111 protein-coding genes, 1 tRNA gene and 2 pseudogenes (2 of these 114 running past the window's edge) are annotated in these 115,343 nt (G+C 47.4%); 57 read left to right on the forward strand and 57 right to left on the reverse strand.

The genetic code is table 11. From position 1 onward, the window contains the following. From K7P01_RS26460 to K7P01_RS26485, 6 genes are all read right to left on the reverse strand, one after another. Positions 1–107, reverse strand: partial view of a S8 family serine peptidase gene (locus K7P01_RS26460; RefSeq protein WP_267297609.1) — the start only. It extends 1,501 nt beyond the left edge of the window; only the first 107 of its 1,608 coding nucleotides appear in the window; it begins with the start codon at positions 105–107; its stop codon lies off the left edge, out of view. Between the two features lie 55 nt (positions 108–162). Further along, positions 163–456 carry a hypothetical protein gene (locus K7P01_RS26465; RefSeq protein ID WP_267297610.1) on the reverse strand — a complete coding sequence of 98 codons (294 nt, stop codon included), beginning with the start codon at positions 454–456 and terminating at the stop codon, positions 163–165. A 14-nt stretch (positions 457–470) separates the two neighbouring features. Further along, positions 471–1,436: an NHL repeat-containing protein gene (locus K7P01_RS26470; protein WP_267297611.1), complete on the reverse strand. Its 966-nt coding sequence runs from the start codon at positions 1,434–1,436 to the stop codon at positions 471–473. Positions 1,437–1,573: 137 nt separating this feature from the next. Further along, positions 1,574–3,091 carry an IPT/TIG domain-containing protein gene (locus tag K7P01_RS26475; RefSeq protein WP_267297612.1) on the reverse strand — a complete coding sequence of 506 codons (1,518 nt, stop codon included), beginning with the start codon at positions 3,089–3,091 and terminating at the stop codon, positions 1,574–1,576. Positions 3,092–3,264: 173 nt separating this feature from the next. Continuing rightward, on the reverse strand, positions 3,265–4,710 hold the full coding sequence (locus K7P01_RS26480; protein ID WP_267297613.1) for a T9SS C-terminal target domain-containing protein: 1,446 nt from the start codon (positions 4,708–4,710) through the stop codon (positions 3,265–3,267). Between the two features lie 271 nt (positions 4,711–4,981). After that, a complete protein-coding gene (locus K7P01_RS26485; RefSeq protein ID WP_267297614.1) occupies positions 4,982–8,176 on the reverse strand; it encodes a TonB-dependent receptor in 3,195 nt (1,064 codons plus the stop codon). Here K7P01_RS26485 and K7P01_RS26490 point away from each other — a divergent pair. Further along, entirely contained in the window at positions 8,165–8,503 is a 339-nt protein-coding gene (locus tag K7P01_RS26490; RefSeq protein ID WP_267297615.1) for a hypothetical protein, read from the forward strand. The two genes, K7P01_RS26485 and K7P01_RS26490, sit on opposite strands and share 12 nt — an antisense overlap. Before the next feature lie 20 nt (positions 8,504–8,523). Here the strand turns inward: K7P01_RS26490 and K7P01_RS26495 are convergent, their stop codons facing one another. Together K7P01_RS26495 and K7P01_RS26500 are read right to left on the reverse strand one after the other, a co-directional pair. Next, positions 8,524–9,543, reverse strand: coding sequence for a FecR family protein (locus tag K7P01_RS26495; protein WP_267297616.1), 1,020 nt, complete (start codon positions 9,541–9,543; stop codon positions 8,524–8,526). 84 nt (positions 9,544–9,627) lie between these two features. Beyond that, the gene (locus K7P01_RS26500; RefSeq protein WP_267297617.1) at positions 9,628–10,182 is read right to left on the reverse strand and encodes an RNA polymerase sigma factor; all 555 of its coding nucleotides are present in this window, start codon (positions 10,180–10,182) and stop codon (positions 9,628–9,630) included. Between the two features lie 344 nt (positions 10,183–10,526). Between K7P01_RS26500 and K7P01_RS26505 the strand changes: the two genes are divergently transcribed. Together K7P01_RS26505 and ppk1 are read left to right on the forward strand one after the other, a co-directional pair. Beyond that, positions 10,527–11,102 carry a sugar O-acetyltransferase gene (locus tag K7P01_RS26505; protein ID WP_267297618.1) on the forward strand — a complete coding sequence of 192 codons (576 nt, stop codon included), beginning with the start codon at positions 10,527–10,529 and terminating at the stop codon, positions 11,100–11,102. A 28-nt stretch (positions 11,103–11,130) separates the two neighbouring features. Then, positions 11,131–13,185 (forward strand): polyphosphate kinase 1, encoded by a 2,055-nt coding sequence (gene ppk1, locus K7P01_RS26510; RefSeq protein WP_267297619.1) that lies wholly within the window; start codon positions 11,131–11,133, stop codon positions 13,183–13,185. A gap of 12 nt (positions 13,186–13,197) precedes the next feature. Here ppk1 and K7P01_RS26515 read toward each other — a convergent pair whose 3' ends face one another. The 4 genes from K7P01_RS26515 to K7P01_RS26530 all read right to left on the reverse strand — a co-directional run bounded on the left by K7P01_RS26515 (position 13,198) and on the right by K7P01_RS26530 (position 19,276). Continuing rightward, a complete protein-coding gene (locus tag K7P01_RS26515) occupies positions 13,198–15,444 on the reverse strand; it encodes a LamG-like jellyroll fold domain-containing protein (protein ID WP_267297620.1) in 2,247 nt (748 codons plus the stop codon). Between the two features lie 578 nt (positions 15,445–16,022). Then, positions 16,023–16,652, reverse strand: coding sequence for a response regulator (locus tag K7P01_RS26520; RefSeq protein ID WP_267297621.1), 630 nt, complete (start codon positions 16,650–16,652; stop codon positions 16,023–16,025). Between the two features lie 46 nt (positions 16,653–16,698). Next, positions 16,699–18,726 (reverse strand): tetratricopeptide repeat-containing sensor histidine kinase, encoded by a 2,028-nt coding sequence (locus K7P01_RS26525; RefSeq protein WP_267297622.1) that lies wholly within the window; start codon positions 18,724–18,726, stop codon positions 16,699–16,701. Continuing rightward, positions 18,710–19,276, reverse strand: coding sequence for an NUDIX domain-containing protein (locus K7P01_RS26530; protein ID WP_267297623.1), 567 nt, complete (start codon positions 19,274–19,276; stop codon positions 18,710–18,712). Before K7P01_RS26530 ends, K7P01_RS26525 begins: the two co-directional genes overlap by 17 nt. 462 nt (positions 19,277–19,738) lie before the next feature. On the opposite strand from K7P01_RS26530, the gene K7P01_RS26535 reads away from it, so the two are divergent. Further along, positions 19,739–20,557: a hypothetical protein gene (locus K7P01_RS26535; RefSeq protein WP_267297624.1), complete on the forward strand. Its 819-nt coding sequence runs from the start codon at positions 19,739–19,741 to the stop codon at positions 20,555–20,557. A gap of 3 nt (positions 20,558–20,560) precedes the next feature. Here the strand turns inward: K7P01_RS26535 and K7P01_RS26540 are convergent, their stop codons facing one another. The 3 genes from K7P01_RS26540 to K7P01_RS26550 all read right to left on the reverse strand — a co-directional run bounded on the left by K7P01_RS26540 (position 20,561) and on the right by K7P01_RS26550 (position 24,344). Continuing rightward, entirely contained in the window at positions 20,561–22,144 is a 1,584-nt protein-coding gene (locus K7P01_RS26540) for an ArnT family glycosyltransferase (protein WP_267297625.1), read from the reverse strand. An 87-nt stretch (positions 22,145–22,231) separates the two neighbouring features. Beyond that, positions 22,232–22,573, reverse strand: a complete 342-nt coding sequence (locus K7P01_RS26545; RefSeq protein ID WP_267297626.1) for a hypothetical protein — start codon at positions 22,571–22,573, stop codon at positions 22,232–22,234. Beyond that, entirely contained in the window at positions 22,560–24,344 is a 1,785-nt protein-coding gene (locus K7P01_RS26550) for a sensor histidine kinase (protein WP_267297816.1), read from the reverse strand. Before K7P01_RS26550 ends, K7P01_RS26545 begins: the two co-directional genes overlap by 14 nt. A 657-nt stretch (positions 24,345–25,001) precedes the next feature. Between K7P01_RS26550 and K7P01_RS26555 the strand changes: the two genes are divergently transcribed. The 4 genes from K7P01_RS26555 to K7P01_RS26570 all read left to right on the forward strand — a co-directional run bounded on the left by K7P01_RS26555 (position 25,002) and on the right by K7P01_RS26570 (position 29,582). Continuing rightward, on the forward strand, positions 25,002–26,000 hold the full coding sequence (locus K7P01_RS26555) for a helix-turn-helix transcriptional regulator (protein ID WP_267297627.1): 999 nt from the start codon (positions 25,002–25,004) through the stop codon (positions 25,998–26,000). Positions 26,001–26,098: 98 nt separating this feature from the next. After that, positions 26,099–28,207, forward strand: coding sequence for a phosphate acetyltransferase (gene pta, locus K7P01_RS26560; protein WP_267297628.1), 2,109 nt, complete (start codon positions 26,099–26,101; stop codon positions 28,205–28,207). Between the two features lie 26 nt (positions 28,208–28,233). Then, a complete protein-coding gene (locus tag K7P01_RS26565; RefSeq protein ID WP_267297629.1) occupies positions 28,234–29,430 on the forward strand; it encodes an acetate/propionate family kinase in 1,197 nt (398 codons plus the stop codon). A gap of 65 nt (positions 29,431–29,495) precedes the next feature. After that, a tRNA-Ser gene (locus K7P01_RS26570) sits at positions 29,496–29,582 on the forward strand. Here K7P01_RS26570 and K7P01_RS32195 read toward each other — a convergent pair. The 7 genes and pseudogenes from K7P01_RS32195 to K7P01_RS26600 form a co-directional block, all read right to left on the reverse strand. After that, positions 29,539–31,098: a recombinase family protein gene (locus K7P01_RS32195; RefSeq protein WP_397311144.1), complete on the reverse strand. Its 1,560-nt coding sequence runs from the start codon at positions 31,096–31,098 to the stop codon at positions 29,539–29,541. The genes K7P01_RS26570 and K7P01_RS32195 overlap by 44 nt on opposite strands. A gap of 200 nt (positions 31,099–31,298) precedes the next feature. Further along, positions 31,299–31,778, reverse strand: a complete 480-nt coding sequence (locus tag K7P01_RS26575) for a holin family protein (RefSeq protein ID WP_267297630.1) — start codon at positions 31,776–31,778, stop codon at positions 31,299–31,301. 22 nt (positions 31,779–31,800) lie between these two features. Next, positions 31,801–33,189 carry a DNA cytosine methyltransferase gene (locus K7P01_RS26580; protein WP_267297631.1) on the reverse strand — a complete coding sequence of 463 codons (1,389 nt, stop codon included), beginning with the start codon at positions 33,187–33,189 and terminating at the stop codon, positions 31,801–31,803. A gap of 66 nt (positions 33,190–33,255) precedes the next feature. Continuing rightward, a pseudogene (locus K7P01_RS26585) lies at positions 33,256–33,753 on the reverse strand (DNA cytosine methyltransferase); the annotation flags it as partial. A gap of 1,035 nt (positions 33,754–34,788) precedes the next feature. Then, on the reverse strand, positions 34,789–35,061 hold the full coding sequence (locus K7P01_RS26590) for a hypothetical protein (RefSeq protein ID WP_267297633.1): 273 nt from the start codon (positions 35,059–35,061) through the stop codon (positions 34,789–34,791). 188 nt (positions 35,062–35,249) lie between these two features. Then, the gene (locus tag K7P01_RS26595) at positions 35,250–35,543 is read right to left on the reverse strand and encodes a helix-turn-helix domain-containing protein (protein WP_267297634.1); all 294 of its coding nucleotides are present in this window, start codon (positions 35,541–35,543) and stop codon (positions 35,250–35,252) included. Between the two features lie 315 nt (positions 35,544–35,858). Continuing rightward, on the reverse strand, positions 35,859–36,725 hold the full coding sequence (locus tag K7P01_RS26600) for a HEPN domain-containing protein (protein ID WP_267297635.1): 867 nt from the start codon (positions 36,723–36,725) through the stop codon (positions 35,859–35,861). A gap of 233 nt (positions 36,726–36,958) precedes the next feature. Between K7P01_RS26600 and K7P01_RS26605 the strand changes: the two genes are divergently transcribed. Together K7P01_RS26605 and K7P01_RS26610 are read left to right on the forward strand one after the other, a co-directional pair. Continuing rightward, positions 36,959–37,399, forward strand: a complete 441-nt coding sequence (locus K7P01_RS26605) for a helix-turn-helix domain-containing protein (protein WP_267297636.1) — start codon at positions 36,959–36,961, stop codon at positions 37,397–37,399. A gap of 4 nt (positions 37,400–37,403) precedes the next feature. Continuing rightward, on the forward strand, positions 37,404–37,970 hold the full coding sequence (locus K7P01_RS26610) for a hypothetical protein (RefSeq protein WP_267297637.1): 567 nt from the start codon (positions 37,404–37,406) through the stop codon (positions 37,968–37,970). Between the two features lie 107 nt (positions 37,971–38,077). Here K7P01_RS26610 and K7P01_RS26615 read toward each other — a convergent pair whose 3' ends face one another. Continuing rightward, on the reverse strand, positions 38,078–38,536 hold the full coding sequence (locus K7P01_RS26615) for an ASCH domain-containing protein (protein WP_267297638.1): 459 nt from the start codon (positions 38,534–38,536) through the stop codon (positions 38,078–38,080). Further along, entirely contained in the window at positions 38,533–40,602 is a 2,070-nt protein-coding gene (locus tag K7P01_RS26620) for a GNAT family N-acetyltransferase (RefSeq protein ID WP_267297639.1), read from the reverse strand. The genes K7P01_RS26615 and K7P01_RS26620 overlap by 4 nt, the downstream gene beginning before the upstream one ends. A gap of 191 nt (positions 40,603–40,793) precedes the next feature. Here K7P01_RS26620 and K7P01_RS26625 point away from each other — a divergent pair, with 191 nt between their 5' ends. The 13 genes from K7P01_RS26625 to K7P01_RS26685 all read left to right on the forward strand — a co-directional run bounded on the left by K7P01_RS26625 (position 40,794) and on the right by K7P01_RS26685 (position 49,721). Continuing rightward, positions 40,794–41,054 (forward strand): hypothetical protein, encoded by a 261-nt coding sequence (locus K7P01_RS26625; RefSeq protein ID WP_267297640.1) that lies wholly within the window; start codon positions 40,794–40,796, stop codon positions 41,052–41,054. Further along, positions 41,041–41,523: a hypothetical protein gene (locus K7P01_RS26630; protein WP_267297641.1), complete on the forward strand. Its 483-nt coding sequence runs from the start codon at positions 41,041–41,043 to the stop codon at positions 41,521–41,523. The genes K7P01_RS26625 and K7P01_RS26630 overlap by 14 nt, the downstream gene beginning before the upstream one ends. A 36-nt stretch (positions 41,524–41,559) precedes the next feature. Continuing rightward, positions 41,560–43,491 carry a hypothetical protein gene (locus tag K7P01_RS26635; RefSeq protein ID WP_267297642.1) on the forward strand — a complete coding sequence of 644 codons (1,932 nt, stop codon included), beginning with the start codon at positions 41,560–41,562 and terminating at the stop codon, positions 43,489–43,491. Between the two features lies 1 nt (position 43,492). Then, positions 43,493–44,152, forward strand: a complete 660-nt coding sequence (locus tag K7P01_RS26640; protein WP_267297643.1) for a hypothetical protein — start codon at positions 43,493–43,495, stop codon at positions 44,150–44,152. A gap of 25 nt (positions 44,153–44,177) precedes the next feature. Further along, complete coding sequence (locus K7P01_RS26645; protein ID WP_267297644.1) at positions 44,178–44,906, forward strand: hypothetical protein; 729 nt, start codon at positions 44,178–44,180, stop codon at positions 44,904–44,906. A 5-nt stretch (positions 44,907–44,911) separates the two neighbouring features. After that, positions 44,912–45,292, forward strand: a complete 381-nt coding sequence (locus K7P01_RS26650; protein ID WP_267297645.1) for a hypothetical protein — start codon at positions 44,912–44,914, stop codon at positions 45,290–45,292. 161 nt (positions 45,293–45,453) lie between these two features. Next, entirely contained in the window at positions 45,454–45,819 is a 366-nt protein-coding gene (locus tag K7P01_RS26655; protein ID WP_267297646.1) for a hypothetical protein, read from the forward strand. Between the two features lie 312 nt (positions 45,820–46,131). Then, positions 46,132–46,941 (forward strand): hypothetical protein, encoded by an 810-nt coding sequence (locus K7P01_RS26660; RefSeq protein ID WP_267297647.1) that lies wholly within the window; start codon positions 46,132–46,134, stop codon positions 46,939–46,941. A 2-nt stretch (positions 46,942–46,943) separates the two neighbouring features. Next, positions 46,944–47,126, forward strand: coding sequence for a hypothetical protein (locus K7P01_RS26665; protein ID WP_267297648.1), 183 nt, complete (start codon positions 46,944–46,946; stop codon positions 47,124–47,126). Further along, positions 47,123–47,536, forward strand: a complete 414-nt coding sequence (locus K7P01_RS26670; protein WP_267297649.1) for an annexin — start codon at positions 47,123–47,125, stop codon at positions 47,534–47,536. The genes K7P01_RS26665 and K7P01_RS26670 overlap by 4 nt, the downstream gene beginning before the upstream one ends. 4 nt (positions 47,537–47,540) lie before the next feature. Next, the gene (locus K7P01_RS26675) at positions 47,541–48,509 is read left to right on the forward strand and encodes a peptidoglycan-binding domain-containing protein (protein WP_267297650.1); all 969 of its coding nucleotides are present in this window, start codon (positions 47,541–47,543) and stop codon (positions 48,507–48,509) included. Positions 48,510–48,523: 14 nt separating this feature from the next. Continuing rightward, on the forward strand, positions 48,524–49,048 hold the full coding sequence (locus K7P01_RS26680) for a glycoside hydrolase family 108 protein (protein WP_267297651.1): 525 nt from the start codon (positions 48,524–48,526) through the stop codon (positions 49,046–49,048). A 1-nt stretch (position 49,049) separates the two neighbouring features. Beyond that, positions 49,050–49,721, forward strand: coding sequence for a hypothetical protein (locus K7P01_RS26685; protein WP_267297652.1), 672 nt, complete (start codon positions 49,050–49,052; stop codon positions 49,719–49,721). 36 nt (positions 49,722–49,757) lie between these two features. Here K7P01_RS26685 and K7P01_RS26690 read toward each other — a convergent pair whose 3' ends face one another. Further along, the gene (locus K7P01_RS26690) at positions 49,758–50,624 is read right to left on the reverse strand and encodes a hypothetical protein (protein ID WP_267297653.1); all 867 of its coding nucleotides are present in this window, start codon (positions 50,622–50,624) and stop codon (positions 49,758–49,760) included. Between the two features lie 104 nt (positions 50,625–50,728). Then, entirely contained in the window at positions 50,729–51,400 is a 672-nt protein-coding gene (locus K7P01_RS26695; RefSeq protein ID WP_267297654.1) for an AbiV family abortive infection protein, read from the reverse strand. A gap of 548 nt (positions 51,401–51,948) precedes the next feature. On the opposite strand from K7P01_RS26695, the gene K7P01_RS26700 reads away from it, so the two are divergent. The 9 genes from K7P01_RS26700 to K7P01_RS26740 all read left to right on the forward strand — a co-directional run bounded on the left by K7P01_RS26700 (position 51,949) and on the right by K7P01_RS26740 (position 60,059). After that, positions 51,949–53,100, forward strand: coding sequence for a radical SAM protein (locus tag K7P01_RS26700; protein ID WP_397311145.1), 1,152 nt, complete (start codon positions 51,949–51,951; stop codon positions 53,098–53,100). A gap of 1 nt (position 53,101) precedes the next feature. Then, positions 53,102–53,557: a nucleoside 2-deoxyribosyltransferase gene (locus K7P01_RS26705; RefSeq protein WP_267297656.1), complete on the forward strand. Its 456-nt coding sequence runs from the start codon at positions 53,102–53,104 to the stop codon at positions 53,555–53,557. After that, positions 53,554–54,381 (forward strand): PLP-dependent lyase/thiolase, encoded by an 828-nt coding sequence (locus K7P01_RS26710; protein WP_267297657.1) that lies wholly within the window; start codon positions 53,554–53,556, stop codon positions 54,379–54,381. The genes K7P01_RS26705 and K7P01_RS26710 overlap by 4 nt, the downstream gene beginning before the upstream one ends. Before the next feature lie 2 nt (positions 54,382–54,383). Next, positions 54,384–55,121, forward strand: a complete 738-nt coding sequence (locus K7P01_RS26715; protein ID WP_267297658.1) for a hypothetical protein — start codon at positions 54,384–54,386, stop codon at positions 55,119–55,121. After that, complete coding sequence (locus K7P01_RS26720; RefSeq protein WP_267297659.1) at positions 55,118–55,465, forward strand: hypothetical protein; 348 nt, start codon at positions 55,118–55,120, stop codon at positions 55,463–55,465. Before K7P01_RS26715 ends, K7P01_RS26720 begins: the two co-directional genes overlap by 4 nt. A gap of 168 nt (positions 55,466–55,633) precedes the next feature. Beyond that, complete coding sequence (locus tag K7P01_RS26725) at positions 55,634–56,818, forward strand: PIN-like domain-containing protein (RefSeq protein ID WP_267297660.1); 1,185 nt, start codon at positions 55,634–55,636, stop codon at positions 56,816–56,818. A 20-nt stretch (positions 56,819–56,838) separates the two neighbouring features. Next, on the forward strand, positions 56,839–57,666 hold the full coding sequence (locus K7P01_RS26730; protein ID WP_267297661.1) for a hypothetical protein: 828 nt from the start codon (positions 56,839–56,841) through the stop codon (positions 57,664–57,666). Positions 57,667–57,784: 118 nt separating this feature from the next. Further along, positions 57,785–58,735 carry an STM4504/CBY_0614 family protein gene (locus K7P01_RS26735; protein ID WP_267297662.1) on the forward strand — a complete coding sequence of 317 codons (951 nt, stop codon included), beginning with the start codon at positions 57,785–57,787 and terminating at the stop codon, positions 58,733–58,735. 28 nt (positions 58,736–58,763) lie between these two features. Continuing rightward, positions 58,764–60,059, forward strand: a complete 1,296-nt coding sequence (locus tag K7P01_RS26740; protein ID WP_267297663.1) for a hypothetical protein — start codon at positions 58,764–58,766, stop codon at positions 60,057–60,059. Between the two features lie 524 nt (positions 60,060–60,583). On the opposite strand, the gene K7P01_RS26745 is transcribed toward K7P01_RS26740, so the two are convergent. After that, positions 60,584–61,531 carry an NmrA/HSCARG family protein gene (locus K7P01_RS26745; RefSeq protein ID WP_267297664.1) on the reverse strand — a complete coding sequence of 316 codons (948 nt, stop codon included), beginning with the start codon at positions 61,529–61,531 and terminating at the stop codon, positions 60,584–60,586. A 148-nt stretch (positions 61,532–61,679) separates the two neighbouring features. Between K7P01_RS26745 and K7P01_RS26750 the strand changes: the two genes are divergently transcribed. After that, positions 61,680–62,066, forward strand: coding sequence for a winged helix-turn-helix transcriptional regulator (locus K7P01_RS26750; protein ID WP_317987636.1), 387 nt, complete (start codon positions 61,680–61,682; stop codon positions 62,064–62,066). A gap of 54 nt (positions 62,067–62,120) precedes the next feature. Here K7P01_RS26750 and K7P01_RS26755 read toward each other — a convergent pair whose 3' ends face one another. From K7P01_RS26755 to K7P01_RS26780, 6 genes are all read right to left on the reverse strand, one after another. Beyond that, the gene (locus K7P01_RS26755) at positions 62,121–62,363 is read right to left on the reverse strand and encodes a hypothetical protein (RefSeq protein WP_267297665.1); all 243 of its coding nucleotides are present in this window, start codon (positions 62,361–62,363) and stop codon (positions 62,121–62,123) included. A 429-nt stretch (positions 62,364–62,792) separates the two neighbouring features. Further along, positions 62,793–63,716: an HNH endonuclease gene (locus K7P01_RS26760; RefSeq protein ID WP_267297666.1), complete on the reverse strand. Its 924-nt coding sequence runs from the start codon at positions 63,714–63,716 to the stop codon at positions 62,793–62,795. Between the two features lie 287 nt (positions 63,717–64,003). Continuing rightward, complete coding sequence (locus K7P01_RS26765; RefSeq protein ID WP_267297667.1) at positions 64,004–64,936, reverse strand: nucleotidyl transferase AbiEii/AbiGii toxin family protein; 933 nt, start codon at positions 64,934–64,936, stop codon at positions 64,004–64,006. Next, the gene (locus K7P01_RS26770) at positions 64,933–65,535 is read right to left on the reverse strand and encodes a type IV toxin-antitoxin system AbiEi family antitoxin domain-containing protein (RefSeq protein WP_267297668.1); all 603 of its coding nucleotides are present in this window, start codon (positions 65,533–65,535) and stop codon (positions 64,933–64,935) included. Before K7P01_RS26770 ends, K7P01_RS26765 begins: the two co-directional genes overlap by 4 nt. Before the next feature lie 609 nt (positions 65,536–66,144). Further along, positions 66,145–66,468 carry a nuclear transport factor 2 family protein gene (locus K7P01_RS26775; RefSeq protein ID WP_267297669.1) on the reverse strand — a complete coding sequence of 108 codons (324 nt, stop codon included), beginning with the start codon at positions 66,466–66,468 and terminating at the stop codon, positions 66,145–66,147. Positions 66,469–66,487: 19 nt separating this feature from the next. After that, positions 66,488–67,279 (reverse strand): SDR family oxidoreductase, encoded by a 792-nt coding sequence (locus K7P01_RS26780; protein ID WP_267297670.1) that lies wholly within the window; start codon positions 67,277–67,279, stop codon positions 66,488–66,490. Positions 67,280–67,406: 127 nt separating this feature from the next. Here K7P01_RS26780 and K7P01_RS26785 point away from each other — a divergent pair, with 127 nt between their 5' ends. Then, a complete protein-coding gene (locus K7P01_RS26785) occupies positions 67,407–67,793 on the forward strand; it encodes a winged helix-turn-helix transcriptional regulator (RefSeq protein WP_267297671.1) in 387 nt (128 codons plus the stop codon). A gap of 104 nt (positions 67,794–67,897) precedes the next feature. Here the strand turns inward: K7P01_RS26785 and K7P01_RS26790 are convergent, their stop codons facing one another. Beyond that, positions 67,898–68,140: a hypothetical protein gene (locus tag K7P01_RS26790; protein ID WP_267297672.1), complete on the reverse strand. Its 243-nt coding sequence runs from the start codon at positions 68,138–68,140 to the stop codon at positions 67,898–67,900. Between the two features lie 533 nt (positions 68,141–68,673). Between K7P01_RS26790 and K7P01_RS26795 the strand changes: the two genes are divergently transcribed. Continuing rightward, positions 68,674–70,398, forward strand: coding sequence for an alpha-amylase family glycosyl hydrolase (locus K7P01_RS26795; protein WP_267297673.1), 1,725 nt, complete (start codon positions 68,674–68,676; stop codon positions 70,396–70,398). A 252-nt stretch (positions 70,399–70,650) separates the two neighbouring features. Next, positions 70,651–71,394 (forward strand): LOG family protein, encoded by a 744-nt coding sequence (locus K7P01_RS26800; RefSeq protein ID WP_267297674.1) that lies wholly within the window; start codon positions 70,651–70,653, stop codon positions 71,392–71,394. Positions 71,395–71,416: 22 nt separating this feature from the next. Here K7P01_RS26800 and K7P01_RS26805 read toward each other — a convergent pair whose 3' ends face one another. The 4 genes from K7P01_RS26805 to K7P01_RS26820 form a co-directional block, all read right to left on the reverse strand. Continuing rightward, entirely contained in the window at positions 71,417–73,090 is a 1,674-nt protein-coding gene (locus K7P01_RS26805) for an ATP-binding protein (protein ID WP_267297675.1), read from the reverse strand. Further along, the gene (locus K7P01_RS26810; RefSeq protein ID WP_267297676.1) at positions 73,087–73,317 is read right to left on the reverse strand and encodes a hypothetical protein; all 231 of its coding nucleotides are present in this window, start codon (positions 73,315–73,317) and stop codon (positions 73,087–73,089) included. Before K7P01_RS26810 ends, K7P01_RS26805 begins: the two co-directional genes overlap by 4 nt. After that, complete coding sequence (locus tag K7P01_RS26815) at positions 73,307–74,596, reverse strand: glycosyltransferase family 4 protein (RefSeq protein WP_267297677.1); 1,290 nt, start codon at positions 74,594–74,596, stop codon at positions 73,307–73,309. The genes K7P01_RS26810 and K7P01_RS26815 overlap by 11 nt, the downstream gene beginning before the upstream one ends. 591 nt (positions 74,597–75,187) lie before the next feature. After that, a complete protein-coding gene (locus K7P01_RS26820) occupies positions 75,188–75,532 on the reverse strand; it encodes an HPF/RaiA family ribosome-associated protein (RefSeq protein WP_267297678.1) in 345 nt (114 codons plus the stop codon). Between the two features lie 258 nt (positions 75,533–75,790). Here K7P01_RS26820 and K7P01_RS32200 point away from each other — a divergent pair, with 258 nt between their 5' ends. The 3 genes from K7P01_RS32200 to K7P01_RS26830 all read left to right on the forward strand — a co-directional run bounded on the left by K7P01_RS32200 (position 75,791) and on the right by K7P01_RS26830 (position 77,980). Continuing rightward, a complete protein-coding gene (locus K7P01_RS32200) occupies positions 75,791–75,961 on the forward strand; it encodes a cation-transporting P-type ATPase (RefSeq protein WP_397311146.1) in 171 nt (56 codons plus the stop codon). Positions 75,962–76,123: 162 nt separating this feature from the next. Beyond that, positions 76,124–77,059 (forward strand): CHAD domain-containing protein, encoded by a 936-nt coding sequence (locus K7P01_RS26825; RefSeq protein ID WP_267297679.1) that lies wholly within the window; start codon positions 76,124–76,126, stop codon positions 77,057–77,059. Positions 77,060–77,161: 102 nt separating this feature from the next. After that, a complete protein-coding gene (locus K7P01_RS26830; protein WP_267297680.1) occupies positions 77,162–77,980 on the forward strand; it encodes a universal stress protein in 819 nt (272 codons plus the stop codon). A gap of 119 nt (positions 77,981–78,099) precedes the next feature. On the opposite strand, the gene K7P01_RS26835 is transcribed toward K7P01_RS26830, so the two are convergent. The 14 genes and pseudogenes from K7P01_RS26835 to K7P01_RS26895 all read right to left on the reverse strand — a co-directional run bounded on the left by K7P01_RS26835 (position 78,100) and on the right by K7P01_RS26895 (position 93,318). After that, positions 78,100–79,071: an NAD(P)-dependent alcohol dehydrogenase gene (locus K7P01_RS26835; RefSeq protein ID WP_267297681.1), complete on the reverse strand. Its 972-nt coding sequence runs from the start codon at positions 79,069–79,071 to the stop codon at positions 78,100–78,102. A 13-nt stretch (positions 79,072–79,084) separates the two neighbouring features. Further along, a complete protein-coding gene (locus K7P01_RS26840) occupies positions 79,085–79,789 on the reverse strand; it encodes a DUF4386 domain-containing protein (RefSeq protein ID WP_267297682.1) in 705 nt (234 codons plus the stop codon). A gap of 38 nt (positions 79,790–79,827) precedes the next feature. Continuing rightward, complete coding sequence (locus tag K7P01_RS26845; protein ID WP_267297683.1) at positions 79,828–80,769, reverse strand: DUF4249 domain-containing protein; 942 nt, start codon at positions 80,767–80,769, stop codon at positions 79,828–79,830. Positions 80,770–80,773: 4 nt separating this feature from the next. Beyond that, positions 80,774–83,167, reverse strand: coding sequence for a TonB-dependent receptor (locus K7P01_RS26850; RefSeq protein ID WP_267297684.1), 2,394 nt, complete (start codon positions 83,165–83,167; stop codon positions 80,774–80,776). A gap of 41 nt (positions 83,168–83,208) precedes the next feature. Next, positions 83,209–83,730: a GIN domain-containing protein gene (locus K7P01_RS26855; RefSeq protein ID WP_267297685.1), complete on the reverse strand. Its 522-nt coding sequence runs from the start codon at positions 83,728–83,730 to the stop codon at positions 83,209–83,211. A gap of 69 nt (positions 83,731–83,799) precedes the next feature. After that, positions 83,800–84,195 (reverse strand): GntR family transcriptional regulator, encoded by a 396-nt coding sequence (locus K7P01_RS26860; RefSeq protein ID WP_267297686.1) that lies wholly within the window; start codon positions 84,193–84,195, stop codon positions 83,800–83,802. Position 84,196: 1 nt separating this feature from the next. Continuing rightward, positions 84,197–84,958 carry a hypothetical protein gene (locus tag K7P01_RS26865; protein WP_267297687.1) on the reverse strand — a complete coding sequence of 254 codons (762 nt, stop codon included), beginning with the start codon at positions 84,956–84,958 and terminating at the stop codon, positions 84,197–84,199. Positions 84,959–84,961: 3 nt separating this feature from the next. After that, on the reverse strand, positions 84,962–85,798 hold the full coding sequence (locus K7P01_RS26870) for an ABC transporter ATP-binding protein (protein ID WP_267297688.1): 837 nt from the start codon (positions 85,796–85,798) through the stop codon (positions 84,962–84,964). 220 nt (positions 85,799–86,018) lie between these two features. Further along, positions 86,019–86,957 (reverse strand): SIMPL domain-containing protein, encoded by a 939-nt coding sequence (locus K7P01_RS26875; protein WP_267297689.1) that lies wholly within the window; start codon positions 86,955–86,957, stop codon positions 86,019–86,021. A 113-nt stretch (positions 86,958–87,070) separates the two neighbouring features. Continuing rightward, positions 87,071–89,083 carry an adenylate/guanylate cyclase domain-containing protein gene (locus K7P01_RS26880; RefSeq protein WP_267297690.1) on the reverse strand — a complete coding sequence of 671 codons (2,013 nt, stop codon included), beginning with the start codon at positions 89,081–89,083 and terminating at the stop codon, positions 87,071–87,073. A gap of 108 nt (positions 89,084–89,191) precedes the next feature. After that, positions 89,192–91,561, reverse strand: coding sequence for an ABC transporter permease (locus K7P01_RS26885; RefSeq protein WP_267297691.1), 2,370 nt, complete (start codon positions 91,559–91,561; stop codon positions 89,192–89,194). Between the two features lie 48 nt (positions 91,562–91,609). Then, positions 91,610–91,777 (reverse strand): annotated as a pseudogene (locus K7P01_RS32205) (permease prefix domain 2-containing transporter); the annotation flags it as partial. Between the two features lie 106 nt (positions 91,778–91,883). Further along, complete coding sequence (locus tag K7P01_RS26890; RefSeq protein WP_267297692.1) at positions 91,884–92,363, reverse strand: VOC family protein; 480 nt, start codon at positions 92,361–92,363, stop codon at positions 91,884–91,886. Positions 92,364–92,433: 70 nt separating this feature from the next. Continuing rightward, a complete protein-coding gene (locus tag K7P01_RS26895) occupies positions 92,434–93,318 on the reverse strand; it encodes a pirin family protein (RefSeq protein WP_267297693.1) in 885 nt (294 codons plus the stop codon). Positions 93,319–93,625: 307 nt separating this feature from the next. On the opposite strand from K7P01_RS26895, the gene K7P01_RS26900 reads away from it, so the two are divergent. The 11 genes from K7P01_RS26900 (at position 93,626) to K7P01_RS26950 (ending at position 103,177) form a co-directional block, all read left to right on the forward strand. Beyond that, entirely contained in the window at positions 93,626–94,210 is a 585-nt protein-coding gene (locus K7P01_RS26900; RefSeq protein ID WP_267297694.1) for a Crp/Fnr family transcriptional regulator, read from the forward strand. A gap of 191 nt (positions 94,211–94,401) precedes the next feature. Then, positions 94,402–94,638, forward strand: coding sequence for a (4Fe-4S)-binding protein (locus tag K7P01_RS26905; protein WP_267297695.1), 237 nt, complete (start codon positions 94,402–94,404; stop codon positions 94,636–94,638). Positions 94,639–94,762: 124 nt separating this feature from the next. Further along, the gene (locus K7P01_RS26910; RefSeq protein ID WP_267297696.1) at positions 94,763–95,176 is read left to right on the forward strand and encodes an OsmC family protein; all 414 of its coding nucleotides are present in this window, start codon (positions 94,763–94,765) and stop codon (positions 95,174–95,176) included. A gap of 514 nt (positions 95,177–95,690) precedes the next feature. Continuing rightward, on the forward strand, positions 95,691–96,179 hold the full coding sequence (locus tag K7P01_RS26915; protein WP_267297697.1) for a cytochrome c: 489 nt from the start codon (positions 95,691–95,693) through the stop codon (positions 96,177–96,179). 29 nt (positions 96,180–96,208) lie between these two features. Beyond that, complete coding sequence (gene nosZ / locus K7P01_RS26920) at positions 96,209–98,191, forward strand: Sec-dependent nitrous-oxide reductase (protein ID WP_267297698.1); 1,983 nt, start codon at positions 96,209–96,211, stop codon at positions 98,189–98,191. A 90-nt stretch (positions 98,192–98,281) separates the two neighbouring features. Continuing rightward, positions 98,282–98,869, forward strand: a complete 588-nt coding sequence (locus K7P01_RS26925) for a hypothetical protein (protein WP_267297699.1) — start codon at positions 98,282–98,284, stop codon at positions 98,867–98,869. Then, complete coding sequence (locus K7P01_RS26930) at positions 98,866–99,291, forward strand: nitrous oxide reductase accessory protein NosL (protein ID WP_267297700.1); 426 nt, start codon at positions 98,866–98,868, stop codon at positions 99,289–99,291. The genes K7P01_RS26925 and K7P01_RS26930 overlap by 4 nt, the downstream gene beginning before the upstream one ends. Then, positions 99,288–100,538: a nitrous oxide reductase family maturation protein NosD gene (gene nosD, locus K7P01_RS26935; protein ID WP_267297701.1), complete on the forward strand. Its 1,251-nt coding sequence runs from the start codon at positions 99,288–99,290 to the stop codon at positions 100,536–100,538. The genes K7P01_RS26930 and nosD overlap by 4 nt, the downstream gene beginning before the upstream one ends. Further along, positions 100,513–101,241, forward strand: a complete 729-nt coding sequence (locus K7P01_RS26940; RefSeq protein ID WP_267297702.1) for an ABC transporter ATP-binding protein — start codon at positions 100,513–100,515, stop codon at positions 101,239–101,241. Before nosD ends, K7P01_RS26940 begins: the two co-directional genes overlap by 26 nt. 1 nt (position 101,242) lies before the next feature. Then, positions 101,243–102,010, forward strand: coding sequence for an ABC transporter permease (locus tag K7P01_RS26945; RefSeq protein WP_267297703.1), 768 nt, complete (start codon positions 101,243–101,245; stop codon positions 102,008–102,010). Between the two features lie 174 nt (positions 102,011–102,184). Next, positions 102,185–103,177, forward strand: a complete 993-nt coding sequence (locus K7P01_RS26950) for a 2-hydroxyacid dehydrogenase (RefSeq protein WP_267297704.1) — start codon at positions 102,185–102,187, stop codon at positions 103,175–103,177. A 44-nt stretch (positions 103,178–103,221) separates the two neighbouring features. On the opposite strand, the gene K7P01_RS26955 is transcribed toward K7P01_RS26950, so the two are convergent. Beyond that, positions 103,222–107,367, reverse strand: a complete 4,146-nt coding sequence (locus K7P01_RS26955; protein ID WP_267297705.1) for a hybrid sensor histidine kinase/response regulator — start codon at positions 107,365–107,367, stop codon at positions 103,222–103,224. Between the two features lie 174 nt (positions 107,368–107,541). Between K7P01_RS26955 and K7P01_RS32210 the strand changes: the two genes are divergently transcribed. From K7P01_RS32210 to K7P01_RS26985, 7 genes are all read left to right on the forward strand, one after another. Continuing rightward, positions 107,542–107,766, forward strand: coding sequence for a 2TM domain-containing protein (locus K7P01_RS32210; RefSeq protein WP_397311142.1), 225 nt, complete (start codon positions 107,542–107,544; stop codon positions 107,764–107,766). A gap of 97 nt (positions 107,767–107,863) precedes the next feature. After that, entirely contained in the window at positions 107,864–108,358 is a 495-nt protein-coding gene (locus K7P01_RS26960) for a cupin domain-containing protein (protein ID WP_267297706.1), read from the forward strand. Between the two features lie 4 nt (positions 108,359–108,362). Beyond that, positions 108,363–108,932, forward strand: a complete 570-nt coding sequence (locus tag K7P01_RS26965; RefSeq protein ID WP_267297707.1) for a carboxymuconolactone decarboxylase family protein — start codon at positions 108,363–108,365, stop codon at positions 108,930–108,932. Positions 108,933–108,990: 58 nt separating this feature from the next. Continuing rightward, positions 108,991–109,800: an alpha/beta fold hydrolase gene (locus tag K7P01_RS26970; protein ID WP_267297708.1), complete on the forward strand. Its 810-nt coding sequence runs from the start codon at positions 108,991–108,993 to the stop codon at positions 109,798–109,800. Positions 109,801–109,889: 89 nt separating this feature from the next. Continuing rightward, positions 109,890–110,675: a putative quinol monooxygenase gene (locus K7P01_RS26975; protein ID WP_267297709.1), complete on the forward strand. Its 786-nt coding sequence runs from the start codon at positions 109,890–109,892 to the stop codon at positions 110,673–110,675. A 47-nt stretch (positions 110,676–110,722) separates the two neighbouring features. Continuing rightward, the gene (locus K7P01_RS26980; protein ID WP_267297710.1) at positions 110,723–111,538 is read left to right on the forward strand and encodes a DJ-1/PfpI/YhbO family deglycase/protease; all 816 of its coding nucleotides are present in this window, start codon (positions 110,723–110,725) and stop codon (positions 111,536–111,538) included. Between the two features lie 79 nt (positions 111,539–111,617). Continuing rightward, positions 111,618–112,259, forward strand: a complete 642-nt coding sequence (locus K7P01_RS26985) for an NAD(P)H-binding protein (RefSeq protein ID WP_267297711.1) — start codon at positions 111,618–111,620, stop codon at positions 112,257–112,259. Between the two features lie 80 nt (positions 112,260–112,339). Here the strand turns inward: K7P01_RS26985 and K7P01_RS26990 are convergent, their stop codons facing one another. The 4 genes from K7P01_RS26990 to K7P01_RS27005 all read right to left on the reverse strand — a co-directional run. After that, the gene (locus K7P01_RS26990) at positions 112,340–113,107 is read right to left on the reverse strand and encodes an SDR family NAD(P)-dependent oxidoreductase (protein WP_267297712.1); all 768 of its coding nucleotides are present in this window, start codon (positions 113,105–113,107) and stop codon (positions 112,340–112,342) included. 176 nt (positions 113,108–113,283) lie between these two features. Then, positions 113,284–114,192, reverse strand: coding sequence for a helix-turn-helix domain-containing protein (locus tag K7P01_RS26995; RefSeq protein WP_267297713.1), 909 nt, complete (start codon positions 114,190–114,192; stop codon positions 113,284–113,286). A 44-nt stretch (positions 114,193–114,236) separates the two neighbouring features. Beyond that, positions 114,237–114,599 carry a hypothetical protein gene (locus K7P01_RS27000; RefSeq protein WP_267297714.1) on the reverse strand — a complete coding sequence of 121 codons (363 nt, stop codon included), beginning with the start codon at positions 114,597–114,599 and terminating at the stop codon, positions 114,237–114,239. 13 nt (positions 114,600–114,612) lie between these two features. After that, positions 114,613–115,343: the 3' portion of an SDR family oxidoreductase gene (locus K7P01_RS27005; protein WP_267297715.1), read on the reverse strand. 55 nt of this gene lie beyond the right edge of the window; the window shows 731 of its 786 coding nt (coding positions 56–786); its start codon lies beyond the right edge, outside the window; it ends in the stop codon at positions 114,613–114,615.

A 115,343-nucleotide genomic window follows, 5' to 3' on the forward strand; every position in this document is an offset into this window, starting at 1 on the left:
CCGGCACGCTCCCACCCCGGCTTCAGCTTCACGAGCCAGCGGGTATCCTGCGCCTGCAGCGTGGTGGCCATTATCAGGCCGAGCGTAATCAGAGCCAATATCTTCATGTCTCGATAATAGGAATTGTATACGACCGCATTGTTAATCCGGGATGAATATACATTAAAGTTCTCGGACGTCCTCGGCAGTGCGACTGTGGCGAACACGCCGGTTGTCGAATGCCAGCCGCCGGGCGGCCGTTTTGTATTCGGCGTTCAGCGCTTCCACTACGTCGTTAAGCTCGGCGAACAAATCATCCTTCCGTTGCCGCAGTGACATCAACCGAGCGATCTGCGCTTCATGCCACGCGGCGTCAATGCCTTCCGGCGCCGCTTCTTCCGACGTTCGGATTTCATCCAAAAAGGTGCGCATCCGCGCTAAGAGTTGGGTCAGGTGAGTAGGACTTACAGGTGACATACATCATGTTTACATTATAATTCAGTAGATTTTATTCGCAAAGTAGCAACCGCCAAACCCTGACCAAGACGGACCCGGTCGATCACTTTAGCAGGCGTTGTACCGCCTTGCACGCGGCCTCGCCAGATACTTCCTTCTTCCTGTTGATTTACCCAGTAAAGCATGCCCTGCCGTGTATCGACAGCCAAGGCATACGCATTATCCACCCCGACATCATACAACGTTGTTAAGGGTGCAGCGCCGCCCGCGTCCCCCCGCAGAATCCGGTCTGGTAAAGCCGTACCCGGAATCGGGTTATCAACTATATAAAGAGCGTCACCATCTACAGCCACACTAAAAGGCCTCAAAAAACCACTTCCCCCCGCATACAAGGTTTGCACGACTCCCGTGCCATCCAACCACGTCCGATTAAGCTCGACGTCGAGATATTCCACCCAATACAACGACCCTGCCTCAGTCTGCAGGGCAATGCCCCAACCGCCATCCACTCCGCTGGAAGCCGAAAGCACGGTATCAACGGTACCGCCTCCCGACGCAGGGGCGCCGAGGATCAGATCATTCCACGGCTGGGTCCAGTACAGCCGTTGCTGCACTTCGTCCAGGGTAAGGCCGACAGGGCCAGGCATATCGGCAGGTATAGTATAGAGTACTTCCATCGAGCCCTTGCGCAAGGCTGGTGCACGCACGATATCACCCGTTCCATAGTCTGTCCAGTATAACACTGCCGCGGCTTTGTCAACAACGATAGCGGCGGGAGAAAAAACACCGTCGTTGGCGGCGTATAAAGTATCGATAAAAACGGCGTCGCCGGTAGTAACATCCAGAGAAGCCCGCAGAATGGCGTGATCACTGGCGCTTGTCCAAAACAGATAGGTCTGCTCGACATACGCTACCGGATCATCCGTTGTATCGCAGGAGGTCAGCAGCATCGCGACCAATCCTATAAACCCGAAAATACTCCTCAGGATAATATGGGTCATTGTATAGGCAAACCTCACAGAAAGGAATTAATCTTTATAGCGGCCTCAAACAATTCCCCGTCCTGACAGGACGAGGAATGTTCGGGAGCCCATTCGAAATGTAGCAGCTAACAAATTATTTACAACAGCACGTTGCCTTAGCGGATATCGATATCAAAGTTGATACCATTCTCAAAACCGTCAAACAATTTTTCCACATTCGTTCCATCCAGTTTAACCCGCATAATCTCTGATCCTGCCCCGCCGGCGCTCACTGAATTCAGCCAAAAAAAGTAGCCATTCTCCGTATCAATCTCGGCATCATAGGGGGTACGTACGTTGCTGCCTGCTGAAACCAGTGTTGTAAGGCTGCCAGTACCGTCCAGATTACCTGTTAAAATAGAGCTTTCTCCGACCCCTAAAAGCTCGCCATTGTCAGTAATAAATATCTTATTAGAAACATTATCAACTGCCACTCCTACCGGTGCCTTTAACAAATTATTAGAAACAGCACTGAATAATACAGTCGGAGAAAAATCACCGGTCAACGATGCAGAATAAACTCGCTGTGTAACAGGTTCTGCCCAGTAGAGCTTTCCGTCTGCCAACGCGAGCTTGATGTTGAAACCTATTGCATCAGAGGCCTGATCCAGCAGTGTTACAAAGGGGGCTTCGCCGGTCAAGGTACCCTTATTAATATACGAATGCTCACCGTTTGCGTCAACGCTTGTAAAATAAATGGAACCACCAGTATGATCAACAGCTATATCAGTCACGCTGTTAAGTTTCTGCGCATCAGTATACACTTCTTCAATAGGACCCGATCCGTCGATCGGAGCACGCGAAACACCATTAACGCGTCCCCAGTAGATATAGCTCCCTTCTGTATCGATGGCAATACCCTGTACGGCCAAACCATCCTGATCATACAATTTGGTAACTTCAATACCGTTGTCACCAATCTCACCACGATATACTTTGTTATTATCAACCCAATATACCGTCTTAACGGAAACCGGTGTTGCGTTTACTGTAAAACGTAAGGTGTTGGATGATGTGACACCATCACGCACTACTTTTACATCAAGCTCCCCGGCTGCTACTGATGCAGGTACTTTCACAGTAATCGTTGTAGCAGTTACTGTAACTACATCTGTAGCCTCAGCCGTCCCAAAGAACACGTCAATGGCATCCTTGTCGTCACCAAAGCTGGAGCCTGTAATAGTTATCTCAGCATTGACAAAACCACTGGTTGGATTCAGGCTGGCGAGTACCGGCGCGCCAAGCGACTCATCTATTGTAAAAGGCTGGGGCGACGTTATCGACTTACCTGCTACCGTGACGGTAATGGTACCCGTAACAGCATTTATCGGCACAACCACTTTCAGCGCCGTAGCAGTAGCTTCCTGCACCATGGCAGGGGCGTCGGCGGTTAATGAAGTCTTGAACATAACGGTATTCTGGCTTGGCGTAGCACTAAAACCTGTACCGGTAATAGTCACAGTCTCACCTACCCGCGCCGTGGCTGGGTTCAGCGAAGTGATTGTCAGTGCAGCGCCCCCTCCGTCGTCATCACCATCATCATCGCTACACGACACAAAGATAGATGTCATTATCAGGGTTAGTAACAAACCGCACGCATACGCCGCCAAAGATTGTAATTTTCTGTTTTTCATTCGTTGCACTTCTTTTGGTTTATTGTGTTTATATGGGGTATTCTTTCAATCAAAGGGGTTTCTTTTTTTTGTTAACGGCGACCAGTTCAGCGGTCGCCGCTAAGAAGAGTTTAGGTTAACGAGGAATATTGTCAGGGAAGAGTCAGTCCGAAACTGACTCTTCCGCTATACAATTAGTTAAAAGCTACCCAGGGAGCAGAGATAAACCAGTTAGCATTGTTTGCGTCGCTGGCATTACCAAATGCACCACGGAAATCAGTTGTAGTCAGGCCGCTCAGCAGGGCGTCGCTAACAGCAGCTTGCTCTGTAGTAGCAACGAAGCTGCGGCTGGTGGTGGACCATGCGTTTGCAGTCAGGCCAGTTTGGCGAATAAGTGTGTTAAGACTGGTAGAAGTACCACTAACTGAAGCAACCAGTGATCTGTTGTCATCAGCAGCAACAGCAGTGAAGTTAGACAGGTTGGTGCCAACACCAGCCAGGCTGTTGAAAGTAGGTGCTACAATGGTTGTACCTTTCACAACCACCAGGCTAGGGAATGTAGTAGCCGGAGAAACTTCCAGTTGGTTAGTTTTGTAACCCGTAATGATCGAGTTGAACAGTTTCAGCTCAGAACCAACGCGGATCAGCACGCCAGAACGGAAACGCGAGTCAATCGTAGTAGAGCTGGGATCGATCGGGCCGAGGATGGTGAAGTTAGCAAACACAGCGTTAGTATAAGGAGCAACGCCGATGTTGCTGTCACCGTTTGACTCGAAGCCGTTCGAACCACCACCGGTTACGGCGATGCTAGGGTTACGCACCACGATACCGAATTGTACTTTACCGCTAAAGCCCAGGTCAGTGTCGAAATCATCATCTGTGTTGTAGTAAGAGATGAGGTGCTTGGCGTTCACTGTACCACCGAAGAATTCGAAAGCGTCATCCAGACCGTATGATACTTGTACGTGATCGATCGTAGTACCGCTGCCTACACCACCCAGTGTCAGGCCGTTCAGCTCGTTGTCGGTACCGATGATGTCACCAGCGTACTCGATGCGTACGAACTTCAGTGTACCGGAGTTGTCGTTCGCTACAGTACCACCATAGAAACCGGTGTTGTTCGGCGTGGGCAGGCCTTCGATAGTCGTAGTACCACCAGATACAGAAACCGGAGCAGCACCCAGGATCACAACGCCACCCCAATCGCCAGGAGCCGGAGTTGTAGCATTAGACGTGAACACGATAGCCGAGTCAACCGGAGCTACTTTGTCGCCGATAGCGTCGATGTCAGCACCACGCTCGATAACCAGTGTACCAGGAGCCAGATCGTTTGTAGCGCTGGTACCTTTTTTAACACCTTTAATGATTACACCCGGTTGGATCGTGAGCTTAAAACCACTTTGAACACGGAAATAGTTGTGCAAAATATAGGTGTTACCGGACAGCAGGGTCAGGTTGCGGCTTACAGTAACGTTACCGAAAGCGTCTACTGCGTCAGTACCGCCGGGCAGACCCAGTTCGATAGTAGCGGCAGCTTTACCAGCAGCGTCCTGACGGGGAGATACACCTTGATCATCACAAGAAGTAAGGGCAGCAGCCAATACGGCAACAATTGCTGCAGATTTGAAAATCCGATTCATAAATTCTTAAAATTTTGTTAACTTTGTGTAGTAGTTATTAATCATAACCCGGCGTCATGCTGAGAACATGTCGCTGAAGGAGCAGGTCAACCCCTTTTGACTCTACTGTAAGGCTGAGTCACTGTCCTCTTCCGGCACAGCAGCTTCTGCCCCCCGGAAATGTGATTGTTAGGATTTCTACATCATATAGTTGTTGATTCAGGTATGTCTTGTAGTTATGCTGCTCTTTAGAGGGCCTCTTCTTTCGAAGAGGCCTTTTTATTTGTCTTTCTTAAAACGTACAGGTCACTCCCAGGGAATAGTAGGCACCCTGGTTCCAACGCTCTGACTCATAGTCGCTTTTCGGTGCAGTTGTTCCTTCAAAGGTTTTAAACTTGCCCGGATCATAGCTACCATCATAGTTACTGTCGCGCCACCGTACAATATCCTGGTTCAGCAGGTTCTGCACGCCACCCTTTACCTTCAGGTATTTACCAATGGGATGAATGACGACAATATCCAGCTGGCGCTGTGCTTTCTCATGCAGGTTGCCGATAAAGGTCGGTGCCGTAGCGATCAGGCGCGGGCCGATCTCATTATAGGCTACTGTTACCACCGCTTTACTGCCGGGTGCTTCATAATACAAGCTGACATTATATATATAAGGCGAAGAGCCGGTCAGCGGACGTTCAGCACGGATAGGCTTCACGGAAGAATCGTCCCCCTCCTGCAACACCAGCTCGTCATCCAGGATAGTATGCACAAAGGCCGCATTGGCAATCACCGAAAACCTGTCAGCGAACGGCAATCCGGTAAACGCCAGGTTTTTGCGCACCTCCAGCTCTGTACCGATCAACTGCGCGCGCTTCTTATTGTACCATTTACGGTAAAGACGACTCCAGGACGGGAAACCATACTCCACGATCTCAATCGGGTTGCTGATATCTTTGTAGAATCCGCCCACGGACACAAATTCAGTTTCCGTGGGGTACCACTCCCAGCGTAAGTCGTAATTGTCCAGCTCTGCGTTGACCAGGTCAATGTTGCCCTGGTAATTACGTCCATCGCGTGTATTGAAGAAAGACGATCTCGATCGCTCGCGGAATGCTGGCCGATCAAGCGTTCTGCCATACCCTGCGCGGATTTTGTTCTTTTCGTTAACGTTCCACGTAATGTTGGCGCTCGGTAAATAATATTCATAATCGGGTCCCGGCAGATCTACGATGACTGTCTCAGTCGTGATTTCCCCAGTCTCCGGATTAACCACCTGCACCCTGCGTTGGTCAGAACGCACGGGTACACCTTGCGCATCATACAACTCGGTAAACTCGCGTTCATATCGAACACCTCCGAAAATTTCCAGCTTATTATTCAGGAGCTTTATCAGCGGAGCTACATAGAAAGCGGCAACATCCTGCGAATAACCATACGACAAGGCACTGAACGAGTTCACCATATCAAAACCGCGTCTGTCCTCCCGGAAATTTTCGTCCGATAAGATACCGCTCAGGTTTGTCCAGGGCTGGTACACATTCATATATTGCCCGGTCACCTCCGGCGCGGTTCCAAGCTGGGGAATGGTTACGGTAAACACGGTATTTTCAAATGTACGCTCGTTCCATTGCAGCAACGTACCCGCCTTCAGCGTAAGGTAATCCGTCAGAGCGTAGCTGTAATCCAGGCCGGCAAGCTTATTTTTATCTTCTGTATTGTAATATTGACGGGGTGCTTCGCCCGATTGGTTTACACCGAACGACACATCATAATTGGTTCCTCCGGGTTGCCGGATAAACTTATACATCTGAAAATCCGGAATATTTTCTTCCATACTTACCTGTCCCAACCTCCAGCCCAGGCGATGACGTCCCATAACATGATCACCGCTTATCTGCGACGAGATCAGATCACGCACACGATACTCAAATGACAACGTTCTCACCCTTGCCTGCCGACCGGCAATCAGCGGTTCGCCGCTGGCTTCTATATCGCCTGCTGCCGAGAAGAATGTGTTATCTGCCGCGCTACGATTCGCAAACACGTTTACGTCAATGCGATGATTTTCATTGATGATGATCCCCAGCGACTCCAGTAAAGAAAGGCGTACATCTTCCGTATAAATCGAGTCATACGACTGATCCATGATGTTGGGCACCTTCATTCCGTCGTAGTCAATCGAGTCACGCTGCGTCCATTGTTCCCGTACATGGTTCTGATCAAAATCGCGTTGGTAGGTATAGCCCAACGAAAGCAGGTTGTTCAGCCGGACACCCGGCAATTTATACGAGTCGTAATAATTCAGGGAAAAACGGCGGTCGAAGCCATGATGATCCTTTATCAGATTGTTGGCAGCCGGCATGGTGCGAATAGCCGCCATGCGCTCACCCGGATAAAATTCGGCCGAGGGTAGCTGGTAGTTCTTATCATAGAATTTCGACGGCATCTCACGGTCCTTTGCACCAAGCGCCCATGCATCTTTTGAACTGTTGTTACTACCGGTATAATGGTCGGCAAAAGACGACTCACCTGTGCGGTACTGTGCCGACGCATTGACCTCAAAACGGCGGGCCACCTGGTTACGCGGTGTACCCACTTTGATCACGCCACCGCCAAAGCCGCCCGGAAGTTCGGGCGAAGGCAGTTTATATATTTTGATATCGTCGATCAGGCCACTGGGAATGAGGTTAAACGCAAACGCCCGGGTGTCACTTTCGGTGCTGGGTGTCAGCATGCCGTTCAGGTAGGTAATGTTATAGCGTGGGTCGAGACCCCGCACCAGCACGAAGTTGTTCAATACCGTCACCCCGGGCACGCGCCGCATCACGTCGGCCGCGTCACGGTCCAGGCTGCGTACGATCTGCACGTTGCTGATGCCGGTCACAATATTATTGGTAGAACGCATGTCCGACAGCAGCGACTCTTCCGTGCTATGCTGGATCGGCGTAAACCGCACGTCTACACCGGCTTCCACCACCACCTCCTGCAGGCTGGATGCTCCCTGTGAAAGGGCCACCGAAAGGGTCGAGGCGTTGTTGGCCGTAACGGCAATGTTCTCTATTTTTTTACTCTGGTAGCCAATGAACGATACCACCACGGAGTAGTTACCCGGCAACAGTTTTGTGAGTTGAAACTTGCCATCTTTATCGGTGGATGCCCCCTGACTGGTGCCCTCGATCATGACGCTGGCGCCGGGCAATGTCAACCCGCCGTCGGCATCGGTCACAACGCCCTGTATACTGCCTGTCGCCTGCCGCAACTGCGGCAACGGTTCGGCCACCAGCACGATGCTGTTACGCACTTGCCGCGCACGCATATGTTTGGCCGCAAGCAACTTCCGCAGAATATCAGCCACCGACGTATTGTCCGCCGACAGGCTCACCCGCGTGCGGGTGTCGAGCTCCGCCCGGTTATACACAAACCGGAAGCCCGTGCGCCGTTCGATATCCTCCAATACGTCCGACAACGGCATGTTCGTCACATGCAGGCTCATACGGGTATTTTGAATGCCCTGGGCGGATCCCGTTTCCGCAAAAAGAAGAGTGCTGCAGACACAAATGAGAAGACCAACTATCGAGGTGTACCGCATAAAAATGAAAAAGACATTCCAGAATCCTTTCCAAAGGATTTTTTCCATATACTTGAAATAGGTTTTAATACTGCGTTTTACAAAAGATTAAAGCCGCTTCCCGTACTGCCGCCAAGCCTTTCGGGAAGCTTTTGGCAACCGGCAGGGATATCCATCCCTTCCGGTTGTTCTTTTTTATGTCAGGTGAAAGTCTTAAGCATAGCGTTTGTAAAGAATATAGTCATAGGATAAGTATCTAGTAATGTCCCGCTTTACCGCGTTGTCGCCGGGCAGCCGCGGCCGACAATCTTCACCTGGTGCGATTCAACTGCATAGGTAAATCCGACCGTCATACCAATCGTCTTCAATACGTTCGGCAACGATTCATTCTTAAAGCTGGCATGGATCATACACCGGTTAATCGCGGGATCCGACACGATAATCGTTACCCCATACCATTTCTCCAGGCGCCTTAACGCCTCCTGGAACGTCAAATTCTTGAGATTCAGCACGCCATCCTTCCAGGCGGCGTAGTCGTATGCCTCCACCTGCATACGGGTAACATTACCTGTTTGGCGATTGTAGATCAGTTGCTGATCGGGATCCAGCAGCGCTAACTCCTCCAGCGTTCCTTGCACACTGTCCTCCCGTGCCACGGACACTTTTCCCTCCAGCAGCGTCACGGCAATGTTGTCCTCTGCTTGTTCTGCTTTCACATTAAAGTGGGTGCCCAATACACGCGTGGAAAGTGTGGACGTCGCAACGATAAACGGCCGCTGGGTGTCACGGCGTACTTCAAAGTAGGCCTCCCCTACCAGCCGCACACGGCGGTCCTCTTTATTATAGTTGCTTGAATATGTCAGCCGGCTGTAGCTGGCCAGCCAGATCACGGAGCTGTCGGGCATCGTGATCTGCTGGCGGTCGGCCTGTGAGGTGATCGTATAATATTGTGCGGGACGTGAACCCCGGAAGAAAAAATATCCACCCACGAGCGCCCCGATCAGGATTGTCACGGAGGCTGCTATACGGAGCGTCACGCCGCCAAACCAGTGGCGGGAAACCGCTTTCCGCGGCGCTTCGTCCACGGCAATTCTTTCTCGAATATCACGGAACATGGCTTTTCTGTCCGCTTCCGCCAGGGGCACGCCCTTTGCCGACTGCGCCCAATAGTCTTCTAAAAGCCCGGGAATCGCAGCGTCATCCCGCTGCAGCGCTTCCTCCACAAACCGCTCCTCACCGGGAGTACAGCGGTTTTCGAAATAACGTCGCAACAGGTCTTCGGTAAGGTGCATGTATTCGTTTTATTGTAATACACACCTCCTGTACGATTTCCTATACGCGCAAAGATTAAGGATATGTTACGGAATCATGATCCGTTATTCACATACACGGCTAACGTCCTGCTTGACCATGTATAAACGGATCTGTTTCATGGCTTTGGCTACTTGCACTTCTACGGTGCCGTCAGAGATCTGCAGCGTGCTGGCCACCTGCTTATACGAAAGCCCTTGTATTTTGCACAACTCAAAGATCCGCTTGCGCCGCGGCGGCAACGTCTCAATAGCCTCTTCTAATAAAACGGAATAGGTGTCTTCTGTTCCTTCCTCGGCCGACAACGCCATCAACGGTTGGTCGCGTTGATACTCTTCCGCCACACCGGCCTGGCTTTTGCGTTTGCGCAAAATATTGAGGGCATGGTTGCGGCAGATCGCAAAGAGATAAAACGCCAGCTCACGATCTTCCTGCAGCTGCTCACGACTGTCCCACAACTTCACAAAAACGTCCTGGGTAGCTTCCCGGGCATCTTCCCCCGACCGCAACAGCGTGTATAGAAACCGATACACACGGTCCACGTACGCGGTATACACAAGCTCAAAAGCGCGAACAGAACCTTCTTTAACAGATTTTACCACTTCACGATCGACTGACATAACGGACTGTTTTAGAGTAGCCAAGTATACCGGTAAAACTTGGAATTTATATTACTTGATTATTAAGATTTCGATTGAAATCCAGCTGGATACCACTAAGCGTTGTTCGTATCCGTTGATAAACCAATCGAATATACCGGGACACCCTGGAATGAAAAACGCCGTGTCAGTAGTCCGGGACATCCATAACGATAAAATAACATCTTCCACACCCCATCGTTGCCTGGACCGATTAGCTTTGTTGTAGTAGTAAGTTTATTCCTTTGGGTTAGTGTTTCCCTTCAGGGTGGTTCCTGAAGGGATTTTTTTTACCTTACACCCACCAGACAACAAAACCCCCGTGTATGAAAACCGAAAAAGAAAAGATGGTGGCGGGTGAGCTGTATTATGCGCTCGATCCCGAACTTGTGGCCGACCGCCGGCAGGCCAAACAACTGCTGCACCGGCTCAACATCACCGAATATGTGGTAGGGCCCGGCGCGCTGGCCGTCCTGCGTGAGCTGATGCCCAACACCCATCCTTCTTTATATATTGAGCCGCCCTTCCAGTGTGACTATGGGTATAATATTTACTGCGGCGAGAACGTTTACTTCAACGTGCAGTGTACCATCCTGGATGTCATGCGCGTCACCATCGGGTCGAACGTGATGTTTGGCCCGGGGGCACAGCTCTATACCGCCACGCATCCCCTCGATGCGATGTTGCGCCGCACGCAGGAATTTGCCAGGCCCATCACCATCGGCGACGACTGCTGGATCGGCGGCGGCGCCATCCTCTGCCCCGGCGTGACCATCGGCGACCGGTGTGTGATCGGCGCCGGCGCCGTGGTCACACGCGACGTACCGAGCGACTCGCTGGCCGTCGGCAACCCCGCCCGTGTCGTTCGCAACCTGACGGCTAATGGCACATTGCCGGACTGATCAATCGTAGTGTTCTCACTTGTTCTGTATGCCTGATAAAAAGACAAAAAAAAATCAGCCCCCCGACCGCTTCTTTGACCGTGACCTCAGCTGGCTTTCTTTCAATGCGCGCGTGCTGGCCGAAGCCCAACGCGAAAGCGTGCCGTTGATGGAACGCATCCGGTTCCTGTCCATCTATTCATCCAACCTAGACGAATTTTATCGCGTACGCGTACCGGCGCTGATGGCCCTGCAAACGCTGGCCACCAAAAGCGGCGGCCGCGACCTGGTCGATGTGTTGCCCGACGTCACACAAACCATTCACACGCAGCAAGAACAGTTCGGGCAAACCATGATCACGCAGATCCTGCCCGCGCTCCTGCGACACAACATCCGGTTGCTCTATCACTCGCCGATCCCCGACGTGATCTTACCGGCCGTGCACGACGCCTTTGCACACGACGCCGCCACCTTTCTCCACATCATACCGTTGCCCGAACGCACGGACTTCTTCCCCGAGAACAATACGCTATACCTGGTCATCGCGCACGCGGACCCCGACGGCACCGAACGCATCAGCCTGGTACGCGTGCCCACGCATCACCTGCCACGGTTCTACAGCTTCCACCACGGCGGCATGCAGTATATACTTTTCCTGGAAGACATCATCCGCGCCAACCTCAGCAAGGCCTTTGGTGAAGACCGCATCCTCGCCTGTCACAGCTTTAAGGTGACCCGCGATGCCGAGCTGGACCTGAACGACGAGTTTGAAGGCAACCTGGCCAAGAAGATCGAACGCAAGATCACGCAGCGTGAGCTGGGATTCGCCACCCGCTTCCTGCACGAGCCCGGCATCCCACCGCACATCCTGGCGTATCTTAAAAAACAGTTGGGGTTGAAGAAGGCCACCTTTGTACAAGGCGGCGCACACCACAACCTGAAAGACCTGGCATCGCTGCCGCTAAAAGATCCGTCATTCTCCTACGCGCCCTGGACCACCCGGCCCTACATTCCGCATAATCCCGAAGGCTCGCTCTGCGAAGAGATCCGCGAGCGTGACATCCTCCTGCATCCACCCTATCACACCTACCACGCCGTGCTGCGCTTCTTTAACGAAGCGTCCATCGATCCGTACGTCACCCGCATCTACGTGACCTTGTATCGCGTCGCCCACGATTCGCGCATTGCCCATGCGTTGATCAACGCGGCACGCAACGGCAAGAAAGTAACGGTCTTTGTCGAGCTGAAGGCCCGGTTCGACGAGGCCAACAATTTACATTGGATGAAAAAAATGAAAGCCTCGGGCGTACAGGTCATCCAAAGCCTCCCGGGCCTGAAAGTACACGCCAAAATGGCCATGCTTAAACGCAAGACCGTCACCGGCACCGAATACCTCGGCCTGCTGGCCACGGGCAACTTCAACGAAAGCACCGCGCGTTTTTATACGGACCATATTTTATTTACCGCCCACCAGCCCATGCTGCTGGAGATCGAAAAGGTATTCCGGTTCCTCAAACAAAAAAGACGTCCCGGCGCCACGCCCTCCATCGCCTTCCGCTACCTGCTGGTTGGCCAATTCAATTTACAGCAACAATTTTTACAGCTTATCGAGCGGGAGATCGCCTTTGCCCGCAAAGGCATTCCGGCCGCCATCACCATCAAGCTCAACAACCTGGAAGACAAAGTACTGATCAGCAAACTGTACGACGCCTCGCGCGCCGGCGTACACGTATCGCTGATCGTACGCAGCGTGTGCTGCCTCATCCCGGGCGTGCCGGGCATGAGCGAAAACATTACCGTACGCCGCATCATCGACCGTTATCTGGAACACGGCCGTGTGTTTATCTTCCGCAATGCCGGCGACGAAGAGATTTTCCTCGGCTCGGCAGACTGGATGAACCGGAATATATACCGACGGGTAGAGGTATGCTTTCCCTTGCGCGACAGCGCTTTAAAAACGATCGTTAAAAATATGCTGCAATGGCAGCTTCAGGATACCGAGCAGGCGGTGATCCTCGACGACCACTTGCAAAACATACCCGTCACACGGCCGCCGGGCGTTGCACCCGTGCGCTCGCAACAGCAAATCGCAGAAATGATCTAGCGCAAAAAAATGCTAACGGATCGTTAGCATACCTTTCTGCTCTGGAATGCAGGCGCCTGTCAGGCGATAGAAATATACGCCAGTAGTCAGGCCGCCTCCATTCCAATCGTTTTTATAAAGCGGCTCCTGGTATACCTGCATTCCCCAGCGGTTATATACCTGAAGCGCCACCGGAATAGCATCGGGATTCGGTATAGCGATAAAGTACTCATTCCAGTCATCGCCGTTCGGGGTAATGATATTCGGCATAAATTCCGGTACATAGTGTAGCTTTGTAAAAGTCACCGTATCCTGTATCGCACCGCAGCCATTGCGCACATCCACCCAATAAACACCAAATTCTTTCACCGGTAAGGTCGGCGAGGTTGATCCGTCCTGCCAGGTAATGCTGGCGCCGGATGGCACCGTTGCCACCAGCACCCTCTCCTTCATTTCACACGCAACCTCATCCTCCCCCAGCGTAAAAGGAACAAGCGAGACATCCATTGTCACGCGAATGGTGTCCGACCGCTGCGTACAGGCATTTTCAACCGTCACCCAATATTCCCCCGTCGTCGTCACGGCGATCGATGGTGTCGTGGCACCTGTACTCCACAGGAATGTCCTTCCGATGATGGGGAGATCCGTGGAGAGCTGCACCGACGGCTGGTCACACACACGCCGCTCTTCACCGAGGTCGAACACGATGGATTCCTGGGGCTGTTCGGCAAATTCTACTGTGTCGCGATCCATACCACACGCATTCGTCACCTCGACCCAGTATTTGCCAAAATCACGCACGTCGTATACCGGCTGCGTGGAGCCATCCTGCCAGGTAAAGGCATAGTCACCGGAAACTCCGGTCACCGGCTGAAGCTTGCCCGGCACCATCACACAAAGGACCTTGTCGACGCCGAGCGATACCACGGGCTTCTGACGGAAAGTCACCTCCACCGTATCCCGGTCGAACCGGCAGCCGTTCGTGAGTTCGACCCAGTATGATCCCGAAGCGTTGATGGTAATAGTGGGCGTGGTCGCCCCCGTACTCCACAGAAAGGTCCCTGTATGCGGCGTGGTCGCCGTCAGTGAACGCGAAGGCTGGTCGCAGATCAGCTGGTCCGGCCCCAGGCCCACCGTAATGGGAGCGGACGCCTGGTCATTACGCAAGACCTCAAACCGATCGGCAATGCCGGTGGTGGTGGTCACCGTCTCCCAGGTAGGCCCGCTGTTGTTAGTACGCGTACTCACCGTGCACGGCGCGTGCCCGTCGTACAGATACTCCAGGTCGAACGTATACCCGGTGCCGCTTCCGGCGGAAAACACTCCGAAATAGGGCTGCCCGACGTGCGCCATATCCAATCCACCTGTCTGGCTGGGCAAGGCATTTACCCGGTACAGGTGCATGCCTTGTGGCGCGCCCTTCACGTTCTTGACCACCAGCTCGTGTGTTCCGTCAGCCGAGACCATTGCTGTCGCGGTGGTCCATGGAGCCGCCGGATAAAGATAGGTGCTCTCGTCGCCAATCGCCGCGCCGGAATATACCCGGGTAGGGTTGCCGTGAAGTATACCGTCGTAATGCTTTGACGAAACATCTTTTACGGTCGCACCGGATGTCTCATCGAAATTCCAGTACCCGATCAGCCCGCTTTCCGTGCCCGTCAGTTTCCTGCACATCGTCGCCCGGATCTCCGTTTCGGTCAGCGCCCGATCCCAGATACGCAGGTCATCCAGCATACCCTTGAAGCGATACACGGTACTATTGGTAACGTAGTATCCTATCTTGGCGACATCGTTTGGAAAATTTGACGCCATCGGCAAGTCGCTCGAACCAGAAGGGTTGCCATTCACGCGCACACCGTTCAGGTACAGATCCATATCCGTGGCACCCCGCATCACAGCAGTAAGGTGTATCCAGCGTCCCCGTTTATTGCCGACGGTCGACGATATCGCGCGACGATACGCAGGGTTATCTTCCCCCTGGCCATCGCCATATTCGACCGAGAAATTGTTCTCCGACATTTGAAACCAAAACCCATTATAAAGCGGCGAATTGTCCTGGCTTGTGAAGATCGGGTTTAAACCCGACGCCGAATTGTCCAGGTTCGTCCATACCGAAATCGTCAACGGAAGCTTGACATCATCGTAAATATTGCCCAGGTCCACGTAATCGTCAACACCGTCGAATTGCAAGGCACGTCCAGACCCGACATAATCGATCGTTTGTGCAACCACCGAAGAGGCAAAAGACAGGAAAACCGCAAAAACCACTGAAAAACGCATAGAAAACGAAATCAAACGAAAAATTCTGCGACGCAAGATAACCACATCGCGGGAGTATTACCGCACTATTTTCACCCGAACCTGGATCCCTTGTCGTCATACACAACGGCAACGATGCACGCCGGGGTGGGCTCCCAGCTCCTACGCCAAAGCATCTGCCACGGAAACAGCATATATACCGCCACTGCGCGTGATGTCGCGATGCCAGCAAACGTCCGTGTGATCACAACAACCGATAACAGGATGTTGCCTGCATAACTGTATAGCACACACCAGAAGATAATGATTTGATAATACCGTATATACGTCAGTCCAACACCAGCCTGTTACTTTTGTGTCATAGGATTTGGGTTAATGAAAAAAGGGAGCGACTTTCGGGCTGCTCCTTTTTTTATTTCATCCCTTTCTCCGGTAAAACAGTATATGAATTATACCATCTCATCAATAATAATTTCATAACACAGTATAATTCGATTTTTTCCGGCCCGCGTGTACCTTTGTATCATTAGGACTAGGTTATGATAAACGGAAAGTAGCGGTCGCGAGATCGCTACTTTTTTTTGTACTCCGTTGTAAGGCTAGCGTGTACCAAAGGCTTTGTTGAGCGCTTCCGTACGGTTCTGTACGTGGAGCTTCCGATAGATATGATGAATGTGTTGACGCACCGTGCCGGTGCTGATGCCAAGTTGATCGCCGATCTCTTTGTATAACAGTCCCTTGGCAAGATACTCCAACACTTCGCGCTCGCGGACCGACAGGCCGCTGTTCTCCGGTACGGCCTCCACCGGCCGGAACGATCCTACCACTTTACGGGCGATCGCCGTGCTCATCGGCGCACCACCCTGGTGCAGCTCGCGGATTGCTTCGATGATCTTGTCCGGTGACGCGTTCTTCAATAAATAACCATTCGCACCGGCCGAGAGCGCCTGGAAGATCTGCTCGGCATCTTCGAATACGGTAAACATCAGGAACTGCATCTCGGGGCGTTTGGCCTTTACCTGTCGCATACATTCAATGCCACTCATGCCCGGTAAACTGATATCCATCACCACGATTTCCGGCGGGTTCTGCAACAGCCCGACAAGACCCTCTTCGGCCGACGCATAAACAAATGGACAGGTAAGGTCCTTCCGCTGGTTCAACAGGAATTTTAAACCTTCCCGTATCTCCAAAACATCTTCTACCACGGCCAGGTGAATCATATCCATAAGGCAAGATGGGTTAAGCCAAACCGCTCGATCAATAGAACAAAAGTTATACAGGTAAAACCGTCTCTAATTGGACGACGGTTCCGTTGTCGCCAAATACTTTTAAGGCGCCCCGCAACTCGCGTGCGCGCTTTTGCATATTGCGTAACCCATTGCCCATCAGGGCATCGGGAGTTGCCGGCAGGCCCCTGCCATTGTCACGGATGCTGACGCGCAAGGGGGTGAAACTATGAAAGTCGATTGTCACGGCGTTGGCGCGGGCATGTTTGACAATGTTGTGCAACGCTTCTTTGACCACCAGGTAGATCTGATGACGATCATGTTGCGATAACTGGATCTCGGGAATCGGGGCATGTACCTGGCAGGTAAACTGAATGTCGGCATTCTTGAGCATCTCGTCCGCCTGGACACGGATATACGCCACCAGATCGGCCAGCGTATCGTTTTCATGGCTCATCGCCCAGATGATCTCGTTCATCTTATCGATGAGCTTAGAGGCAATGGTTTCCATCTTGGTCGACAACGTGGCGTGCTCCTCCGGCGCCTGGCGCAAGGCGCGACTGATAAACAACATGGACGTGAGTCCGCCCCCAAGGTCGTCGTGCAACTCTTCACTGATGCGCTGCCGCTCCTGCGCCTGCCCATCCAGGGTCGCTTTCAGACGAATGGTCTCCTGCTCGGCTTGCAGGGATTGGAGCGCAGTCTGGTGGAGCTGCCGCCGTTGTCTGTAAAACAATACTGCCAACACCAGCAAGACCAGCATAAGCACGCACACAATAATCGCCGCAATCAACCAGAACCTGTGTTGGGCTGTTTCAGCTTCGCGCTGTTGCAGCAGCAGGTCTTTGCGTAAAAGCTCGTTGTGTTGTTCTCCTACTTTGTACCGGGTTTCGAGCTCCTGTACGTCTTTCAGCAGCGTGCCGTTTAACAACACGTGGTTGAGCGAATCGTGTCGTGCCCGGTAGCGGTCAGCCGCATCGTAGTGATGCAGCACCAGGTGAACATCTGACAGCAACAGGTAAAGCGCCGCCATGACTTCTTTCTGATCGTGCTCGCGTGCATATTCCAGCCCCTGCCAGATGTACGCATCCGCTTCCTGGAACTTACGCTGCTGGAACAACCCCGTGGCTATGCCTTTGTAGACAAAGGCCTTACCGGACACGTCCTCCAGCACATCCGTCAGCGGCAGCGCACGCAGGAATGCATCCATGTATTGCGGCACCAGGTCCTGTTGGATATACACCTCGCCGAGATTGATCAGGGAAGTCTCCTGCATGTGCAGATCGCCTACCTCCCCGCCGATCTTCAGTGTGCGTTGATAGGCCTCGATCGCTTCCTCGAGGCGGTGCAAATCTTTGAGCGCATTGCCCAGGTTGATGCAGCCGTTGCCAATGGCATACGGGTCGTTATGGCGCTCGCCGAGGGCCACCGCCTGCTGTGCGTAATCGAGCGCTTTTTCCGGCTGCAGCAGGTTGCGGTACAAGCCGCACAGATTGCTGTATAGCATCGCCTCGGCCTGCTCCTGGCCGAACGACTTGATGATCGGCAACGCCTTCAGGTAGTAGTCAATCGCGGCGCGGTAATCCTCCTGGTACTGGCACACAGCCCCCAGGTTGGCGTAGGCCTTTCCGAGCTGCAGTTTTAAACCGTGGCGACGGGCCACGTCGACAGCCTCTTCGTTGAGCTTGCGCGATTCGGCAAACTTGCCTTGCACATTCAGCACGGCCGTGATGTTGGCATAGTATGCCAATACCCCCGCGGGATAGCGGAGCTTGTCGCTGAGCGTCCGGGCGGCCGTATAATAGTACATGGCGGAATCCTGGTGGGACATTTCATATTGCTGCCCTGTGGTGATCAGCGCGTGCACCTTGTTGGTGTCGTCGGGCAGGCGTCGCAGCACCTGCCGAAGGCTATCGGTGTCCAGGCCCATCATCATCTGCGCCTCCACGGACGTAGCCACCCCTACCGCTACCAGCAGTGCACCGGCCATCCAAACACGCCGCCATACTATCCGAATGGAATCGCTCATATCGCGAAAGATACGATCCGGCGACTTTTTATTGAAATCCGCCATTCGGGCCGTATTTATACAACCCCGCCACATAGGTCTTGGCATCCTGAATGCCGCCTTCCCGCAGCAGGTGCCGGAATTCGGGAATCGTCAGCTCCACCAGCTCGATGTATTCGTGCTCGTTCTTGAGCCCGCCCCCACCGTCCTTCAGCTTGTCAGCATCGGTCACGGCCGCGTAATAAATGTTCAGCCGCTCGGAGCTGTAGCCCGGCGAAGCAAAACACGACACCAGCAATGAGAGCTGGTCCGGACGGACGCGATATCCCGCCTCCTCTTCCGTTTCGCGCAACGCCGCCGCCTCAGGCGTTTCCCCGGCATCAAGCCGCCCGGCGACAATCTCCAGGATCGACTCCGGTATCTTGGCCGCCACCGCATAGCGGAACTGGCGCGTAAGAACAATCTTCTGCGTGTCGGTATTAAACAGCAGCACCGCCGCCACATCCGGACGGTTAACACGATACCGTGGAAATACATTATCCTCGTCGTCGCGGACCGTGGCCTTCTCCACCACAATGCCTTCGCGAAGCAGCACCTCTTCTTTTTCGATCTTCATACGGGGTAGGAATTGTTTGAGCGTTGAAGATAATGGCTGGAACGGGGATTCCCTACTCCTACAAAACCTACACTGCAATCGAATGCGGAAGTTTTATACCATTTCCGGAAATAATAGGAAGTTTTAGGACAAAACGGCTATATCCGGAAGTCCACCGCTCCGCACATTTGCAAACATCGTTCCCATCGCGTTCTTTTAGAGAATAACAAAAAAAGTATAGCAGCGCATTGAAATTTGCTCTCGCGAGACCGGGTAGTGCGGGGATGTCTCCGTGTTGAGTCCGTGTATAGCCCGAGTATAGTCCGATATAAGCCCGTGCTAAAGGACGGAGACTACACCCGCTAACCGTCGGTTTACCTGGCAGGAAGAGTCGTACGCTCGACAAATTTCAATGACTTCACGACGGCGCCTACAGGTGCCGCCTGGGATGGTATTGTAATCACTTAACCAAATTATATACGTATGGCAACTTTAAAAAAAGGGCTCGACATCACCGGGCCGCTGGGAAATCTCAGCATTTATCAGGCGCGTGGTCTCGACAACAAGATTGTCCGTCAAAAAGGCGGACCGACCCGTGAGCAAATACTGCATGCACCAAACTTTGCACTGACACGATTAAACAATCAGGAGTTTACCGCCTGCGCATTAGCCGGTAAACACCTGCGACTTACGTTTGTCAGTCTTCGCGATTTATCGGGCGGGTTTAACTTCAGTGCGCCGATCACCGGACTGATGCAACTGATACAAAAACAAGATACGCTCAATCCAAAGGGCGCACGCGGAATAGCGCTGTCTAAATATCCCGATGTGCTACGAGGTTTCCCGCTGAATAAGACTAACCTGTTCGACGTCATTGTTCGAACAACACTGGAATGGTCGCTGGACCGCGCCAGCCGCACCGCGCGTGTAAACATCCCGGCCCTGATGCGGGACGTCAATTTTGTTCCACAAGACGATCACGCATTATTTCGCGTTGAGATTTCCCTGGGCATGGCTCCCGACTTCATCTATAACCATGATCAAAAAGAGTATCAGCCACCCCAATGGTATGGCACTAACAACGGCACCGGCACACTCAAAGCCATAACCCCCTGGTACGCATCCAAACAAGGCTGCCCATCCTCCACACTCGAAATAGCACTGGACCGCATCCCCGAAGACGACGCCTATACACTCATCCTTGCCATCGGCATCCGCTTCGGCGCCCTATACGGCGATAGCATCGTCAAAGAAGTGAAATACGCAGGCGCCGCTAAAATCCTCGGCGCGGCAGGCGCCTAGCGGCTACTCCGGCGTGACGTGCAGCAAATACCGCCGTGACAGCATGTCATTGCGGCGGGATGGGTCGAGGAACCCGACGTTGAAGCTGGAAGCGTTGTAGTTTACGGCCTGTTCGAGCGTGTCGATCTTTACAGGCAGTGTCTTGAGCTGCTCAAGCCCTTCCGGACCGGTGACGAGGTAATGGGGAGCGGGGGAAGTTGCCACCTGCGCCACCGTCCGGAGGGGTATGTCGGCTTTCATGTAGAAGCCGAAGTCATAACAGGCTTCAAAACCGGCCAGACTATAGATGTTATCAACGGGCACCTCACGCGCCGCCGCCCGGGTCGCCAGCGTGCGACCAGCCTGGTATTTCAAGGCCTCGGGGTAATAGTGAAAGCTCATGACAAAGAACAGGAACACGCCCAGCGACAGTGACATCAGCACCACCTTGCTGGTGCGGCCCAGGGTGTTCTCGAACAAGAAGAACACGGTTACCGACAGTAAGATCAAGATGCCGGTCATGGTAGGCAGGTCGCGCACGGGCAGGCAGTAGTCACACAGCACAATGATCCCGATGATGACGAGCGTCGCCAGGATTTGCTGCGATACGATCAACCGGTTCTTGGTCTGTGTGCCGCAGCGCAACAGGAAGGCTGCGGTAAAGATGGCCAGCAGCGGAAACGTGACGTGCAGGTAATGCGGCCACTTCGTGGACATGAGCGTTAATAGGATCACAGCAATGACCGGCGCTATGCCCGTCAGGATCTCGCGCTTGCGGTTGCGCAGTCCCTTGCGGAAGCGGTAGGAAATTTCTTTGGTATAGGCGGCAATGCACACCAGGCTCCACGGCAGGAACGCGCGAAAGAACGTATGCAAATAAAATACAGGCCCGGTACGTTTCACAAAACGGTTTACCTGGCCATGATAGCCATAGATCATCGGAGCCATCAGCGCCAGCGTTATCGCGGCTACTACCACCCACGGAAAAAGGCGCATGCCCTTCCGCCACGAGCGTTGTTGCACGATATATAGGCCAACGATCAGCAGTGGCATCAACACGGCGATACTGCCTTTGGCCGAAAAACCAATCCCCATGGCAAGCCCCGCCATGATCGCATGGAGCAACCGGTTGTTCGAAACAAGCAATACCATTTGCCAGATGGCACACAGGATGCAGGCTGTCAGGATGGCGTCCAGGCGCGGGTCATTACAGGCCAGGACAAACCAGCACGACGATGCAAGCACAATCGTAGCCAGGATGCCGGTCTTTCTGTTGTAGAGTAACGTCCCCAGGCGGTAGGTAGCATACAGGCATAGCAATGTGGCCAGGAACGACGGCAGTCGAAAGGCAAAGGCAGAAATACCGAAGAGCTCAAAGCTAACACCCGCCAGCCATACGACGATGCCATCGGAGACGGCATACTGACCGGTTTTATATCCATGCAACACCTGGGCGGCATCGCGGGCGGCGTCTTGCAGCAATTGCGGACTTAACAGGCCTTGCAGATAGATCGCACCCAGCACACAAGCGAATATGACGTAGTATACGCGGACAGGAATGCGGATGCGTTCCAAAAAAGTTTCTAACAAGAGGTGTATCGACTGCATAACATTTATGCTATGCAAAATAGCGTGCCGTGGGGAAAAGTATATTACCCCAACATCATGCTATCGCACCTTGTCTATTAATTCTTTTCAGGGCTGTACCGGCAGGTAACGCAGCAGCAAACGATCTACTTCCTGATAGAACAACTGATCGTTTCCGGCCGTCAGGGATGTGGTGCCATGCTCCATGATCTCACGCACCAATCCTTCGTAATGTATACGGTCAAGGGTCGATTGCCGCAGCTGTCTCAATGCCATGCGTATAAACTCGACCTTGATCCGTGATACGTCTTGCATCTGAAAACGTGCCTGGATATACTCGCGCAGATAATTACCGCTCAGCAGATCGCCGATGAGATCATTGCGGATCAACGTGAGCAGCTCCAGTGTTTTTTCCAGGGGCCACGGTATGGACGTTTTAGGATGCTTCATAGAGGGCTTTTTTTTCCGTCACCGACGCCGTCGGAACCTCGAGAGTTTTGTAATAGTTCGGCAGTATAATGAAGAACGATGATCCCTCTCCCGGCGTAGACGTCACGCGCACCTGGCCCTTCAGCCGTTTGAGCGTTTCGTGAAAGACAAATAATCCGAGACCGGAGCCTTTGGAGTCCGTGCTAGCCCGGTAAAACATATCAAAGATTTTATCGATGTGCTCCGGCCCTATACCGATGCCGTTGTCACGCACCTCGACGGTCGCCTCCAATTCATTGACGGTCAGAAACAGCTTGATATACGACTGTTCTTTGCCCGGGTCGGAATAGCGAATGGCATTCGAGATCAGGTTGTTCAACAGGATCGTGACCCGATTGCGATCGGAATAGAAGGGCGTGACTTCCTGGATCACGATTTCCCGCGTCAGGCGTCCGTTTCCGGCAGGGAAGCTGTGCCCCTCGAAAACCTCTTCCACCAGCTGGTATAGATCCAACTGCTCGGGTTTAATGAGCAGACGTTTGTTCTTGGAAAAGCTTACGATTTGGGCGATGAAGGCATCCGAACGCTGAATGCTTTTTTCCATCATGTCGAAGTATACCACCAGGTTCTCCTGCTGGTTATCGTAGCGCATAATATTAATCAGGCCCAACAGGGACGTCAGCGGCGAGCGTAAATCGTGCGCGGTGCTGTATAAAAAATTATCGAGCTCGCGGTTGAGCTTCTTTAACTGCCGGTTCTTACGCTTGAGCAATTTTGATTTCGACTGGATCTCTTTCAGCTGCGCATTGGTTTGATGCATCAGAATGTTGAAGGCGGCCGTGAGCGCGTTGATCTCGTTCGCCGCGTGGCGCACGTTGAAGTCGATGGGCCCGGGCTTCTTATGTACAATCGACATGCGTACCAGCGACGATAAACGTGCAATGGGCTCTGACAACCGGCGCGAGATCCACAATCCCGAAATGAGGGAGAAAAATACGGCGCCCGTGAGCATGGCGATATAGAACAGCCGCGCGTTCTGTTGTGCCTGTACGGACTGCCGCAGCGAGTATTCGGACAGCAGGAAGTATTGGTTGCTGAGCGCCGACGTCAGCTCGTTCAGCTCACGGCGCAAGCCGTCTTTGTTGCTCAGGCCGATCTGTGACTGGATGTTGACCAGTTCGTTGAAGAGCCGCTGGTATTCCAACATGTGTGTGCGCGCTTCGGTACTGTCGCCGTGAAAACGCGCCATGTCGCGCATGACCTTGACGGCTGCGCGGTTAAACGTATTGCGATATACCGTATCGTGCCGCAGAAAGAAATCTTTTTCGTGGCGGCGTAAGAACAATACGTTGACCAAGCCCGGCCCGGCGGATTCTTCTTCCAGCTTGTGCGCATGCCAGCGCATCTTTCCTTCCATTCCATCGTCTTTAAAGCCCTTGCGATAGACCAGCGCTTCCAGGGCCACAAACTTGTCGTTGTATACCGAGAGTGTGCTGTCGATCGCATCGAGGTTGATGTCCACCTCGTAGCCTTTGTTGCGTGTCTGCTGCCGCACCGCGCGGATCTCCGCCTGGATGCGCTTGTTCATGCTGTCGCGCAGCTCGAGCGCCGTACTGGTGCGGGTCTTGAAATAGTTGACGTTGTAAACGTCGAGGTCAAAAAAGTCGTTATCGGATTTGATCAGCGTAAGCGTAAATACCTGAAGTTGGCTGATGCGGCTGTGAATGAGCGCGACCTTGTTGGCACGGTCGAGTATGTAGAGGGAAACGATGGCCAGGATCAGGATGAGCACTGTCAAAAATAAAAAACCGGAAACCATTCGGCTCCGTATGGAATTAAACTCCAAAAATTTAAACACGGCTAGGTAGTTTTGCTGGCGGATCCGGCAACGCGTGGGGCTTTACTGCCGGAACCAGGGTTAGATGGTTATTGGTTTTCCTTCCAGGCAGCAAGATACGAGGTCTGTTGCGCGTTTCTGTTTACCCCGTATTAAGTTATTATTACGTGCAATCGCGCGGGCCGTTTTCAACCGTATGGTTTTGAAGAAATACTACCCGTATTCATCGAAACCAGTGGATCGACGTCATAACCGACGCATCCGCCGCATTGTTTCGATTGGTCCCTTTTACGTTTGCCGTACACTATACATTCGTTAAACGGACTATTTTCGGGCGGCACACAACATACAATTAACACAGGCTTAATATTAGTATGTCTTTCAATTTTTTTTTACCGCGATGTTATACTATTGTTATAATACAACATGTTTTTACTATATCTTTAACTCAACTATCCAGGCACACCACCGTGCCATGTTATTGTTCGCGACCGTCTACATCCATTCTCCATACGAGTTATACGAATGATGTTTTTTCTACTGCGTCACTGACAGCAGTGCATTTGACAATTCCTCCGTTTTAACGTCGTTCCAAACGTTACCAGAAAAACTATGAGCCATCATTCACAACCAGAAGATTCGTATACAGACAAAGTAAAAGTAACTGAGCATGCCCACGGCCAGATTGACCTCGCTGAAAATATCCATTCTGACAGCACACTCGTATTAAAATATTCGGGACCGCTCTGCTATGCGCGTGTGCGCGAAGTGCACGTGGATGCTGCCAGCGTAGTCAATATCGTGATCCGCACGAAGGATCGCGTATCCGTGCAGATAGCTTCCTCCGAGCCGCTGCTGATGTTCTATATTGTACTGAAAGGCGACCTGCAATACGTGACGGGCAAGTACGTCGCGCACACGACCCGTTTTCATTACAACCTGCTGTATCAACCTTCCCTGGAACAGGATTTTGTGTTGGAGAAGGACCGACAATACGTGCTACTGGCAATACATTTCCAACCGACGGCCTTGCAGCAGTGGGCCGGGCTTCATCCGCTATATTCGCACTTTCTCGAACAGGCTGCTCGCCATGAGTCATCGGCGCTTTTTCAGCAGGCACGCTCCGCTTCGCAGGCATTGGTATACGCTGCCCTGAACCTGTTCCGCCGCACTTCGGTCTTTGATCTGAAAATCATGCGGCAGGTCGCCCTGCTCAATGTATTGCGGCATGCCGTGATGCCGTTGTTTGAGCCGCCCGCTGCCACACACCCCGACCTGAGACCTTCCGACCTGGAGAAGGTGCATACCGCACGTGCCTATATATTCGACCATCTCGACGAAGGTATTTCGGTGCGAATGCTGGCACGCGTCGCAGGCTTGAATGAACGAAAGCTGAAACTGGGTTTTCGCACGATGTACCAGACCACCGTCGGCGGCTTTCTGCGCGAAGAGCGCATGCTACGCGCACTGGCCTTATTAAAAGAAAAGAAGATGCCTGTCGCGCGTGTAGCGGCAGCGGTGGGATATCGGCATGCCCCCAACTTTTCAGACGCCTTCCGGCGGCACTTCGGCCACCCGCCGACGTTGTGCAGCGAGATCAGTCGTTTGTAACGCGGGGCGACAAATGTCAGGTAGCACGGTGATAGAAGTCAAAAAAAGCATTTCCAGTAATTTCATACCTTGGAGCGTTTTAACGCCACAAGTGCCGTATGAATAAGACCATCTTCATTGCCTCCGCAGAGCCATACACCGGCAAATCGGTGATCGCCCTGGGCCTGATTAACATGCTGCTGGCCCGCACCAGCAAGATCGGCTACTTCAAGCCTATTATCCGCCAGACACCCCCCGGTGAAAAAGAGGTGCACATCGAGACAATTCTCAACCACTTTTCCCTGCCGATTGAATACGCCGATACGTATGCTTTCAGCGGACAGGAAGTGCTGCGACGCCTGGAGTCCGAGGGCATGGGTGAGATCATCAACACCATCATCACGAAGTACAAGAAGCTGGAAGAAGTCTACGACTTTACCGTCATCGAAGGCACCGATTTTCTGGGGGAAGGCCTTGCCTTTGAATTTGAGATCAACGTATCCATCGCCAAGAATCTGGCCGCGCCGGTGCTGATTGTGGTGAGTGGCGAGCGCCGCACAACGGCCCAGGTGGTAACGGCCGCGCTGAACGTACTGCGCAACTTTGAAAGCCGCGAGCTACAAGTCATCGGCATGGTGGTAAACCGTGTACAACCGGGGCAGGTAGACGATGTGCGCGAGCTGCTGCGCCTGCAACTGCCAACCGACATGATGCTGGTGGTTATTCCGTGGGACAAGAGCCTGCAAAGTCCTACGTTGCGAGAGATCAAAGACGCCCTCGACGCCCGCGTGCTCTTTGGCGAAGAGCTTCTATCAAACCAGGCCGATAACTTTGTGACCGGCGCCATGATGCTGCCCGGCTTTCTCAGCCACATTAAGGACAACGTGCTGATCGTTACCCCGGGAGACCGTGGCGACATCGTGATCGGCGCACTACAGGCCAACCTCTCCTCTACCTACCCGAAAGTGGCAGGCATTGTGCTGACCGCCGGCATCGAGCCGGACGAACCTGTTATCCGCCTGCTGCAGGGTCTGCAAACTGTGGTGCCGATCATTTCCGTGAAGAAAGGCACTTTTGAAACAACCACCATCATCGGCAACATCCACTCGCGGATTACCGCCGGCAACAAGCAGAAGATCACGCTGGCCATCGACACGTTTGAAAAATACGTGGACTGGAAAGCGCTGGACGACAAACTCTATACATTCGAGCCAGAGGGCATTACACCGCACATGTTCCAGTACCAGCTGGTGCGGTCGGCGAAGAGCCAGAAGAAACACATTGTATTGCCCGAGGGCAACGAAGATCGCATTCTGAAAGCCGCCGCGCGCCTCATCAAACAGGATGTGGTAGACCTCACGCTGCTGGGCGACCCTGCTGAAATCACGGCGTCCATCCGCCGCCTGGGCCTCGACCTCGATCCCGCCTCGATCCGCATCATCAACCCGGCCGACTCATCGTACTATACCCTCTACGTGGAGACACTGTACGAGCTGCGCAAGACCAAAAATGTCAACATGGAAATGGCCCGCGACCTGATGACCGACGTCTCCTACTTCGGCACCATGATGGTATACAAAGGCGACGCCGACGGCATGGTGTCAGGCGCCGTGCATACCACACAGCATACCATTCGCCCGGCGCTGCAGTTTATCAAGACCAGGCCGGGGGTGTCGATCGTGTCCTCGGTATTCTTTATGTGTTTGCCCGAGCGTGTGGCCGTCTTTGGCGACTGCGCCGTCAACCCCAACCCTACCGCGCCGCAGCTGGCGGAAATCGCCATCTCGTCGGCCGAAAGCAGTGCCCGCTTTGGCATCGAGCCGCGCATTGCCATGCTGTCGTATTCGTCGGGCAGCTCGGGCGAAGGCGAAGACGTCGAGCGCGTGCGCGAAGCTACTTTGCTGGTGCGCCAGAAACGTCCCGACCTGAAGATTGAGGGGCCGATCCAATACGATGCGGCGGTCGATCCGCTGGTAGGCAAGCAAAAAATGCCAGGCTCCGAAGTGGCGGGTCGCGCGAGCGTGCTGATCTTCCCGGACTTAAATACGGGCAACAATACCTATAAAGCCGTGCAACGGGAGACGGGCGCGCTGGCCATCGGGCCCATGCTGCAAGGGCTGAACAAACCCATCAACGACCTGAGTCGCGGCTGTACCGTGGACGACATCTTCAACACTGTCGTAATCACGGCCATCCAGTGCCAGGACAACGCAACGGCTGCCGTATAACGCCTATCTTTTCGTTACTTCACAGTATGAATATCCTTGTCATCAACGCGGGCAGCAGCTCGTTAAAATATCAGCTCTTCCGGATGCCCTCCGAAAAGCCCGCCTGCACGGGTCTCGTAGAGCGTATCGGTCAGCAGGATGCGTTTATCCGCCACAAACAATGGGAAGGCGACGTCGAGAAAGTAACGGAGCGCACCGGTGGTTTACCGGATCACTACGCCAGTCTCCACGCGGTACTCGCGCTGCTGTCCGCACCGGGTACCGGGGTCATCAGCAGTCCGGAAGATATTGCTGTCGTGGGACATCGCGTGGTGCATGGCGGGGAGCAATTTGCGGAGCCTGCCATTATCACCCCTGCCGTAAAAGAAACGATCCGCACATTGTTCTCGCTGGCGCCCCTGCACAATCCCGCGAACTATACCTGCATCGAGGTGGCGGAGAAAACGTTCCCCCACGCGCGCCAGGTGGCAGTATTCGATACCGCCTTTCACCAGACGATGCCACCCCAGGCCTACCGCTACGCGCTGCCCGAGGCGTACTATCGCGAGAAGCGCATCCGCGTGTACGGCTTTCACGGCACGAGCCACAAGTACGTCACGCAGAAAGCCATGGCCTGGCTGCAAAAGCCGGACGCCCGGCTGATCAGTATACACCTGGGCAACGGTTGCAGCATGGCCGCCGTGGACAGTGGCCGCTCCGTCGACACCAGCATGGGCTTTGGTCCGCTGGCCGGCCTGATCATGGGCACCCGCTCGGGCGACATCGACCCGTCGGTAGTCTTCCACCTGATGGAACGCGAAGGCAAGACCGAAGCCGAGATCAGCGCGCTGCTGAACAAACAATCGGGCCTCCTGGGATTGACGGGCACAAACGACATGCGCGACATCCGCAAAGCCGTCCGCGCCGGCGACGCCCAAGCCGCCCTGGCCTGCGACCTTTACGCCTACCGCGTGCGCAAATACATCGGCGCTTACACGGCCGTATTAAATGGCCTGGACGCCATAATCTTCACCGCCGGCGTCGGCGAAAACGACGTAGACATCCGCGAAAGCATCTGCCAAAACCTGGACTACCTGGGCATTCGCCTGGACCTGGAAAAGAACCGGACAGCCGCTTCCGGCATCCGGGCGATCCATGCCGGGGACTCCCGCGTGGCCGTTTTGGTGGTCCCCACCAACGAGGAGCTGGAAATTGCCCACCAATGCTACCGGCTACCGGACTAGTTTGATATTTTTTGAAGCCCGGAACAACGGCGTCTGCCCAGAGTTATTATCTTTGCACCCCGCTCGGAGAGATGCCAGAGCGGTTGAACGGGGCGGTCTCGAAAACCGTTATACCTGCAAGGGTATCCAGGGTTCGAATCCCTGTCTCTCCGCAGAAGCAGACGATGAAGAAATCAAATTCTTTTCGTCTGCTTTTTTGTTTTCTATCTCGTTGTGCATCAAGCAAATTAGTCGCACTGCCTCGTTCACTCTCGGGGTTCGATATTTTCCGTTCTCAAAAATCAATTTTTCTGGAAATATCGAACCTAACATCAAATCACGGGCTGCCAGGTCTTTTAGCCCTGCATAGAAACTGCCCAGATCACGGACGATTATTACTGCATGGCGTACGTATTTCTCGAAGTCTTCGAGTGGTGATGATAGCGTTGCTTTCTTCCGGATTAAGTCGTTGATAGTGTTTTCGAGAGTCGCTTTCATGTCTTTATACTCTGCTACATCAAACTCGCCGTCCAGACGCATTTGCTTCGCGTTTTGGAGGCGTTTCTGGTTACGGGCGATCTCTGCATCTATAGCGTCTGTCTCACGTTGGTCGTCGCGTTGATTGGATTGGAACGTGCCCATTAGATACTCTTGAAAAGCTTCGATGGCGGCACCATTGGGTTTAAAGCCGGAAAGATATTTACGAAATTCTTCGTGTGCTTTGTCGGCTCTGAAACGTTCTCTGCACCCGTGTTGGCAGTGATAATAAAAGTACCGGCCGCCGCGACCTTTGGACGCACTGCCGGTAAGTAGATTACCACAACGTCGGCATGTCAAATGACCACGGAAGAGTACTTCTTCTTTCGTCGTATTCTTTGTTGGCCTATTGGGCTTTCGTTCTTGTAGGATGTTTTGTACCTCATAGTATAGGTCTTCACTTATGATCGGTTCGTGTACCGCGCGTGTGTAGTAGGACGGTTCACCTTTAAAGGCGGGCACGCATACTCTACCGATATACGCATGATTTCGTAATAGTATGTGGAAGGCTGAACGTGCGGAATTAAGTCCTTTCTGATTCATCTTACGCCTGAGTTCTTCCACGCCAAAAGCGCCGGTGGCGAACTGCTCAAATGCTTCCCGGACTAAAGGCGCGTGTGTATCGGGAACGATTGTGGCTTTGCCATCGTCACCCCGTACATTCTTATAGCCCGCAGGCGCTACGTTGGCCCACCGGCCTTCTTTGCGGGCGCGGTAGACGCCGGTGATGACGTTGGCTGACCGTCGGTCGTTCTCCACTTCCGGAGCCGCCAAGTAGAAAGCCAGCATCATTTTGTTCTCGGGAATGCTGAGGTCCAGCGGTTGTTCGACAGCCTGCGGTTCTACGTTCAGTTTTTTGAGCGTGGCGAGCATTGCGTACGAGTCGGTGGCGTTCCGGGAAAAGCGACTCCAGTTGGTGAACAATAGTAAATCCACTTCGCCAGGATGCTTCTTGGCGAAGTGTAAAAACTTTTGAAATGCTGGCCGAACGAATGTCTTCGCGGAGTGGTCGTCTTGGTAGTGGGCGACAACGGTAAAATTATTTGCTTCACAGTACTTTCGTAGTCGCTCTTCTTGATACGGAAGACTGTAGCCACGATCAGCCTGATCGTCTGTCGATACGCGGGTGTAAATTATTGCCCTTCTTTTCATCCTCTTTCTGCTTTAGGTATGACTTATACTCTGCCCTGGCCATCACCGAGAGGAAATTATGGATTATCGTAATTTCTTCTTTAGAAAAATGATAGCCGTGTTTGGCAAATATTTCTCTGCATCTTTCCTCACTGACCATACCCATTGCATCAAATAGTGCACCTAACCTCTCGACTGACAAATTTACAAGCTACTGATAATCAGCGCTTCTTCCGGCTATTGACCAGTACCGGACCGAGTTTCTCACTAATCTTCTCGAGAGAACGGCCCGCCACGTACCCACCCACGCCCAACTCCATCAGGTTCCAAATGCGTTCGTCCAGGACGGTCAGGGGCAAGTGGAGGTAGGGCACCAGCACGTAATTGTTGAAGATGATGAACATACAAATCACCATTAGCATCGGGCGCCAGTTACGTTGTAGCCAGCTTTCGCCTTTTGCTTCTGAGTCTATAATTTTCGTCTGGCTATCGAGTAGCTTGTTTTCATAGTTCAGATATGAACCTTCAATCTCCATGAGCAACTGTTTGTACTTTAGTTGCAGTTCAAGTTTCTCATCTGATTTGTCGATTTTGTCTATGGCGGTGCCAATAGAGTCTATTGTTGCCTTTGCTCCGGAGCCCAGAATTTTAGACAAAAAACCTCCTATGCCCGGGCCGCCGCCCGCACTTGTCGTTTCCATGATATAATAGTTTAGTGATTATTTATATTGTCTGGCCTGGCAGGGCCTTCATATCAAAGTATGTGAAGAAGTCCAGCATGCCTTTTACACCGTACCTACTTCGGTATATTTTAATCGTACCGTTCGCTACTTCTCCGGCAATCTGTATCTCGTGCTCCCAATCTTTGCCACCCCGATAGTCGCCATCTTTCGTGTGTTGGAGCACGAGGATAAATGCGGTATTGGGATGCGCTACCTTTAACGCCTTGAAATCGTCGAGTTTCAATTTCAAATCGTTAATGGAATCCAGGATAACAACACTGTAACCGGTAATGTCTGTACCTCGCAAGGATGCGGCGAATTCCAGATTTGTAGGGCGTGGGTTTAGCAGCTCTTTCACTTTTTGTGTGAACGTGACCGACTCAAATTCCTCCGACGATATGTACATGACTTTCCCGAAGTTGATTGCCAGGTATTCCGCCAGCTTTAGGAGTAGGCTAGTTTTACCTGCGCCGGGCTCACCATGTAGCATGAGCGTAAAATTTCTCGCGGGAGTTCCGAGCAGCGAGCGCCACGGATCAGTGAAGTGCAACATTTCAAATGTTCGATTGGCCATTTGCTCTGCTGTCAGTACTCCATTTAATCCTTGGTTATGGGAGCAAGTTCCGTTTCCCCGAGCGTCCGAATATGTATTGTTAAGACACTTACGAGTGCCCTTTTTGCGTCCCCCATAGATGCGGCCAATATCCTGCTCGCGTGAACATGGTTCCTGTGCTCCGCCGTTGACTATTCCGGTCATACGAGTCAGGTCTTTTTTGTTAATGGCAAAGCGTTCGTTGCCTTTCATCCTCTGAAAGACGCTGATAAGCTTGTCCTGAATAAGATCGATCTCGTTGGCATACGGCGATGCCTTCCGGATTAGCTTCTTGTCAATGGCGCTTTGCAGGTCTTTGATAAACGATAGAATGGCGGCTGGCGATTTCGTTGTGTTATGCAGGGCGATATACCGTTTTATAAACCGTATTTCCTGCACATGATTTTCCAGCAGGGCACCTACCGGTTCAGCCTGAGTTACGTCATCGACTGTCTCGGCCTCCTGAATTTCGGTGACGGCTTGTATCGGAATGACCGGCCCTACGGTCTGCCCGCCAGACACAAGCCGTTGGGCTATCGCCTGGACCACCGGAACGCTCACTGCGTTGCCGAGCATCTTGTACCGTTGGCTATCGGAGATTTCGATGACCTGTCCTTCAATCAGGCCATAACGCGTCCAGTCGTCGGGAAAGCCCTGGAGGCGTTCACACTCCGTAGGCGTTAGCTTGCGCGCGTTTACTGGCTTGTTCTTTTCCATTGCGTCAGTGATGTAAGTGCCGATGTTGGGGGTGCCGGTATAGAAAGCAACTACCGCTCCCGCCACCGGGCGAGTTTCCACTCCAGAAGCCGGGAAATCACTTTCCTGGAAAGGAAAAACTTGGCGCGCGGGTTCTCCTCTAAGATGTCCGACAAAGTACACACGCTCGCGATTTTGGGGTAGAAACCAGCGAGTATTAAGCAGTTGCCATTCACAGTCATATAGCCCAAGGTCGGCAACCGCTTTAAGTACGATTTCAAAGTCTTTTCCTCCGTTACTGGAGAGAAGCCCTTTGACATTTTCAAAGACAAAAACACAAGGTTGGTGTTGTCTGATAATTCTAATTGCCTCAAAAAAGAGGCCGCTTCGTGATCCTTCAAGTCCCGCCCTTCCTCCAGCCACTGAAAGATCTTGACAAGGGAATCCGAAGGTGATGATGTCGGGGTGTTCGATCCCCCCGGTAATGGTTTCAACTGGTCCTGCATACGTTGCGTCGTTAAAGTTGTGCGAATAGTTAGCAATGGCGTATTTATCCACCTCGCTGAAGTAGTGCTTCCTGAAAGTATACCCGGCTTCCAGGAGGCCCTTAGCAAAACCACCTATTCCACTGAATAGGTCTAGCAGTACAATACCCGTTGCTTTCATATTTCAAAAAGGCCGTCTGGCCATTTGATTTTATGAAAGATATATTCACCGTATTGCGTATGTATCGACTTTCAAGATCAATTGCAGACAAATGCAATCTTTGATATGATTTTGCCGATACTCATAGGTGGTATAATAGGATCAATACAGTATTGAGTCGCTATCACGCGAGTATTGTACTCCTGTATTGTGTTGGAAAAACTGACTTACTACCTGCGGTCTTTATCGCCCTTGTAGCCTGTGGGAAAGATTACATCAACTTCTGATGGCGGACCAATTAGGTCAACGATAATGATGACTTGATTTACGGAAAAGAAGTTTCCGTTACGCGGGCCAATCTGCTTTAGAAAAGGTTTTAGCTGGTTTTTGATGGTCCGATACGATACTCCATACAATGCACACAAATCCTTGTAAGTGCACATTTTCACTCTCCAGGTATTCATACTTGTAAAAAAAATATATGTGACTAATAACTAAGTATTCCCCAGTGAAATCGATTCGGAACGTGCGCGCTAACGGTCTTTTATCAACAGCACTTACCTGATGCGCAGCGGCTCTGTTTCGTATCTTTTTAAGATTCTAACGATGGTTTTTTATTTAAGTCACATCATCGGAATGTTTCAGCTTGTTCTTTCATATTATGAATCATAAGAGAGGGTTATTTCACATTTGTGCATTCTTTTTCGATAGTCTTACCGTTCTGTCAATTAATTAAACAACTGTGACCATCGTTAGGGCTACCCGGTATAATAATGTTATTTGGTATAACGGTATACCCATCCTGAAAATGTATCTTATATCAAAATATATTTTCAAATAGAGCAATATACCGGCCAGAATAGGCGAGGAATGAATTATTGAAGCAAAATTGAGAACCTGTGGGTGGGCTAACCGTTAAAGGCGCAAATGTCTATACTTGAACCTATTTCATCTTTTTTTAACTCCCTACAACTTTTTCCTGCTTGCTCCTGTCTAAACGTCTGTGCCCCACCCGGTCAGCGGATGAGGTCACAAGGAGGACGTGAGTCGGTATTATTACGAACGAATGAGCAAAAACGCGTCGAGAATCAGGTTTCGAAGCACCTTGATTTCACCCCGGAGCCGGGGCTTCGTTTTACGCGTGTCCACCTTAACAACCCTGTCGATTGTACGCGTGATTAATGCCAAAACTTCTCGCAATTCCAAGGTGTATTTCATTTTCGCCATAAATCTGGTTGAATAAAGCCGGCGGCCGGATGTGGCAGGGGCTTTGGGCGAGATGTACTTAGTTCCGGAGCCGTTAGGTGCGATTTTTAGTTCTTCTTCCATATCACGAAGCAGATACAAAATGTAGCGGCCCTCTCGGGTAAATTGTCTTACCAACTTACGGGAGTCGACTGTCGTAAAGTCCTCGGAGCAATCAATCAACTCGAACAGAATTCGCTTCAATGTAAACGTGTATTGTATTTCTGACGAATCCGAATCCAAGGTCCAATCTAATACTGGCGATTCTGGCTTCATCTGCTTTGGCGTTCAGTTTCCTCTTGGTTGGACTTGTAGTCATTGGCGACATTGGCTATCGCTCGGCTATTGGAACCTATGTTGTAGATTACAACTCCAGTGCATTCGGTGGCAACATTCCCGGTGTCCGATTTGAAAAGCCTTGCTAGCGTCTCGGCTTGTTGTTCGCTCATTTCGTGCGGGCCTGTTTCAATTTCCTTATATTCCTGTTCAGATATGCAAAGAAGATGGGCGAGTTCATTTCTCTGATAGCCGTGCAGATTTCTTTGGGTTTGTAGTAGCAGATTCATATGGGTGAGTTGTTATTTTAACGGGTGATTTGTGATTTTTAAATTGTTCCTCAATAGCGGCGAGGTTTTCCTGGCGGAATTCTTCAGCACTTTTAGTAACACGCATAATTAGCGTGTGTGGTTCGGGGCTCGTAACAGTGACTTGATCTCCGACATGGAAGCCAAAGTCGGTCAGCCAGAATCCCTTTAGCCGCACTAAGGGGAAGCACGTTCGGCAACTGTCCGACCATGCTTTGCTGAGCATAATTGTTCGTGACTCTTTTTTCATGCTGCTTGGATTGGGGCATTTTACCTATTGTGTTCATGCAGATTATTTTAAGCGTTTATCCGTTCCGGTGTTAGCGAAGCAGCTCTTTCTTCATACAGAAACTCGGCGGTTTCCATTAGGTTGTTTACCCGGTCTATCAGGATATTTACTTGCTCTTTGGAGACGGTGTAAGGCTCGGAATACCGCACTCGTGAATACGATTTTTCCAGAAGGTCCAGGAGTTTTACTTCTTCTTTTGTAATGCAAGGAAAAATGTCCATCGTTAGCGGGGTAAAATGCTCGGTCATCGTTAACAAGCGCTTAATACTGTGGCTTGATGTTTTATAGCCGATACAGACGTAGATCAGCGCCGAGCATGTATATTCCGCCACCTGATGAAGCTGAAGTGTAGCAAGGTCGGACCGGCCGCCGGCGAGACTTTGCTTCGCACTGTGGAAGAACTTTTTAGCCATACCGTACCCTTTGCTCCAGGCTGATTCTATATCGCTAAAAGTGGCAATGCGCGATAGTGCATTTCCTGGGTGGGTAAGCGTGAATTTTTCATTGTCGAACAACCGGATGCCCGTAAAGTACATTCCAGCAAAGAACTCATTGCCTTCCCGAAGGGCACGGTTAACAGAGTAGATGCCGTGAACAACCGCGGCCAATTTAATACCGGCATCATTGTGTTCGTCTATTTTCGTCAAAGCCTCGTGGCATCGTAGTGTATCACTTTCTTTGATGATCACGAGCAGATCGCATTCAATGAAAACTGTAGGTTCCTGGTTGGAAAAGCAGCTCCAAGACTGATGGTCTGTCTTTCGGAGGCCAAAGCAGATGACCATTTCTGGCCGGATCACCTTTATAACGGCTTGGATTTTTTGGTTCAGAGCTTCATGCTCGATTTCGTTTAATTTGGGCAGGGAGACACGCATAACTTGCGGGGTTTAAGTGGTATTCTGATAGATATTTTATAGCCCCGGCCAGCCGGTCGCGATCCAAGCGGCGGGTACGGCAGTGAAGTAAGGTGTATAATATTCGGTGTGCCATGCCCGAAACCCGATGTTTTATGGGAAAAGGCCGATAAAATATAGGTTCAGATGGATAATTTATCGGTCTAAAAAGTGGCTAAATAGCCTGGAAATGCACAAAACGGTTATATTTGGGTATGGAACAGATAACCGATACCCCTAAGCGCCCGCATCACGGCAAGAACATTAAGCGTATCCGCGAATTTTTTGGAGTTAAGCAGGAGGCATTTGCAAAGCAGCTGGGACCTGATTGGAGTCAGGGTAAAGTTTCTAGTTTAGAAGATAAAGAAACTATTGAGCCGGAAATATTGGAACTTGCGGCAAAGGCACTAAACGTTACCCCGACGATATTGGCTAATACTACAGAAGAGATGGCTACGAATTTTTTTAACAACTATAATTTCCATGAGGGTAGTGCTAACCAAGGTGCAGTAGGAAATAACCACAGCCCTATAACCTTTAATCCTTTAGATAAACTGATGGAGGTTGTTGGTAAAAACGAGGCATTGTATGAACAGTTGTTGAAAGTTGAACGCGAGAAGAATGAATTACTTGAACGACTGCTAAAAAAGCAGTAAGCGAATGAGTCCATTTCCACAGGGTTTCAATAAATCAATTGTCATTTCTTTATTATTGCCATTAGCGTTTTTAATCGGATGCTCGGCAGGAAAATCAAATGAACATCCAGAGGAAATTAGTTCATCGAATTTAGCAGGTATTGATTCGGTAGAGACAGGTAGCAATAAGTACGACACAGTGATATATAATGGAAGTGTCGACTTTGTTATGGGGGACATCAATCGTCACTATCTTGACAAACACAAAACCGAATGGAGTGAGCCACTGTCAGGGCAGTATAGGTTTGTGATTAAGAATGGGAATTTTCTTGTCTACCGAAATAAGACTCTGATTAATGAATACAATAATTGTATAGGTTATTCAATTAATCGGGGGTCGAAATTTGAGGATATGTTGACTGGGAATAAATGGTTGCGTTTTTATTTGAATGGTAATAAACTCGCTTTGAATATTTTGTATCGCGATTCGGACGAGGGGGTCATAACATACTATATAGATGCGGGTAATTATATTGTCGGCGAGTTTGTTGGCCAAGATAAATACATCCAAAGCCCGAAGCTAACTCGTTGAAATCAGCTGCTAGGCATCAATCTTGACCAACCAGCTGGTCCGTCACACCTTTGCCTGTGAAAGATCGGAATAGTTAAATGGCAAATTCCTGAAGAAGTTTCCAGTTATTATCTGGCTAAAACACCATCACGAAACGGCTCTAGCGTAAAACCCTTGAATTTAACAGCTGGCACAAATTTCATAAAGTAACGGTAAGTTTGTGGAGGAGAGAAAGTCGGAATCCTTTGCTTGATTGAACTGAGTTGAATCTGTTCTGGCAACGTTGCCACATGCGACATGACAATACCTATTGCTTTGTCGGAGTTTTCGTAATACTCAAAAAAAGCCCTTTTAGTAATTCCTAACTTTTGTGAATGCAATTCCCACATCTCCGAAGGTGTGTGAGTGATTACATCTTCGATAGTCGCAGTACCAACGATTGCCTTAACTGGCGACGTGCAGTAAATGATGATAACATCGCCGCTGGAGACACTTGGTTTAGATTTCCGCAGCTCGATCGTCTTGCGCCCTTGAAGTATCTGCTCTGTGTATTGTTGCTTAACTGATAAAAGTAGGTATTTCTTCATCGCGGCACCTTTGCTATCCCGTAAATTTTGTTAAAAACCTCTTTGCTTACCTTCAGAGGCGAAGTAAAGGTGTTTCTTTTATAATTCTCAGACAATAATACTTTATTAACGGTCTCAAAGTCAATAGGTTTAAAAAAAACCTCAGTATTGCTGAACTGAATCCCCTTAATTGGTCCGGTTATTTCACCTTTTGCTAGCTCCAAGATTTCCTTCCATTTGTAGATGCCATATTTTTTGAAATAGGAGAATAATTTTTTGGCTTCCCCGGTTGTAACATTATTCAGGTAAGAACAGGCTACAATGGCTTTTCTTCTGGTGAACTTGTCCTGCATGCTGGCATACCAAAGAATCCGCCCAGGAAACCTTTCAACATCGGGTTTCACACTTCGATAGTAAACATTCTCGTTACGCCAGGATAAATCAGGAGGCGCGCCGAAAATCATGTTATTAGCGCTAAGGTGATCAAAAAGTTGAGACGCCCAATATGGTTTGATTGGTATAATAAAAGTTGGAATCCCCAGGTCTGAAAATTTTAGAGGCCATAGAGCACGTTCAAGATTTAGTTTCAAATCTTCACGCACTTCTGTATCTGGATGTTCCGATATTTGCTCAATTGCAGCCTCTATGTGTCGATACTGCAGTACCTCTGGATGCAAATCTGACAATGATGAAAAATCACACAAACCCGTTAATACTAACTTTGTCCATACACCTTCTGATTTAAAGAATCCATTCCTAATTAATATTATAGAGAAATCGTTAGAAATATATTTCTCTGAGACGTTGACAGTTTTTTGGCCGAACGCTACCGCTTCACGAATGATCTCTACTAAGATTTGATTAAAAAGCGTGTTCTGAAGTTGTATGTCTTTAATTCTAATAAATCGCAAATCAATCCGCTCGTCGTCGTTTTTTTCATAACCGAAGAAAGCTACATTGATCTTATCTGGCGACGTGACAACTTTTGCTATTCCATTCTTAATATTAGATGAGAGCCTCATTACCAGTGTTTCGAAGTCGATCCTTTTTTCACTTTTGGACTTCGCCACAAAATCTTCTAGTGTGCTGGATATCATCGCCGAATCAATTTTTTTTACTTCGAACGATGCACCTTGTAACCTCGCAGGTTCATATAAAGACTTGTTCAGCAACTCATCAATTGTGAGTATAAATTCTGTCGGGCGAAGAATAGTTATTCCAAGCACTTCATAAATATCGTCTCTACGGTCAATTATTTCGCCATCGGTTGTTACAAAGTATTGAATCTCACAGGCTCTACACTCTGCCAATTGCTTTCGGTCGGAATGATGGTTTTCTGTTTTTCCCGTATGAATCTCTTGAAGCACATCTAAATACTTCTGACTCTCTTTAGGGTTCGACCAAAGCTCTTTGAATCGGCTCAAATATTGCACGGTAAACTCAGTTCGCTTATGATCTTTATCTCTATGGATTTCATTCAATGTTTCCTTCGCATAGAAGTAGTCAACCTCATCAATTAGCCAGTCCGAAAGAAGTGCCGTGACTTCCTCGTTAACCGAATCTTGGTCTCGGAGTTTTATGAGAATATTTAAGTCTAGTAGGACTTTAATGTTCTCATTGTTTTCGGTTGAAAACAAGTCTGGTTGGCCGAAATCAAACCAAAATTTCAATAAATACTTTTCTTGTGAACTGCGACTTCTCACTCGCTTTTTCTTTACGAACCCGTAGTCTTCCCAAAGCTTACATGCCCCTATATAGTCTTCCCGGCAACTTACAAGCATACCTTTGAAGGAGTGTTTGTATTTTTCTTGAATTTTGTCCAACAACGCCTTTGGAATCCCTTTCCGCCTTGAATCTTCTTCGATGCAAACCTGCGTTATACCGATTCTGGACTTTGATTTTACTATTCGAAACATGCAATAACCGAGCAATTTTCTCTCTTCATGAGCCACTACAATGGATCTTTTTCGGGCGTGGTCGATGTAGGCGTCTCTGGGCATCAGCCCTAATGTTGATGAGTTTCGTTTACCTAGCGTAATTACCTGTTCAAGAAACTCGCTTTGATGATCTATGAATTCAATTTCCATCTAGGACGTAATTGGTGTAACGGTGTTGTAATTTCAAAATAGTGACTAAACAAATTTCAGAGGATGCTAACATATACATAATAATTTACTTTTCAGATAAGAAGTATAAATTATTCATAAAAAGCTTTGAAAAATTACGTTTGTTATCAAAAGTCGATACCTACGCTTTTCGCCCGTCGCATATTTGATCCATGAACGCAACAGGACAAACAACAGGAGGCCATGGATCAGGTAATTGGATTGCCTTTACCTTTGGCGCAGTATTTAATGTACTCGGAAATGTTGATCTAAGTTTTCTCTTAGACTACACATTGCAAGCCCTCATCGGGGGTATCATCTGCTTATTCTTCAAAATCATCGGTGACGTACTAAGCCCCCTCTGGCAGGACTACAAGGAGAAGCTTCGTAAACTGCTCGGCCCACGTAAAAAACAGGACGATGGCCACGGGTAAACAACTGGCCATCGGTGCCGGGGCCGTCGCTGCCATCGGTGGGGTTATTTATCTGCTTAGACTCAATCGGCTATCAAAAGAATTGGAGACGGTCACGAAGGCATCGATTCACAGCGTGAGTTTGAGTGGTATTGAACTTCGAATAGACGTAACACTTAAGAACCCCAGCGGCGGCAGCGTAAAAGTTAAGCAGCCTTTTGTACGGCTCCGGTATGGTGGCACAACGCTCGTGTCTTCACAAATGAAGAACGTCAATATTACAGTGCCGAAGTTTGGTGAAGCGAGTACAGAGCCAATCATCCTGAATATAGGACTTGTGCAATTGGCCACTACTGCACCGGCGCTGCTGAAAGACTACCGGGAGACCGGTAAGCTTATGCTGACGGTAGAGACGGTGACTACGATCAACGACAGCTTGCCGTATAGCAAGACGGATAACATCACATTGGGAGGCGGAAAGGAAGCCTAAGGGCGAAAGCTGGATGAGGGGACAGATTAGAGGCGTATGGAATCGAAGAAGCGAAAGATCAGAAGCGGTAGGGAGTTCGACCAGCTCTTTCCGCCACCAAGTGAGCAGGATGTTACGGTGATACAACAGGCGGACGTTGAGGATACCCTAAAACTTATTCGCCGGACGGTACCAAAATCAACCTGGCAGACGCAGGGCATCGCCCAGAAGCTGAAGGGCCGAACACTAGAGGAAACGTGCTCGAATATCTGGCACTTTGTATACAACCATATACAATACAAAAGGGATAAGGATGGAGTGGAACAGGTACGCAGTCCACGGCGCACGTGGTGGGAACGCGAGACAGGGGTAGACTGTGACTGCTACACGGAGTTCATCAGCTCCATCCTTTTAAACTTTGGCATACCCCATAAAGCCCGCATCACCAAATATCCCAAGCGATACCCAGAGGTTCCGCGCTGGCAACACATATACCCTGTGGTGCCGAAAGACGGAAATCTTAACCGCGACTTTTTCGACCGGAACAGCTACATCGTGCTGGATTGTGTGAAGGATGAATTTGATAGTGAACAACCTTTTTTGGAACGTAAAGACTACGATATGAGACTGGACTATTTGGATGGTGTGGAAGATGAAGAAGAGGAAGGCGAGCGGGAGACAACTGAAGAGACCTACGACCTGATCGGTATGGACTACCTGGAGCCTGACACGGTAGACCTCGCGGATCTTGCGTCGATCTATGACGATGAAGAGCTGGGCAGCATCTTCAAAAAGATTGGAAAAGCGGTTAAGAAGGTAGCGAAGAAGGTCGCCAAACCGGTTGCAAAGGTGGTAAAGAAAGTTGCGGACAAAGTCGGCGACGGTATCCGGATCATCAACCGGTTTGTGAACCCCGCTACGATCCTGCTGCGCAACGGCTTTTTGCTGGCCATGAAGATCAACCTGTTGAACGTGGCCGGTAAACTTCGGTACGGCTACCTGACGGATGCGCAAGCGACCTCGATGGGGATGAACCTAAGCGAGCTGAAAAAAATCCGACAGGTGAAGGACAGAGCGGAGACAGTATACTGGCAGGCCGGTGGCAAAAAGGAAAACCTGAAGAAAGGTATTCTGCACGGCAAGGGTAACAAAAACAAGAAGGTGCCCATGAATGGGCTTTTCGGCCTCAATGACGAGTACGCTGACATCGAGGAGTATCAGATTATTCACAGTGACCCCGACGACCTGGAAGGCCTTGGAGAGATCGCCAGCGGTACTGCCCTGGCAGCGGCAACTTCGGCGGTCGCCGCCATCGCTGCCGCCCTTAAGCAAGTCAAAGGTTTATTCAACAAAGGCGGGTCGGAAGAAGCCTCTTTCCAGAGCGAGACCGACAACGCCGGTGATGCCAGCGAGGCGACGGCTACCATTCCGGACGACGAAGACCAACTCGTGACCGATCCTATCCAAAGCCTGGTCTCGAAGGTATCCACGGTGCTGCCGACAGCCGCATCAGTATCGCAGGCGGTTAGACAGATAACACAGAGTTTACCAGCCCTAAGAACAGCGGCACCGCCGCAATCCCAAACGCAAAATGAAACCCAGCAAATCGTACAGGCTGCTGCAAGTTATGCTCCTGCTGCTGTCCCAGCAGTACCAGCTACCACCGCTGTCAGTCGAATCATTACCGACACTGCTGTACAATCGGCCGCTACGAACACTTCGGTTGCAGCTAAAACGAGCGAGCCAGAACCGAAAGGCTTTGTCCAGGAAAAAGTGGCGTGGATAAAAGAGAACCCGGGCAAGTCGCTGCTTATCGCTGGCGCGGTAGCAGGAGGCGCTTACCTGCTGGCGAGAGCAATCAAGGGCAATAAAGCCAAGCCCGCGGAGCTGACCGGCGCTCCTTCGGGAATGGAGCGCAACAGAAGCAGGAACAAGCGGCGAAGGCGGAACCAGGGCAGACCAAGAATAGAACGTAAAAATCTTCTATAACATGAAACGGCACAACAGAATGAAAGCGAGGCGGCGAGGCAAAGCCCTCGGCGAAGTGGAGTATAGTGAAGCAGAAAATGCCAGCGATACCAATGCTTACGTGGAGACAGCTAAAGAAGGCGGATTGCTCTTACTGGCGGCAATAGCCGCGTGCGGAGTCGGTGCAGCCATCGGCAAGCACTCGCTTATCACCGGCATTCCGGTAACACTGATCGGCGTCCACAAAAAGAACCCGTACATCGTCGCCGCTGGGCTCGGGCTGACCTTAAGCAACGGCTTCCAGCGCTCGGCATCCAGCGTACAGGGCGTCGAAGGGCTCGATATAAAACAGGTAGCCCACGACGCCCAGGACAGGGTAAAAACCTTCTTTGAAAACTTCAAGGAGAAGCTATATATCTCGAATACTGGCAAAATTGCGGCTTCGTCTTCCTCAACGGACGGCCTCGCCGATACGCCCGGGGAAGAACAGGTTACCTACTTTGTCAACCCCTATAGTAGCGATGGTAGCATGGCCGAAGAGCATAAAAGCATAGCGCTGTCCGATGTGGATACGCCGGAATTTGATATGTCAGCCATAGACCGCATACAGGAGCAGATTGCCGAGATGAGCAAAAGCGGCACGCCCACGGCCGGGTTGAACGAAACAGAACGAGAATTTTAGAAACAATTAATTAACCATTAAAAGTATGTTGAGTGCATTAGGACAGCTCATGGAGAGTGAGTACACCAATCCGACCGATTTGATCGGATTGAACGGAGAGATGGATGCCGAGCTGCTCGGGTATCTAAATGCCCTGAACCCGGTAGCCCGGGCCAAGGCGATGAACAAAGTAGTGAAGCGGCATATACCCTCGCAAGGGTCGCGTGCAGAGTTTGAGAAGTTCTTCCTGGAGCTGCCCGCCCACATCAAAGAACAACTGCTGCAAGGCAAGCTGCGCCTAGCTGATCACCTGGTATATACGATCAAGCCTATCAACGGAGCTAAAACTATTAAGATGTTCGAGAGCCAGGACGTGAAGGAAGTCAACCTGCGGAACATCAGCAACGGTAAGCTGCCGAAGAACATGGCGCTGCTCGTGTCAGGCATTTATCTCCTGCAAGGCGAAGCAACTTCGCTAAGCACGGATGATGTGAAGGTCACCAAGTTCGACACAATCGAGAACGTAGGCGCGCTTGCCAACGGCGAGTTCAAACTAAAGGCCAACAAAAAGCAGCTGGTGAGCGACACGTCAAACCGGAATTTCATTACGGCCACGTTCGACATGGTTCCGAAGGGATACTACAAGCTCGCGAACCCTCGGCTGATCCACGACGACATCGACATAGAGTTTGAGATCGAGCTGGGAACCGTCAACGGGCTTAATCCAAACACGGTAATCTATGTCGGCTTATCGGGTACCGCTACGATTCCTTAGCCGATATGGAAAAGCGACTGCTTGACAAGGTGTATAGCTTCACGGTAGAATCAGAAGGCCAGACTATAAATAAGAAGTTTGACCTGGACAAAAACGTGAAGCTGGTGAATGCGATCCTGTTAAGCTCCGATCAGCCCAGCCATCTGTTCTATCGAGGCTCACAGCGCATCGAGATCAGCGGTGACGAGATCTTTCCCGAGGACTTTGAAAGCAAAATACTCATGAGCGGTATTTCTGTTCCACCGGATCAGAAATACCGCACCCTCGGAAACGGTGTGGTGGCAGGCAACGGAGAGATCAAAATACAGTACAAGGACGGTAGTAACGCGAATGTGTCCTTCTGCCCGTACAAAGTGATCATCGTATTGCAATGCGTAATGAAATAAGACGCCATGGAGCACGGACAGAAAATAACAACGCGGGTAAAGAGAAACTTCGTCGTACTGCATTTACCGATCGAGTACCCGGAACGATTCAAACCCTTTGAGGTAAAGCTTCCGGCGAACGTAAGACGTGTGACGGGCATCATGGTAACAGCATCAGCGACATGGATAAACTCGGGACCATAACCTTTCAATCCAACGATAGAGCCGATGTGTTCTATGTGACGGATGTATACGAAAATGGCGTGGAGCCTTCGGATGAATCCTTTGTAGGTATCCCACCCGTGGACTTCGAAAGCGCCAACGCGTGGGTCAATGGCAGGGTGCCATCAATGAAGCCTGTGCATGTGGATGGAGAGACCACCATCCTACACGGTTGGTTCAAAGGCGGCTCTTACGAGCGGCACTACCGCCTGACGATCTACGTGGAATATGAGCTTGCCGAAGAAGTCTTCCCGGACGGCGCCGAGGATATGGAACGAAGGCGTGAGATTGACGATAGCCTTGCGCCACAGGAGATAAACTTATGACGGAGCATTTTATCCTTCAGTATATCCCTGGACGCATCCGGCAGTTAGGCTACTGTAAATACCACATTCGATATAAGGACATGACAATATCCGCTTATACGAAGCAGGTACTTACTGCTTACAACGAGCTATACTTTGTCGTCGATGACCCGAGGGGCGTTTTAATTGAATCAGACTATGGGGTTTACGACGGCATAGACGAATCGGCAGCGAGTAATATGCACGAGCACCGGGGTGAAATAACCATAGAAAACCCGGGGAATGAGAGAAGGCGCATGAAACTAATACAGGTAATCATTGTGAATTAAACGTATGGCACTTCAATCGAAAGAACGCTACGAGCCTCGCAAGATCGAACGGCTTATCGAGCACCTTCGCTTGTATTCGGAGAGGGCCCAGCCGATAGATTATGAAATTGTTGTCGATGGGTTTAAAGTCGTGCGCCGGACAAGCGACCTGGCAATGTTCAGCCTCTTTGAAAGCTTCGTGGACGCGGATACAAAAAGTATGGAAGTGCTTTTATACACCGGCACGAGCAACAACAACGACAAGCGCATATTCTATTTCGGGGACATGCCCAAAGAGGGACTTAGCGGGTTAGACATTGATGCCCGTATCGACGAGCAGGTGCAACGGAAACTAAAGGAAAGGGAATCGGATACCCTGCGGCAGCAGAACGAAGAGCTACGCCTGGAGGTTCGGGAGCTTGAAAAGGATATTGAGCAACTGCAAAAGCAGAAAGCCGATTTGGAGGCCAGTCAATCGCCGCTAAAAGGTTTTTTAGGAGAGATAGGGTCCAGCTTCGTGGAAAGTTTCATCCGGCGCAACCCGAACATTGTACGTGGTATTCCCGGAGGGGAGGCGCTTGCGGGCTTGATCGAAAACGACAATCGGAGAAAAGCAGAGGAACCGGAAGAGGACGCGGCAGTAAGTTTTCAACCCGGTACCGGGGGACAGGTAACTAATTCGGAAGATCAGGCTGCCATCACTTTTGTAAGTCAGTTAAAGGCGCAGTTTAACCGCGATGAGTTTGATAAGCTTCTCATCATTCTGCAAGCCCTGGCCGACGATAAGAGCAAGATACCATTTGTGCTAAGCCAGTTAAATGTTAAACAACCGTAATCATGAACAAGTACAAGTTTGAAATCAGCATAGAAGCGCAGACACAGCAGGAGGCGGAAGTAAAGATGCTATCGGCAACCGTACTCATGCAAAAGCTTCGGGCAAGAGAGATTGCCAAGCTCGCGGATGTGGTGAAGAATGACCCGGTAAAAACGGCATTGGCAAAACGAGCCTTAGGGTTATGACGCGAAGCATACGCGCATCGGAAACACAGAAGGCCGAGAACCTTAAAACCGTGGTGATCTATTCAGCCCTCGGGCTCGGTACTGCTACGGGCCTATTCTTTCTGGCGCGTCATTTCTTCAAGAAGGTGCAGGCTAACCAAGCGCAGAAGAGCAGCCTCGATGAAGGTGATCCGGCGACCTATGCCAAACAACTGAAAATGGCATTTGACAACGATAACTCGTTTGGCTGGGGAACCAGCGAAGAACAGGTATTCCGGGTATTCAACGACATACCTACGAAGAGCATGTATACCAAGGTGCAACGCGAGTACTCCAATATGTACGGGAAGAGCTTAAACGCCGATCTGGAAAACGAGCTGAGCAGTGATGAGTACAACGAACTGATTCGAATATTGAACGCTAAGAAATAGGGATATGGAGCGGAAGGGTAGCAGGGATAATATAAAACAGTGGAAGCAGGAACGTAAGGGGTTGGACAAGATGAAGAAGCCGCCGAAGAAGGTAAGACCATCGAAGGTGTTTATCTACGTCTTTGCCCTGGCGGCGCTGGGTGGTGGCGGGTATCTGATATATGACAGGTTAAGGAGGAAAAAGTTACAGGTAGCGGATGATGCCGCAGCCGGTGCCTCGGATACCATCTTAATCAATAACTACATCCCATCGGCATCGCTCGCAACCAAATCGACCAAAGGCACCGATAGCTTTCCCCTGAAACGTGGAAGCCGCGGCACACGGGTGACCGCGTTGCAACAGGGCTTAGCACGGATCATTGGCACTGCGGCCATGAATGCGAATGACGGAATCGATGGCCAGTTCGGTCCAGGCACCGCGAACGCTTTGAAGCTGGCGGGCTATGGCGAGATTGTAGACGAGGCGGCCTTTAATAAGATCACCGGCGGCACTGTAGCGCAGATAGTATTCAACCCGTCCAACATAGCGCTTCGGTTGTACCGTGCTGCTCAGGGCAAGGACGTGAGCCTTGTTCTGGCAATTTTAAAAGAGATACGAACCGTATCGGACTACTCAGCAGTGAACGAGTACTACAAACGGCAGGCGCTTGTATCAAAGACCATTGTCACCGATTTACTGAATTATGCCTTTGCTGGCAACGAGTCGGCCAAGGGTCAGATCAAAAGCGAGCTTCTGCGCATGGGCCTGAAGGTGGACAGCGTGGGCACTTGGAGCCTCCAGGGCATCCGGTTGTACAAAGATCTTATTACGCTTCGGGAGACGATTGTGACAGACTCGCGAAACAACCGCATACCGGTTAACCGAAATACCATACTGGGGGACGAAATCAAAATAGAAAACGGGCTCACCTGGTTCCGCTCTGTGGACGACTCCGTTCTATCCGTTCCCACACAAGACGTGAGATACACTTAAAACCAATTAACACAATGGCAAATTTTGAAGGATTTGCAGGCAAGGTCCTGCATTTGGAGGGAGGGTATGTGAATCACCCATTGGACAAAGGCGGCCCGACCAAGTACGGCGTCATACTTTCTGTATGGAAGGAGCACGGGCATGACAAGGATTGCGACGGTGATATTGATGCCGAGGATATAAAACGCCTTAGCGAAGAAGATGCCGCCTACGTTGCGAAGACGGTCTTCTGGGACTACTTCCGGGCCGACTTTATTCTGAATCAATCGGTGGCTGAGTTCATCGTGGATTGGGGCTATAACTCCGGCCGGAAGACAGTGGCAAAGCAGGTACAACGGCTTTTAGGGATTGAGCAGGATGGTATTGTAGGCCCACAGACGCTGACGTCGGTTAACGTTTGCCCACAGGATCATTTCTTTGCCGTTTTAAAGGCGGCGCGCAAGTTATTCATCGAAAAGATAGTAGAGCGCCGTCCGGATCAGCATGTATTTTACAAGGGGTGGATGAACCGGATCAATTCATTTAAGTATCAGGCGTAAAATGTTAGCCCGGATCAAAGCGATATTGCGCGAGCGTGGGTACATTCTGTATACAAAGCCCTATCAGCTCAATATTGTAGGGCTGCGTGGTAAGAGTACGGTGCCCAACAAGTTCAATGATGAGATACACGTTTTTTATCGGACGGATGCCGGAAACTGGAACTATCATGTTTTCAACGCAACGACTGATCCGGGCACATTTTGGTTGAATAACCCTTTATATGAGCAAGGCACGGCAATCCTAGCTACCGGGCAGTATGTGGATGCCTATGCGTTGGGAATGCACCGGGGTTTGTACGAAGCCTTGGTGCAGGTTAAACCTGTTACGATCATTCGCGACTACAACCGGGATTCCGTTTTAGATTTCAATAATGGAGTTCGTCAAACTGGTTTTTTCGGAATTAACGTTCACCGAGCGGAGAGTTCGGGTACAACACAGGCGATTAACAAATACTCAGCTGGCTGCCAGGTATTTCAGACGGCGGACGATTTCGCTACGTTCATTGCTGTTTCCAAGCTTCATATTGATAGGCATGGAAATCTGATTACTTACAGCTTGATTGATTTCAGAGCAATTAACCGGATAACTTTGAAGAGAGTCGTGCAGACAACTACAGTAGCCGTCATTTTCACGTTAAGTTGGATACTTAGAAAGTTTTATAGTATTAATTAGCTCCAGTTTACGGAGTTTGGATGTCTCAAATAGGCATTAATCATTTGCCAACACGGAATTTCTAAATAACCCAATAATAACAGTCTCAAGGCATTCCAATTCTTTTGAGTTCAATGGTCTATCGCGCCGCTTATTTTCTCGGGCAACAAGACTTGCAAATGCCAATCTGAACTCCGGCTGATTTCTAAGTTCCTCGTCGGTCATTTTGTGAATTTCGTCGACGGGTCTCGGCTTGAACTTTTTTGCAATCCCGTCCTTAAAATATTCTATCATAGCAGGGTCTATTATGATATCAACAATTCCTTTCTCAATGCATCGCCTTTGCACTTCATCTTGAATTTCATCAAGTGGTGAAGGGGTGGTTGTTGCGTCACTTTCAAGTTTTTCTACTTCGTCAAAGTATTTTTCAAAGTCCGGGTGCTGCCTATCGCTAAAATTATGAAACTCTGTGTTATATCTAGTCACTAAAATCGTGTTAATAAGGAGTATAAGCCCCAAAATCTGATTTAACTCCTTGTAGGTTCTCGGTAATTTAAAGTCAGCAAGTTCGGTCCACCAAGGAGTGAATACATTTTTTTGATCTCTATTGTAATGGGCAAGGAGGAGATTACGTGCCTTGCGGAGACCTTTGTACTCGTTAATTCCTTTCAGAGCTGGTTTCATACAATATAGCGTATCTTGTAAAAAGATATCTCCTTTCGCTAAACCGTTCAGAATAGTCACTTCGTCAAGAATAGTGCAAATTCTTATATACGAATATTGTATTACGTCGGTAAATACCTGTGACTGCAAAGGGACTTTTAACTCTTTCATGCCTTCAACAGAGAAGAAGAGATGACGGGCCACCATATCGATGTTAAGTATGCATTGCTGAATCTTTTCATTATTGAGATTTTGTGACATATGTGATGCAAGGGGTTGATTGGCTGTAAAGTCATGCTAAGTCGACACAAGAACATAAGCATTTAATAGGCAGGCATCGGCGCAGTTAAGGAAGAAAATCCTGCTTAACTGAAAACTTGGGGCAATACCTTATTCAAGGTTACTCGAGCTTTGTCAATCGTCTTATAATCGTTTGGCTTGATTTCTTCCAAATGTTTGAGAACCGTAAAAAAAGGATTTGCCAATTCCGAAGTTTGGTCGTAGGCGGACTTTGGAGTGTCCAATGGCGTCAACCACTTTCCGTCTGTATATCCGACATATAACCCTGCTTGTTTTTTCGGGTTTGCAGTTTGCCAGAATAGCGCTTGATTTTTAGAAATTGGGCTTATCTTGAAGCTTCGAATGACTCGAAAAAACAGGCGCACAAAGGCGAAAGGATTAATGAGACGGCCTTTTAATTTTCTACGTTCCATCAAAGGATTTAGGATATGAAGTAGATTAATCATATCCTGGGCAAAAGGCTGAATTTTTTCAGCTTCTCCAAGCTTAACTTTGTGGCTAGTAAAAAATAATTCGATAGAACTCGGCAATTTTACTCCGCAAAAGCCTGCCGTTAATGCCATACTTTTGACACATTCCTCCATACCGAGTATCAACAAGGCATTTGCGGTACCATATTTTCCGTTCGCAGCCAATGCTTGGGCCGAATCATAATGACAGAGGGCATTTTTATAAACTAGTTTAGCTCCTTCAAGAAGCAATTTGCGGGGCGCGGTATTAAATTCGGAATCGGTCATACTGTATAATTTACTGCAACAAAACGACCTTCTGCGCAGTCTTTTTGCGCAGTAAGTCAAATATTTAATAAGTTTTCATAAAATACACTGAATTTTAGGAAAACATCTCTCAGTGAGCCATGGACAACAGTACCGTTTACATTATATAGTTAATAGATTGGCATTGTCGTCTGGGACGGACTGAGCGAATCCACTGCCAGCGTATAAACGACGACCTCTAATAGCTAATAATTGGGCTATTGCCCAGTTAAGATAGAGTCGTCTTTGGTTACGGGTCTCGCCCAACGTATAATGTCTGCCTACATAAATTCGCTATCAGACAAATTTAGGCCGGGTTAGAGAACAAAGCTTAAAATTAAATAGATTTCGCTACTTGATCCCTTTTTGTAATTCATATTTTTTTCTATTTTAGAAGGTAACTCCACGTTATTGTCCAAGTAGGATCAAAATGATGTGGCCCAACGTTTCTACTAACTTATACCGTATTGACTTCAGAATATACCGAGCCCTTAGCCTTATCCAGTCAGTTTTATTTTTGCGGTCTACCGGTGAGACTAGACTCGTATTTGGGTTGTCAATTCCAATGCAAATACTGTTATGCACTAAATCGTGGTGGCGTATTTTACTGGAACAAAATAAAACCTGCTGATCCGAATTTTCTCAAAAGAAGATTTCAACATATTGATAGGGTCGACGCATCTACATTGGGTGTTCTGTCACAATTTTTGTATAGAAAAACACCTATCCACTTTGGAGGAATGAGTGACCCTTTTCAGAAAATTGAGGAAAAATATACTGTCAGTAAAAACTACTTGCAAACACTGCAAGAACGCAATTATCCCACTGTAATCAGCACGAGAAGTGATCTAATCGCACGAGACGATTACTTCAGCATATTGAAAAGTTTTGAGAACGTCGTTGTTCAGTTCTCGTTTTCAACGTTAGACGACAAGAAATCAATGCGAATTGAACCGAATTCGCCCAAACCGTCCAAGTTACTTCGAACAATGGAAAAGCTTTCAAAAGCAGGAGTTAAAACAGCCGCTAGATGGCAACCTGTGATTGTGGGCTTTAGCGAAACTCCTGAAATGTTTATCTCAAAGATTTCATCGACAGGTATAAAGCACCTGGGAGTCGAACATCTAAAGATACCATTGAGCGGTTCAAGCAAGAATGCCCCGTGGCCAACCCACGTAGAATCGCTTGGAATGAATTTAAACGAGATATATAAATCAAAGGGGGCATTGCCAGTGGCGCGAGAATTAATATTGCCGGCTGAGGAAAAAATAGGGACCATTCTAAATATCAAAAAAAGACTTAATCGTCTTGATATTACATTTGGATGTGCCGACAACGAGTTTCAATATTTATCGGATACTCAATGTTGTTGTAGCGGAATTGATCAATTTCAGGGTTTCGATAATTGGTATAAATTTCAAATTGGATATGCCATTCGTGAGTCGATCAATAAAAAAACGATCAGGTTTTCTGCTATAAAAAAAGAGTGGCGTCCTACTGGGTCAATTAAGGAGTTCATAAATAGTCATTGTCGAACGGAGAATGAAAATTCAATTTATGAGCACCTATCGAAGCGATGGAATAGCAATGACCCCAGGATGAACCTTGCTTCCTTCTACAATGTATCGGATACTAACAGGGTTGATTCTAGCGGCTACAAGATTTATAAGTGGAACGACTGAAATGGAAAAATATATTTATCTGGCCGGTCCAATAAGCGGTCAAAAAAAAGCGGATGCTGAAGACTGGAGATCTGTTGTGTCGAGCAAAGTAGCTAGCGATATTGTCTGTTTAAGTCCGCTACGTGACCGTACAGATTTTAGTTCAATTTCGCATCACAGAACCCCAGAGTCAACACGTACTGATCTGTTGCATGGAATTCAGATCGTAGCAAGGGACCGGATGGACATCATGAGATGCGATTTGGTATTAGTGAATGTTCTAAATCATGAGAGTATTTCCATAGGAACGGTAGGGGAAATTTTTTGGGCTGATGCTTTTCGAAAGCCGGTAATAATCATAAAAAATATTTCGAGTGTATACAATCATTCGATGTTAGATGCGCTTTGTCAATGGAGGTTTAGTACAATAGAAGAAGGTGTCGATAAGATTAATATACTGCTATCAAATAAGAAGTGAAATCAGATATAAATATTAGCGCATTAACTCCGGTTGAGAAAATAAACGGACTATATTTTAAACGCGATGATCTCTTTCGACCTTTCTCGGGTCTTAAGGTTAACGGCGGAAAACTGCGACAGTGCATACATATTGTCCAATCATCAAAGCCAAATGAAATAGTAACCTATTCTTCAATGAATTCCCCACAGCTTGGCATTGTTTCGGCAGTGGGAAAACACTTTGGAATTCCAGTTAAATATCTAGTGGGTGGAAGTCGTGACACTGAATATTTGCGATTAGCTCGAGGTCAAGGCGCGGAGATTATCAGGCAGAAGCCATATCGTGAGAATTATTTATTTTCGCAAGCTAAAAAGATCTCACTTCCAGGTTCTTTGCTAATCAAAAGTGGTATCATCCAACCGTCGATGCTCGCAGAGCAGATCGACATTACCTCTGAACAGATAATGAACTTGCCTGACGAAATAGATACTATCGTTGTTAGTTGCGGAAGCGGCTTAACCACACTCGGACTTATCAAGGGCATTTCGCGGTACGGGAAAAAAGTCAAAAAAATATGGCTGATCTCTACGGCGCCCGATCGACGAGAATTTATTCAAGATGAAATACGAACCCAAAAAATCAACAGCAACATCCCTAAATTGAATTTCTACTCATTGTACGATAACGGGAACTTTGATTATAATTTAAAAAAAACATTTAGCATAGGGGATATCTGTTTTCACCCGCGATACGAAGCAAAGACCTTTAGCTGGTTTATACAAAACAATAAATTTATTAAGAACAAAACACTATTCTGGATAGTAGGTTCCGAAATTCTATAAATATGCAATTTATAAAAAGGCTAGAGTATTGGATCACTGGAGAACCAAAATGGGCATCTCAACTTCAGGAAATCGAAGATAGGGTTGATCATGAGATCAACACATTACTCACGGATACGGACGATAAATGTTTGGAGAAGGTTTTGACGACTTTAAAAGATCGAAGGTCCGCGCTTCACATTCAACCTGAATTTACTCACCTGATAGTAAGTGTCTGCGGCCAAATTCTTGCATTCGGCTCGGCCGGAGTCGGACTGATGGTTGCATTTGCAAATAAGATTCCGGCTTTTACCCCGTTTTGGAAAAGCATCATTTCGGTTAGCGTTCTTTTTTATCTCGATGTAATGTTAATTGCACTATTCGCCCTTGTTCTTTTCTTTTTACAATCCAGAAGTCGTTATCCTTTTCTTTTTTTAAAAAAATTGGGAAATACGGCACCTTACTTTTATATGGAAACCTTAAAAAGGGAACGGTCAATTACTTTGTGGTGGCCTTTACACACGCCATCTAGTATTTTTGCTTTTAATCGGCTGTATTTAGATGACTTGAAAAATTACGTTGAATATTCGGTTAATGAAACAGAACGAGATAAGCTAAAAATTGAGTTGAGACAAATCTATCTATTGATTAACTACCAGGGTTTTCTAGACCACTATGAAATGCAACTGGGACATGTTTTTTTGTATGGGTTTATTGGTTCCATCGGATCATTGGTATTCTTATACAAGTTCTTTTTATGAAAAATGGATATAGATATTTGCCTTGGCGACTGAAGCTTATTTGGGTTTTGACATCAGTTGCTGTGTTCTTTGTCCTAAATTATTTAATTGCTAGTAAGGTAAGGAATAATGACATGTTCATTTATTCCGAGCAAACCTTGGAGATTCAGCAGAATTCAGACTCTATCGTAAGAATGCAGCTCCGAATTGATTCACTCGATACGGATTACAACACGAAGCGAAATTCATTGGGACGACTTGAATTAACGATAGACTCACTAGCTAAAGCTAGAGCATTTTCAGAGAAAGAACTGCGTAAAATTAAAGATTCAATTGTTTCTAGAAGAAAAATAAAAGCCAACTAATTCTTGAGCTATTTTCTTTTCTTTGCTAGTTCCTCAACTGATTGTAATTGATGCTTACATCTCATGAATGAATGAATGCATACATATTGATGGATTAAAAAACGAAAAATCAAATCGTTAGTATAACATTGAAGACGACTAAAATCAATTAGGTATATTCATTCTTAGATGAGCGAACAAACAATTAATTCCGAGTTCTATTTCCTTCACAATGGAAAATTAACAGCTGAACTTTCAAGAAGGGCTTTTGATAAGTTTTCTAACGAATTTCAATCGGCATTAAAACTTGAAGGTGATTTGCCAATTGTTCTTGACACAAATATCCTTCTAGGATACTATGGAATGTCTCAACTTGAAAAAGGAAAGCTGCTAAAGTTTATAGAAGCCTATTCGAGAAGAATTTATATCACTAAGCAGATAGAGCAAGAATTTTTAAAAAACAGACTCTCCGTAATTAAAAAAGACTTGTTTGAGCCATTAGGTAATATAGCTACAGATTATAAGACACTGCGGAGCAATATTGCAAATCTTTTTAAAAGCTATAGAGATAAGAGAAAAAAGCTACTGTCTCAAGATTATAATTCTTTGTGGGAACAGTATCAACTGATTGAGAAGATGATTTTGGAGAAGTTAAACGATGTCGAATTTCTGCAATCGATTGAACGTCAAGTTGGAAGAACCACTAAAGAGAATATAAATATTTCACTGAATGACGAAATGCTGAACGTTGTCTCCACTCTAAAGCAAATGGATGGTCTCGATGGTGATGAAATTTTGTTTCTTGAGACAGAGTTCGCCAAATTGGTCGCTTTCTATAATGGCGCGAAAGCAAGTACAAGATGGAGATATGCGTTTCCGGGTTGTGGGGACAGAGACGGCGCCTCAGGCGACTTTATAATATTCCACGAGATGATGAAGTTCATGAAAAAGACTTCAAAATCCTGCATTTTTTTAACGAACGATTTCGTAAAAGGCGATTGGTTTCAATTTGACACGAAGCCTCATTTGCATTATGTGGAAAATACGTTTGTGCATACCGACAATGTGATTTTTATAGTACATGCAGAAAGAACGCTAACAAATATTTCTTTCGAAAATATCCACAAAGAGACTTTGGAAATTGTCAGTGCAAAATACGGTACACTGGCAACGGATAAACTTATAGATGTTACAGATTTGTTGGTCAGCAAAATTGCAAATAACAGATTGACGATTCGAGCAAGTAATGATCTAGCTGGCGATCCGGATCCAGGTGTGATAAAGGTCTTGCAGATTTTCTATCGCATCGGACAAGCACAAATACAATTGGCGGTGATAACTGAAGGGGAAACGGTTACGATACCTTATGAGTAGGATTTTAATAAACTTCAATTATGAACGAGCCGAAAAGCCAGTCGACCTATGATCTAGAGGGGCGGCTCAGAGTTTACTTTCCTGCGCTGTTCAATCTGCTTAATGAAAAAAAACTGGATTGGCGGTCGATCACGCGCACTTTTGAAAGAAAAATGGCTGACCACACGAAGCGATATAAAGCGAAGGGCGTACCTGTACTTGTGGAGGTTTCGTTCTATGGATATGTGGTAGCTTATTCAAAGGGGATTAAAGAGGCCGAATCATTCCTTCAGTTTATTAACGATTTGTTTGAGTCATTGAATGGCAGACTGACCGATAAAGAAAAATTGCTTATACGTGACAATATCAATGGCATATTTTCAAATATGGATCTTAAGTTTCTGAACTTCGTTGGCGAACTAGCGGTTTTAAACTACATCAAAGCGAACACGAATTGCGAGCTCGACGCAACAGAATGCCTACTCGATCCACTAAATTCAAAAGGCTCGAGGATTGACTTTCGTTTGGTTGTACCTAGTACCATGCAGGAGCAATTAATGGAAGTCGTGAATATCATGATGCATAAGGCGTCGACTTGGAGTGAAAGTCAAGTTAAAAATCGGATTTACCAGAAGATAACAGAGAAACTTCGTTTGAAGGGACTTAGTAAGGAAAGGAATTTTATGCTTGTTCCTGTGATCTGGGGATCATATGAAGATATCAAAGCTGTAATGTCGCATTACAAAGCAGAGCAGCCGGTTTTTCAAAATACTTCGATCCCGTTTGGATACGTGGCGTTCCGTAACTCGGAAGGTGAAGCACAGCTTTTTTTTGGTCCAATCTCGGCCGTCCTAAAAAAGGTTCAATAATATTGGCTTCCGGGGCGTCACCATATTTTAATCTTCCGATCCCTCAAAAAATGCCGTTTTCTCGAATAACTACCCGGTACAACAGCCCGAATTAATCAACGAATAAACAATACTTTACATGGACTTTTTGCCAGTGTTTGCACTCCGACTGAAAAAGCTTCCAGATGTCTATATCTACAACAAACCACTACCCAAAGAGCTAAAACGAAAATTGGCGCATCTGATCCTGCAGGCAACCGGGCGGTGGATTAGTGGAACTGTAGCTGACGAGCGGGGAAACAAAATCACTACATCGAACAACGAAGCTCTGTTCGATTTTTACCATCCAATCGAAACAAAATTGAGCAAGGAATTCAATACAAAGCGGATCAACTTTTTCCATGATTCATCATCACTTGTCCTCGACTTTTTTACTTCCGAAGAGAAAATAGAGCGATCTCTCACTGTCTTAGAACTGATTCTTCAACAACTTGACACACTTGGGAGGAACGAAGTTTATAGAAAAAATGCAACCAGCATTGAAATATTTCCTGATGAAGCCATTTTAGAATTCAATTTCAGAATGCGTGAGTTTGGTATTGGCTATCAATATGAATCAAGTCAGATGGTTCGAATCGACAGTACCATCTCGCATTCTGAAATAATAGGTCCGGCAATAAATCTACTTTCAAGCAAGCGATTTAGAGGCGCAAACGATGAGTACCTGAGTGCTCATCAACATTATCGCTACAATCGATACAAAGAATGCTTAGTCAATTGTCTGAAGGCATTTGAGAGTACTATTAAAATCGTCTGTGACTCAAAAGGATGGGCCTATGACAAGACTGATCCTGCAAGAAAACTGATAAAAGTACTTGTAAATAATGGGCTTTTCCAAGACTTCTACACTGAACAATTTACATCATTCGAAAGTCTACTCCTTAGTGGAGTGCCAGTAACCAGAAATAAACTGGCCGGCCATGGACAGGGGAGTGAGATAACCGAAGTATCTGAAGCTGTTGCGAAGTATGCGCTAAATCTCACCGCATCCAATATCTTGTTTATCGTAGAAATTTCAAAAACTAGCTGACGCCTGACCACTGAAACAATTTAAGCAAATGGGACCATTGGTTTTCAAAAAAAAGTTCGAAGAAATAAAATGGCGGAAACCGGTTTATATCTGGATGTCCGTCGCATTGGGTCCACCCTTTGTTGGGGGAATTTATGCTTTGTTATTCACTGATCAGTGGCAACCCGGCCTGTTACTAACCATTTTCCTACCCTTTTTTGCGACCTTCATATACAAGTCCGTTCTGAAAATAGAGACGCGAATCAATAGGTGGAAAACCTTTAGAATTGTTATCGAGGATGATTCGATTCATCGCGATTTCAATAACGAACCAAGGAAAACCATTCTCAGGTCAGCGATCCATAGTGTTGTAAACGAGCGTGGACGCGGAGTAAGAATAAACGGAAAGAACAGCGATGGACTCTGGATACCCTCTGACATGGAGGAGTTTAATACGATCCTGTCAACTATTGAGTCCGATCTTAGAGCTAATACCGTCACAGAAACGACCGCCAGCAATGAAACCGTTAGCAGCGTTATCGCTGAAGAGCAGCCGCCCGAGTCATTTCCGGTTTTTATCAAAGTACTTCAGGAAAACTTTACGGGCATCTCGCTTTTCACCACGATTATCATCCTCATTAGCTACATTAAAATCTATTTTTATTTCGGGCTTTATGGCATTAACGTGAATAACTACCTTGATGTCTCTGAAATCATATTAGCATTTGGCCCTACAGTGAAGGAACTATTCATATTGATGTTATTATATATTGGAATCTATCGACTTTTTGAGTTTGTCAAAATTAAAGAGGGACGACCGGAGACTTCCGCGAGAAAACGGTTATCAATCTTTATGATACTCATCATTGTCGGATTCGGAATACTTGCCTACTACAAGATACCCGACCTTATCATGACATTTATCTCTGACATCACGGCGTATGCGACTGGCCTTGTTATCCTTCAGATTGTAACTGTGGGGATTGCCTTTGCTGTGACGCTTTTCGTTGTATCCTTTTTATATATACATGTCATGGCTACTTTTTCCTCGGGACGTTTGGTCACCATGGCATCCACAGGCGCTGCACTCCTGGTATCTTTTCTCTTCGTTATTCTTTATGAAAATCAAATCTCCTACGGACTGAACAACGCAGGTCGACCGAAATATTCGGTGACATTGATGCTAAATAATCAAGAATCCATTATGTCGAGCAATTCGCTAACGTACATCGGGGGGACGGTAAACTATTACTTCTTCCATGATTTCAAAACAAAAGAAAATATAATCGTTCCAAAAAATTCGGTAACCAAGGCAAAACAAACGCAACACCGAATTGGGTTATGACGATTTAGATCAGTAGTTAATTGCCCAGATTACGTTGGTGCGGACTTTGCAATTTGATAAATGTATTGAGATTGGCGCCGTTGACGCCGCCGAACAAGTTCGACAATGAAATACACCTATCTATCGAGCAGATAGCAGCAATGGAATTACCATGTATTCAACACAACGACCGATCCGAGCATTCTGGCTTAACAATCCTTTCTATGAGCGCGTTACTTCGATAACGGACATTTTAGAAAGCCCGTCGCACAGAGCGAAGAAGCGCCAATTTTGCGTTAAACAGGCATTTTCCTAATAATTACCCGGTACAACAGCCTCAAATCTTCTACTAATAGGTTCGAGATTTTGCCGGTCCTCCCCGCATCCAGAATAAAAAAAGCACTGAGAAATCAGTGCTTTTTTTGTTTTGAGCAATCTCATAGCGCCTCACATCCGTACCATTATATGGTAGACACATTACCTCCCTGCATAGAGTACATCCCGTCACCGGGGATCGATTTCAGCCGACCGGCCTGTTAGCCGTGTTAGTGCGAAAATGCTCCCCCTCCCCACCCCGTACGCCGCAGAAATTGCTCCCAGGTTTGGCTATTGGGGTCCACTTTACGGCTCCATAACCAGTCGCGATCCTTGCCAAAATAACCATACTCCACGGCGTACTCTACCATACCCAAAATCTCGTTTACTAACAGTTCGTTTGAACCATAGTGCGGGAAATGATGCAGAAACTCCTGCCGGGTGTAGGCAGGTCTGTACACAGCCTTCTTGCCGGTAACCCGCACAAAGGTATCGACCATTTCCCGCGGTGAAATGATATCGCCAATCACCGGTAACGACTTGCCGGAGTATTTATCCGGGTTCGAGAATATCTCCAAAACCGCCGGGCCGGTGGCGGTGAGCGGATCAACAAAGGGCGCGCGAAAGTCGCCGGGTAAATAAATCGGGAATACAAGTGTATCGCCTTCAACCCGGGGCGTATAAAACTCTGGCAGATTGGTATAAAAAAGCGCCATGTAGACAAACGAACTTGTGACGGGAAGCGTGCGGATGTACTCTTCGATATTGCCCTTATCCGTGAAATGGGGTGCAAACTTCTTTCCTTCTGTAATTTTACCAACGTTTTCCAACCCGCTGAAAATGATGTGGCGAACCCCAGCTTCGACGGCTGCATCTGCCAACTGCTTACCCAACTCGGTCTCGTGCGTTTGCGGCGGGGCAATTCCGGGCGTCATTAAAAAAACGCCGCCGGAACCCCGGAACGCTTCTACAAACTCTTTTTTATATCCTACATCGAGCGGCACGCTCACGAGCTCAGCGCCCTGGGTTGCCAGGCTAAGCGCCGCTGGCGAATCAACGCGCCGGGTAATGCCGCGCACACGATAACGCCCACTCTGTAACAACGTCTGCGCAGTGCTACGGCCCTGTTTGCCCAAAACTCCCACGATGGTAATGAGCGGCTTATCATTTTGTTTCATAACTTCGTTTGCATTTAGATCCGACAATATTCACCTGCTTGTACGGCGAGCCCGGACAACTATAAAAACTATAGTTGCAAAACTATTTTCAGTACCCTACGTTTGCAATAACTATCCAAACCGATAGGTCAAAAAAAAAGCCTCCAGTATGAACACGGAATGCATTAGCGACCACGTAAAACTGAAAGGAAGGATTTATCCCTGCACGATTAGCCTTACCATGGATTTGGTGGGAGGAAAATGGAAAGCTGTCATTCTTTACCATTTGAAAGACGAGGCAAAACGGTACAATGAACTTCGCAAAGAAATGACCTCTGTAACCGAAATGACCTTGAGCTTGCAGTTAAAGCAATTAGAGAAAGACGGACTGGTGGCGCGAAAAGTCTATGGAAGAAAGCCACCCATTAAAGTTGTTTATAGTCTGACGGAGTTTGGTAAGACGTTTGTCCCCGTTTTGGAGGCGATCACGGCATGGGGCAATCAGGTTGTACTGGATAAAGGTGAACTAGTCTCTGTTGGAAAGCACAAACTTTAAACGTATAGGGCGCACAACACGCGTCCTCCAGCGAGGATATACAACACAACCGTATTACATGGTCTGCAGCTTCTCCAGCACGTCAATAATCGCGGCGATCAGGTTTTGGTCCACGTTACCTTCGCCGCCCCCGGAAGAAATTACGCGAAACTCACCGTTATCATCTCGTTCAAATTCCAACTCACTGTCATTTACCGTGATGTAAAATTTGTAAACGTAGGTAAAGGCGGCCAACCGGCCCTTTAGCAACAACTCCTCACCCTTGTAGGTTACGGGCAACTCGAAATAATCTTCCATATTCTGACTAATTATCCAATTCTTATCCAAGAAGCTACTTTTTTACCATTTGGTAAATGAATCACTCATTTTAAACCCTATTTTTCAGGATGAAAGCGCTTACCGATATTCCTATCGGGAATGCCAGCTCATTGCTATGCTCGCTGCTAATACATAAGCAGCTTCCTTCAAACCATTACTCCACACGGCCTTTAAATGAACTGTTTTTTTTGTTAATCACCCGATACAACAACTTCAAATCCTCCACCAAAATGTTCGATATTTTGCCGGTCCTCTCCGCATAAAGAAAGCCTGCAAATTTTAACAGCTTGCAGGCTTTTTTGTGGGTAGTGGAATGGACATCGAACCCAGTCTAGCATCAGTTGACGTAAATAATTGGTAATCTTCAGTTTGCTGTCAAGGGAATTGTCCGCACAGGGATGCATCGACTTACTGCAAATAATGATTCATTTCATGAATGGCAGCGTAGGCCTGAGTTCGATCGCTCCAATAGTCTAAGTCATCGAAATTAGCAACCACGTATTTAACGCCTTTGGGGATAGTACTCAATCTTTTGTAGAAGCCAACAACGTCAACTGCTGGTGATGGCAGATGAACCGAATACACATTTGCCGTCCCATCCTGCTTTGTTAAACGAAATCGAACAAGAAGCGAGACAAATTCTTTCGGTTGCTTCACTACGTACACACCATCAGGCAAATCAAGCCCATCATTAAAATGAACAACACCATGATTATCAAGAATAGTCTCGTAAGGGCTTTGAATTTGTGCCCGAATAAAATTGTATTGGGGCTGCATAATCAATCCATAGCCGAACTTATGGAATGCTAATAGGTAGGCAATCTTCAATAGATTCGTTCCCACCGCTTTGGTTTTGTCCTTCACCTCAAAATTAAATTGATTCTTTCCTTTGAAAGACTCTATAAATTTTGTCAAGTCATCATTGTTGCTCAAAGTAAACTTGATAGTGTTAGTATTGAAATCGAACTCAGTTATAGCACCAAACTTATCTTCCCCTGCTTTCAACTTCGCCCGCCAGTTGACCACCGTGGAATCTTGCCGATGAGGCACGTAAACGAGTTCCTTATCAAATTCACTAAAAAGATTGTTGCACTTATAACAAGTCAATACTTCGGTTCTACCTCCTAAGTATTGTGGGGGGACGTGCTCAATTGTCAAGTAATTTTTATCACCACTTCTTTTAATATCAGATTCCTTGAATGTATGAAAACAGATTGGACAGATGATAATGTCTTTTAATACATCACGATTATATCGTGGGTTCTCACAAAGCAATTCAATGTTCTTTCGGTAGAGTTTAAATAAATGCAGTTTACGTTTTGCCTTACCCATATATAATTTTCATGGAAGGTTTTATTTTTTTGCGAGTATTGAAATGATGATCGAACCAGGATTACCTCTTATAGAAGAGTACTTTTATGTTCGTAAACCTTCGTCAGCAAGTCTTTTGCAGGGACCTTCTTCACCTCTCCATTTATCGAAATAACCAACGATCCTCCGCTGGCTACAGTTTCCTCTACTAATTTGCGTGTTGCGTCATTCATCGCCTGCAGTATGCTGTTAAAAAACTCAGTCAATTCCGGTCTATTTGGCTCCATGCCTAATTCGTTAGATATTTCTCAATTCCTAATTTCTTCATTTGCAACCCATGGACCGGGCGCAGTCCAGGTATAGTGGGGCTTGTCGCCGGCCAAAATTAGGCCAATGACAGGCATGATGAATTTATCGATGCTCGTAACAACCTCTTCAAACGATTCAGGGATGTATTCCTGGTCTAGTTTCTTCCGAAATGCCTGCCACTGTAACTGCTTCAATGTGATGAATTCCTTTCTGAACGAACCGATCGCTGCCGGTATTTCTGTCTCACGATTTTTAAAAGTTAGTTGGATAGCATTTGCTAAGTCACCTGCGGTGAAGTCGGAAGCACGGGAGAGGAAGTAAATATCGTAAAAGTCTTTCATCCGGCTATTCGCATCACCGAGATAGACTAGTGCTTGTAGTTTTTCAGCTATAGCACTCTCCCGGCTGTAGCAAAGCAATTCCGCAGGTGGAAAGTCAAGCATGGCCGGTAACCTGTGTTTCGTCGGTGCGGGATAGACAATATCTCCAAAACCAATATCTATCTGCATGGAGATTCTTGCGTTATCCAGTTTGCCTGTAAATTTCACACGTACGCCCTGATAGTCGGCGTCCTCCGTAATTCTTTCCACTTTGACCGTCTCGGTTGAAAAGATAAACCCATCTTGTTCTATCTCCACGGCCATCACTTCCTGTACGATAGCTGTGATAGATTCTAAGTCGTTGCTAGTATCCTTGGCCAGCATGTCGATATCCCTGGTTGCACGTTGCTCGCTAACATCCCAGACGCGAAGCATCAATGCTCCTTTCAAAACGAAATGATTTGCACTTCTCGAGTTCGACCAACGATAGAGGAACCGATCCATAGCGGCATATTGCAACAACTCATCGAACGGCCGTTTGTCTTTTCGAGCCTGCTGCAATAGTCGCTCACGAACTGATGCCGCCTTGTTTTTAATAGGCTTACTACTCATACTAGAGATTGGATATACGGTCGCATAACATTTGAAACACGGCAGACATCAGCATAGTGGGTAATCATTTTCATATTCAGCTTTTTTCTTGATCGGTACAGTTTCAGTGCTTCCAGTACCACGTCCATACCTATTTGATTGCGAAATTTAAAACAATCCGCCAGTGTTTTTTCGGCACTGTATATTTTAGTCTCGATACCATCTATAATATGCAATTCGATTCCCTCGTGATAAGCGTTACCTGAAAATCGATACACGGCCAGGGGCGGATATTCAAGCTGTGGAGCTCTGGTTGATCGCTCAATAGCGATGTGTATTTTATGGGGAATTTGCGTTGTCATGTCATGAAACGACAGTGCTGAGATCAGGCAAACCACCGCGTTCGGAACTCGTGTGGCAACTATAAAAAGATCCGGGCTGGAGAGTTCACTTTCTGTAAGACGATAGACGCCGCGGGAAGAGAGTTCCAGCTTCCCTTTCTGAACGAGTGCGCTAAGGGTACGCGATTGAATGCCTGCAGCGGTTGCCGTCTTAGTTCGAATCATACCCCCATGTCGGCGGATAATCGAGAGTGCCATGTCTGCTATAGCTTCCTTCATGATTTAATATGTTATCACTTATTAACAAATGTAAACAAATTAGATCAAAATCTATTCCATTCAATCAGGAGCTCGTTGAGCCCAAATCTGTACATCGGGACACGTGCGAGCGCCAAAATCCTCCTAAATGCCCTCTAAACAAGGTTTTTCCCGATAGTCACCCGATACAGCAGCCTCAAATCCCCTACCAAACGGTTCGAGATTTTGCCAGTCCTCCCCGCCAAATCAAATGCTGCCCGAAGGGCGGCATTTTTTGTTTTAGGGCGAGCGGAGTGCCTCTCTCCAGCGAGTCCTAAAACAAAAAATGCCGGAGGAGCGAAGCGACCAGCATTTGAATTGACGCGCCCCCTAGTGAGATCACTTCAGCTAATCCCTGTCTCTCCGCATAAAAAGCCTGCAAATTTTACCAATTTGAGTAGTGGAATGGACATCGAACCCCGCGTGAAAACTTCTTTGCTACCGTATGTTAATGCCTCTTCTGGTTCTAGCCTGGGTTTAAAGCACAAGGCAATTGCCATGTATCGATAGATTCAAATGACTGATGCAATAACTAATGATTTAAGAATGAAAAGCAGAGAGTGACCAACCTTTAGTTACTCTCTGCTATATTTAACTGGTTACTTTTAAATGCTGAATCTGGCCATCGATAATATCGAAATGAAATTTTAATATAATCGGGCTTCCTGGAAAAGTGCCGGAACACTCTGCCGATAACACACTTGAAGTCCCATTAGCGGTATATTCAAGAGGTTTCATTACTGATTGGTATTTTTCATTAGATTCTTTAATCCAAAGTTCTATTTCTTTTCGTCCCTTGTGCGTTTTGCCTTCATCATAAACTACGGCTGTTTCGGAAAAACAATTTGCGTAAGTAGCGCTATCAAAGTTATTTTGTGCTTCTATTAAATCAGATACTACTTCCGGTAAGTTCATTATTTTTATTTTGAGGTTATTAAATAGTCGGTACAGTTCCGCCGTCAATGACAAAATTTGTTCCTGTTAAATAATTGGCTCTCGGTGAAACTAGAAAGCCAACGAATTCAGCAACTTCTTCCGGCTCGGCGGGCCTGCCGTAAGGTATACCACCCAATGCATCCATAACACCTTGCTGAGCTTCTGCTACAGTACTATTTGCATTTCTTGCAATCTCACCTAACCAGGCTATCGATGCCGTTGTATTAATCCATCCTGGCGAAACCGTTAGCATGCGGACACCTTTTGGCGTAACTTCATTCGATAAACTTTTACTGTAATTGATTAATCCTGCTTTTGCAGCCGCGTACGGCAAGGTTGAATCGTATAGCGGCAATATGCCCTGGATGGAAGCGATATGAATAATAACACCACTTTTCCGATCAATCATTTGCGGTAAAAATCCCCTGTCAAGCCTGACAGGAGCAAGTAAATTGGCTTGCAGGGTTGATATCCAATCCTCATCATTCAATGCTGAAAAACCACCGGCGGGTGTTGATGAAGAACCGAGGTTGTTTACCAGGATATCCAGCCTGCCATACGTTGAAAGCACTTCGCTGATTACTTTTTGTGCATCTTCTGCCTTGCTTAGATCGGCAGAAATAAAATGCAGGCTGCTGTTTACTTTTTCGGGAGCATTCCTGGCAGTGATAATGACCGTTGCACCGGCTTGTACCAGCCTTTCTGCAATTGCCTGTCCGGTTCCTTTTGTACCTCCTGTTACCAGGGCAATTTTGCCTGATAATTCGTTGTTGAAATTAAAATGTCCCATTTTTAAGAATTGTTTATAGGACAAAACTGGTGTGTAAAAGCAGTTTTCTCAAGTACGGAGTTACGACTCATATAGGGATAAATTAGTCCCCTATTGCACAAATTGTGACATACGTCTACTTTGCACTATGTATCAGCGGAAAATAATACCGAACTTGAACTGTGGGCTTGATCTGATCGGTGAAGTACTTTACGGCAAATGGAAGATACGTTTGCTTTGGTTTATTCATGAGGGACATAAAAGACCAAGTGAGTTGCAGCGTAAAATACCCGATGCTTCACGCAGGGTTTTAAATATTCAGCTAAAAGAATTGGAGGATCATGAACTTGTCTCCAAGGTTATTTACCCGGTCGTTCCGCCAAAAGTAGAATATGCACTTACCGAGTTTGGTAAAACTGTAATTCCTTTAATTTCTGCACTTGGTCAATGGGGAGATGAACACGAAGACCGTTTGCGGGATGTAATTTTAAAACAAATTGTAATTCCGGATTTGCACGACAACCTTGATAGTTAAGCTGTTTGGATATTCCGGACGTACCAAAGGGTGGAATTAACTTCGCTCTAAAACGGTGTTTGCACGTTCGCCTCAGGCGAGGATATACAACAAAATTATCCGCGTTACATGGTCTGCAACTTTTCCAGCACGTCAATAATCGCGGCGATCAGGTTTCGGTCCACGTTGCCTTCGCCGCCCTCGGAAGAAATTACGCGAAACTCACCATTATCATCCCGTTCAAATTCCAACTCCATATCATTTACCGTGATGTAAAATTTGTAAACGTAGGTAAAGGCGGCCAACCGGCCCTTTAGCAACAACTCCTCACCCTTGTAGGTTACGGGCAACTCGAAATAATCTTCCATATTCTGACTAATTGTCCAATTCTTATCCAAGAAGCTACTTTTTCACCATTTGGTAAATGAATCACTCATTTTAAACCCTATTTTTTTTTCAGGATGAAAGCATCCAGAATAAAAAGAGGGCGTCTCAAAGTTTGAGATGCCCTCTTTTTTGTTTCGGTAGTTCAAATCGACACCTCCGTATAACTCCCGGCGGGATTTCAGAATGACGCGAGCTAGGCAATTGCATGCCTCGCGATTCTCGACCAATATTAGAAATACCTCGTCTCACCTTAAGGAACGCTTTCCTAGCAATCAGCTTATCCAACCCAAGCTGATTTTCGCCAAGTGCACTTTAGCATTCGGAATAAAAGCATGGATTGTACGTTTTTTTGCTTCACGCATTCTCACATAACGAAATCAACCCGTTCCGATGATTATCATTGTGCTGCGGCACATGCCCAATGACAACCATCCAGTAAACTCATGACCTTAGTTATTGGTCAACATCAGCCCTTCGCACCATATTGATGCGAAACTTAACGACGAAACTACCTGTGACAACGCGATCTATCCACGATCTTGATCTATCACCTAAACCCGGCAAGCAGTATTGGAAGAACGGCGGGCGGGAATGGCGGGAAGAAATGATATACTTCCTGATGGTTGACCGTTTTCATGACGATCAGCTACGCACCCCCGCTAATGGAACAGGCAAGACAACGGGTTACGGGACTCCCGACGAACTCCGACGAATTTGTGGTGGAACCCTCCGAGGGATCACAAAACACCTCGATTACATCAAAGATCTCGGCTGTACTGCACTCTGGCTGAGCCCGATATTTGAAAATAACGAAGAATCTTACCACGGATACGCTATACAAGATTATACGGCGGTTGACAAGCGCTTTGGAAGCAAAGAAGATCTGGCCAATCTGGTGGATGCGGCACATGCTCTCGACATGCGCGTGTTCCTCGACATCGTACTGCACCATTCCGGAAATAATTGGGGCTACCCCGACGACCTCGATTATTACTATTACAACGGCTTGGTATTTCCATTTGGTAAATGGAGGTTCCCGGGCAAGCCCTCTCCCATAGAGCTTCGAAACCCAGATCTATATTCGAGAAAAGGGCAAATCCGAAATTTCGACAGCTTTCCCGAGACCCGTGACGGAGATTTCGCACAGTTCAAGACCTTTCGCAATGATGATTCACCAGAAGCATTGTACGTGCAGGAAGTGCTGACCAAAGTACATTGTTACTGGATTCGTGAGACGGACATCGACGGCTTTCGGCTTGATGCGGTGAAGCATATGGGTGAAAAAACGATCAGCCAGTTCTGTTCACATATCCGGGAATATGCGTATAAACTCGGAAAACGTAATTTCTTTTTGTTCGGCGAGCTTTTGGGGCCCGAAGAGATGTATAACAAATACATCGGGCCGAAAACCGCTGTCACAGTCGAAGATACGGCGCTCTATTATGGACTTAACTCGGTGCTCGACTTTCCGCTATACCATGTTCTGTCGAAGGTCATCTTGGGAAAGGCTACGCCGGAGAAACTCATTGAGCGATATGAATCGTTGCGCAAGAATGCCATGTCACGGGGTGAGTTTGGCGAGTTCCTGGTGACCTTTATTGATAATCATGACCAGGTAGGCCATGACGTAAAGGCGCGGTTCGGCCACGATGCGACCGAACAACAGATCATCGCCGGCATCGGCTTTCTGCTCTGCGCTTTAGGTACGCCCTGCATCTACTATGGCACGGAACAAGGCCTCGCCGGCTGCGGCGACGGTGACTGGGCGGTGCGCGAATCCATGTTTGACCTGCAGGACAGCCAACACAACATCCTAAACAAAAACAATCGAATTTATCAGGAGATCGCGCGCCTTGCCAATTTCCGAAAGGGTAGCGCGGTGCTAAAGTTTGGCCGCATGTATATGCGTGAATCATCAAACGACGGCAGAACATTTCATCTGCCGGTGACCAGCGACTGCATGCTGGCTTTTTCACGCATTCTTTATGACGAGGAAATACTTGTTGTTTATAATGGATCCCTTCAGCACGACGACGAGGAATACATTGGCATCGATGGGCATCTCAACCCAGAAGGCAGCGCATTTCGCTACTGCTACGGTGGCAACGGCAAGATTCACGTGCTAAAAGATGAAGATGGGAACCGTCATTTCATTAAGATAAAATTGAAACCCACGCAGTTCGTGATTCTAACAAACCAGCATACCGCCCCGGATGGATCAATTCCACGCCAACCATAAATCAGTCATCACCCCGATGACATCAATCACCAAGCGGCCTCATTCCCGTCATAGCCGTCGAAAATACACCACGTTATCTTTATCGAAAAATGCCACTGAGATGAATACTATCATAAAAACACTTCAAGATGCGCTGACCTACTTCAACAATTGCTGGAATGAGAAATTGCCATCGGAAATCGCCTTTCCCGCTTTCCGTTCATGAATTCAATAAATCGAACACCAAGATAAAATAGCATTAGCTTACGTACCATGAATGACGTCGCCCCCAGTACGGATATAAAAGCAGAAATCCAGTTTCTTCGTGGGCCACAGTCACGGTGGCAGGATCTGAAATTTACAATCAAGACGCTACTTGAGTTTATACGCGGATTCCGCGCGCTGCACTTCATCGGCCCGTGTGTTACATTCTTCGGTTCGGCCCGGTTTGAGGAAGAACATGAGTACTATAAGGTCGCGAGGGCGGCTGCGGGGGAAGTAGCGAAACTTGGATTCACTGTTCTTACCGGTGGCGGTAGGGGGCTGATGGAAGCTGCCAATCGTGGCGCCAAAGACGTCGGAGGAAGATCGGTTGGATGCAATATCGTACTGCCGCACGAACAGAAGCCAAACGCATACCTGGATAAATGGGTAGACATTCGCTATTTTTTTATACGGAAAACCTTGCTCATCAAGTATTCATTCGCTTTCATTGTATTCCCGGGTGGGTTTGGCACGCTCGATGAATTTTTCGAAGCGCTCACGCTGACGCAGACCAAAAAGATTAACCAGTTCCCGATCATTGTCTTTAACCGATCATACCACAAGCAGCTTCTCGGGCATATCGAGTTAATGAAAAAACAGAAAACGATTTCCCCGGAAGATCTCAGCTTAATTCTTGTCACCGACTCCATTGAGGAAGCTCTTGCGTTCATCCGATCTCATAGCATCGAAAGGTACGGCCTTCTCCCAGAGAAGAAGCATACTCCTGCTCCCTGGCTATTTGAGCACACCTAGTGCGGACAATACTATAAGATGCCTATGCAGGCATGCTTAAGATGACGTTAACCTGTGTGCCTTTCCCGGTGTTACTTTCGAGCGTTACTGTTCCCTCCAGCATTTCCACGTACCGTTTGATAATGTGCAACCCAAGTCCCGTCCCTTGAGCGTTCCCGGCATTTGATGCACGGTAAAAACGTTCGAATAGATGCTTTTGATCTTCCTTCGAAATACCGATGCCAGCATCGATCACTGTCAAATAAATCTTGCCATTCACCCGGGTGGAAACATAAATAGGAGAATTTTCCGGCGAGTATTTGATCGCATTCGTCACCAGATTCCTCACGATATTGGACAACATGATGCGGTCAGTCAAGACATCGTTTGAGCCCGTGTGGTCATACCCAATAGTCTGGCCGGGTTTTGCAAAAGCCTGCAAATTTCGACACAGATCCGCCAGAAATGCAGGGAGATCCATTTGCTCAAAACTCGGATGAACCCTGCCTTCGTCGATCTTGGTGATCGCAAGGAATTCGTCGAGCATCGAGGTGAGACTATTGACCGAGGAATTTATTTTAGCCAGATGACGGACCGCTCTCTCACGGCTTTCGCCGTATGAATAATTCTCCAGTAAGAACGCCGATGACCGAATAGTCGTCAACGGTGTACGAAACTCGTGTGAGGCGAGTGTTACAAAATCAGCTTTTAATCTGCTGAGCTCCAGCACAGCTTCCAGTGCCTTTTTGGTATCTTCCTCGGCCTGCTTATGACTTGAAAGGTCAAGTATGGCTGTCAGCAGACAAGGGCTATCGTACAACGGAATCACGTGCGCATGAATAGAGACGTAAATTCGGTCACCTCCACGCGGTTGGATATAGACCTCGGTTTGTTTCGCTACCCCGCCCGCTATTGCGTCTGACACGAGGTTGTTTCGTTGTTCCTGGCTTTCAAAAATCCCAAGCTCCACGGCCGTGTTACCCACCAGCGCATCCATGCTATAATTCACCGTCCCGGCAAATACACTGTTGCAATGCAGGATTTTACCCGTTTCTAGCTCGCTGATGACAATGGCGATCGGGCTTTCATAGAAGACTTTCTCGAACAAAACATTACTACGTCTGAGTTCCTCCTGCATGCGAATCCGCTTATTGAAATTGTACCGAATAGCAAAGAAAGCGGACAATAACAACACCGTTATACTGCACAGCAGCAGAGCAAGTGTATTTTTAAATCCAGCGGCACTTTTTTGAGTTCGGATAACTCGCTGTCGTAAAAGGATTTCCTCGGTTGCTTTGATAGAATTTAATTGCCGTGATACCACTTCGTGATAAGCACTCCAGCCGCTATCTGTTCCGATGACCGCAGAGTAGTCCGAGGCGATCCATTGCCGCAGGATTGCCTCCAACGAATCAATTCGTCGATTCTGATCGCTGTTATCACTCGTTAACGCCCGCAGACTATCAGTTGCAGCGAACAATATTTTTGTGGCCTCCAGACGCTTGCGGGATTTTTCGATTTCCCCCGCCTGAAGCTGGATGTTTTTGCAGGTGATCGATATCGCATCCACTTTTTCGACGACCCGATGGGAATGATCCACCCAGTGCACGGCATCGAGCGTCTTCAGGTTTCCGTCATAACAAACTGCGCCGAGGATTGCAATGGCAACGACCAATAATATAAGTAAAGAACCCAGTATGACTTTGAACGAGATCATAAATCCAGACGCATAAACATCCAATTAACTACTTTCTTTTCGCATGCCAATGTTTCGTAATCCATGCCCAGGCACACAAACCGTTCCTGACCACACACGATATCGCGGTTGAGCTCATCATCAAAGTACCCGCGACCAGCACCGATATCGAAGAACTGAAACTTCCCGCGGCGTCTCGGTTGATGTACCTGGAAATATAGGTTCAAATAGCGCCGATCAGATTTCATGATACAGTTGATTAATACGCTTTGCTGTCCGTTTCCAGGTAAGTGTTTTAATTTCGTGCTGGCCATTCAGCTTCAATGCCGCGGACAGCCCTTTATGCCGGAAGACGCTGATGATGGCATTCGCCAATGCATCCGTGTCCCAGAAGTCGACCTTGATCACGTGGTCCATCACCTCGGCTACTCCGGATTGATTCGAAACAATAACGGGCACGCCAGCCTGGACAGCCTCCAGCGGTGTAATTCCGAATGGTTCTGACACTGAAGGCATAACATATACATCGGTAACGGACCAAACCTGATGAATTTGTTCACCTTCCAGAAAACCGGTAAAATGTAAGCGTGAGGATATCTGCGACCGCGCCGCCCGCTCGATGATTGAAGTAAGTAGGTCGCCCGAACCTGCCATGATAAAATGCGTATCCGGGAAATAATCCAATACCTTCCGGGCTGCATCAACAAAATACTGTGGTCCCTTTTGGTGTGTTACTCGTCCAAGAAATGTTACGACATAATCGCCGATGCGAGGAATGAACGGGAAGTCGGCGTCTGCTGCAGGCGCTACTCCATTGTGAACGACGTGGACTTTGTTCGCCGCTATACCATACTTTTGTGTTATGATGTTTTTTGTCCAATGGCTGACCGCAATGACGACGTCTGCTGCGAGCATGCCGCGTTGTTCAATCGCAAAAATGCGTTCATCGAGGTGATCCTTGCCTGCCCGATCGACTTCCGTTGCGTGAACATGCACGATGAGCGGCCTGCCACTCACCGTTTTCGCTTCCATGCCTGCCAAAAAGGTGAGCCAGTCGTGGGCGTGAATGACGTCAAAGGAATATTGCCGGGCAATCTCGGCAGCCACAACAGCATAGCGCTGGATTTCTTCCAGCAGTGCAGGGCCATAGCCGCCACGGAATGCATAGTGTACGCGTCGCCCGTTATTCCCGCGGCGATCCTCTTCGGATAGATATCGCCAGTTCCACGCCTCCAGTGAGTGGAATGGCTCATGCTGCGAGTACGGCGTGATGGATGCAGGAATCGCGATCAACCGGCTGCCCGAGAGATGCTCCTCACGAGAAGATCGAACGAACGGGTCCTGCCCGCCTACAGGTATCTGGGATGCGTCAATAAGAGTGATCGGCTCGTCTCCTTGAGCTCGCGGTACAACGAAAAAGAGTTTAATGTCTTGCTCCATCAACGCCGTAGCCAGGCCCAGGCATGCCGTACCAAGACCACCCGATATGTGCGGCGGAAATTCCCAACCAAACATCAAAACTGTCATAACGTTGTCGATTTAAACAATAGTTAACTTTCTATTACCTACTACCAGAATTGCTGTGTTTATCCGGTGTGAATTCTGATCCTTGCTCAAAAAGTAGTCAATCTCGTGTGAGCGCGAAGTTTATTCCAAAGAACGGCCCGAAGCGCAGCCAGTACAGTGACAGACGTCATCGGATTAGAAAACTTTCTGCAAGAGACAAAATATAACGTGACCAATATCTTCGGAGACTGCGCCTGACATAATTGGTAAACGACGCGAAAATGCACAGGTTCCGTCAGGCCGGATTATTTCGATTAAGCATTCTCGCAATGCTGCTCATTAATCCCTTACTCAAAATGGGATTCGGCTACTTTATTTAGGTCCGGCGTGTGATAGATCAACACTTTGTAGGTTGTCAGTCAACTGGCCTCTAACGGTTATTTGTAATCGAAGTTCGCTTCGGCGATTTGTTACACACGCCCGAAAGGGTCTGTCACACCTTTTTAATCCCAGTGTGACAGAACACGTAGTAAACCACATTCAGAGCCCTATTTGGACATACCATTTAAAAACCTAACGTTATTGCTTCTTGAATCTTTGACGAGCAGCGATTTACAAACGCGCTTCCTCGGCGCGCGGTGTTTCCGATCCCCGAAGCTTTCCTTGATCCTTTGAATCCGTCAGGCGCTCTACCGAATGCTTCAGAGCATGCGTGCAGGCTGTCACTGCCTCTTCAAACGTAGCACACTGCTTCTTAGCAAACAGGTTATGCCCCAGAATGATCACTGTCAACTCACAGATTTTATTCTCGCCTGTATCGGATTTGTCTATTTTAAGTATTACGCGTGCTTGCATAATTTCAGCATCCAGGGTAGCGAGTTTTGAAACATGCGACTCGATATAGTCCGTCAATTTTGACTGTGCCTTGAAGCCCGGGGTTAGAATGGTAATTTTCATATTAGATTGTTTGGTTGAATATTTTATGTAGGCCATAAGAGGCAAAGGGCGAAAGTACTCCGACCCTTCACCACATTAAAACCAAAAAAAGATCGAAAACCAGTGACGGCAACCCACCATTTTTTTTGCTGCTAAATTCATAAATCCTCCTTGTTTTAAGTGTAGTCAAAACTAGCGCGCCAAAGGAGGGCCAGCGATGACCGCCATCAGAAAACTTCAGGATTATTGTCGCACGTTTCAGCAGGAGGCAAATGATTAATATCATTCAACAAAGTTGCGCGCAGGCAAGACCACCCGCTCCTGTCGTCTTTTAAACGCACGCTGAAAGAGTTGATGTTAATACTGCTCATCGTGGCCGCGGTGGTGCCTATCTTTGATATACAGCAGACAGGCTCGCGCACAAATGACGATTGTCACAGGGTCCCATGATGGCTCTCATGGGATAATATGCCGGTCAGGTGTTCTTTTGATAGTAATACAGAACATATGATCACAAATGTTAAAGAAGCGATCGCGCTGGTAATTGTCACAGCCACCGTACTTATCTTCGACATCCTATACATGGCTGTTCTGCTATGCAATCCCTAATATATGAAAACAATAGACCTCAACCTCCAGGACCCTGGCGCTGATCAGCCGAACGAGATACCTCAGCCAGGTAAAGAGCCGGAAACCGTTCCGGCTCGCGAGCCAACGCCCCCCGGCTGGCCTCGCACCGATCCCGAGATACGCCCCGGCCAGGAGCCGCTGACGGTTCCACCGAACGCCCCTAGCGAAATCCCGGTCCTACCCCACACTGATGCCGGCCCGTGGGTGGACATTACCGTACGGCAACACAAAGCGATACGATACCGCTATAAAAAATGCCTCAACGAAATCCTCCAATACTTCTATGCCGAGGATCAAACATCCCCCACCGTCGTGCATGACCTGCGCGTTAACCTGAAGCGTGTACAGGCAATGATCGATGTGCAGCGCTTCGGAAATAAAAAGCTTCCTTCCCGAAAAATCAAGGCCTTGACAGCACTGTTTACGATGGCCGGAAAACTGCGATCCGCGCAAATTGAATTCGATCTGATCAGTCAGCATTACAATCGCGCGGAGTTTAGTTCATCCTACTTGCGTCAACTTCACGAAAATAAGGTACGCTTGCTGGAGGATTACCGGAAATACTTGCGGGCAGCCCCATCACGGCAGCTCGAAAAAGCGATCAAAACATTAAAACAACATGTCCGGGATTTATCCCACAAGCAACTTCGCAACTACTTTGACGCCGCGCAAAAACGCGTTGCACACCGGCTGAGGCGCAGTGTCTTCCGGGAGCAGGAGTTGCACCTGATAAGAAAAGATTTAAAACGATACTACCTGAACTTGCGCCAGGCCAATAATCAAAACATACCACTAAAAAACTTCCTCGAGCTTCTCGGTATGTGGCATGACAGCCAGCGTGCATTCGACAATCTCGTCAAAGCCGTTTACACCGGCGAGTTCACCGCGTTCGAGCGTGAGCCTATTGAAAAAAATTAAAGAAATGCTGCTGGTGGAAAAAGGTCAATTATATGATCGGATTGCTTCCTTTTACGCGGAAGAGCTCTTACCCAGACAACGAACAAAAAAGAAGGCTGCGTTATGAAAAAAATCTTATGCCCCACCGATTTTTCAGAAGCATCGAACAACGCCATTGCATACGCTGGAAAGCTGGCGCAGAGACTTCAGGGCACAGTAACGCTATTGCATGTGCAATCCGTTTATGATCTGTCACCGACAGAAATAATCCGCGACGCGGAAACGGCAACCATCGCCATGTTGCCTGTGTTAGAAGCACAGTCAGAAGAAGTAACGCGTGCGTTTAAGGTCCCCTGTTATGTGATTACGGAGACTACATCCCGAAAGCTCAGCACCGTCATCCGTGACAATGCCCAGGAATTCGATCTCGTCGTCATGGGCTCAAACGGCCCGGATGACGTTTACCAGCTGTTTTTCGGCACCAATACGTACAATGCTATCACAAAAAGCAATACACCGGTGATCGTTGTTCCCGCGGGTTGTGTTTACCACGACCTGAAGTCAATAGTCTATGCCTTTGACTACTTGCGAAACCGAGCACTGCCCCGAACGCAACTGCTGCCACTGCTGCAGAAGTTTTCCACCAAATTGACGGTGTTGCAGGTGATGGAAGTCGCTTACAGCCAGGATGCGGAAGACGACCTCTCTGAGCTGCAATATATACTCAGTACCTACCAACCTCCGGAACTCCACGTCGAGTACGATACCCTTCATGCCTCCGACATTTCCGCCAGCATCAATGAATATGTTCTAAAAATGCAACCAGACGCTCTGGCACTCTGTTCAGAACATCATGGCCTGATCACGCAGGTTTTCCACAAGAGCGTCATCAAGAACCTCACCGCCATTTGTAGTTACCCTATTATCGTTTTTCAACACTGACACTCCGAAAGTAATTAGACTTCCCTTGCGCCTGATGCGCCGTCCGAGCCCATTACGATCAGATCGATTCCTTCCTCTTCGCACCGCGATGCCCTACAACGAATCAACGAATCAGCCTATCAACTCACCGTCAACACAATTTTTCCCTTTGCGTGTCCGGCTTCCAGGTAGTCCATTGCCTCCTGAATTTCATGGATTGAATAGCGCTTATCGATCACTGGTTTCAATTTGCCGGCTTCTACTTGCTCCTTAAGGTATATCAGGTCTGCTTGCGTTGTTTTGAAAACCAATTGGAAAAACGTTCTTCCATTTTTTTCCGAATAAAATGAACCCAGCAGCATCGGCTCAAAGATTTGTCTGTTCGATCCGCCAACACCCACATACTTCCCTTTCGAAGTAAGGGCACGTTTGTAATCGGACAAAGACAAATTACCATTTGCGCCAATAATCAAATCATACTTCTTTCCATTGCGCGTAAAATTCTTCTTCGTGTAATCAATCACGTGGTCTGCTCCAAGCATCTTCGCCTGGTCTGTTTTAGCGGTGCTGCAAACTGCGGTGACCTCTGCGCCTTCGTTCTTCGCAAGTTGAATCAAGTAAACACCGACACCACCGGAAGCTCCGTTAATCGCAACCATTTGTCCCGCCTTTACCTCGCCCTTGTTTCGCAAAGCATGCAACGCTGTTGCTGCTGCAAGAGGAACGGAGGCGGCTTCTTCGAAAGACAATACGGAGGGTTTACGCGCCACCATTTTCTCAGGCGCGCAAACATATTCTGCAAACGCTCCGAAGTTGTGGGCGGCAAGATCCCCAAACACTTCATCGCCCTCGCGAAATTGTGTTACATTTTTTCCAACCGCTTCTACAATTCCTGCCACGTCCGCTCCGAGAATGCTGTACTTGGGTTTTGTCAGGCCTAGCACCACACGATAAAATCTTGGCTCACCTCGCATGATGTGCCAGTCGGCAGCATTGAGGGATGTTGCTTTCACCCTGATCAATACTTCATCATCAGAAGGAAGCGGTTTTGAAATTTCATCAACGGTGAGCACCTCGGGCCCGCCATATCGACTAACAGTAATCGCTTTCATTTTTTAGATGGGTTTAGATTGCACTTGAATAGACGTTTTTTGATTCGGCTTTGACCCCTTTGATCAGGAGATAAAACAGAAATGTAAATTCAGCGATGGTTGTTACTAGCGTTGCATAGGAAAACACATCCGCATACGAGGGTGCTACGATATTTACGATGAATATCAGCACATACCCAAAACTTCCAACCATGAGCATTATGCCGAGAATCCCTGGAAATAAGTCGGACTTGTAAACGCAATAGCCCAACGGCAATAGCCACAATCCCCAAAAAACCTCGACCACCTGTATTCCCGTATTCCGAAGCTTGAAGAATATCATCGACAGTGCATTTAGCTGATCCATTGTGAAAGCCTTTAGGAAGGCATCATCGCCAAGCATAATAAATGGAGCCAGCTCAAAAACTCCATAGACAAATGCAATGGGCACCGCAACAAGCACGAACGCGAGCATCGCTAAGGCGTGAAGAGGGTTCACAGGTTTCAAGAGCCTGTACAACAAAACACCAACCATTACAAAACTCACCTGGCCGACCAGACCACTAATCACTCCCAGTCGGAAAAGCGTTGGGTGAGTTGAAATATTCTGCATCGTGGCGGCTACGTCATCTGCCACGATGATTTGCGAGGGAACGTACATGATTCCGAACATTCCTGTGATTGCGAGCGCCAGATACATGATCCCGGCGGCCCGCGCTGTTCTTTTACTTGATTCCATAGTCAGAATGGTTTAAGATTTTCAATTTATCAGATTGGTCAATCTGCCTTTTGCTTTGCAGCTTCCGCTAACTCCGGTGTAAGTCGTTGTCCTCTCCCACTGATTGCCGATACATTGAAGAATCCCGCAGCAATTGTTTTCGAGTCTTTGTTTACGTTCAAAATGTTGGTAGTCGCATTGGCAAGAGGCATTGAAAACAGTTCTGCAAATCCCCCGGGTCTTGTGATCTGAAAATAAACGCCGAACAAGAATTCATAAGCCATCGGATCGATAGAATGGATCTCAACATATACGGAGTCACCTGGTACATACGGAGGAAGCATTTGGTCCTTCTCCTCGGGATTTTCGTCAAGCGGATTTATGAAGTCTTTGCGGATAGGAATAATGAATTGCTGACCATCCACGGATTGCCCCGGTGTAAAACTCGCATCATAGGTCATATTCAATTCACCAGGCTTATTGAGATAGTGGCCGTTCTTCCATGCTTTAATCCAATACGTGTCACCGACGCCTGCAGGCTCCAGAGCTTTAAATTCTGCGGCAAAGTAATCCTGATTTACAAGAAAGTCCTTTTTATTAAATGTGAATTCAATGGAGTCAATTGAAGGAACTCGCCCGAGACGAGAAAATGCCTCAAACGTTTCACCATCAACCGAAACCGTCAACCTATACTGATGCCCAATGACACCGAACGGAGTGGACGTAGGTTCCCAATAATACGCATCGTCTCCTTCTTCAAAAGTAAAGACCTCGCCACTCGCCAGATCGTGGACAACCACTTCAGCATTATTGATTTTCTTCGGAGTGCTATTGTCAAAATAAGGCTGAGATCGCGTAACCGAAATAGTCTGTCGTTCCATTTTCTGATTGAGCCATGCGTCAACTACAACTATTTTTTCAGCCTGCTCAAGTTCCGGATGAATGGTGGTTTCGCAGCTTAGAAAGGTGAATGCCAGCGTTATAAAATATATGTATCGCATAAAACTAAAATTTAAAGTTGTAAGTAATGGCTGGCACCAGTGTGCCGATCATTGAGAGTTGCTTTGCGGATGTTTTTGCCGGAGCATCGTCTGGCTGACGATCTGCACCCTGTGAAAAGTATATGCTGAATGGATTCTGACGCGCATAAACATTATAGATCGATACTACAAGATTGTCTTCTCCCCTGCGTCCTTTTCTTCCACGCCAGATGTTATCGAACGTCACAGCCACGTCAAGGCGATGGTAATCCGGAATTCTATAGTTATTGCGAGCGCTTCCACTGATGTACGGAATCACATATCCTTGAACTACAATTCGATCGGTCGGGAATGTTGTTGGTGTACCGGAGATATAGCTGAAGTTTGCGGATAGCGTTACATTCTTTTTAAGATCATAAAACGAGGCGACTTTAAAGTTGTGTCGCTGATCGAAACGCGCAGCGTACCAATTACCTTCGCGTTTAAGATGATCCTTCCCATAGTTAATTCCATCAACTTTTAACTCCGATTTACCAAGTGTATAGCTGATCCATCCGGTAAGCCTGCCAGAATTCTTCTTCGCGTAAAGTTCAAGGCCGTAAGCACGACCGATTCCACTCAACAACTGCGACTCCAGAAACTGATTGATGAAAAGATCTGCACCATCAATGTAGTCGACCTGGTTCTTACTTGTCTTGTAATAGACTTCCGCAGAAGTTTCATATTGATTGTTTTTTAGATTGCGGAAATACCCTAACGCTACCTGATCTGCGAGTTGTGGTTCTATGTTGTTGGAAGACGGTTGCCAGATGTCAATGGGAGTCGTGGCGGTTGTGTTGGAAATCAAGTGGATGTATTGCACCATCCGATTGTAACTTCCTTTGATGGAAGAAGTCTTTGATAACTGATACCGAAATGAGAACCGTGGCTCAGGGTTCTGAAAACCCGCAATTTGTTCCCAGTCTCCTTTTTCAGAAATATTACGCAATGGCTTTTTAATTCCGGGAATCGTATCCCCATATTGAAAGACCGAACCACCCAGATACCGGAAGTTGCTAAAGCGGAAACCATACTGAAGGGTGAGCTTATCTGTGAGCCTGTGATTGTCGCTAATGAACAATGAAGCTTCCACTGCTTTTCGATGATCGAGACTGATGTCGGTTGTTACGCCTTCACTAACGGATACTGCATTCGCAGGACGGAAATCATACACAATCGCTTCACCACCAAATGAGATTTCGTGGCTGGTATTTGGAAACCAGGTGAATTCAGGTTTGAAATTATAGGTTCTGATATCGGACTTCCAATCATATTTGTCGAGTTCGTTTTCGCCGATTTGAAATCCATAGTCGTAGTTGCTGCGGAACAACGTGAGGTTTGAAAACAATTTGCTTCCGTAAAGATGATTCCAGCGAAATGTTGCCGTGCGGTTTCCCCAATTGAATCCCTGGAATTTATCAAACTTGAAAACATCTCTTCCAAAATATCCAGAAACGAAGATCCTGTTACGTTCATTGATATTAAAATTCGTCTTTGCCGTGATGTCGTAGAAAAATAGTTTTGCGTCATCGGGTATTGCGTCTGTAACGGCCCTGGCGATTACGTCAGCATACGACCTTCTTGCGGCCAGAATAAAAGATGACTTGTTTTTCTTGATGGGGCCTTCCACCGACAGTCTGCTGAAAATTGTTCCGAGGCCCCCCTTTACATCGTACTCTTTGTTGTTTCCTTCCTTCATTCGGATGTCGAGCAAAGACGAAATCCTTCCGCCATATTGTGCGGGTATTCCACCCTTGTAAAGTTTGACGTCTTTCACTGCATCCGGATTGAAAACCGAAAAGAATCCGAAAAGGTGGGATGATTGATAGACAGGAGCCTCATCGAGTAAAACAAGATTTTGTCCCACGCTCCCACCCCGGACATTGAATCCGGAAGCACCCTCACCAACCGTGCTCACCCCCGGGAGAAGCTGAATACTTTTGATGAGGTCAACTTCGCCAGCAAACGCAGGCAGTTTTTCGAGCGCCCGTACATCCAATGTGGCTGTGCTCATCTCAATGCTCTGAACATTCTCATCAACCGCTTTGCCGGTCACTTCAATTGCCTGAAGCATTTCTTCGGAAGAAAATAATTCAAGGTCGAGCCGTACATCACGATTGAGGTCAACTTCTTTGACTTGATCGTTGTATCCGACATAGTCGATCGCCAAATGGTAAGTGCCCTTCGGCAGTGTGATCGAGTAAAATCCATACACATTCGACGTCGTTCCTGTTGATGCTTCCGTTACAAAGATCGAAGTGCCAATCAGCACTTCGCCATTTCCTGCGTCTTTAACATAGCCACTCACCGTAAATTGGTTCTGACCAAAGCAAGTGATAGCGGCCAGGTAGCAAAACGCTACCGGTATTAATCGTTTCATAAATTTCTTTTTAGCTTTTGGGTTTACATCACGATGTGCGGTCAGGGATTATTGGTCCATTCCACCAGGGCGTCCCCCGTTCGAAAGGTCAAAAATCGAATCGTGTTATCTTTTCCTCTTAATTTGCAGCCCTTTTCAATGCTGACAGTCAATGAATCGGATTGAAAATTCCGTATGGTAATTTCACTGCCCCTGCGCCCCCATACCGATCGCAAAAGAGGCATCGTGATTCTCACTTTAATGACCGGATTAGTCACTAACGAATCGGCATCAGGTTCAGAAAAATACAGCGTACCGTCTACTTCTTTCACTAGCGGGAAAACGTGAGTAGAGTCTTTCACAGCAATCTCTACCGAATACTCCAGGCCGGAAACTACCTCTGCGTGGTAGTTCGCAGAAAAGTCAAGTCGCTGAAATTCATCAACGGCTATGGTTTTGAAATTCCAGTCCTTGTCTTTCACGAAGAGCAGCTGAATGTCATCACGTACGATGATCATTATGACGACGATCAGAATCGTGATCATCGCCACGGCAACAAGTATTATCTTTTGACTCGTTTTCATGTCCTTTTTTTGAGTTGCTGTTTATGAGAAGCGTTACCTGGCGCTTCTCATAAACAGGTCTTTCATACATTAATCAGCAGAATCCTTTTGGTTTTTCGTGTTTTCCCGTGACTTATACTCCTGATAATACACGCGCATGTCGTCAAGAGAAAGGTTCAATAAATGCATCGTTTTGAAAAAACGGGGCACCTCCGTGTACACAAAATTCTCTTTGAGCAATGCAATTGTTTTTTCCATACCATCTTCTGCCACAAAATATCCAACCCCCCTTTTGTTGAAGATGATTCCTTTTTCCTGCAAGAAAATATAGGTTTTCACAACGGTATTGGGATTGACTTCAATTTCAACAGCCAGATCGCGCACGGATGGAATTCGATCGAGCGCTTTCCACTTTCCGAGCAAAATATTCTCGCAGAACGTGTCAGCAATCTGTAGGTAAATAGCCTGGTCTCCTCGAAATTCCATGCTATACCTCTTTTTCTTTTAACCCCAGGTATGTTACAATCCAGCACAACGGTGCAAGTGTCCACCAGAATAGAAATTTAACAATTTGCCAACCGGTGTGGGCTTCGATCGAATCCAGTATTTCACAGTGTCCTGCTGTGCACTCGTGATCCACGAGAAAAGAATCTCGCATAAGAAAATAGGAGACAATACCGATGATCAGAGTGAACAATACCAACACAAATATTGTCTTGGCAAAAACATAACCTTTGAAATGCGCAGCCGCCACGAGGAAAATTCCCTGCAGCACGAAGTAGTATTGGATGACCGTCACTGAATATTCCCCGAAAGGCTCAAAGGGCTGGAAAGTAATAGGGCCAAACAGCAACGCGGCAATCGGATTCACGATTACAGTATAGAGCCAAAAAACAAGCGTATAAAGCATAACCCAACCCACCGAAGTGAGGAGCCACATGCTTAGAAATTTTTCAAAGGTCGATGCCGGGAGAGTGAGGTAGTTTGAGCGTCTTAAGGAGCTCGACAAATCCATAAATGCAAGACTACTTAATATGAAACCACCGATCATCATCGAAGCAGCATAGTTCTCATGGTGATCGTACACCAGGCGAATATCACTGACGATGATATCAAGCAATAATCCAAACAGAATAAGCATTCCCAACGTAATCACCAGCATCATTCCGATAGCTCTTCGACTGCGGAATAGTTCCAGCTTCAGCAACAACCAGAATCGCGAGGCCACAAAATAATTCTTCAATTCCATACCCTATGCGCTAAAAACCTCTTTGATTTTCTCCCTGCTATGGATCACCGCATTAAAAAGGATCTCAAGATTTATGTTGGTTTCCCCCCCGGCATCATTTGGCCTTACAACAGTATATCCGCCAAACGTTGGTTCTGCATAAACAATATTCTTTTTTCCATCGATCTCTTTTTCTTTCGACACTGTCAGCTTTTTCGAAATTGTTTCATAGTGTTCAAAAAAGACAACCTGTCCTTCATCGAGTATGATAATCGGATCAATCAAATTTTCCATGTCGCGAGCCTGATGTGTCGAGATAATAAATGTTCGGTTTTCATCGATTGCATTGGCAACAATTTTTCTAAACTGGCTTTTAGAAGGAATATCGAGACCATTCGTGGGCTCATCGAGTATCATTACCTTACAGTCTGTCGCCAAGCCGAATGAAAGAAGAAAGTTTTTTTTCTGGCCGTATGATAGCGTTGATAGTTTCTGATTTTTATCAAGACCGAATCCGCGCAGGTATTCGTCAAAAAGAATTTCATTGAATCGGGGATAGAACCTGCTATAGAGCATTTGATATTCACGCAGCGAGCTCGAGGGTAGAAAAAATTCCTCGTTAACGATGAAGATTTCACGGAGAAAATCGGGATATCGCTGTTTCGCCTTGAAGCCCAAAACCTCTATGTTTCCTTTTGCCGGAAAGAGAAGACCCGCTATGAGCTTTAGAAGTGTTGATTTTCCCGCCCCGTTTTTTCCCAGTAAACCGTAGATATTGCCACCGGAAAGAGAAAGATCCAGGCTGTCAAACACGTCCCGCTTTTCAGGATAAGAAAACGCAATCTTGTCTATTGTTATCATGCCGTGTCGTAGTGTACTATGTTGCTAATACACTACAAACATAACGGGATTTTGCCGATTTGGTTGTCGCGGCTTTAAATTTTCCTTAACTAATTGTCTTCCATTGCATTACCTAAGCCTGTGATGTAAATCACCAGGGAATTTAGTGATCCAAATGAGTTGAATAGGTATAACCCAATAGATCAGCAGGGGGATAAATCAGCTGAAGTGCCGGCGTGGATCATATCTCGCCGATTTTTTGAAGATGGCCTGTGGGGGTAATCAGCATCAATTTTGACTTCGCTTCCGGCACGGTGTATTTCAAACTCATTTGATACGTCAATTGTACCGTCGGCTCGGACACTACCGGATTGACAACCACATCGTATGGGCTGTACGGCACCGCTTCGTAGTATTTGGACGGTGACGGTTCTACGGAATGAAACTTTCCACTCTCGATGTCATCTTTTTTCATCGCGCTCAGCGAGGGCCTTGATACGGAGCTATAGCTTCCGTAGCGCGTTTGAGGGAGGACTGTCGCGAAGTCGTCATCAAATACCTTTCGCAGTGTATCCAACCTTATGCCCATGCTTTCGAGATATTTTATGCGGACTTTCATCGTCTCCACGCATTGTGTGCGGAGTTGCTCGTAGTGCTTCTTTACATTACTGAGAAAGTAATCCACTTTCACGAGATCGTAGATCTCTGCCTGGGCAGCGGCTGTCACAATCATATTCAGATCGGACGCGGTGTGATAGGTTATCGTCACGTTTTTTTGCAGTTCGAATCCGTCGGGGACTTCGTTGTAAGTCCTGCTGAAGACCCTTTTTAACACGCGGATGTCGTATTTGGGTACCAGGGAGATCATATCGGTGTGAACGACCAACGTATCGCGTTGCTGCCGGCGCAAGGCGGCCCGGAAGCGGTTGATGCGCAAGGTCATGAGTGAATCGACACTGGCGGCGGTCTCCCCTACCTGGGTTACATTAAAGAATGCAACGAAGGTATCGGCTTTGGCGTTGAGCAGACCGCTAATGGTGAGTGTGATCTGGCCGTCACTGATCACGGCCTGAGGCCGATGCTCCTCCGGTGCCGTCTGATGATAGCGACTATTTCCAGAAACCTGAGAGAACAGCGCGGTGCTCGTGCAGATCAGAAGAACGAATAGCATATACTTCATAGCAGTTGAATTTGATAGAGTTCAATACTATGAAATGATTAAAGCAATTGCAGCCTGGACTTAGTGAACCCTCCATTTGACTGAGTGAGCACGGTCGGAAAGATGGGCAGGCTTCACCCACGTACCCTCTTCATCAATGCTTCGTACCGTGGATCGACTCTCAATTCTTTGAAAGCGGGGTACTCCAGATATAACGCTGGTGTCGAGGTTCTTTTCTTTAAACTTTCCTCGATATAGTAAAAAGCCTTATCAAAGTCACCCAGGCCATACCAAATTCCTGCAAGATCGTTATCTAACACTACGCCGGGTTCTTCCCGTTGACGTTGTTCTATTTTGCGAATGCATTCCAATGCTTTTTCACGCTCCCCTAATTTCCCGTATGCGTAACCTACCCCCATCAATCCTTTTAATGGATGGTTTGTGAGGCGATGTGTTTCTAAAAACAACGGTAGCGCTTTTGCCCATTCGCCTTTCATGCCGGTGCTCCATGCTTTTAATTCGATACTGATGCGCATGGCAGGATCCATGGTCAGGAGTTTATCGGCCTGAAGAATCGCATCATCATACCGTTCATTCATAACGTAGATATTTCCCAGGTGGTGCGTAATAAACGGTGAGAGTGGATCAAGTTTGGTGGCTTCTTCCATCACTACGATGGCTTTCTCTTTCTTGCCTACAATAACATAGTAGTAGGCCAGCGATTGATATGCGTTTGTCGCCGTAGGATTAAGGTGTATGGCTTTTTGTAAGGCATCGTGTGCTTTTTCCCATCTCCACTCATAATACAAATACGCTGCAGCCTTCGCAATGTAGCCTTCGGCAATAGTAGCATCCAGGTGCAGGGCTATGTCTGCATGTTTATGAACAAGCTCAAATGCCTTTTGGGGCAACATCTGTCCCGTAGAACCCAGGTGTGTATAGGCACGGGCAATCATTGCGTGTGCTTGCGCATAAGAAGGTTCGAGCGTTAGGGCATTTTCAAAATATACAATGGCCTGCCGGGTATCCGCTGGCGTTATTTTATTGAAAGCATGAAGGCCTTTAAGATAGAGGGTATACGCTTCAATATTTTTAGTGCCGGTCCTGGACGGGCTTTCAGCGTGATCCGGTGACAAATTCTCCCGGAGCCTATTGGCAATGATGTTGCTGATCTCATCCTGTATTTCAAAAATATCTGTGAGATTGCGATCATAGTTCTCACTCCAAATATGATAGCCATCGGCGGCATTAATTAACTGCGCCGTTATACGCAGGCGATTTCCCGATTTCCGAACACTTCCTTCCAGTATTTTGTCAACATTCAATTGAACACCGATATCCCGTACGTCGATGCTTTTTCCTTTGAAAGCGAAAACAGAAGTTCGCGAAGTCACCTGGATATTGTCTATTTTCGTAAGCGTGTTCAGTATCTCTTCTGTAATTCCATCGCTGAAGTATTCATTGTCGGGGTCAGCGCTCATATTGACAAAAGGAAGAACGGCAACACGGTTTACGGGCGTCTTCGTCTTTCCTTTTAATGCTGCCCGCGATGGAACAACAATGCCATCATTCGTAATGGCAAAAACGCAAATCGCTTCTTTTACGTTTTTGAATTCGAAGAAACCCAATTCCAACGTAGTGATATCGTCCTGGTTTTTAATTTCTTCATATACCTTGCCGGAAATAAGAACGCTGCCTGGTGTAGCGGCCGATTCGATGCGCGACGCTATATTCACGCCATCGCCATAGATGGATTCGTCTTCCACGCTCACATCACCAATGTGTATGCCGATGCGGACCTCAACACGAGGTTCTTCTTGTAATTGCGTTTGTATTTTTATGCCACAGGATACAGCCTGACGGGCGCTGTTGAAAATGACCAGTGAGCCATCGCCATAGTTCTGGAGTATTTTTCCTTCGAAGGTTTGAACGGCGCCTGTCAATATGTCTTTAAATCGTTTCCGCTTCAACCGGGCAAGTTGTTCGTTTTCCTGCATGATGGCCGTGTACCCGGTAATGTCTGCAAATAGAATGGCTGCCAGTTGACGCATGGCCAAAAATACATAAAATTGCGCAGAGGTTTTAACGATCGCCATCGACACGAGTCCAGCCAGTGAGTGCGTCATCGGAGAGCTCAACGAGCTCATAGCGTGGCGGCGTGGTCAGCCTGTGATCCTCCGGCGAGCGGCATTCGCCTCTACGAGTTTGCATGTTGCGATGCCTATGCGCTTCCGCAGGTTCCATAATGTCGACGCTTATTCCGATCTCAACTGATCGACGGGATTCGCTAACGCTGCTTTGATGGTTTGAAAGCTCACCGTCAATAATGCAAAGCCCACGGCTATCACGAGCGACAACACAAAAGCCCACGCGTTATCGAACAATTCAATGCGATTGGCGAAGCCCTGAAGCCACTGGTCCAACGCATAGTAGGCAATCGGCCAGGCGATCAATCCGGCGATCAGCACCAGCTTGATGAAGTCGTTTGATAAGATCGCCGCCAGGTGAACGATCGTTGCCCCCAGGATTTTCCGAATACTAACTTCCTTCGCGCGTTGCGTCACGACGAAGGCAATCAAACCAAACAAACCAATACACCCAATGGAAATAGCGACGACTGAAAACGATGTCAGCAGCCGCGACATCTTCGTCTCCTCCTTGTAAAAGGTCGCAAGCTGGTCATCCAGGAAGGCGTATGTAAAGTAATTTCCAGGGAAAGCTTCCCGCCAGTGTTTCTCGATGGCAGCAATAGTTTCTGCAGCATGACTCATGTCGATTTTAACAGAACCCTTGGCAAAGTAGCCTGTGCTGGTAAGGATGACGGGATGCAGCCCCTCATGCAGCGTTACGGTCTGAAAATCACGTACAACGCCGATGATCGTCGCTTCTGTGGACCAGTACGTAATTTTCTCGCCGATGGCTTCCTGTGGATCATCCATTCCGATTTCGTGTACGAGTGATTCATTTACGATTACATATTTCCCCGATTGATCAGGGATGTCAAGGGTGCCGGCCAGCCGCTCGATCTCAAACATGCGCAGATATGTGGAGTCTATATATTTAATTTCAGCTGACCGCTCTTCGCCCATAAACGAGGAGTGCTTCAGGTTCGCCCACCATTTGTTGATGGTAGCCGAAGGAGTGTTTAGCGAAAAGCTGACATCTTCCACCGTGGCCTGTGTCAATAAACTATTTTTTAGGGAAGAAAGTACGGACGCCCGGGAATCAGGAAGATCAAAAGTCACCACGGCGTCCTTGTTAAATCCAAGTGGCTTTGACAGGAAGTGGTCGGTCTGACGGATGACAATAATCGAACCTATAACAAGTACCTGCGAGATAAAGAATTGAAACGTGATCAGCCCTTTGCGAACGAATAACCCGGTCGTTCCATGGAAAGCTGATCCCTTTAAAGCCGTGACCGGGCGGTAACCCGACAGTATGAACGCGGGATAAAATCCTGACAAGAAGGTGACGCCAACCACTACCATAGAAAGGAATACGAAAGTGTCCCGGTCGAGCAGCGCATCAGAACTTAACGGAATTCCAAACAGAGGCTCAGAAAAGCGTATCATCTGACTGCAAACGAGCATGGCGAATGATACGGAAGCGCCGGTTATGAGCAACGTCTCGATCAGAAACTGTACCACGAGACTTCTTCGCGTACTTCCCAATGTCTTGCGCACTCCAACCTCACGGGCGCGCCGGATCGCTTGCGCGCTGGCCAGGTTTATGAAGTTGATACAGGCAATGATTAATACAACCAATCCGATAATGCCCAAGGTGTGGATGGTGGTGCGAGAGATTACGCGCTGATTGAAATTGCCGATATTAAAATGAATATCGGCAAGCGGTTGGGTAAAAAAGGCGGTCGTCTTTTGTTGTTCCTTGTCGAGTGTTCGCTCTATCATTTGCTTCAACCCGGGGTCGATGGCCGCGGCATCAGCACCTTCTCGGAGAGAAAAATAGGTTTGCATGAATGAGTTCGTACCGGCGTCGAGATTTTCAGTAAGACCCGAGTCGGCTCTATTCTCCAACGTAGCAAACGATAGCGCGATCCGGATGGGAAAATCTGTATTCACGGGAGGATCTGCCACAATACCTGTGATGGTGAAATCAGAGCCGTTGTTAACGCTAAGCACTTTCCCCATCGCATCTCCCTTAAAATATTTCTCCGCAATAGATTGAGTGACCACCGCATGCCGGGGTTGAGCAAGCGACCCCGGGGTACCGTGTATCCATTGAAAATCGATCATCCGGAAAAACTCGGGTTGAACAAGATATGTATTGGTTTCGCGAAACAACTCATTATTCATCTCCACATTGGATTGCTCGGGATTCAGTTTCAAAACAATGGCCACCTGCTCCATTTCCGGAAAGTTCGTTCGAAGCGCTGCCGCGAGCCCATAGGGCGTTCCCGTATCGGCGTCAGCCGGATCTCCTTTGTTCACGCGATAAATGCGATCGGCCTTCGCGTGGTAGCGATCATAGCTTAGCTCGTAGCTAACGATAAGATAAATGAACAATGCACAGGCAATACCCAATACCAGGCCCGCCACGTTGATCGCTGTAAGTCCCTTATGGCGCGAAACATTACGCAACGCTACCTTCACATAATTTCTGTACATACCGTATGGGTGAGGTTGATAATAATTTTTAAAGGACTTCATGAACATGGGACGAAAATGTCTCAAAACACTCCAGGTGAAAAACCAGTTTGCCCTCCGCGAAGAAATCGCATACTGTTTCAGGAAGATTTCCGCCAGGTCACCTTCGATCTCATCGATATACTCTTCCCGGCAAAACCAGCGAAGAAAACGAAGTGCTCGTTTTGGGGGCTGCATCTCGAATAGTATTTCGGCTTTTATTTACTTAACAAACGTAAATATAATCGATTAGTTTCATTTTTGCTAAGTAAATGGCATTTTTTGAAGCGCCAGGACAAATTGACTAAAGCGCGAGTAAACCTTCTAAGTCCAAACTTTTGCTGTACATGGTTATTTTGCCGTTGTTATCGTACCATTCTTCCCGGGGACGGTCCCAGTACAGTTCAACTCCGTTCTTGTCGGGATCGTCGAGGTAAATGGCTTCTGATACGCCATGGTCTGATGCCCCTGTTATAGGGTATTTTGCCTGTATCAGGCGGCGTAAAATAGCCGCGAGATCTTTTCTCTCAGGATAAAGAATGGCTGTATGATATAACCCGGGAGCGCGTACGGGCGCCGGGCCGCTATCTTTACTGTGCCAGGTATTTAAACCTATATGATGATGATATCCTCCTGCTGATATGAAGGCAGCCTGATCGCCATAGGTGTTCATCAGCTCAAAGCCTAATAAACCGCAGTAAAACTCAAGCGAGCGTTGCAAATTGCTTACTTTTAAATGTACGTGACCGATGCCGGTTTGAGCGGGTATGATGTAGTTGTCCATGAGTCAAAATAAGTAGTGAGTTCTTTTTCGGTTTGATCAGCTTTGTAGAAAAACCTGTATCGGCGCCGGCTTATTGTGTTTTAGATCTTTGTTTTTCGTAATCGATCTTTCCGTAATCGCCATTATAAAAATCCCGGTAGGCGTTGGCAATATCCAGCTTGGAATTCATGACAAATGGCCCCTCTGCGAAGACGGGTTCCTGATAGGTTTCGCCGCCAAACAATAAAAGGTCACAGGCTTCGGTGTTTGGGTTGCGGATTTCCAAACTCCCTTCCTTTCTGTCGAACTCGACAAAGTCACCATCGTTGAAATTTTCGTCGTTGATCGTGGCAGACATGGTGGGCAAATAAGCAGCTACCTCCAGTTTATCCGCAAAGTTGACAGTAAAAACGGTATCCTGCTCCAGATGGATATGATACAGGAACTGTTCTGAATAATCAGGTATCGGAGAGCTTAGATCCTCAAAAGAACCAACGATAACTTTGATCCAGCCACTTTTATCTGGTAAAGCTTTGTACGGCACTTCATTGCCTTCAATAGCCAAATATTCCGGCTTTTCGGCTTTGATCTTTGCCGGCAGGTTGATCCAGAATTGAAAGGCATGGATCAGTTTGGAATCCGTCCGGGAATCATAATTCAACGTTTCATCGTGAATGATCCCCTTCCCTGCCTTCATCCATTGAATTCCGCCCGAATGAACGATGGCATAGTTCCCGGCACCGTCGAAATGTTCGTCCTCGCCATTCAGGATGTAGGTCAACGTGGCAATGCCCCGGTGCGGATGAGCGCCGGTACCTTCCTTATTGATCTTAGTCTGGATCGTAGGAACGATATGATCCAGGAATACAAATGGACCCACAGCATCCGCGTATCTGTTAGCCAGTATACGGTATATTCTAAGGTCGCCTATATCTGCCCTTTGTCCCTTGGTGGAAAAGCTGCTTTTCTTTTTCATAACATTTATTGTGAACGATTTAAATTTCTGTTGTTTTAGATGGTGGTTATCAGCCGTTTTCTGATCTGTGGGATCACTTTCGAACCGATCATTTCAACGGCCCGCATGGACTGCTAATGGGCTTTTTGCGCCTGGAATAATCACTCTGTTTGTTTGTGATAACACAAATTTCATGATCCTGGCAGATCAGAAAGATGATGTATGTAGCAAAAAAATGTAGATAATTGTCGATAAATTCCCGACGCCGCAGGTGCCACGCTATGCGACGATCGATAAATATTTAATCTTAAAAGATACGAGAGGTTTTATGCACAACGCTTTCTTTGACTATCTGAAGAAATTCAGTTCTGAACCGCTTTCAGACGAGGAAAAGGCACTGATCAGACGGATATTTATTCCGTCCAAATTAAGAAAAAGACAATTTTTACTGCAGGCCGGGGACCAGTGTAAATATTTTGCATTTATCGTAAAAGGTGCGATGCGGATGTATTCCGTTGATGACGGAGGCGTTGAACACATCGTCCGGCTGGGTATTGAGGACTGGTGGATGGGTGATCGCGAAAGTTTTGTAGAATTCACGCCAAGCCGCTATCATATCGATGCCTGGGAGCACTGCGAGCTGCTTAATGTCACCCTGGAGGGCACGCTTGAATTGCAGGAAAAAATACCTGCGTTCTGTACGATGAAAATGAAGCTTGACGAGCGGAATATGATGGCCAACAACCGACGTCTTACCTCCACTATAAGCTCCCTGGCCGATAAGCGTTATACCGATTTGGCAGAATGCTATCCTGAACTTATTGAACGTTTTCCGCAGCACATTATCGCATCCTATCTCGGCATCAATAAGGATACGCTGAGCCGTGTCAAACGGCAGCACAATCTGAAATAGATCCTTTTCTTCCTGCCCTTGCGAGAAAGTAGATTTTTATCTACTGCTTTTTGTGATAAATATCATCTTTCTCTTTTCGCCCGGTTGCAGAGATTTGCGTGTCAACTTATAACAAATGTCACGCAAGGCGAGCCTGACTCGCTATATGTGCCCTTTTGTAGGTTTCGGCATCAATCTGTAAAAAGCACGCTATGGAAGTACTTAAATATCCGAACGGGGAAATAACGATCCTGTGGAAACCAAAAACATGTATTCATGCCGGCATCTGTGTCAGGACGCTGCCTCAGGTCTATGACCCGAAGGCGCGACCCTGGATACGTCCTGAAAATGCGACGACTCAGGAGCTGATCAACCAGGTCGCCAGCTGCCCTTCCGGGGCATTGACCATTATAACTGACGATGCCGAAAACGAAACTAAAGCACAATGAAAAATACCACACCAGTTTTTAAAGGCCGTGCTTACGACGAGGTGCAGCAATCCCCTTATATAAATATAGCGTTCAGACGCCAACCCGCGCAATACGAGGATGTCCAAGAAAAGGACTGGCATCAATGAAATACATGTTGGAAGCACCGGTAAGGGGGGCGATCGGCATCGAAAAATTCAAAACAGCCATTCACTGGAGAAATGGTGTCCTGATCGCGGACGAACCTGAAAAACTGGGCGGTAAGGATCTCGGGCCGGATCCATACACGCTCTTACTGTCATCCCTTGTTTCCTGCACACTGGCGACACTGCGGATGTATATTGATCATAAAGGTCTGGAGATCCCGGAGATTGAGGTCGAGGCCAACATGTTCCAACGGATCGAGAACAACGGTACGGTCCTGCGTATCGACCGTAAGATCGACTTGAAGAATTTGGTTGATCCGGAGCTACAAGAAAGGCTGATCCGGGTGGCTGAGGATTGCCCTGTATCCAAGATCTTAAAAGGAAATATCACCATCCAGACGGAACTTAAGTAAGAGGGCAAGTCAAATGGAATTAAAGATCCTCGTGTTGCCGGGGCTATTGTTCGCAGTAGCGTTGTCCCACGCACAGTAATTCAGGCCTGCTGCGGTACGACGAGGGTCGTTCCGGTTTAAAAGACTGTATACGGACCTTACCGCTTTTAACAAGTGTACCCTTAACGTTACCTATAAAGATCGTTAGTCATAAAACTTCCTGAACGAGTATATCCTGCCCCGTCTTTACTAAAATACGCAGGGCATAATTTTTAGCCAGCCAACCATTCAAACTATATAGGATAAAGTTATCAAGACAACCCATTTTATTTGGGCATTCTTTCCAAATCACCTACATTCCAATATCCATCGAAGGTATCTGGCATATCCGCCCCAGCCTGATTCTAAAAAGACTACGTATTGACTTAAATCATCCTCGCCTTATGATTTGAATCATAAGGCATGCGTTGTTTGCTACCGTACTTTAGGCTGTGAAAACGAGACTTTCCAATATTCAACCACGAACTGCAAAACCATGAAAAAACTATTTTCGATTCTCATCATCAGCGTATTGTTTATTGGCTGTGGGCCCGAAAAACCAAAAGAAAAGACGGAAAATGAGGATGACTCCTATGAGTCTATACACGATGAGGCCAAAAATGCCATCGCCGAAAATGCGAACGAGGGGAAAGGAATAGGTCAGGTAAAAGAAGTTAAATTAAATACTCCCCTCGAACAAGAGCGCATTCCCCGGGGCCTTGCCATCTACGAAATGAAATGCCAGGCATGTCATAAACTTGATGACCAGCGCGTGGTGGGCCCGGGTTGGAAAAACGTAACCAAGCGAAGAAAGCCAGAATGGATCATGAACATGGTCACCAATGTAGACATGATGCTGGAGAAAGACCCGGAAGCCCAAAAGCTGCTTGAACTCTGTCTGATGCGCATGCCGAATCAAAACGTATCTATCGGAGACGCCCGCGACATCCTCGAATTTATGCGCCAAAACGACGGCGAAAAGTAATATTCAATCTTACTATCTACTATATGTCCATGAAAAATAAAGTACTGTGGGGAATGGCTGGAATCTTTATAGCTTTTTCTCTTTCAAATTGTAGACCAAACGTACCTGGTAGCGTCGCTACCGGCGATGCCGCGTCTAAAGTCTACGTGGCGCCAGGAAAATATGACGAATTTTACAATATCGTATCCGGCGGATTTAACGGCCAGATCGGAATCTATGGCATCCCGTCCGGAAGGTTATTTCGCATCCTACCGGTATTCTCGTTAAGCCCCGAAAGCGGCTACGGATTCAGTGAAGAGACGAAGCCGATGTTGAACACGTCGCATGGATTCGTGCCTTGGGACGACCTGCATCACATTGCCCTTTCTACAACAAACGGAGAGCATGATGGCCGATGGGCTTTTGCCAATGGCAACAATACACCGCGCGTAGCCCGCATTGATCTTAGAACATTTCGAACCGCGGAAATCCTCGAACTCCCGAACAGCGGCGGAAATCACTCCTCCCCTTTTATTACAGAAAACACAGAATATGTTATTGCCGGTACACGGTTTAGTATTCCAATCGGTGACAACAAAGATGTACCGATCAGTACGTACAAGGAAAATTTTAAAGGGACAGTTAGTTTCATCCACGTTGACTCTGTGTCGGGACGCTTGAAGATCGCGTTCCAACTACTCACCCCCGGTGTAAACTTTGATCTCGCGCGGGCCGGTAAAGGCCCGTCGCACGGATGGTTTTTCTTCTCCTGCTATAACACAGAACAAGCCTATACCCTGCTGGAAGTAAATGCCTCCCAAAAGGACAAAGACTTTATTATGGCTGTAAATTGGAAAAAAGCAGAAGAATATATCAAAGCCGGTAAAGGGAAAAAGACCAATGCAAAATACGCGCACAATGTCTATAGTGACGAGACCCACTCGGCCACCTCAACCATTCTCACAGAAGTACTCCAGTTAGACCCGGCAGAATTAAAGGATATCATTTACTTCATTCCATGCCCTAAATCGCCTCACGGCTGCGACGTAAACCCTTCGGGCGAATATATCGTCAGCAGTGGAAAGCTGGCCGCGCTTATTCCTGTTTTCTCATTCGCGAAAGTGATGAAAGCGATTGAAAATAAAGATTTCGAAGGAGATTTTGCCGGAATTCCGGTGATTAAGTATGAGTCAGCCCTTCATGGCGAAGTAAAGAAACCAGGACTTGGACCTTTGCACACAGAGTTTGACGAGAAAGGAAACGCCTACACGTCGATGTTCGTGTCTTCTGAAATTGTAAAATGGAATGTGGAAAGTCTCGAAGTACTCGACAGAGTTCCTACCTACTATTCTATCGGACACTTGTCTATACCTGGCGGCCCTACCCGTAAGCCCCATGGCAAATACGTGATTGCTTATAACAAGATCACAAAAGACAGGTACCTGCCCACCGGCCCCGAGTTAACGCAGTCGGCACAGATCTATGACATCTCCGGCGACAAAATGCAATTGCTGTTAGACTTCCCGACCACGGGCGAGCCACATTATGCCGAAGCGATTCCGGCAGAAATGTTAATGCCCAAATCCACCAAGATATTTAAGCTGGAAGAGAATAAACATCCGTATGCGGCGCTTGGAGAAGGTAAAACAAAAGTAGAACGCAAGGGAAAAGAAATACATGTATACATGACCGCCATACGTTCACACCTTACCCCTGACAACATCGAAGGAATACGCGTTGGCGACGAAGTGTACTTCCATGTTACCAACCTGGAACAGGATTGGGACGTGCCCCACGGTTTCGCAATAAAGGGAGCCTTAAATTCAGAAATCCTTATTATGCCAGGTGAAACACAAACTCTAAAATGGTTGCCGCTCACACCGGGTATAACACCTTTCTATTGCACGGACTTTTGTTCAGCCCTTCACCAGGAAATGTCAGGCTATGCAAGAGTATCTCCCGCGGGCAGCAAAACAGAATTAAAATTTTCAACCGGAAAAATCGAACCCCAGGCCAGCAGTGCCGGGCAGTAGGACCAAATTCATAGTTTGCAGGTTGAAGGCGTCCCGATTAAATCCTCGGGGATTTGACGGGGCGCTCATTGAAAAACATCTTAATGAAGAATGAAAAATTTAAAGCCCATCTCCAGAATTGCCATTGCGTTGTCAGCCTTACTGATGGTGTCGGCCTATTTTTTGCCTTTATGGAGAATTCTGATGTGGGCGCCGCAATACCCTGAATGGCTGGGTTTAAAAATCTGGATAAATAATATAACCGGCGATTTAAACACCATCAACGCCTTGAACCATTATATTGGTATGAAGCACATCAAGGTCGAGATGTTTCCCGAGTTTAATTATCTGCCGTACATTGTCGCCGGCATCATTGGTTTCGGCCTATTGGCTCCGATCATTAACAAGCGCTGGAGCCTGTTCGTGTACCTGGGTTTACTCATCGCCGCAGGTGTCGGCGCGATTGTAGATTTTTATTTATGGGGATATGACTATGGACACAACCTCGATCCTACTGCTGCTATTCAGGTTCCTGGAATGTCCTATCAGCCTCCCCTAATAGGCACGAAGCAGCTTCTAAATTTTACTGCATTCTCTGGTCCCGACGTTGGCGGCTGGGTATTCATCGGCTCGGCTATTATCGTTGCGATGGTGATCGTATTTGAAATAGTCATTAACAGAAAAAAAACAACGACATGAAACCATTCGTATTTGCTTTATTCTTATTCCTTATCGGCTGCGCAGCTGAACCAGAGCCATTGGCGTATGGAAAAGATCAATGCCATGCCTGTAAGATGACGCTTATGGATCGCAAGTTCGGAGCAGAACTGGTGACCAAAAAGGGCAAGGTCTACAAATTTGACGATATCAACTGCCTGTTCAACTTTTACAAAGGTACGGACGTGAGCAAGGAAGACTATCAGCATACACTGGTGATCGACTTTTCGCAGCCCGAAAAACTCATCGATGCACAAAAAGCATACTTCCTAAAATCCAGCGAAGTGATGAGCCCGATGGCAAGCGGCGTTGCAGCTTTTGAATTTCAAAATTCAGAGTTGACTACAAACTGGCAAGCCACTCCATTAACCTGGCAAGAGCTGGAGAAACAATTCGGCGAATGAAGATCATTGTTTTTTGTTCTGTTCTGGTTTTTACACTGGCTTATGCCGAGGCACGAACGTACAGGGTCAGTAAACAAGGAAAAATCACTACGCTGAAGGAGGCCGTTGCGCTAAGTGACCATGGAGATACCATTATTATTGAACCTGGAATTTATAAAGAGGGCAATGTAATTATAGAGAAATCTCTGACAATCCTGGGAAATGGTTTACCAACCATGGATGGAGAGCATAAATACGAAATATTTACCATTCACGCGACCAACGTTACGGTCAGTGGAATCCGGTTTATTGACACCGGTGTCGCCAACATTAACGATCTGGCGGCAATTAAAATTTTAGACTCAAAAGGAATCAAAATTCAGCACAATAAATTTGAAAACACGTTTTTTGGGATCTACCTCGCAAACACAACCTCCTCGCTGATTGAAAAAAACACGTTGTACTCACATGGGATTGCAGAAAATCAGATCGGCAATGGCATCCATTTATGGAAATGTGAAAACATAACCATAAACAAAAATAATATAAAGGGGCATCGCGATGGAATCTACTTCGAATTTGTCACAAATTCCCTCATCACCAACAACCATAGCGAGGGGAATGTGCGTTATGGATTGCACTTCATGTTTTCACACAATGACGAATACTACAACAATACATTCCTGCGAAATGGCGCAGGGGTTGCTGTCATGTATACAAAAAATGTAAAAATGATTGGGAACACCTTTGACGAAAACTGGGGATCCTCCGCGTATGGCCTGCTGCTGAAAGACATTCGGGATAGCGAGGTAACAAACAATACATTTTTTAAGAACACAATCGGCATTCACCTGGAGGGTGTGAGCCGTACAAACTTTACCGAAAATACCTTTACTGAAAACGGCTATGCCGTAAGACTTCAGGCCAGCTCCGATGACAATGTTTTTAACCGGAATAATTTTTCCGCTAACACCTTTGATATGGCAACCAACGGTTCGTTGGTTCTAAACCAAATCAATGGAAACTATTGGGATAAGTATCAGGGATATGACCTAAACAAAGATGGTATTGGAGACGTACCCTTCCGCCCGGTGAATATGTATGCCATGATCGTGGAAAGAATACCAGCGGCTATACTTCTATGGAGAAGTTTTTTTGTTTTGCTTATTGACCGCGCAGAGAAAGCCATTCCCGTTGTAACGCCCGAAGACCTGAAAGATAGTTCGCCTTCTATGAAACCCTATGATTTCGCTGCAACAAGTAAGTAAACATTTCGGGAAACTTTCCGTCCTGAGTGAAGTTAATTTCAATCTGGAGAAAGGAAACTCATATGCCCTGGTCGGCCCCAATGGCTCCGGAAAAACAACGCTTATAAAATCCATCCTTGGCATGGTAATACCTTCCCTCGGAAAGATCCTTGTTGACGGCGAAGATATCAAAGACCATTGGCGATACCGTGAAAAGATCGGGTACATGCCACAAATTGGGCGTTATCCGGAGAATATGCGGATCGGCCAGCTTTTCGACATGATGAAAAATATTCGCGGCAATACAGCAAATACCGATGAAGAATTGATAAGGGCATTTAACCTCCACAAAATAGTAGACAAAAGAATGCATACACTATCAGGCGGCACGCGGCAGAAGGTTAGCGCAGCGCTTGCGTTCCTATTCCACGCTCCTATCCTGATCCTCGACGAACCAACTGCCGGACTTGACCCGGTTTCGGTAGAGATACTCAAGGAGAAAATAATACAGGAAAAAAACGCGGGTAAACTGTTCATGATCTCGTCGCACATATTGAGCGACCTGGATGAATTATCCTCCCACATCATTTACTTGTTTGAAGGAAAAGTCGCGTACCACGACACCATCGAAAACCTGAAAGAACAAACCCAGGAAAGCCGACTGGGTAAGGCCATGGCCTCTTTCATTAAAGAAAAGGCATTCACGCACGCTATACCCGATTGACATGCCACGTATAATCAAATATATTTTTTACGACATTTTAAGAACACGGTTCATCCTCCTGTATACCGTTTTCCTGTTTGTCTGCACGTTTGCGCTCTACCAGCTCGATAGCGACACCGGTAAAGTGATTATGAGTCTGATGAACGTGGTCCTGATGGCCATTCCGCTTGTAAGCATTGTATTCACCACCATCCACTTCTATAATTCATACGAATTTATTGAATTGATGCTGGCACAGCCCGTGAATCGAAAAACAATCTATCTCAGTGAATACCTCTCGGTGGGGCTGTCGCTTTGTTTCGCCTATTGTATTGGCATTGGTCTACCGATTGTCTTTTACGGCCTGGCCCCCGGGAGTCTTACACTGTTGTTCACCGGCCTAATGCTTACACTCGTGTTTGTCTCCCTCGCCTTCCTTGCCTCAGTATTAACACGCGACAAAGCAAAGGCCATCGGACTTGCGCTGCTCTTCTGGTTTTACTTCTCCCTTATTTTTGACGGACTCTTGTTGTGGATCATCTATACGTTCGGAGATTATCCGTTGGAAAAAGTCACCGTTGCCCTCGTCGCGTTTAATCCAATTGACCTCGCCAGGATCATGATGCTCCTTCAGTTGGACATCTCTGCCCTCATGGGGTATACCGGCGCTTTTTTTCAGGATTTTTTCGGGAGCCATATCGGAATTGTCTTCTCGGCCGGCGTTCTGTTGTTATGGATCCTCGTTCCACTCATTCTTGCGACAAAAATATTCCTCAAAAAAGATCTTTAAGCCGGTCCTGCCGGACGAGCCGATCTATTCAGTTTCCCAATACAAGTCACTTCTGAAATTCGAGGCACGCACTTTACATGATTGCGGCGTAAAAAAGTTGTTTTCAGATCTTTTAACATATTTAATAACTATTTTTACTATCAAACCATCTGATATCCTATCCCCACTGCCGCAATGAAAATCGCTGTGTTTAGTACATATTCGTATGACCAGGAATTTCTCATCCGATATAACACAGGTCATACGTTAAGTTTTTTTTCTGTCCCCCTACACGAGCAGACGGCATCCCTGGCCAGCGGCTGTGATGCGGTTTGTATCTTCGTTAACGACGCACTGACGTCCACCGTATTGGAACTCTTGCACCGGCAGGGCGTGCGTTTGATTGTACTCCGATGTGCTGGTTTTAACAACGTTGACATCCCAGCCGCCACTGCACATGGAATGCCGGTTGTGCGGGTACCCGCGTATTCACCCGAAGCGGTCGCTGAGCATACCATGGCCCTGATTCTTACCCTCAATCGTAAAACACACAAGGCTTATAACCGCATACGAGAAGGGAATTTTTCGCTTGAGCGCATGATGGGATTCAATCTGCACGGCCGCAAGGTTGCTGTCATCGGAACAGGCAGGATCGGTAAAGCATTTTGCCGTATCCTTAAAGGCTTCGGCTGCCATATACAAGCCTTTGATATTTACCCAGATTCAGACCTCGTCGCTGAGGGTATTTTGTATAGTCCCTTAACAGAAGCGTTATCCGGGGCCGACATCGTCTCGTTGCACTGTCCACTGACAGATAGCACAAGGCATTTAATCAACACAGAGACTCTAAAATTATTTAAGCCGGGCTCGATGCTGATCAATACCAGCCGGGGTGGATTGATTAACGCCGCCGATGTCATTAAAGCACTAAAGAGCCGCCATCTTGGCTATCTTGGGTTAGATGTCTATGAACAGGAAAGTAAATTATTTTTCCAGGATTTGTCTGAAGACATTATTGAAGATGATCTGATCATGCGACTTATCTCTTTCCCAAATGTACTAATCACTTCTCATCAGGGTTTCTTCACTCAGGAAGCGATGGAACAGATCGCCATTACCACTTTCGCAAATATCGACGCATTTTCAACGGGGGGCGAACTTATAAATCAAGTGAGGATTTCTGAATAAGTGTCCCGAAATAGGCAGATTCAAAAGTGATGATTCTTGTTAATTCATCCCTTCGATTGATGAGCTTCGATAAACTCCGATGGAGACATTTCGAACTCTTTTCTGAACTCTTTGCTAAAATACTTACGGTCGTTAAATCCAACGGAAAACGCCACGTCGGCAATGGACATTGATGGCTGCTTCAAAAGCTCGGCGGCTTTTTTCAATCGCATTTCTTTAATAAGGTCAGCAACGGAATAGCTCGTAAGGGCTTGTACTTTCTTATAAAGGACAGACCGGCTCATGCCAATTTCAATGACCAGTGCATCGACATCAAATTGCGGATCATCCATTTTTGATTCGATGATAGCCATCAGTTTACCAATAAACTGCTCCTCCGGCGAATTTGATGTTACAGAAATCCTGGTGGGTTGAAGAATCAGCTGTTGTGAAAATTTCTCACGCATAATCTCCTTCGCCGTGAGGAGATTTTTTATGGTGAGTTCGAGTATTTTCGTATTGAATGGCTTCGAGATATAGGCATCGGCGCCCGTAGCCAGACCTTGTACATGGTTCCCAACAGACGAACGAGCCGTCAGCAGGATAACCGGAATATGATTTGTATTCTCTGTGGACTTAACCGACGCGCACAGTGCGAGCCCGTCCGTACCCGGCATCATGATGTCGCTGATGATGAGGTCAGGTATGTTCCGCTCCATGGACAGGAGTGCATGCGATCCGTTAGCGAACTCGATGATATCGTAGTTTGGTCTTAAGGTATCGACTATAAATGACCGAACTTCGTCATTGTCTTCCGCTATCAAAATGGTTGGTTTTACCTGCGTTGTACGGGGTATTTCCAAGACATCGCCCGGCACAGGATCCGTAAACGACCCGATTTCCTGATAATCATCCGAACAAAATGACTCAGAGACGATCTGGGTCTTATCAAAATGGTCTACCCCTTTTTTTAGCGACACCGTAAATGTAGTACTGCCAGCTTTTTCGTCGGTCCAGGTATTGCTGTTAAAATGCAACATACCCTTGTGGAGCTCCACAATAGTCTTTGAAAGCGCCAGCCCTATTCCGCTGCCCATGTTCTGCCTGCCGGAGTCGTCAACCTGATAGAAATTCTTAAATAATTGGTCCTGATGAGCTTTGGGAATTCCTTTGCCGTTATCAGAAACATGAATATCGACCCATTCGTGGCGGGATTCGATACGTAAAATAATCTTACGATGATCTGGGGTGAATTTAAACGCATTGGAAAGAAGGTTGAAAACTACTTTTTCAAGTTGATTTGAATCGAAGTAAAGCCATATCGATTCTTCATCACTTAAAAATTCATAAGCAATGTTTTTGTCGTCCGCAAGCCCCTGGAAGTATTCGAATATCTTTTTGCAAAAGGGGACGATGTCTTGTTGCGATATATAGAGTGACATATGCCCCTCTTCGGCTTTTCGAAAGTCCATGAGTTCCGTGACAAGCTTCATGAGTCGGGAAGCGTTATTCCTGATCAAGAGAAGTTGCTTGCTGGCGAACCTTTCATTGGAAAGACCATCCATGAGTTTCTGCACCGGGCCAAGAATGAGCGTAAGCGGGGTTCGGATCTCATGCGAAATATTCGTAAAGAAATTCATTTTCATTTGGTACAACTCCTGCCTCCGTTCATTCAGAAGATGTTCCATTTGCAATTCAGCCAGCATTCGCCGGCGATATCCCATAAGGGCCAGCACGGCCGTTACGAATCCCATTGCCAGCAAAAAATAAATGGCATAAGCCCACCAGGTTCTCCACCACGGCGGCAGCACGGTTAACGCTACTTCTCTGATTTCTGCACCCCAGCGCTTACCATCGTTCGATGTCTTGATGTAAAGTCTATAGCTTCCCGGCTGGAGGTTGGTGAAATTAACAATCCGCTGATTGCCAAGGGGCCGCCACGTTTCGTTACCCCGTAGCCCTCCAAGCTTGATGGCATATTGGCTCTTTTCCGAATTAATATAATTAAGCGCCGCAAACTTAAAACTAACAGAGCCCTGGTCGTAGTTCAACGTTATTTTATCAACCCGCGTGGGTGACTTTGCTATTGGAGACTCTCCACCGATGGGAACGCTTTTATTGTTGATCAATATTTCCGTTAACACAATCGTTGCTGGACTGGTGTTTGTGATCAATTTGTCGGGAGAAAAAATAGACAGCCCATTCGTTCCGCCAAATGCCAGCTCATGCGTTTGAAGAGACAAACCACAGGCGTTAGAAAATTGATTGCACGGCAATCCGTCGGATGATTTGTATACCGTAAAGTAGAAATCATCAACATCAAATGGAGTCCTGAATTTCCGAAACGACAATTTCACAATGCCCATATCGGTACTAAACCACAAGTTCTGATCCTCGTCTTCCGTGATCGCGTGAATGAAATTATCGGCAAGCCCCAACAGGTCAGTGATGGGATAGAATTCGTTTGTTTTTACATCGAAGTAATTTAGCCCGCTTTCGGTGCCAATCCACATCCTGCGCTTCGAGTCAATAAAAAAGACTGTGACGTGATTATGACTTATACGACTTTGAATGTCTCTACTTCGTCTATACAAATGAGTAAACGCTTTCTTTTGGGTATCGTAGTACGACAAGCCATTCTGAGTGCCTACCCAAATATTTTCCAATGAATCTTTCAGGAGTGCCGTGACGAAATTATCTGCGACCGATCCGGCACCGCCTTCATTTAAGTATGAAAGAAGTGTTTGCCCGTTGCGAAAGAATTTCAATCCGCCCCCGTTGGTACCAATCCATGCACCATCGTCATCCGGCAGTATTGTATTGACTATCTTTTCGCCGAGTCGCCCCTGCCTGATTGGGATATCAAAATGTGTGATCTTTCCGGAGGATTTTTGTAAGACGCTTAACCCCTCCAGGGTGCCTATCCATAGGGTTTCTCCATCGTCGGCCAGTGACTTGATACCGTTGTTGATCCTTCCCTTACGCGGCGACTTGACCGAATAGTGCGTGAACGAATCTAATTTTCTATTGACATGACTTACGCCGCCGCCATACGTACCCACCCAAAGGGAACCATCAGAATCTTCCACCAGCGCGCTAACCAGCGGGTGCAAAAAACCCTTCGGACCAACTGCTTCTCCGATATTGTTAAAGTTTGAATTTCCGGAATAAAAGAAATCAATACCGCCAGAGAAGGTGCCTACCCATACACATGATGCGCGATCCTTCATCAGACACCGCACGGCGTTATCGCTGATCGTATTCGTGTTGGTTGATTCGTGTAAATAGTTGGTAAACTGATTGTTTGTGGTATTCAACTGACTGATGCCATTCTGTGTCGCAAACCACAACGTGTTGCTATCATAGATCAGAATATCCTTGATCCAATCGGACGATAAGCAGTTGGCGCAATTCTCTTTGAATGCGTATGACTGTATTTCATTTCTGGCAGCATTGAACCGAAAGACGCCGGATGTTTCTGTACCAAACCACAGGTCGCCATCGACTGTTTGCCGGATAACGACAACTTTTGTTGACTGGTGCAGTTTGCTGGCCTGAATAGCATCGGGCAAAGGCAGCATTTTTCTCGAAACCGGGTCAAACCTGTTCAACCCGCTTTTCGATCCAACCCACAATTTTTGTTCGTTGTCTATATATAAGGAGTATACTGCCTCGTTGGCTATTGAAATGGTCTCCGTTATTGAGGCGTCTTCCAGTGTTTTAGTGGCTTTATTCAATTTCTTCAGGCCTGCGAACGTACCGATCCACAGGTTTTTCCGGCCATCCTCGGCAATAGCGGAAATGTAGTTCCTGCCGCCTTTTGCCTTGACGATGTCAATTGATTCAAATGTTTCAAGATCGCGATCGAAGCGATTTAGTCCATGCGCAGTGGCCACCCAGATGGATTTTTCGGTGTCCATAAAAACGGCATTAACGCGATCATTGCTGATGCTGCTTGTATCTGAAACGCTATGAATGAATGTTTTGAACTCATAACCGTCATAACGTGTAAGGCCTTTCAGATTACCGAACCAAATAAAACCCTGATCGTCCTGCAGGAATGCCGAAACCGGGCTTTGCACCAGTCCTTCGCGATAAGAAAGGTGCTTAAAATTGACAAGGCCTGTTTGCGCGCCCAGCAAACCGTACCGGAGCACTGTGATCAGTAATACGAGGTAATATTTACTCCTGGCCATTATAGTAAAGTTCATAGGCTGCGGATACAACTCAAGTTAAGCAAATTAGAAATTCATCCCAATGGCGGCTATCGATCAGGACGTTTGCCCCCCTATTCCCAGACGAATTTCACCCCTTTCCAGCCCGGTCATCTGCCATATTTGTACAAGCAAAACCAAATAAATTGGTCAATTCAAATCTAAATCTATATGACACATCAATCCAACTGGCCTGCCACCACAAAAGTGAATTTGAAGGCGGGCTTCCGAATTCATCTTCTTGTTTTTCTGCTTGTAACACCGGTCCTGTGGCTTGTCTGGTACCTGACCGACAGAACTTATCCGTGGCCTCTCTGGTCAACGCCAGCATGGGCAATCGGTATACTCTTTCATTACCTGGGCGCATTTGTTTTCCGAAAATCAGCAGACAATTAATACCCGTCGCATGAACGAACAGCCAAGGACATTCAAGCGCATCGTGACAGGCCACGACGCCGATAGGAAGGCCATTATTATTCCCAACCTGCCACCTATGACTACGCGGCTTATAGGCGGGCCCGGTGGTCCTACTCTCTTTGAAGTATGGCACACGGCAGAAACACCTGCTTTGATCACGGCACAGCCCGGCTCCTCAGACGAAGATGGTCTGGTGCTGGCACCACCGGGAAATGGGACCCGGATACGGGTTATCGAATTCCCTCCGGAAGGCGATGAGATACGACAACTTACGGGGGCAGATGCCCAGGCTAAATTCAAATCCATGGGGAGCGAAAGCGCTTCAACTTCACAGGCTGGCGCCCCTCATCCATTAATGCATCGCACGCAAACCGTGGATTACGGCATCGTGCTCGAAGGCGAAATAACGATGGTTCTCGATCGCGGTGAGACCTCCCTCCAGGCCGGCGACGTCATTATTCAAAACGGTACGAACCATGCCTGGGCTAACCGGTCGGGAAAGATCTGCCGTATGGCATTTGTCCTGATCGACGGCAGGTTCTCTGATGAAATTGCACCGGAAAAAAAATAAAGCTATGCGCCTCGAACCATTACCACCCGATACGCTTGGTGTAGACGTCCGTCACGTGCATGACGAGATAGCCAATCTCATTGGCCGGAGTCAAAGCCAGGTAACCATGATCGACGAGCAAGGAGCATTGCTTGGGCCATTTCCGCCGATGTTACATTATCCGAAGTTTGGCGTCCCGGCGTTAAGCTTTATACGTACGCTGGACATTCACGCGACACTTGAAAAACGAGTACGTGAAGTAGCCATTCTCACGATTGGGGCAGCGTTTGGTGCGCGCTTCGAGCTATATGCACATGAGATCATGGCTATGGCGTTCGGCCTTCCCGCCAGTGCTATCGCAACGCTGGCCGCAGGGGGAAAGCCTCATGGATTGAACGAACAGGAAACCGTTGCCCATGACATCGCCATGGCGCTGGCAAGGGGACGCGTTGTTCCCGACGCAACCTATCAATGGGCTGTACACCTGCTCGGGCGTGAGGGTGTGGCCGAGCTTTTCTTCCTGATTGGCGGCTATAGTTTTCTTGCTATGATCTTGAACGGTTTCGATATGCCGGCCCCCGACACGATCCGATAATCATCCATCGGCAACAGAGTTTTACCAAGACGTTTATGAAAAACAAAAACTTAAAAAAATGGAAAAGACAATCTTAGCGCTGTTATCGACAGCATTTATATTATCTGCATTTGCAACGTATACGGGAGATGAGGACAACACTGCCGCTACAAACACGTATGTGCTGGTGCACGGCGCGTGGCAAGCGCCTTATGTGTGGGATGCTGTGCGCACCGACCTTGTCAATAAGGGTAACCAGGTGATCATCGTTCAATTGCCGGGTCATGGCGATGACAACACGCCGCCTCAGAGCCTGACCCTCGATGTTTATAGTAATAAGGTTATCGAGGCCGTTTCAGAAACGAAAGGCAACGTGATACTGGTGGGACACAGCATGGGGGGAATGGTTGTGACAAATGTGGCAGAAAAGATTCCCACAAGAATCCGCAAACTGGTTTATATCGCCGCGTTCCTTCCGGCTTCCGGACAGGCGCTAACAGACCTGGCTTATTCGGATCCTGATTCCCAGCTAGGCCCCGCGTTGGTTCCCTCGGCCGATAAATTAACGCTTGACGTTTTGAATAACAAGGTAACCGATCTTTTTGTAAGCGATGGTTCACCGACCGACAAAAAAAGGGTAATCGAAAATTATCGCCCGGAACCCGCCATTCCGTTCTCCAACAAAGTTAGTCTGACGGATAATCATTTCGGCACCGTCAGTAAGGTCTATATCAAGACGCTTAATGACGTTGTGATCTCACCGGGCCTTCAAGACCGGATGATCACGGTGGCAGGTATAAAAACCGTCTATCAGCTCAAAACCAGTCACTCGCCTTTTCTGTCCAAACCGCACGATGTGTCAGATCTATTGCTCAAGATTGCGCGATAACATTTGTGGCCGGATTGAGAAGGACGGCAATCGGTTGATTGTACACCCGGTAACTCGGAAGGATCATTTTACGCAACATGGAAACAAGCATGCCAATATCATTTTCAAGAAAACACACGGCGATTATTTTAACGATGCTATTCCTGCTGTGCTCGTCGAACCTGAAAGCACAACATTCCGACGACGCTGCCGTGGGAGGATCTATACGGGATCACGCTAACAACAATGACTTCGTGGTGAGGCTAACCCGGTATGACGTTAAACCGGACCACCAGACTGCATTCCGCAAAGTTGTGAGTGATTATGTAGTGCGTTCCCTGGGCCAGGACAGCAACGTTCTATCGGAAGCATATTATGAGCAGGAAGATCCATCAGTGTTGTGGATCATCGAAAGATGGGACAGTAAAATTGAGCTGGAGAAGGCCTGCACGAGCCCGTCCTTCAAAGCCATCGAGTCGTTGGCGAAAACCGCGCTGTCAAAACCAGCAGAAAGAATCGATGTAAAAGACCTGGAACCGATCGCTAAACAGCAGTGGCGTAGTGTCGTCAAAAAAACAGATGATCCGATTACCATTATGCTGTTTGTGGATGCCAAAGCAGGAACTGAGCACAATTTTAAGACGGTCTATCACACGGCCATGCCACAATTTCGCGGTGAGCCGGGTGTTGTCACCTATCAGCTTTCACAGTTGGAAGCCGATAGCACGCAGTTTGTTACGTATGAAAAATTCAGGAGTGAAGATGCCTTTCAGTACCACCTGAAATTTCCACCGATACAGCCTGTGATCGACTACCTTAACACCAGCATAAAAAAGCAACCCTTTCAGAGCGGCCTTCACAGGCTTATCGAATTCGCGCCCCTTATCCGGAAATAACATTATTGTCTCAACCATCATTACTTGCAACAATAAGAACGAAACATATGAAAACAATAAATCAATTTATTATAACAGGTATTATCGTTATGCATGCTGTCTCTAACACGCTGGCCCAGGTTAAAGTAGCCACCGGCCAAATCAAATCACATGAACTGGAAGTACTGAATCAATTGACTTCTCCCTCTGCGGTTGTCAATATGCCGGTATCGCAGTTGCTTAATGCTCCCGGAAATGAGGCGTTGAGAGCATTCTTTTTTACTCCTGTAGTGAATAGATCCGTGTTAAAAGGCAAGAAGATCGCTGTACTGGCCGCTGATGGTTTCGAAGAGATAGAACTATCGGGACCGGTATGGTACTTCAGGGAACTGGGCGCCCAGGTGGAAGTCGTTGCCCCCAAATTCAATCCGGCTCCTGAGAGATACGGGCTTAGCACACCTGAAATGGCAAAGACACATATTATGGCCATTCAATACTTACAACCTGTAGGCTGGATTAAGTTCGACCGAACCGCGGACCAGATCAAGGTCAGTGATTACGATGCAGTTTTCATCCCTGGTGGCGCCTGGAATCCGGATAACTTACGATTCGACAAAGACGTAATCCGTTTCATCCAGGATTTCAACAAGTCGGGAAAGTTAATTGCCGCGATCTGCCACGCGCCTGTTGTGCTGGCCTCCGCTGATATCCTTAAAGGGAAAAAACTTACGGGTTACTGGAATATCCAGGTTGATTTGAAGAATGCAGGCGGTACGGTGCTGGAAGAACCTGTAGTGATCGATGGAAACCTCATCACCAGCCGCCATCCCATAGATGTCGCTGATTTTTCGAGGGCAGTTGAAAACTGGCTGACCAAGCACTAAGCCTAAGGACAAAACCCACATCGGATGACGCCGAAGACTGCCTGGGATAGAGAACATCAACGCATTAAACTTATAGGACATGAAAGCCTTAGTTATCGGCGCCACCGGTGCAACGGGTAAAAACCTGGTTGATATCTTACTACTTGACGTGGACTACACAGCCGTTGTGATATTTGTTCGTGCTGCCACCCAGCGAAGTCACTCCAAACTTACGGAGATACTCACTGATTTCGACAACCTGGAAGCGGTATCACCATTTGTCCATGGAGATGTTTGGTTTTCATGTCTGGGAACAACGCTGAAGACAGCCGGCTCCCGAGACAGACAGTGGCATATCGATTTTGAGATACCGTTTAAGTTTGCTGAGGTTGCCAGACGAAACGGCGTTTATAGTGCCGTATTATTGTCCGCGTATGGAGCGAAAGCTTCCAGCCCTCTATTTTATTCCAAGGTGAAGGGTAAATTGGAAGATCAAATTGAGAGCCTTGCATTTAATCAATACATTATATTCAAGCCTGCCATGCTATTGCGAAAGAATACCGACCGATCGGGCGAGCGGTTAAGCGCACTGCTTCTAACCCTTCTGAACGGGCTGGGTCTATTCAGAAAATTCATGCCACTACCCACATCGTTGCTCGCTGAAAAAATGGCAAAAGCTCCCAAAATTCTCTCTCCAGGACTACACATCATCATGCTTGACAAAATCCGTGATTTTAGTTGATGCGATCAGGCTAACTGGCATTTAAAAGCCCATTACACTTTGCGTAACAGGGCTTTTAAATGCCAGCGTTCATTCCGCCTTCATTTAGCGGGTGTCATGTTGGTTACGCCGCCGTCAGTGAGGATTTCAGAGCCCAGCATAAATGCCGAATCGTCCGAAGCCAGAAAAACTGCTGTCTTTCCAATATCCGAAGGCTGGCCGATGCGACCGACAGGGATTCCATCGACCCACCATTTCTTGACTCGCTCCACCTCTTCCCTGGGTATAAATTTCCCAAAAACCGGTGTTTCGACTGTGCCGGGAGACAGGACATTTACCCGGATGCGCCGATCGAGCAAATCCAATGAAAACCCCCTTGCAAAAGCAATGACCGCAGCCTTAGCAGCTCCATAAAGTGATAACGAGGGGTATGCACGATGCCCGGCATTTGACCCGATCAGGATTATCGAACCACCATCTTTCATGTACGGTAATGCTCTATGAACAGTGAAGTAAACACTCTTCAGGTTAAGGTCCATCGTCTTGTCATAGTCCGACTCTCCAATGACTGCAACGGAACCCAACTGAGCGCCTGTTGCCGCACCTCCGGCATTCGCTACTACGATATCAATCTTGCCAAACTTTTTTGTGGTCTCGTTAAAAACCCGCTCCAGATCATCTTGTTTGGTTACATCGGCACGAATTCCTACAAAGCGCTCGCCTAACTGAGCAACCGAGCTATCCAGCGTTTCCTGTGTTCTTCCCACGATTGCACCAACGGCACCTTCGCTTGCAAATGCTTCGGCGATACCGAAACCTATGCCGCTGTTACCCCCGGTAACGACAGCAACTTTACCTTTTAACTTCATAGTCTAATTTTTTTCCGACCCAAAGGTGGGGCCATCTGTGTCAACATGGCGAGGACATTTGATACAAAAATTACGTGATAAATGTCACAGACACTTGTATCAAATGCGTATTGTCTACCGACATCTGGCATCGATGTTTTCACCCATCCATCGGCCTGGATAAGCCCGCTCCTCCGTTAATTAAAAGATTGCCTGAATTCCAAAGGTGAAAGATTGGTCTTAGTCTTGAAGAATTTACTAAACGATTGGGGATGTTCAAATCCTAATTGATAGGCTATTTCACTGACCGAAAAATCTGTCGTTGAAAGTTTCTCTTTCGCCTTCTCCATCAGTTTGTCATGGATGTGTTGTTGCGTACTTTGTCCTGTTAACGATTTTAGCAAGTTGCTTAAATAGCTTGATGAAACATTTAATGTGTCTGCAATGTATTGAACAGATGGCAATCCCTTTGTTACCAAATCATCACTATTGAAATAGTCCGAAAGCAGTTCTTCCAAACGATTGAGAATTTGGTGATTTGATTTTTTCCGAGTGATGAACTGACGATTATAAAAACGTTCGGCATAGCTCAGTAAGGTTTCCAAATGAGCAATGATGATGTTCTGACTAAAGCTATCAATGTTTGAGTGGTATTCATGCTTAATATTCTCAATGATCTCATTCATGACAGCCTCTTCTTTATCCGAAAGGAATAACGCTTCGTTTGTAGAATAATGAAAATACTCGTACTGTTTAATCTTCTTTGCAAGGGTTGTATCCCACAAAAAATCGGGATGGATGAATAGCATCCATCCTTCGAGGTTGTCAGGCACTCCGTTTTCCTCCCCGCGCAAAATCTGTCCAGGCGACATAAAAGCCATCAGTCCTTCGTCAAAATCATATTTCTGTTGGCCGTAAAAAAGATTGTCGCAGCCTCTCTTCATCGATACAACATAAAGGTCGAACGTAACGGCCTTGATATTCGGATCATTTTTCAATCCTTTAAGATCAATGATACCGATAAGCGGATGATGTGGCTTTGGAAGCTCCATCAACCGGTGTATTTCCGCGATGGATTGTATTCTGTATGGTTTTGTATTTGCCATTCGTTTTCGTCATTAAAATTGAACGTTTTTTCAGCCAAAAACAATTATCCTTTATGTCCGAGAAGATATGGGAATGGGTGTTTTAGCCAAATCAATACCAATGGCATAGCGAGGAAGGGGATTTCTATCAACGCCATTCTTACATTTCCCGCGCTTAACGACAATGCCATGATTATCAAAATAATGATCGCGTGAAGCATATTGCTGAGCAAAAACGTTTGTGGAAAAAACAACATCAATCCGATCGTGATTGACAACGCCCCGAAGTATGGCACCATGGTTTTGGTGATCCCTAATTCGGTCATCATTTTTGCCTGTTCGGGCTTGAGAGGGCGAAAAGCATCCCAACCGTGCCTGAAGCTTAGGAATGCTGAAATCAACAGAAGTGCAATGCTTATGATTTTCATTCTATTCCAATTATTAACTTTTTTGACTATTCAAGTTTTTAAATTTCTCAAATTCTCTATGGCCTACATTCATAATGAATTCAGGTGCAATTCTGCTTACGAATTTTACAATAGCCGTTAAGCCCGGTTTGATTTCCAATTTGTCTTTCAAAAGGCCTTTAATAGCAGCGCTTACCATCCTATCTACATCCATCATCTGGCCTGGGTTAGGTTTTAACACCCAGTCATTTTGGAGATTCGTATTAACGCCGGGCGGTATCACTTCAAATACTTTTACATTTGTCTTCTCAAGTTGCAGACGCAACGCTTTTGTATAAGCGTGAACTCCTGATTTTGAAGCACTGTAGACAGGCGCCGAAGAATAGGGCATAAAAGCAATAGCGGATGAAACATTTACAATCGCAGCTGATTTGGCTTTTAACAAATGTGGCAAAAACCGATGCACCATTTGGATTGTACCTGAAAGATTGGCATTGATTTCACAGGTAATATTTTCCAAGCTCAGTTCGGCGTCCCGCAAGTCTATTAGACGCATTTGTCCTGCGTTGTTAATGATCATGTTTAAATTGGGAAACGCCTCTGTGACTTGCGCATAAAGTTGTTCAATGTCATTCGGTTCGCTTACATCGCTTTGAAAGATCTGAATTTTCGGAAATTGCTTTTTTGCCTGTTCCAGCTTGAAAATATCTCTACCTGTAATAACGATGTTCGCCCCATGGTCAATGAGTTGTTTTACAAACTCTA

Source organism: Parachryseolinea silvisoli (genome assembly GCF_021190955.1).
In the GTDB taxonomy this organism is placed as follows: Bacteria; Bacteroidota; Bacteroidia; order Cytophagales; family Cyclobacteriaceae; genus Ohtaekwangia; species Ohtaekwangia silvisoli.

Coding starts and splice junctions, on each gene's coding strand:
- K7P01_RS26615 (WP_267297638.1), bottom strand. CDS start 38,536: ATGAAGAAATACCTACTTTTATCAGTTAAGCAACAATACACAGAGCAG.
- K7P01_RS26595 (WP_267297634.1), bottom strand. CDS start 35,543: ATGAATCTGCTACTACAAACCCAAAGAAATCTGCACGGCTATCAGAGA.
- K7P01_RS26515 (WP_267297620.1), bottom strand. CDS start 15,444: ATGCGTTTTTCAGTGGTTTTTGCGGTTTTCCTGTCTTTTGCCTCTTCG.
- K7P01_RS26775 (WP_267297669.1), bottom strand. CDS start 66,468: ATGAACTTACCGGAAGTAGTATCTGATTTAATAGAAGCACAAAATAAC.
- ppk1 (WP_267297619.1), top strand. CDS start 11,131: ATGCCTGATAAAAAGACAAAAAAAAATCAGCCCCCCGACCGCTTCTTT.
- K7P01_RS26635 (WP_267297642.1), top strand. CDS start 41,560: ATGGAATCGAAGAAGCGAAAGATCAGAAGCGGTAGGGAGTTCGACCAG.
- K7P01_RS26890 (WP_267297692.1), bottom strand. CDS start 92,363: ATGGACAACTACATCATACCCGCTCAAACCGGCATCGGTCACGTACAT.
- K7P01_RS26535 (WP_267297624.1), top strand. CDS start 19,739: ATGGCAACTTTAAAAAAAGGGCTCGACATCACCGGGCCGCTGGGAAAT.
- K7P01_RS26980 (WP_267297710.1), top strand. CDS start 110,723: ATGAAAACAATAAATCAATTTATTATAACAGGTATTATCGTTATGCAT.
- K7P01_RS32210 (WP_397311142.1), top strand. CDS start 107,542: ATGACACATCAATCCAACTGGCCTGCCACCACAAAAGTGAATTTGAAG.
- K7P01_RS32195 (WP_397311144.1), bottom strand. CDS start 31,098: ATGAAAAGAAGGGCAATAATTTACACCCGCGTATCGACAGACGATCAG.
- K7P01_RS26650 (WP_267297645.1), top strand. CDS start 44,912: ATGGAAAAGCGACTGCTTGACAAGGTGTATAGCTTCACGGTAGAATCA.
- K7P01_RS26735 (WP_267297662.1), top strand. CDS start 57,785: ATGGACTTTTTGCCAGTGTTTGCACTCCGACTGAAAAAGCTTCCAGAT.
- K7P01_RS26485 (WP_267297614.1), bottom strand. CDS start 8,176: ATGAGCCTGCATGTGACGAACATGCCGTTGTCGGACGTATTGGAGGAT.
- K7P01_RS26545 (WP_267297626.1), bottom strand. CDS start 22,573: ATGAAGCATCCTAAAACGTCCATACCGTGGCCCCTGGAAAAAACACTG.
- K7P01_RS26860 (WP_267297686.1), bottom strand. CDS start 84,195: ATGGAATTTCGAGGAGACCAGGCTATTTACCTACAGATTGCTGACACG.
- K7P01_RS26725 (WP_267297660.1), top strand. CDS start 55,634: ATGAGCGAACAAACAATTAATTCCGAGTTCTATTTCCTTCACAATGGA.
- K7P01_RS26870 (WP_267297688.1), bottom strand. CDS start 85,798: ATGATAACAATAGACAAGATTGCGTTTTCTTATCCTGAAAAGCGGGAC.
- K7P01_RS26540 (WP_267297625.1), bottom strand. CDS start 22,144: ATGCAGTCGATACACCTCTTGTTAGAAACTTTTTTGGAACGCATCCGC.
- K7P01_RS26740 (WP_267297663.1), top strand. CDS start 58,764: ATGGGACCATTGGTTTTCAAAAAAAAGTTCGAAGAAATAAAATGGCGG.
- K7P01_RS26830 (WP_267297680.1), top strand. CDS start 77,162: ATGAAAAAAATCTTATGCCCCACCGATTTTTCAGAAGCATCGAACAAC.
- K7P01_RS26530 (WP_267297623.1), bottom strand. CDS start 19,276: ATGAAGATCGAAAAAGAAGAGGTGCTGCTTCGCGAAGGCATTGTGGTG.
- K7P01_RS26985 (WP_267297711.1), top strand. CDS start 111,618: ATGAAAGCCTTAGTTATCGGCGCCACCGGTGCAACGGGTAAAAACCTG.
- K7P01_RS27000 (WP_267297714.1), bottom strand. CDS start 114,599: ATGAAAATCATAAGCATTGCACTTCTGTTGATTTCAGCATTCCTAAGC.
- K7P01_RS26755 (WP_267297665.1), bottom strand. CDS start 62,363: ATGGAAGATTATTTCGAGTTGCCCGTAACCTACAAGGGTGAGGAGTTG.
- K7P01_RS26625 (WP_267297640.1), top strand. CDS start 40,794: ATGAACGCAACAGGACAAACAACAGGAGGCCATGGATCAGGTAATTGG.
- K7P01_RS26610 (WP_267297637.1), top strand. CDS start 37,404: ATGAGTCCATTTCCACAGGGTTTCAATAAATCAATTGTCATTTCTTTA.
- K7P01_RS26800 (WP_267297674.1), top strand. CDS start 70,651: ATGAATGACGTCGCCCCCAGTACGGATATAAAAGCAGAAATCCAGTTT.
- K7P01_RS26695 (WP_267297654.1), bottom strand. CDS start 51,400: ATGACCGATTCCGAATTTAATACCGCGCCCCGCAAATTGCTTCTTGAA.
- K7P01_RS26970 (WP_267297708.1), top strand. CDS start 108,991: ATGGAAAAGACAATCTTAGCGCTGTTATCGACAGCATTTATATTATCT.
- K7P01_RS26480 (WP_267297613.1), bottom strand. CDS start 4,710: ATGAATCGGATTTTCAAATCTGCAGCAATTGTTGCCGTATTGGCTGCT.
- K7P01_RS26825 (WP_267297679.1), top strand. CDS start 76,124: ATGAAAACAATAGACCTCAACCTCCAGGACCCTGGCGCTGATCAGCCG.
- K7P01_RS26780 (WP_267297670.1), bottom strand. CDS start 67,279: ATGGGACATTTTAATTTCAACAACGAATTATCAGGCAAAATTGCCCTG.
- K7P01_RS26925 (WP_267297699.1), top strand. CDS start 98,282: ATGAAAAATTTAAAGCCCATCTCCAGAATTGCCATTGCGTTGTCAGCC.
- K7P01_RS26820 (WP_267297678.1), bottom strand. CDS start 75,532: ATGAAAATTACCATTCTAACCCCGGGCTTCAAGGCACAGTCAAAATTG.
- K7P01_RS26565 (WP_267297629.1), top strand. CDS start 28,234: ATGAATATCCTTGTCATCAACGCGGGCAGCAGCTCGTTAAAATATCAG.
- K7P01_RS26645 (WP_267297644.1), top strand. CDS start 44,178: ATGTTGAGTGCATTAGGACAGCTCATGGAGAGTGAGTACACCAATCCG.
- K7P01_RS26930 (WP_267297700.1), top strand. CDS start 98,866: ATGAAACCATTCGTATTTGCTTTATTCTTATTCCTTATCGGCTGCGCA.
- K7P01_RS26630 (WP_267297641.1), top strand. CDS start 41,041: ATGGCCACGGGTAAACAACTGGCCATCGGTGCCGGGGCCGTCGCTGCC.
- nosZ (WP_267297698.1), top strand. CDS start 96,209: ATGAAAAATAAAGTACTGTGGGGAATGGCTGGAATCTTTATAGCTTTT.
- K7P01_RS26665 (WP_267297648.1), top strand. CDS start 46,944: ATGAACAAGTACAAGTTTGAAATCAGCATAGAAGCGCAGACACAGCAG.
- K7P01_RS26790 (WP_267297672.1), bottom strand. CDS start 68,140: ATGGAAGATTATTTCGAGTTGCCCGTAACCTACAAGGGTGAGGAGTTG.
- K7P01_RS26495 (WP_267297616.1), bottom strand. CDS start 9,543: ATGCACCTTACCGAAGACCTGTTGCGACGTTATTTCGAAAACCGCTGT.
- K7P01_RS26685 (WP_267297652.1), top strand. CDS start 49,050: ATGTTAGCCCGGATCAAAGCGATATTGCGCGAGCGTGGGTACATTCTG.
- K7P01_RS26605 (WP_267297636.1), top strand. CDS start 36,959: ATGGAACAGATAACCGATACCCCTAAGCGCCCGCATCACGGCAAGAAC.
- K7P01_RS26875 (WP_267297689.1), bottom strand. CDS start 86,957: ATGAAGTATATGCTATTCGTTCTTCTGATCTGCACGAGCACCGCGCTG.
- K7P01_RS26765 (WP_267297667.1), bottom strand. CDS start 64,936: ATGAGTAGTAAGCCTATTAAAAACAAGGCGGCATCAGTTCGTGAGCGA.
- K7P01_RS26810 (WP_267297676.1), bottom strand. CDS start 73,317: ATGAAATCTGATCGGCGCTATTTGAACCTATATTTCCAGGTACATCAA.
- K7P01_RS26965 (WP_267297707.1), top strand. CDS start 108,363: ATGCGCCTCGAACCATTACCACCCGATACGCTTGGTGTAGACGTCCGT.
- K7P01_RS26785 (WP_267297671.1), top strand. CDS start 67,407: ATGTATCAGCGGAAAATAATACCGAACTTGAACTGTGGGCTTGATCTG.
- K7P01_RS26845 (WP_267297683.1), bottom strand. CDS start 80,769: ATGCGATACATATATTTTATAACGCTGGCATTCACCTTTCTAAGCTGC.
- K7P01_RS26865 (WP_267297687.1), bottom strand. CDS start 84,958: ATGGAATTGAAGAATTATTTTGTGGCCTCGCGATTCTGGTTGTTGCTG.
- K7P01_RS26960 (WP_267297706.1), top strand. CDS start 107,864: ATGACTACGCGGCTTATAGGCGGGCCCGGTGGTCCTACTCTCTTTGAA.
- K7P01_RS26655 (WP_267297646.1), top strand. CDS start 45,454: ATGGATAAACTCGGGACCATAACCTTTCAATCCAACGATAGAGCCGAT.
- K7P01_RS26640 (WP_267297643.1), top strand. CDS start 43,493: ATGAAACGGCACAACAGAATGAAAGCGAGGCGGCGAGGCAAAGCCCTC.
- K7P01_RS26955 (WP_267297705.1), bottom strand. CDS start 107,367: ATGAACTTTACTATAATGGCCAGGAGTAAATATTACCTCGTATTACTG.
- K7P01_RS26690 (WP_267297653.1), bottom strand. CDS start 50,624: ATGTCACAAAATCTCAATAATGAAAAGATTCAGCAATGCATACTTAAC.
- K7P01_RS26730 (WP_267297661.1), top strand. CDS start 56,839: ATGAACGAGCCGAAAAGCCAGTCGACCTATGATCTAGAGGGGCGGCTC.
- K7P01_RS26855 (WP_267297685.1), bottom strand. CDS start 83,730: ATGAAAACGAGTCAAAAGATAATACTTGTTGCCGTGGCGATGATCACG.
- K7P01_RS26715 (WP_267297658.1), top strand. CDS start 54,384: ATGCAATTTATAAAAAGGCTAGAGTATTGGATCACTGGAGAACCAAAA.
- K7P01_RS26900 (WP_267297694.1), top strand. CDS start 93,626: ATGCACAACGCTTTCTTTGACTATCTGAAGAAATTCAGTTCTGAACCG.
- K7P01_RS26500 (WP_267297617.1), bottom strand. CDS start 10,182: ATGTCAGTCGATCGTGAAGTGGTAAAATCTGTTAAAGAAGGTTCTGTT.
- K7P01_RS26720 (WP_267297659.1), top strand. CDS start 55,118: ATGAAAAATGGATATAGATATTTGCCTTGGCGACTGAAGCTTATTTGG.
- K7P01_RS26880 (WP_267297690.1), bottom strand. CDS start 89,083: ATGAGCTCGTTGAGCTCTCCGATGACGCACTCACTGGCTGGACTCGTG.
- K7P01_RS26975 (WP_267297709.1), top strand. CDS start 109,890: ATGCCAATATCATTTTCAAGAAAACACACGGCGATTATTTTAACGATG.
- K7P01_RS26475 (WP_267297612.1), bottom strand. CDS start 3,091: ATGAAAAACAGAAAATTACAATCTTTGGCGGCGTATGCGTGCGGTTTG.
- K7P01_RS26575 (WP_267297630.1), bottom strand. CDS start 31,778: ATGGAAACGACAAGTGCGGGCGGCGGCCCGGGCATAGGAGGTTTTTTG.
- K7P01_RS26950 (WP_267297704.1), top strand. CDS start 102,185: ATGAAAATCGCTGTGTTTAGTACATATTCGTATGACCAGGAATTTCTC.
- K7P01_RS26915 (WP_267297697.1), top strand. CDS start 95,691: ATGAAAAAACTATTTTCGATTCTCATCATCAGCGTATTGTTTATTGGC.
- K7P01_RS26675 (WP_267297650.1), top strand. CDS start 47,541: ATGGAGCGGAAGGGTAGCAGGGATAATATAAAACAGTGGAAGCAGGAA.
- K7P01_RS26520 (WP_267297621.1), bottom strand. CDS start 16,652: ATGGATATGATTCACCTGGCCGTGGTAGAAGATGTTTTGGAGATACGG.
- K7P01_RS26525 (WP_267297622.1), bottom strand. CDS start 18,726: ATGGCGGATTTCAATAAAAAGTCGCCGGATCGTATCTTTCGCGATATG.
- K7P01_RS26600 (WP_267297635.1), bottom strand. CDS start 36,725: ATGCGTGTCTCCCTGCCCAAATTAAACGAAATCGAGCATGAAGCTCTG.
- K7P01_RS26940 (WP_267297702.1), top strand. CDS start 100,513: ATGATTTCGCTGCAACAAGTAAGTAAACATTTCGGGAAACTTTCCGTC.
- K7P01_RS26505 (WP_267297618.1), top strand. CDS start 10,527: ATGAAAACCGAAAAAGAAAAGATGGTGGCGGGTGAGCTGTATTATGCG.
- K7P01_RS26815 (WP_267297677.1), bottom strand. CDS start 74,596: ATGACAGTTTTGATGTTTGGTTGGGAATTTCCGCCGCACATATCGGGT.
- K7P01_RS26805 (WP_267297675.1), bottom strand. CDS start 73,090: ATGATCTCGTTCAAAGTCATACTGGGTTCTTTACTTATATTATTGGTC.
- K7P01_RS26910 (WP_267297696.1), top strand. CDS start 94,763: ATGAAATACATGTTGGAAGCACCGGTAAGGGGGGCGATCGGCATCGAA.
- K7P01_RS26850 (WP_267297684.1), bottom strand. CDS start 83,167: ATGAAACGATTAATACCGGTAGCGTTTTGCTACCTGGCCGCTATCACT.
- K7P01_RS26990 (WP_267297712.1), bottom strand. CDS start 113,107: ATGAAGTTAAAAGGTAAAGTTGCTGTCGTTACCGGGGGTAACAGCGGC.
- K7P01_RS26945 (WP_267297703.1), top strand. CDS start 101,243: ATGCCACGTATAATCAAATATATTTTTTACGACATTTTAAGAACACGG.
- K7P01_RS26705 (WP_267297656.1), top strand. CDS start 53,102: ATGGAAAAATATATTTATCTGGCCGGTCCAATAAGCGGTCAAAAAAAA.
- K7P01_RS26840 (WP_267297682.1), bottom strand. CDS start 79,789: ATGGAATCAAGTAAAAGAACAGCGCGGGCCGCCGGGATCATGTATCTG.
- pta (WP_267297628.1), top strand. CDS start 26,099: ATGAATAAGACCATCTTCATTGCCTCCGCAGAGCCATACACCGGCAAA.
- K7P01_RS26620 (WP_267297639.1), bottom strand. CDS start 40,602: ATGGAAATTGAATTCATAGATCATCAAAGCGAGTTTCTTGAACAGGTA.
- K7P01_RS26660 (WP_267297647.1), top strand. CDS start 46,132: ATGGCACTTCAATCGAAAGAACGCTACGAGCCTCGCAAGATCGAACGG.
- K7P01_RS26680 (WP_267297651.1), top strand. CDS start 48,524: ATGGCAAATTTTGAAGGATTTGCAGGCAAGGTCCTGCATTTGGAGGGA.
- K7P01_RS26470 (WP_267297611.1), bottom strand. CDS start 1,436: ATGACCCATATTATCCTGAGGAGTATTTTCGGGTTTATAGGATTGGTC.
- nosD (WP_267297701.1), top strand. CDS start 99,288: ATGAAGATCATTGTTTTTTGTTCTGTTCTGGTTTTTACACTGGCTTAT.
- K7P01_RS26490 (WP_267297615.1), top strand. CDS start 8,165: ATGCAGGCTCATACGGGTATTTTGAATGCCCTGGGCGGATCCCGTTTC.
- K7P01_RS26745 (WP_267297664.1), bottom strand. CDS start 61,531: ATGAAACAAAATGATAAGCCGCTCATTACCATCGTGGGAGTTTTGGGC.
- K7P01_RS26835 (WP_267297681.1), bottom strand. CDS start 79,071: ATGAAAGCGATTACTGTTAGTCGATATGGCGGGCCCGAGGTGCTCACC.
- K7P01_RS26770 (WP_267297668.1), bottom strand. CDS start 65,535: ATGAAGGAAGCTATAGCAGACATGGCACTCTCGATTATCCGCCGACAT.
- K7P01_RS26895 (WP_267297693.1), bottom strand. CDS start 93,318: ATGAAAAAGAAAAGCAGCTTTTCCACCAAGGGACAAAGGGCAGATATA.
- K7P01_RS26555 (WP_267297627.1), top strand. CDS start 25,002: ATGAGCCATCATTCACAACCAGAAGATTCGTATACAGACAAAGTAAAA.
- K7P01_RS26995 (WP_267297713.1), bottom strand. CDS start 114,192: ATGGCAAATACAAAACCATACAGAATACAATCCATCGCGGAAATACAC.
- K7P01_RS26670 (WP_267297649.1), top strand. CDS start 47,123: ATGACGCGAAGCATACGCGCATCGGAAACACAGAAGGCCGAGAACCTT.
- K7P01_RS26590 (WP_267297633.1), bottom strand. CDS start 35,061: ATGGAAGAAGAACTAAAAATCGCACCTAACGGCTCCGGAACTAAGTAC.
- K7P01_RS26905 (WP_267297695.1), top strand. CDS start 94,402: ATGGAAGTACTTAAATATCCGAACGGGGAAATAACGATCCTGTGGAAA.
- K7P01_RS26885 (WP_267297691.1), bottom strand. CDS start 91,561: ATGTACAGAAATTATGTGAAGGTAGCGTTGCGTAATGTTTCGCGCCAT.
- K7P01_RS26465 (WP_267297610.1), bottom strand. CDS start 456: ATGTCACCTGTAAGTCCTACTCACCTGACCCAACTCTTAGCGCGGATG.
- K7P01_RS26750 (WP_317987636.1), top strand. CDS start 61,680: ATGAACACGGAATGCATTAGCGACCACGTAAAACTGAAAGGAAGGATT.
- K7P01_RS26760 (WP_267297666.1), bottom strand. CDS start 63,716: ATGGGTAAGGCAAAACGTAAACTGCATTTATTTAAACTCTACCGAAAG.